Below are 97,977 nucleotides of genomic sequence, written 5' to 3' on the forward strand. Positions count from 1 at the left end.
ACACCAGAAGATCCAAACACATATGGACCAGGACCATTCGATCCAAACAATCCATGTGATCCAATCGGAATCAATAGTACAGATACTGATGGAGACGGCTTAACAGACTGTGAGGAAACAACAGGAATTGATGATCCAAACACACCATTAGTTCCAACAGGAACTAGTAATCCAAATGATGCTTGTGATCCATTTGTAGATGCTGGAGGATGTACTCCGATAGCTATAGATGATACAGTAACAGGAGTAGCAAGTAATACAAATGTATCTGTAGATGTTGTAGATAATGATTCTGATCCAAACGGGACAATAGATTCAACTACTGTTAATTTGACAGATCCTTCAGCTATAGATGCAGATGGTGACGGTTACAATGATACTTTAGTCGTTCCTAGCGAAGGAACTTGGATAGTAGATCCGACTACAGGAGTGATAACATTTATCCCTGAATCTGAATTTACAGATGACCCAACACCAATTGGTTACACTGTAGAAGATAATGATGGAAATGTATCTAACGAAGCTATTGTAACTATTGATTACGAAACTCAAAATCCAATAGCAGAAGACGACGACAGTTTACTAAATCCTTTTGGCTCTACAGTAGTTATAGATATAATAGCCGATAACGGTAATGGTCAAGATGTTGATTCAGATGGAACATTAGATTTAGGTTCTGTAAGCATAACAACAACTGGAGCAACTGATACAGATGGAGATGGAGATAATGATACGTTAGTAGTGCCAGGAGAAGGAACTTGGGTAATAGATGAATTAGGTATACTTACATTTACACCTGAATCAGGTTTTAACGGAGATCCAACACCAATAACTTACACTATTCAAGATAATGATGGTAATATATCTAATGAAGCGATAGTAACAATTACTTATGAACCAGATGGAGATTCAGATGGAGATGGTGTTTTAAGTTCAGTTGAAGTTTTAGAAGGAACAGATCCAACAGATCCTTGTGATTACAATCCAGAAAGTATTACAGAAACTCAAGCAGAACCTTGGATTTCTTCAGATTGTGATGGTGACGGGTATTTCAACGGAACAGAGCTAGAAGATGGTACTAATCCATTAGATCCTTGTGATTTTGATTATTTAAGTAGTTCTGATGTACCTCAGTCTCAAGCATGGTTAGACGCAGATTGTGATAATGATAATGTACCTAACGGAACAGAATTACCTTACGGTGATACTGACGGAGACGGAATACCAAACTGGTTAGACCCTGATGATGACGGAGATGGTGTTGATACTATAAATGAAGATTATGGAGATGTAGATGACTCAGATGGAGAAGTTGATTCAGAAGGAGATGGAGACCCAACAAACGACGATTCTGATGAAGATGGTACACCAGATTATTTAGATACTGATGATGATGGAGATGGTATATTAACAGAAGATGAATATCCTGATCCTAATAATGACGGAGTTGGTTTTGGTGATGATGCAGTAGATAGTGATGGCGATCAGTTACTACCAGATTACTTAGGGTTTAATAATGCTTCACCTTCAGAAGACGATTTAGAAGTATTTAATGCAGTAACACCAAACGGAGATGGAGATAATGATGTTTTCATTATTAGAAATATAGAATTATATCCAGAAAACACTGTTAGGATTTATAACAGATGGGGAGTAATTGTTTATGAAGTTTCAGGATATGGTCAAAACGGACAATTCTTCAAAGGAGAATCTAATGGACGTGCAACTATTAAAACAGAAAAACAATTGCCAGTAGGTACTTATTACTATGTTATTGAATATAACAACGGAACCGAAACTAAATCTAAAGCAGGATATCTATATATTCAACGTTAAATTATAAGTAATAGAGGCTATTTATAAATAGCCTCTTATCTAAAAATATATCTTTTTTATAATGAAAAATAGAATTTTAATTTTAGCACTTCTCTTAAGTTCTTTGTTTGTAAGTAATGTTACAGCTCAACAAGATGCTCAGTATACGCAGTATATGTATAATACAATGAGTATAAATCCTGCATACGCTGGATCTAGAGATGGTATTAGCGCCTTACTACTTTATCGTACACAATGGGTAGGGTTAGATGGAGCTCCAGATACAGGAACTTTTAATATCCATTCCCCAATTGCAGAAGATAGTAAAATAGGGTTAGGGTTATCTGTAATAAATGATAGAATAGGTCCAACACAAGAAACTTATGTCGATGCAGATTTCTCTTACACAATAAATCTATCAGAAGAAAGTAAACTAGCTTTTGGTTTAAAAGTAGGAGGACATCTTTTAGATGTAAACTATTCAGAATTAAGTCAGTATAATGGAGGAGATGTTTTGCTGCAATCAGATATAGAAAATAAATTTTCTCCAAATTTTGGAGCAGGTATCTATTACCGTAAAGCAGATCGTTGGTACGTAGGACTTTCTGTTCCAAATATTTTAGAAACTAAGCACTTTGATGAAGCCTCTTTATCTCAAGCAAAAGAACGAATAAATGCTTACTTGATAGCAGGATACGTTTTTGATATAAATGCTGATTTAAAATTAAAACCAGCCTTTTTACTAAAAGGTGTTCAAGGTGCACCATTAGCAGCAGATTTGTCTATAAATGCACTTCTAAAAGAAAAATTTACATTTGGATTAGCATATAGATGGGATGCAGCAGTTAGTGGTATGTTAGGCTACCAGCTTACAGATAGCTTTATGTTAGGCTTTGGTTATGATAGAGAAACGACCGAGTTAGGACAAACACAATTTCAGCAAGGTTCATTTGAAGTTTTTCTTAGATTCGAGCCAAGAAATTTAACAAAGATATTATCACCAAGATTCTTCTAAAAAGAACACAAGACTTATGAAAAATAAAATTATCATACTAACAATTTTTTCTCTATTATCGTTCTCAACTTTTAAGGCTCAAGATAACGGTATATCTGCAAAAGTTGAAAAAAAATACGACAAGCTATCATATATAGAAACAACTAAAGCATTATTAAAATTAGTAGAAGACGGTAATCGTACACCAGAAGTTTTAAAAAAACTTGCCAATGCTTACTATTTTAATGTGAAAATGGAAGATGCTTCAAAATGGTACGGAGAACTTTTTGCAATTAAAGACATTGTTGTAGAATACGAATATTATTATCGTTATGCTATGGCTTTAAAAGCTATTGGCGATTATGATAAAGCTAACGAGTATATGCAAAAATTTGCAGTACTTAAACCAAATGACTCTAGAGCAATCCTATTTAAAAAATCTCCAAATTATTTAGAGACAATAGAAGAGCTATCAGGAGATTTTGAATTAGAAAATCTAGATTTTAATTCTCGTTTTTCAGATTTTGGAACATCCTTTTATAAAGAAGGAATTGTATTTGCATCATCAAGAGGAAATGGAAAACTTTATAAATGGAACGAGCAACCATTTTTAGACCTTTATTATATAAATGAAAGTGAAGGTAAGCCAGAAAAACTTTCAGAAAATATAAATACAAAATATCATGAGTCTTCAACCTCTTTCACAAAAGATGGTAATACAATGTACTTTACCAGAAACAATTATTTTAGAGGTAAAGCAAGAAAAAGCAACGAAAAAGTTAACGGATTAAAAATTTATAAAGCACAATTAATAGATGGTAATTGGACAAATATAGAAAGTATGCCATTTAATAATGACGATTATAATGTAGCACATCCAGCATTAAGTATGGACGAAAAACGTTTATACTTTGCTAGTGATATGCCAGGTACTTATGGTAAATCAGACCTATTTTATGTTGATATAAACGAAGACGGTACATATGGTGATCCTGTTAATTTAGGTGAAACAATTAACACAGAAGGAAGAGAGAACTTTCCGTTTATTAGTAATAATGGTACACTTTATTTCTCATCAGACGGACACCAAGGTCTAGGAGGTTTAGATGTATTTATGAGTAATCTAGAAGCGACTAAAGTAGCAGTTACAAATCTAGGTAAACCAATAAACAGCTCAAGAGATGATTTTGAATTTATAATAGATGAAAATACTAACGAAGGTTATTTAACATCAAACCGTTATAACGGAAAAGGAGATGACGACATCTATAAATTTACAAGAGAATATTGTACACGTTTTATCTCTGGTACAACAGTAGATAAAAGAACAAACGCAATTATACCTTACGCTAGCGTTGTTATATTAAACGAAAAAGGTGTAGAAGTACAAAACCTAACCTCAGACCAAAACGGAGCATTCAGCTATGAAGGAAGTTGTAAAAAACAAACGTATAAGGTCATAGCTTCTAAAGATGAATTTATACAATCTGAAGAAACCTTTAAAATAAACCCATCTAAAGAAGAAGATGTAGTTTTAAAACTAAACCTTAAACAAACTGAAAATGAACCTTTACCAGTAGGTAAAGATCTATTTACAGAACTAGACTTAAACCCAATTTATTTTGACTTTGATAAGTCTAACATTCGACCAGATGCACAAGTAGAATTACAAAAAGTAATAGATTACTTAAAGAAGTATCCAACAGTAAATATAGACGTGCAATCTCACACAGACTCTAGAGCAACCGACCAATATAATATTGCGTTATCACAAAGACGTAACGAGTCTACAAAAAAATGGATTATCCAAAAAGGTAATATTGACCCAAGTAGAATATCAGGTAGAGGATATGGAGAAACACAATTAGTAAACCGTTGTTCTAACGGTGTAAAATGTTCAGAAGAAGAGCATCAACAAAACAGAAGAAGTATGTTTATTGTTACTAGCAATTAAAACATAAAATAAAATATAAAAAAAGTGCTTCTCTAAAGAAGCACTTTTTTTATGCTCTAAAATTATATTACTAAATATTGCCTAAAAGGACTCAGAACAAATTTCGTATTTTGTAAATTTGTTAGACTTAAAAAATAAGATGGCAGAAGAAAAAGTAATTTTAGTAAACGAAAAAGACGAGCAAATAGGATTAATGCCTAAAATGGAAGCACATGAAAAAGCATTGCTACATAGAGCATTTTCAGTATTTGTATTTAATGATAAAAACCAGTTAATGTTGCAACAACGTGCATTAACAAAATACCATACGCCAGGTTTATGGACAAACACATGTTGTAGTCATCAACGTGAAGGAGAAAGTAACATAGCAGCAGGAAAAAGGCGGTTAATGGAAGAAATGGGATTTGTAACAGAACTAGAAGAAAAAACTTCTTTTATATACAAAGCACCTTTTGAAAACGGTCTTACAGAGCACGAATTTGACCACATTATGGTTGGTTATTATAATGATGAGCCAAACATTAATAAAGACGAAGTAGAAGCTTGGAAATGGATGTCTTTAGACGAAGTAAAGCTAGATATAGAACAGCATCCAGAACTATATACCGCATGGTTTAAGATTATTTTTGAAAAGTTTTACGAATTTATAAAGCATTAATCAATGAAAGTAACCGTTAGCAGAAAAGCACATTTTAATGCCGCACATAGGCTGTATAGAAAAGATTGGACAGAAGACAAAAATAATGACGTTTTTGGTAAATGTAATAACCCAAGCTTTCATGGTCATAATTATGAGCTAATTGCACATGTAACAGGAGATATTGATCCCGAAACAGGTTATGTAATAGATATGAAAATATTAAAAGATATCATAAAAGAAGAGGTAGAAGATGCTTTTGATCATAAAAACCTAAACATAGACGTACCAGAATTTAAAAACTTAAACCCAACAGCAGAAAATATAGTTGTCGTAGTTTATAATAAAATTAAAGCCAAATTAGATCCAAAATTTGAACTACAAGTTACTTTGTACGAAACGCCACGCAATTATGTAACTTATCCTTCAAAATAATTAGAATAAAACTATCAAAAACTAAGTTATATAGTGAAGATAATAAACTTTATATGTAGCTTTGCGCAAATTAAATTTTAATTATCATGGCAAATAAAAGAGACCTAAAAAAAGACATTAATTACGTTTTAGGAGATATTATTGAAGCTGTTTATATCTGGGAATATGCAAATACAGATAAAGACACAAAAGAAAGTGAAAAAATTATTGATGATGCAATAACAACTTTTGACGAGTTAATAGCAAAAGTAAACGCTAAAGATGTTGAAAATAAGAAAGTTCACTTTAAAGGTATTCAACAAGAACTAGAAGACAAAGGTAGAGCGTTAATAGAAAGAATTAACAAATTAGGATAATTTTTTAAAAAAAAGTTTGCAAATATCATTTCTCAAATTATATTTGCACTCGCTTTGCCGATGTAGCTCAGCTGGCTAGAGCAGCTGATTTGTAATCAGCAGGTCGTGGGTTCGAGTCCCTCCATCGGCTCTAAAAGCTTCTCAATAAAATGAGAAGCTTTTTTTATTAATAAAAGTTGATATTTAATCATAAAAAAAGCCATTCAATTTTGAAGGGCTTTTTTAATTATTTCTGTTATTTATTTAGTTTCTTCAGCTTTTCGTTTACTTATATAGTCTTCTAACTGCTTACCATATTTAGAGTTTTTAATCTCAGGTGTTAGTACTTTATTAATTGTATCAAGTAAGTTTAATCTAGCATCATAAATTTCAGATAAAGCTATATAAGGAGCAACTTCACTATCTTTATTATTAATAGCAAAATTAACAGCATATAAATATTTTCTTTTTGTAAAGCCTTCTAAAGCCTTTTCTGTTTTCTTTATAGCAGCAGAATCTTTATTTTTTAAAGCATCTAGATTTTCTTTAAAAACATCTAAGTTTTTGTTGTTTATTTTATTCATCATTTCTAGATACTCTTGGTAAAGTTCTTGTTGTTTAGAACCTTCAATTTTAGCGTAAAAATTAAAGTTTTCTAATTTTGTGTAAATTTTGGTTACACCTTTATCACCAAAGAAAGATATACGATCATTTTCTTTAGAGTTTTTATCTAAATATAAATGAAATACTTCTGGCTCATCAATCTCTGTTTGTAATGTAAAGTTAGAATCGCCATTTACAGTTACAGAATCTACAGTAACTAAAGTTGTATCAATTACTTTTTTTAGGTAAACAGTACCTTTTTTTAAACCTTTAACGGTAGCTTCAACAGTAAGTTTTTTTCCGCTTTCACCGCAAGAAAAAATAAGTGTTACAAGAAGTAGTACTAAGATTTTTTTCATTTTTATTTAATTTTTAGTGGGCAAATATCTTATAAAAATCACAAAAATACTAACCAGCAGAAGCTAATTGCATTAAAATTGTACAGCCAATTGCAGCTATAGTACCAACTGCATAACCAAAAACAGCTAATAGTACACCAACTGTGGCTAATGATGGATGAAAAGCAGAAGCAACAATAGGTGCCGATGCAGCACCACCAACATTTGCTTGACTACCTACAGCTAGGAAAAAGTAAGGTGCTTTAATAATTTTTGCTACAAAAATTAAAAGTAGCGCATGAATAGACATCCAAACTAATCCAATTGCAATTAAACCAACATTGTCAAATATTAAGGTTAAATCCATCTTCATACCAATGCTTGCTACTAAAATATAGATAAATACACTACCAAATTTACTAGCGCCAGCACCTTCATAATTTCTAGCTTTTGTGAAAGAAAGTAAAATAGCAATTATAGTTGAAATACTTATCATCCAGAAAAAAGAACTATCTAAAAAGGTAAATACATTTTTTAAAGTTTGGTTTTCTATACCATCAACAATGTTTTTGAAAAAAGGAGCTAAAATACCAGCAAATAGATGGGCAACACTAACAGTACCAAAAGCGATTGCTGCCATTAGCATTAAATCTGTTAAAGAAGGATTACGTTTTACACTATCTGTAAAAGAAGACATCTTTTCTTTTAAGGATTCAATAGAAGATGTATCTGCTTTTAACCATTTGTTAATAGCATTTCTTTTACCTATCCCTATTAAAAGAAGCGCCATCCATAAATTAGCAACAACAATATCTACAAAGACCATTCCGCCATAAAGTTTTTGATTATATCCATAAATTTCTAGCATAGCAGTCTGGTTAGCTCCGCCACCAATCCAACTTCCTGCAAGGGTTGATAATCCTCTCCATACAGCATCTGGACCAACACCGCCAACAGTTTCTGGAGAAAAAGTAGAAATTATTAAAATAGCTATAGGACCTCCAATTACAATACCTATTGTACCTGTAAAAAACATGATTAGCGCTTTCCAACCTAAATTAAAGACTCCTTTTAAATCAATACTTAAAGTCATTAAAACCAAAGCAGCAGGTAAAAGATATCTACTAGCAACATAATATAGATTTGTGCTATGTTTTGTTATTTCGCCTGTGTCTGTATTAGTGGTTTCCCATTCTGGAGCAATTAAACCTAAAGTAGTTAATACTGCAGGAAGCATATAAGCCATAAATAATCCAGGAACTATTTTATAAAATTTCTCCCAAAAGCCACCTTTTAAAGACTCTGTGTAAAAAATAGCACCAAGTGCTAACATTAATATTCCAAAAACGATAGTATCGTTTGTAAATAATGGTTCGTTCATAGTTTAGTTTTATAGTTACCGCAAAATAATCAAATAAAACTGTAATAAAAAGGACTTAAAATAAAGTTTGGCACAGCATTTGTTTTATTTAAAGTGTAATTAATTATGATGACTTGGTAAAGGTGTGGTTACCTGATCTAACGAGTAATGATTACTCATATTTTTGGTTGGTTAGTATGAAAAAGCATCTCTTTTTGAGGTGCTTTTTCTATGTAATAAACTTTAACAAAACTTTTGAATTCTAATTGTAAGGAAATCAGTATTATATAGACATAAATATATGTAATATTTGTGAAGACGTAATTATGGTGTGGTTACCATAATTAAATAGCAAAGATTATTCATATTTTTGGTTGGTTAGTACGAAAAAGCATCTCATTTTGAGGTGCTTTTTCTATTTTATGTTAAAATAAAGTTTGGCACAGCATTTGATTTATATAATATGTAATTATTTATGAAGACTTAGTAAAAGGTGTGGTTACCTTAATTAACGAGTAATGATTACTTATATTTTTGGTTGGTTAGTATGAAAAAGCATCCTTTTTAGGATGCTTTTTCTATTTAGGTATGAAGTGTATTTATCATTGGTGTATGGTTAGTTGCGGAAATGGACGCAGTCATTTTTCGTTGTAAACCAAAAAATTAATAAGATTTAAATTCCGATAGGAAATTCAGCCGCAATTAATTATACACGTTGTTATAAACAGTTTTTTAATTCAGTTAATTCGTAATAATTTTCTTTTATAGGTTTTAGTTTTATTGTATTTGCGCTTATTGAGGTTATTTGATAAATGTTTTCCTCTGTTGTGTCTTCGATACTTATGAATATAAAGAAGTTTTTATTAATTTCTCCAATACTCCAGTTTCCTACTAATGGTCGGCTATTATTCCAGATAGTTTCTGTCATTCGGAGTTCTTTGTTCTTGTCTAAAGGATGATAGTTTTTTGAAAATTTAATTTTAATCGAATCGCCGAATTTCCTAACACAATTATCAGTCAAAAAATTAACGATTTCTGATTTGCTTGATTCAAGAGGATAATCGAAGTTTAATCGTTTAAAGACCGTTATTGTGTTTTTTACAATTTCAATTTCTATAGAATCTTTTTTAAAAACTTTATAAGGATACACAATGGAATCAATATTGTGTACGATTTTTATTTCTTTATGCCTTTTTTCGAATTTATATGTAGAATCGGAAAGAACAGCTTTAATTTCAGATTTATCAAAATTGATAATCATTCCCCACATTCCTGAAGAAAAAGAATAATGTTCATCAATGACTCTATTGTCAATTGACATCCATATTCCGTCAATCTCTTGAGCTTTGCAAGATACTAATCCAATGACTAAAAATATTAATTGTAGTACTTTTTTCAACTTGTTTATATACTATTTAACAAAATTTGTAATAGTATCAATTAATCCTTCTGCAATAGGTCTTTGGGTTTCTGCATATGATTTTGAATTTTCTAAATCATCACCTTCTATAGTAACAAGTACGTGATTCATATTTTCTATTATTTTTAAAGTAGCATCTTTATTAGCTTCTTTTAAAAGTTTAGCTTCAGTTTCACTTACCTGTAAATCTTTAGTTCCGTTTATAACTAAAATAGGTATGTTTAAAGTACTTAAGACTTCTGTTGGATTATATTTCATCCAATTTATCATAAACTTTTGGATTTCGATATTAAATATAGAAGATAATGCCATAGGATAATCTGTAGTTGTTTTACCTTCTCTTAAAGTTTTAAATATACGTTTAGTATCTTCTGTAAAATTAGGTGCTGTTTTATTGACTTGTTCTATAATAACTTGATCAATACTTTGTCCTGCGCCTGCTAAAGATATAAAACCATCTGCACGGTCCTTAGCAGCTAGCATACCAACTAAGCTACCTTGACTGTGCCCAATAACATAAATTTTATTAAAGTTTTTAGTGTTTTTAAAATAGTCTATTACAGATTTTGCGTCTGTAACAAAATGATCAAAAATTATATTTTTATCTAAATTGTTAGATTTTAATTGTTTAACAATACGTTTATCATATCTGTATGTAGCTATATTGTTATTGGTTAGGTTTACAGCTAATTTTTTTAAGCTATTATTTTTTAAAAAATTTTGATTACCATCTCTGTCGGTAGGTCCTGATCCTGCAATTATAATAGCTAAATTAGGCTTTTTGACATTGTTTGGTGTTAATAATGTACCATCTATATGTTTATTTACAGAAATGTCTTGTTTTGTAAAATTAGATTCTTGCGCAAAAAGAGAAGAGCTAAAACAAAGCGAAATAAAAAGAACTAAGAACTTCATATTATTTTTTAATTAAAAATTGTCAAAAAAGATGCCAATTTATAGTGTTAACATGTACAAAAATAACTGAATTTATTTTATCGATAGTTATCGAATTAATAATTTTAAATAGTGTTTTTAATCCTTTGTTTTGTGTTTTTAATCGATAAATGTTAAAATTAAGTGCATTTCATCGAATATTTGTGTTTTTAAACTATTTGAAAACGAAATAATATTATGTTTGACACGTACTAAGAATTACATACTTTTTAGTTCAATGGATTAATTAATTAATATTTGCATCTTGATTAGATATAGAGACCCTAAATCTGACCAATATATAAGATGCCAAATAGCATAGAGTCAAGGTTGAGGGACCTTGACTCTTTTGTTTTTAATAATTTCTATTTAATAATTCTAAAGGTTAGATTTATTCTCTGACCAATATCTTTTTTAGTTTTTGCAATTTGATGTAACCAATGGTGTTGGGTTTTGCCTTGCATTAAAAGTAAACTACCATGCTGAAGTAATAGTTTTTGTTTTAAAGATTTATCATGTCTATGTTTTAAATGAAAATATCGTTCTGCTCCAAAACTAACAGAAGCAATTATTGGATTTTTTCCTAATTCTTTTTCATTATCTGCATGCCAGCCATTACTGTCGTTTCCGTTTCGGTATAAATTAGCAAGACACGTGGTAAATTTTGTGTTAACTTTAGTTTCAACTTTATCTTTTATTTGCTGTAGTTCTTCTGTAAAAACATGCGGATGCATTGTAATATTTGAATAGCTGTAAGGCTTACCATTGTTGCCAAAAAGCGCAGTTAGTCTAGGTTGTTTGTAGGTTTTTCCAAAAACAGTTATGTCATCTTGTTGCCAATTTATGTGTTTTAAAAGCGAATTAAAATAGGCGTCTGCTTCTTCTTTATTAAAAAAGTCTGGATAGTATTTAATGTCAGAATCTGGTAAATCTAATAATATGTCTTCAGGAAAAAGCATTTTAAAATTGTAAATAAAAATATGCCCAATACATTAAAAAGAATTGTAATGGAATGCGTAAAATTAAAACCCATTTTGGTAAACCTGCACTAGCTTTTTCATTAGAAAGCATATAGAAATGAACAGTAAAAAAAACAGCTAACATTAAAATAATACCATAAATAGCTGTGTTTTTTGTTGAAGGAAAGCATAGCGTTGCACCAAGAATAATTTCGGCAACACCACTAAGTAACACCATTAATTTGTGATTAGGAATATACTTAGGCATAATGCGCATATACATTTTAGGTTTTACAAAATGCATTATTCCAGCCAAAATATACATACACGCCATAGCGTAAAGATGCCAAGGATAAATCATAGTAACGTTTTATTTTATAAATTTAAACTATAATTTATTTATCATGAAATTTAGCCTAACTCTTTTATTATATTTTATAACTCAACTCACTTTTGCCCAACTACCTAAAGGCTTTGTATATGCGCAAGATAGTTTACCTAATTTAAAAGTTGAATTACGTTATTGCTATGATAATAATTTTGTTGGAGGACAAATAGATGGTTATGTAAATGAAGTTGTGATTACTACAGCACAAACAGTAGAAGCCTTAAAAAAGGTACAAGCCGATTTAAAAACAGAAGGTTTAACTTTAAAAGTTTTTGATGCTTACAGACCACAACGCGCAGTTAACCATTTTGTTCGTTGGGCAAAACAAGTTAATGATACAATGATGAAAATGCATTATTACCCAAAAGTAAATAAGCGTAATTTATTTAAAGAAGGTTACATTGCTTCAAAATCTAGACACAGTAGCGGTAGCACTTTGGATGTTACTATTGTTAATTTAGAAACCGGTGAAGAACTAGATATGGGATCTCCTTTTGATTTTTTTGGACCAGAATCTTGGGTAAGCAATACTAATCTAACCGAAAAACAAATCGCTAACAGACAACGTTTACAAAATGTTATGCTTAAAAACGGTTTTAGAAATTACCCGAAAGAATGGTGGCATTTTACATTAAGAAATGAGCCGTTTAAAAATCAATATTTTGATTTTTTAGTAGAATAAATTGTTGGTCACTGAGCGTAGTCGAAGTGAGTATAATTTAGTCTCTTTCTTTTAAACGTGCTGATCAATCAAAACAGGATTACCATCAGGATCTAAGATCACAAAACTTGCTGGACCAGAACTGCTTTCATCAGCTTCTGTAATTAAAGGTATTTGATAAGACTTGATGTGTTTCTGGATATCTCTTACATCTGTAAAATCTTCTAATTTATTAGCACTTTCGTCCCAACCAGGATTAAAAGTTAGTATGTTTTTATCAAACATATCTTGAAACAATCCTACAAGCGCGTTACCATTTTTCATGATTAAATAATTTTTTTCTATCTCTCCAGCAAAAGGTGTAAAGCCTAATTTTTCGTAAAATGCTTTTGATTTATGTATGTCTTTTACAGTAAGACTAACTGAAAATGCGCCAAGTTTCATTATTTAATTTTTTAAAATGAAGTTTTGAAGATAGGCAATTTTTATCAAAAGTGATGTTACTGTTTCAAATTCTTAATTCTCTCTAACAAAGTAGGATGCGAATAATGCATAAACACGTACGCAGGATGAGGCGTTAAATTACTTAAACTATTTTTAGATAACTTTTTAAGTGAAGTTATTAAAGGCTCTGCTTTGTAGGTGTTTTTTGCGTAATCATCAGCTTGGTATTCAAACTTTCTAGAAAACCAATTCATAATTAATCCTGTGATTTCAGAAAGCGGACTGTATAAAATTCCAAATGCAATTAACCCAATATGGAAGCTTGTTTCTTGTACGCCTAAAGCTTCAGATAACATCGGATTGTCAATTAATAACGACAATATAAAAAGCGTTAAGCCTGTTAACAAAATTGAAGAAAATAAATTGAAAATAATGTGCTTTTTCTTGTAATGGCCAACCTCATGCGCTAGTACTGCAACGATTTCGTCTTCATCCAAATCATTAACTAAAGTATCGTAAAGAGTCACTCGTTTTTCATTTCCAAACCCAGAAAAATAGGCATTGGCTTTTGTACTTCGTTTTGAACCATCAATGATAAAAATCTTATCTAGATTAAAACCAACACTTTCTGCATATTTAGAAATTGCATCACGCAAACTTCCGTCTTCTAAAGGTGTTTGTTTATTAAAAATAGGAACAATTAATCGCGAATAAAATAGGTTGATAAAAATGGTGAAAATTGATACTAAAACCCAAGCGTAAATCCAGAACAGATCTTTAGTACTGTGATAAAACCATGTGATGATGCCTAGTATTATTCCGCCAACAATTATAGTCATTAACCAACCTTTAATTTTGTCCAAAATAAAGGTGGTTTTTGTGGTTTTATTAAACCCAAATTTTTCTTCTATCACAAAGGTTTTGTAATAAGAAAATGGCGTTGTTAGAATATCACTACCTATCATTATAATTCCAAAAAAGATAAGCGTTACCAAAATATTATGGTCTGTAATTTGTCTTGCTAATTGGTCAACAAAAGCAAAACCATCTAAAAAGAAAAACACCAACGTTAATACAAACGAAAATGTAGATGTTAATATCCCAAAACGATAGTTTGTAGCTTTGTAGCGTTGTGATTTTTTATACTCGTCTTCATCATAAACATCTTGTAACTCTTCAGGTAATTGGTCATTATAATGTTTTGCGTTAAGTGCATCTAAAATTTTATCAATAATAAAATTAATGCATATAATGGCGATGATGATATAGAATAGGGTAGTGTGATTCATGATAGTATTTTAAATAAAATCTCTTTGTCTTTTAGCTTCAAAAACTAAAATTCCAGCAGCAACAGATACATTCATAGAGTCAATTTTTCCACTCATAGGGATAATGATGTTTTGTGTTGAAGCATCGCGCCAAGCTTGACTTAACCCATCAGCTTCTGTACCAACAACAATAGCGCTGGCTTTAGTGAAATCTTGTTGATGGTAATGTTGTGCGTCTTGTAAGATTGCACTGTAAATATTGATGTTATTTGCTTTTAAAAAGGAAATAATGTCTTCTGTGTTTCCTGTAGCGATTTGATTGGTAAACGCACAACCAACACTAGATCTAATAATGTTTGGATTGTACAAATCGGTTTTTGGATTTGCTAAAATAAAAGCATCTACGTTTGCAGCATCTGCTGTACGTAACAAAGCACCAATGTTACCAGGTTTTTCAGGTGCTTCTGCAATTAAAATTAATGGATTTTTAGTGGTTAATTTTAATTGTGATAAGTCGTGCGATTTACTTTTTGCAATCGCAACGATACCTTCGGTAGTTTCACGATGTGCTATTTTTTGATAGACGTCTTTTGAAATTTCAATAATTTCGGTTTCGTTTGATGTTTTAGGAAGTTGTTCTTCATTAAAAATCTCAGGATAAAACAGTATGGTTTCTAGTGCGTAATTTCCGTTTAGTGCTAAGTCAATTTCTCGTTGACCTTCAACAACAAAAAGCCCAGATTTACGTCGTTCTCTGGACTTTTCTTTTAATAACACAATGTGTTTTATTAAAGCGTTTTGTGTGCTAGAAATTTGTTTGTAAGTCATGTTGAATATTTATACTATATTTGAATTCATAAATTTACAATATTATGAATTACAAATTAATTTATATCTATCTATCTATCTATCTATCTATCTATTGTATTTTAGTAGCAGTACTTTTTATTTAAAAGCGCAAAATAATTCTGTATGTGAAAATGCAATTCCTTTATGTTTTCAAAATAACGAATTTGTATATTCAAACAATGTTAATAACACAAATATTGGACAGATAGCTTGTTTAGGTACAACACCTAACCCTTCGTGGAATTTTCTAGAAGTTGATAATTCGGGAACAATAAGTATGCAAATAAAACAAACTAATAATTCAGGAGGCTTAATAGATTTGGATTTTGTACTTTGGGGTCCGTATAGTTCTATTGAAGTAGCTTGCGATAATTTAGATATTGGTTGCCCGACTACACAAGATTGTCCAAATAATACTTCTAACTCTACCTTTTACCCTTATGGTAATATTATGAGTTGTAGTTATAGTCCATCTTCTATTGAGAATTTCACTATACCAAATGCTCTGTCAGGTGAAATATATGTGTTGTTAACTACCAATTATTCAGGACAACAGGGAGAAATAATTATAACACAAAGTAATTCAAATTCTACTAATGCAGGATCTATTTACACAGATTTAAATATAGATTTAGGACCAGATCAGAATCTATGTGATGATATAGTTTCAACTACATTAAATGCTTATTCAGCAGGTGTTGATTCCTATGAATGGTTTAAGGATGGTTTTTTTTTAAGTAGTGAAAATAGTGCAGAATTGATTGTTACAGAATCAGGTAATTACATGGTTTTAGCGTTTAATAATACCTGTAACACAGTTGGTCAAGATAATATTAATGTAGCCTTTATAGATTGTAACAATAATGGCTTGATTAATGTTAGTTCGTTTTTAGATCAAAATAACAATTCGATTTTTGATACAAATGAGTCAGTATTTAATAATGGATATTTTACTTACGAATTAAATTCTGATGGATTAGTTAATTATGTTACATCTTCTACTGGAAATTTTACAATTGTAAGTGATGACCAAAATAATTACTTTGATATTTCATACTTTCTATATGATGACTACCAAAATTGTTATAATATACCCACAGTACAATTCAGTAATATTAGTGTGATGAATGGTGATGAATTAACAATTGATTTTCCTGTAACAGAACAGCAAACATGCGAAGATGTTGGAGTTTACTTGTCTAGTAATCAATCACCAGTACCTGGTTTTGATATTATTAATTATCTTACTATTAAAAATCATGGAATACTACCTGTTTCAGGAACAATAGAGTTTAATTTGGATGAAGATTTGATATTAAATTCAGCTTCTAATGTTGATCAAAACTATACACTTACTCCAAATTCAAACGGGTTTATTTTAGATTTTGTTAATTTACAACCAGGTAATGTATCTAATATTAATATATCTATTAACTGTCCTACTAATTTAGTGTTAGGTGATGCAATAACGAATTCAGTTGAATATGTAACAGCATCTAATGATGTAGTTTCTGATAATAATTTTTACAGTATTACAGAAAATATTGTTGGTTCTTACGATCCTAATAATATTATGGAAACTAATGGCCCAGAAATTGTTTTTGATGATTTTATTACCACCGATGAATTTTTATATTACACTATTCGTTTTCAAAATTTAGGAACAGCTGAAGCAATTAACGTTTTAATAGAAAATACATTAGATCCACTTTTGGATGAAACAACATTACAAATGCTAGATTCAAGTCACGACGTTGTTTTAAGAAAAGTAAATAACCAATTAACTTTTGATTTTAAAAACATAAATCTTCCAGCAGAAATTCAAAGCGTTGAAGAAAGTAAAGGTTTTATTATTTATAAAATAAAACCTATTTCAGGTTATAATATAAGCACAGTAATCCCAAACATTGCAGAAATTTATTTCGATTTCAATGAAGCTGTTGTTACAAATACATTTACAACAACATTTATAGCTTCGGAATTATCTATAGATGAGTTTGAAAGTCACCAATTTAAAATGTATCCAAATCCAGCAAATACAGATGTAACTATTAGTTTTAGTAGAGCTCTTAAAGAAAGCTTCGATTTGACAATTATAGATATACAAGGAAAGAAAGTATTATCTACTAGAGTAAGTACAGATGATAAAAACACATTTAATATCAATAATTTAGAAAGTGGTTTATATTTTGTAGAAATTAAAAATTATAGTTATAAACAAATTCAGAAATTGATTGTAAATTAATTTTGGAAAATTTATTGAGACAAAATAATAACAAGAAAAAGCGAGCATTTTGCTCGCTTTTTTTATTGTTTTTTATACTTCTCAGAATAACGCTTAGCCAATTCCGTTTGATGGGTTTCAAGACTGATATCTCTACCTTGTATAAAAGCTTTTGTAAGTTTGTTGGTGCGCATATCTAAAGCATCACCTTCACTTATAAATAAGGTAGCGTCTTTACCAACTTCTAAAGACCCAACAGTATCATCTATACCCAAAATCTTTGCTGTGTTGTAGGTGATTAAACTTAAAGCTTGCTCTTTAGTTAATCCGTAAGCAACAGTTGTACCAGCTAAAAATGGTAAGTTACGGGTATTCATTCGTTCCATATCACCAGCATTTTCAAGACCAACTAAAACGCCAGCTTCAACCAATTGCGTAGCTAATTTGTATGGTAAATCATAATCGTCATCACCGCTATTTGGTAACGAGTGTACACGTTGTAAAAGCACAGGAACATTATTTTCTTTTAATAAATCTGTTACGTTGTTAGCTTCGTAACCACCAACAATTACGGTCTTTTTAATGTTTTGCGCTTTCGCAAAATTGATGGCGTCTGTAATTCCTTTTTCGTTATCTACATGTACATAAAGCGTTTTATTACCATTAATTAAACCTTGTAAAGCATCAAAAGGAATATCTTTTGGAGATGTATTACCCGCTTGATAGGCTTTGTTTTCTGCAAAATAGTTTTTTAATTCGTCTACTTCTTTGCTGTAATTTTTGTTTTCGGTTAAAACCATTGGTTCTCCTAACCACCAACGACCGCGCGAATATGCTCTTGGCCAATTTAAATGAATACCATCATCTTCTTTTATAATAGCATCTTCCCAATTCCAAGCATCTAATTGTACAATGCTTGACGTTCCAGAAATACGTCCACCACGTGGTGTAATTTGTGCCATTAAAACACCGTTTGGACGCATAGACTCTACAACTTTAGATTCGGTATTATATGCAATTATACTTCTTACATGCGGATTCATAGCTCCGATTTCATCTTCATCATCACTAGCTCTTACAGCATCTACTTCTACTAAACCTAAAGTAGAATTAGGAGCAATAAAACCAGGATATACATGTTTGCCTTTTGCGTCTATAACTTCGCCTTGTCTAGCTATTTTCATCATAGCACTACCAATAAAAGTAATTTTTCCGTTGTCAAACATGATTAAAGAATTTTTAATCACATTACCGTTACCCATATGCAAGGTAGCACCTTCTATAGAGTAAGCATTTGTTTGTTTTGGTGCTGGTGTTTGCTGTGCTAAACCATAAAGACTCACCAAAAGTGTTAGGATTAATATATTTAGTTTTTTCATTTTTTATACGTTTTGATTATACACGTTGTCCTTTTTTAAAATTGATGTTCTACAGAGTCACAGTGTAATAATTCTTTTTCTTTTTTCTCTATTGGTTTTGTCTTTAACCCTTTGTGTTTTGCTTGAAGCATCATAGTGGTTAATTCATTTTTTTCTTTCTCCATTGCTTCACGAAGTTGTGCATCACGTTCTATATCAAAATAAACTGTACCGTCAATAATTGTTTTTTCTGCTTTAGCATAAATAGATAATGGATGATCTGACCATAAAACCACATCTGCATCCTTTCCTACTTTTATACTTCCTACACGATCATCAATATGTAATAATTTTGCTGGGTTTAAAGTCACGAACTTCCAAGCGTCTTCTTCGCTAATATCTCCGTATTTTACACTTTTTGCAGCTTCTTGGTTTAAGCGTCTAGACATTTCCGCATCATCACTATTAATAGCAACCGTTACACCTGCATTGTGCATGATTGGTGCGTTAAAAGGAATAGCATCGTTAACCTCATATTTATATGCCCACCAATCACTAAACGTAGATCCGCCAACACCGTGTTCTACCATTTTATCTGCTACTTTGTAACCTTCTAAAATATGTGTAAAAGTATTAATGTTGAAGTTGAATTGTTCTGCAACTTTCATTAGCATATTAATTTCACTTTGTACGTAAGAGTGACAAGAAATGAAACGTTCTTTATTTAAAATCTCGGCAATAGTTTCTAACTCAATATCTTTTCTATATGGTTTACCGCTTTTCTTTAATGCATCATATTCTTTTGCTCTTTGAAAATAATCTATGAAAACCTGCTCTACACCCATTCTGGTTTGTGGAAAACGGTTTTTAGAATAATCGCCCCAATTACTTTGCTTTACGTTTTCACCTAAAGCAAACTTGATAAATTTTGGAGTATTTGTGTAAATTAAGTTTTCAGGAGTTTCTCCCCATTTTAATTTAATAATTGCCGAACGACCGCCAATTGGATTTGCAGATCCGTGAAGTACTTGGATTGATGTAACACCACCAGAAAGGTTGCGGTAAATGTTAATATCTTCGGCATCTAAAACGTCTTCTATGCTTACTTCTGCAGTGCTATTATGACCAGCTTCATTAACGCTTGAAGTTGCAATATGCGAATGTTCGTCAATAATTCCAGACGTTAAATGCTTTCCTGTAGCATCTACAATTGTTGCACTACCAGCACTAAGATTTTTACCGATTTTAGAAATTTTTCCGTTTTTAATTAAAACGTCTGTTTGTTCTAAAATACCTTCGGCTTCATTAGTCCAAACCGTTGCGTTTTTAAATAAAATAGTTTCTTGTTGAGGTAGGCTAGTAAAACCATAAGCCATGTTAGGATAAGTAACAGGAAATAGTTTTGGCATTTCACTTTGTTTATCTTCGTCTTTATCGCTTTTTTTCTCTTCAGTTTTTTCTAAAGCTTTTTTAGTAGCGTTAAAAGCAAATTCTTTTCCGTTAGGGAAAATTGCTTTTCCTTTTATGTTTTCTGAATCTGAAATTTTTGAAACAACTCTTACAAACTCTTGTTTTGTAGTGTCAATTGTAGAGAAAGTTAGCGTTAACCATTCGTCAGAAAAGTTAATTTTAGAACCTAACTCTTTATCTTCAGTTTTTACTTTAGACTTCAGTTTTTCTATATCACCAGAGATTGATAATTCGTAATCGGTATTGTTTAATTTAAACGTGTAATCTCCACGTAAGTCTTTGGTATCCATTGGTGTTATTTCATCTTTAACACCAGTTACCCAGTTTTGATAAATGGTTGTTTCTTTGTCAAAAATATCTCCGGAAGTGATTAAAAAGTTAGCATAAGCACCAGTTTTTAAATGACCTAATTGAGTAGATTTGCCTATGATTTGCGCAGGAATAGTTGTTAAAGCTTCTAATGCTTTAGTTTTATCTAAACCATATTCTATAGCTTTTTGAAGATTAGCCAATAAGTCTTTTTCTTCTTTTAAATCATGTGTTGTAAAAGCAAAAGTAATATTGTTATCTGCTAAGACTTTAGGATTTGAAGGTGCTTGATTCCATGCTTTTAAGTCGGCTAAACTAACCGAACTAGCCATTAATGGGTCTTCCATATCATAAGCTACAGGAAAATTTACAGGCACGATGAACTGTGCGTTTGTCGCTTTGATGTCTTTAATCCATTCGTATTCATCACCGCCAGCAACAAAAATATATTGAGTATTAAATTGATCACCGATTTTATCAAAACGAAGTACATTTTCTTTACTAGAAGCATTTAGAATTTGAATTTCATTTCTATTAACATTAAAGGCTTCTAAAGCACGATCTTTCTCATTTATATTTCCTTTTGCGTACCAATCTGCGTCAAGATTTACTTGTCTTAATAATGCCATAGTACCCATTAAAGATGTTGGGTACATTTGACGTGATGTTTTACTTTTTGAAGTACCGTAAAACAGACCTAGTTTTTCGTCTAATAATCTTGTGGCATCACTACCTTCTGGCGCTAATGTAACTAATACACCAGTACCTTGGATAATTCCGTCGTCAATGTGAGAATTAACAACTCCAAAACCAGCTTTTCTAAGTTTTTCTGCTTTTTTACTATCAAAGTCAAAAAAGTCTAATGCGTTTTGGTCAGGTCTTATGTGGTCGTTCCAATAAAAACCTTCACGACTTGCATCGTATTGAGGTGATCGTCTATTACTTGAAGCGTTTTCAACAGGTTTCATTCCAAAATCGCTATACGTTTCAATAAATGAAGGGTAAATAGTTTTACCACTTAAATCTACAGTTACTGCATTTTTTGGGACAGATACATTATTACCACTAGCAACTACTTTTCCGTCTTTAATTAAAAGTGTACCATTATCTACAATTTGTGTTGGAGTAATGTAGATTTTAGCATTTGTAAATGCTGTGTAATTAGAGGTGTTAGTTTTTACACCGTCATTTTTAGGAATATATTCTTGTGCAAAGGAATAACTACACAACAATAGACCTAAAAAGCTTAGGATTTTTCTCATAAGAATAGTTAGTTTAAAGTCTTAAAGAGACTAAAGATAAGTCTTAAAGCAACCCATTCAAAATCAAGGGTAAAATTTTAACTTTTTTAAAGTGTTTTATTTTGTAGGTAATTTACTAGTAATGCCACTACATAGCTGTAGCTTTCCATACCTTTTGCTTGGTTATTGGCTTTTAGATAAGTAGTGTATGTGCTTTTAAAGAAAATTTCTGATGGGTTTTTGTAACTATCCCAAAAGTCCTGCACTTCTTGATAGTTTTTGATAATACCTGGGTTTATAGTTTCGACCAATTCAAAATAAGTATCAGGATTACGTTTATAGACTTCTCTTAAGCAGTGTCTTAATCCAAAGGTGTAGCCGCAATATTTAAAATAAATATCTGGATTGTTTACAGATGCAAAAAAGCCCATAAAATTAGCCTCATTTTCTAATGCGTAACCTAATTGGTGTGCAATTTCGTGCGCAGAAGTTGTTGGAAATTTATACTCCGGAATTAAATAATCTACCTGAGCTTCATTAGTCAAAGGATTCAAATAACCGCTAAAACCCATATACGTAAGCGGTATACTAAATATCGATTTTTTTAAACTTTTTGGATGGTATTCTAAATGCGGAAATTCTTTTTCCAGCGCTTTATAACCATTAGGAGTTTGTTTTAAAATTTCTGTTTTAGTGTAAGGTAAAACTACTTTTACAGTGTCGTTTTTGGCAATTTGCAACTGTAAACTGTTAGATTTTTCAATAAGTTTTTTGGTGACCGAAAGTAGTTGCTCTGTAGTATAATTATCTTCTAATTTTAAGTTTTCGTGCAAAGGATTACGGTAATAATTAAATCCCCAAAGTAAATGAAATGCAAAATACACAACACCTAAAACAGCACCAACATCTAATAACCATTTTACGGTGTCTTTATAAATGCGTTTTCTATTTAAAACTAACCATCTAAGTATTAAGATTAAGCTAATGCCATAAACAAAATCTCCAAAACTAAACGGTAACCAACCCAAAATGTATCTAAAGAATTTAGATAAAAACGGATATAAACCGTCGCTATAATAACGGTCTACAAATTCAGGAAAACGTTTGGCAAGTTGCACCAAAATGTAGGTAGGTACAATTAATCCCGTTAAAATTAATTTGGTGTGTTTTCGCATAGACTTCAAAAATAATTAAAATTAGGACCAATCGTTCAGGTTTTTTTAAAAGGTTAGTTCCTGCTGTCCGTTATATCTTTTTTATTTGATCACTTCGACTACGCTCAGTGACCAAATAAAAAAGGATGCCACTTCCATCAGGAGTAGCGACTAAGGTTAGTGATTATTTAAAAAGGTTTCTTTTGTCATTTAGATTGAAGCGAAGAATCTCATAATTTCAACTTAAAAAAGTAATTAATCCATAGTGCATTTTGTACTTTTGTGTTTCAATAAAAATAAAAATATGAGTCAAGACGTAAGAGCCTTAGAGCCTAAAGCATTATGGAATAAATTTGCCGATTTAAACGCTGTACCAAGACCTTCTAAAAAAGAAGAACGCGTTATACAATTTATGAAAGATTTTGGAGCTAAACTAGGTCTAGAAACTATAGAAGACGAAGTAGGAAACGTAATCATCAAAAAGCCAGCAACAGCAGGTATGGAAGATCGTGTAACCATTGTAATGCAATCGCATTTAGATATGGTACATCAAAAAAATAACGATACGGTTTTTGATTTTGATACGCAAGGTATTGAGATGTATGTAGATGGTGATTGGGTAAAAGCAAAAGGAACAACACTTGGTGCAGATAATGGTTTAGGTGTTGCTACCATTATGGCTATTTTAGAAAGTACAGACATACCACATCCACCAATAGAAGCTTTATTTACCATTGATGAAGAAACCGGTATGACTGGTGCAATGGGATTAAAAGGCGGATTATTAACTGGTGATATTTTATTGAATTTAGATACCGAAGAGGATGACGAAATTGGTGTTGGTTGTGCTGGTGGCGTAGATGTTACTGCAAGACGTACTTATGAAGAAGAAGAAACACCAGAATTTAAAACCGGTTACCAAGTTGAGGTTAAAGGATTGCAAGGTGGACATTCAGGAATGCAAATACACGAAGGTTTAGGTAACGCTAATAAAATTATGAACCGTGTGTTATTTGACGGTTTTGAAAACTTTGGTTTACGTATTTCTCAAATTGAAGGCGGAAGTTTACGTAACGCTATACCACGCGAGAGCAAAGCTATTATTGCAATAGATGCGATACACGAAGAGGCTTTTTTAGCCGAAATGAATGAGCAAGCCAATACCATAAAAAAGGAACTTAAAACCATGGAGCCAGATTTAGAGATTTTGGTCACTAAAACTGAAACGCCAGAAAAAATTATGGATTTAGGAGTGCAAGAAGGTGTAACTAGAGCTATTTATGCGGCTTTAAATGGTGTATACCGTATGAGTGCAGATATACCAGAATTAGTAGAAACCTCTAACAATATAGCGCGAGTAACTATTAAAGATGGTGAGATAGAAATTGCGTGTTTAACACGTAGCTCAGTAGAGAGTTCTAAATTAGATTTAGCCAATACTTTACGCGCAACGTTTGAGTTAACAGGTTGCGAAGTAGAGTTTTCTGGAGATTATCCAGGTTGGACACCAAATATGGATGCATCTATCTTAAAAGTGGTTACCAATGTTTACGAGCGTTTAAATAACGAAAAGCCACACGTCGCAGCTTGCCATGCAGGTTTAGAATGTGGTATTTTAGGACAAAATTACCCAGATATGGAAATGATTAGTTTTGGACCAAACATTAAAGGCGCACATAGTCCAGACGAGCGTGCACAAATTAGCTCTGCACAAAAATATTGGAAATTTGTGTTAGAAATTTTAAAAGACATCCCAAAGAAATAGGGAAGTAGATAGTAATAAAAAAAAAGCCCAGTTTTGCTGGGCTTTTTTATGTTTCGTTTAACGGTCTGGTGTATGATTTCATTACGTGTTAAGGTACTAAAGTTAGTAAATAAAACACAGATAGAAAGATCGCAAGGATTTTCGTATGTAGGCTAGAACCAAGAAATTAATTATACACGGTGTTAGGCTGTGTTATTTCTAAGGTATAAACTCATAGAAATCATATCCAGTAGAACCTCCCGAAGCATAAATTCCGCCTCCACCTATATATGCTCTTCCATTCAGGGAAAATGAAAAATGCCCTCCTCTTTGGATATGTCCAATATCATCAATTTGAGTCCAATTGTCTAATGATGGGTCATATTTCCAACAATCCTTTCTATTACTTCCTCCTGTAGGTGTTCCACCAGTCACATATCCATATCCGTTAAGTTCAAATGAAGCTGTATATCTTCTAGAATCATTAAAATCTGCAATTTTTATCCATTCATCCGTATTTGGATGGTAAGACCAATAGTCAAACATTCCTGTATTTGTAGCTCCATTACCTACATAAGCAATATCATTTATAGTGAATGTTGATGTTTCGGTTCTTAAAAAATAGTTTTGATAAGTAAAGTCAGCAATTTGTGTCCAACTGTTTGTAGTGGGCGAATATTTATAAAAATCTCCATATTTTATGCTTGTATAGGGTTCAAAATCAGCACCCATTCCAATATATATTTCTCCGTTTATTGAAAAATGTGTTGGATAATCTCTTCTTGAACCTATATAGGCAGTTAACTCATTCCATTGTTCAGTAATTGGGTTATATTCCCAAAAGCCATTATTAATTTCTGCATTATATACGTAGATTTTATCTCCGTTTGAAACTGAAACAGCGCTCGATTTCATTGTAAATGGAATTGTAGACTGTCCCCAGCTAAAATCTACAGGATTAAATTTCCATAAGTAGTAGTTGTTATCATTTATATCTTGGGAAGGAGCAATTACAAAAGCTTGATTTTGAGCAACAATAGCATTATTGACAGATCTGTGGAATCTGAATGGTAAATTATCAGAGACCATAACCCATTTATCAAGTATATTAAGTTCTATTTCATATTCTACAATTAAATCTAAAAGTTGAATTTTCACTATGGCTTTTCTTCTTGGAAAAGGACCCAAAGGTATATTTGTTTCAAGACTTTCTGTATTACCAGTTGTCAGATCTACTTCAATATCTTCTATGGTAATGTTATTTCTTTCTAAAACAGGATGAAAATAGGCTCCTTGAATTGTAATATCCTGATTTGCATAAACATCTTGTACCACAAAATTAATTTCAGGTGGAATTAACTGAAAGTTTTCATTGAATACAACTTCTTGAAGTTGGGCTACAACTTTGATTTGCTCAGAACTACTTTCTAAATCATCAGGGACAATTACTTTTAGTGTATTTCTATCAGCAAAAGTAACAGTAGCTTCGATGTTTCCAAAATAAACTTTGTTTCTAGATATTGCGAAATCAAAATTATCACCAGTAATAGTCAATTCATCTCTAAATGTTGCATTTAATGGGCTAATAGACTCAATTTGAGGTTCAAGTAATGTGAATGATGAATAACTATCTTCTCTATTATCTATTTTGACTCGAATATTATTTTCTATATTTTCTATGTTTGTAGGAATTTTGCACTTAATTATTGAATCATTTAAAGAAATTATCTCACTACTTATTCCAGAGAAGTCTATAAAAGTTTGATGATTATCATCTTTGAAATACCTACCATATATTTCTAATGTGTCGGCTATAACTCCAAACTCATCAGAAATAGAGTTTATTTCGGGTGCAACGCTACCGTCTGATATAAAACTCTTAGTATCCCCATAAAACGATACCCCAGAGGATTTTGCAAACGCTTTGTAAAAATACTCTATATTTTCTTCAGTTCCATTAGCAAGAAAATATTCTATTTCATTGCTTGAGTCTAATTCTGAATTCAGTACAATTCTATTGTTGAACAGGCTGTCTAATGAGTATTCAAATCCTATTTCTGAAATAGTGTTTCCATTAGATTCATAACTACCTGAAAGGTTCACGCCTCCACTAGCACCTACCGTCGCGTTAATAGTTAATACTTCTGGCTCCATAATTTGAGATTCACTTTCTTCGTCATCAGAACTACAGGAAATAAGGATGCTTAATAAGGCTATAGTTGTAAATAGATATTTGTATTTACTCATAGTTTTGTTTTTATGTGTGGTAATATAAAGATAAAGCAAGTTTCCAACTCGCGTTATCGATTGTTAAACAAAGTTAACGTTAATGTGTAAGAAAATCTATACGTAGGTCTACGTATATTTGTAAAAAACCACCTGAAAAGGTGGTTTTCTATTTTATGTTTTTTTGTGATGTTATTTAATACCTACAATTTCTAAATCAAATACTAAATTAGCGTTTGGTGGTATACGTGGCGCACGTCCGTTTGGTCCGTACCCTAAATAACTTGGTACAAAAATACGGGCTTTATCGCCAATGTTCATTTTTAGCATAGCTTCTCTAAAACCTGGTACAAGCGTAGCAGACTCGTTATAAATCATAGGGAAAGGCTCATATGCACCAGCTTTATCTGCTTGTTCGTTATAGGTATTTGTAGCTTTTGCTACTTCTGTATCTGTGGTGTAAAATAAGTTTCCGTTTTCAAAGTAACCTGTACTTTGTATTAAGACATTATCGGTGCTTTTTGGTGTTACACCATCTTTGGCTTTGTTTAAAATCATCACTAATCCAGTAGGCGACTCTATAACTTCACCTTCCATATCTTTATTTTTCTCGATAAAGGCTTTACCAGCTATTTTTGCTTGCTCTTTAATTTTTTCTTGCATAGCAGCTTGTTGCTCTTCTAAGCGTTGAGGTAATAAAGGTTCTTTTTCGGTAAATACTTTTGCTGCGTCAAATGCTTTTGCATCGGCACCTTTTCTTATAATATTTAATTCTTCAATAATAACAGGATCTACAGGTTTTGTTTGTACTGTTTTTACATTAGATATGGTGTCTTGTACTTCTATTCCTTTTACTAATTCTCCAAACACTGCATGACAGCTTGTTCTTGGCATGTTACAGTTTTTAAAACTTCCGTCTGCATAAAATGCATCTAAGTTGGTTTTTGGTACTTCGGTAATAAAAAACTGGCTACCATTTGTGTTTAATCCACCAGAGTTAGCCATAGATAAAATACCTGCTTTATCGTGACTTAGGCTTGTGTCAAACTCGCTATAAAATTTAAAACCTGCGCTTCCCATACCAGTTCCTGTTGGGTCGCCACCTTGTATCATAAATTTGTCCATAACTCTATGAAAAGTAATACCGTTATAAAATGGTTTTCCTTTTAAAGAATCTGCTAATTTTGGATGTGTTCCTTCTGCAAGACCTACAAAGTTAGCAACTGTAACAGGTACTTTGTCATAAAATAATTTTGCAACCATAGTACCTTTGTTGGTCTTAAACTCGGCGTAAAGTCCGTCTGGTAAATCAGGATATTTGTCTTGACACGACATTGCCGAAAAGCTGGCAATAAAAGCGATAAGTAAAAATTTCATTTGTTTTTTTATTAGGTTCATTGTTATTTGGTTTAGTCTTGATTTTTAGTGATTTTATTTACGGTTACTTGACACATAATTGGTGTGTTAATACCTATTTTGCGTTCGTCTCCATAATAACCATATGCTTTTTGCGAAGGGAATAAAAATGTAGCAGTTTCTCCTTCTTTTAGAAGTTTTAAACCTTCGCGAAGACCAGTAAAAATTTCTTCTTGGTCCATAGCGTAATTTTGCGTTTTTATTTCTTCTTTAGTATAAATTACATCGCTATCTAAGGTTTTTACATTGTAATTGAAGTTAATTATATCACCAAAACCTGGTGTTTGTAAACTGTCATTTTCAACTTTTGTATTGTAATAGTACCAAAAACCGTTTCCTGAATTTTTAAATTCTTTATCAGGTTGATTGGCTATTATGGTTTCTATTTTTTCAATTTCTTTTTGGTTTAAAGCTTTATTACGTGCAACAGATTGGTCTATAAAACTTCCAGAAGACACAGTAATTGGTTTGCGCGCTTCAGGACTTTTGCAAGCTGTAATAAGCAGTCCAAAAAAGATAAATATATAAAGATTAAGCTTCATTTAATGCCGATTTGTATTGTGGTAATATACTAATAAATTTTTCAACAGTTTCTTTAATTGGTAAATCACTTTTTCCGCCTGCAGCATTAGTATGTCCGCCACCTTCAAAATGAGATCTAGACATTAAATTTACAGAGAAATCTCCTTTAGAGCGTAAAGAAATCTTTACGATATTTTGTTGTGCGTCTTCTATAAAAATAGCAGCTAAAACAATATTGTTAAGTGATAAAGCGTAATTTACAAATCCTTCTGTATCGCCTTTTTTATAATCAAATTTTTGAAGCTCTTTAAGAGTTAAAGTGATGTATGCTGCTCTATATTCTGGCAATACTTTTAGGTTGCTTAAAGCACAGCCTAAAAGTTGCAAACGGTTGTAACTATTAGTATCGTATACTTGATTATGAATAAAAGTATTTTGAGCACCTTTATCAATTAAATCTGCTATAACACGATGTGTCCTGCTTGTAGTAGAATTAAACCTAAAAGAACCAGTATCTGTCATTATTCCTAAATAAATAGCGGTTGCCATATTGCTATCTAAATGGTCTAAATCTCCTAACATTTCAATAAAATTATAAATCATCTCGCAGGTAGAACTCATACTTACATCACTATATGTATACTTTGCGTACGGATCTGGTTGTTGATGATGATCTATCATAATTTTTAACGACTTATTTTCTGCAAGCGTATTTTCCATATCTCCAGCTCTATGAAAGGCATTGAAGTCTAGAGTGAAAACAATATCTGCATTGTTTAACGCTTCTAAAGATTGACTGTTTTGTGAGTCAAACTTTAAAATTAAATCCTGACCAGGAACCCATTTTAAAAAATCAGGATAATCATTAGGTGTAATAACTGTTACAGAATGATTGATTTTTGTTAAATAATGAAATAAGGCTAAGCTAGACCCAATAGCGTCTCCGTCAGGGTTTTTATGAGTAACAATTACTATTTTTTTAGGTGAAGCTAATAGCGATTTAATATCTGAAATTTCATGTTTTGTCATAGCGTACGAATATACAATTTTTTAATAATTGAATTTGTTGTTTTTCTTAATAAATGCCTTACTTTTGCACAAAATTAACAAGCTAAATATAGCTGTGTTATAATAAGTTGAAATTAAACTAAAACAATAAAATGGCAACTAATAGAACATTTACAATGCTTAAGCCAGATGCTGTAGAAAAAGGACACATTGGCGCAATTTTAGAAAAAATTAATGCTTCAGGATTTAGAATCGTAGCAATGAAATTAACACACATGACTAAGCAAGATGCAGAAGCGTTTTATGCTATACACAAAGAAAGACCTTTCTTTGGAGAGTTAGTAGAGTATATGACACGTGGTCCTATTGTAGCTGCTATTTTAGAAAAAGATAACGCAGTAGAAGACTTTAGAACTTTAATAGGTGCTACTAATCCAGCAGAAGCTGCAGAAGGAACTATTAGAAAAATGTACGCAGAATCTATAGGAGAAAATGCAGTACATGGTAGTGATAGTGATGAGAACGCAGCTATTGAAGGTGCTTTTCATTTTTCTGGAAGAGAAATGTTTTAAATAATAAAACATATATAACTAAAAAAGCCTTTCTAATTTAGAAAGGCTTTTTTTGTAATCGTTTAAATAGAAAATATATATTATACTACTTTTACATTTACTGCGTTCATACCTTTACGTCCTTCTTGTAGATCAAACTCTACTTCATCTCCTTCTCTAACTTCGTCAATTAGACCTGAGATGTGAACGAAATGGTCTTTGTTAGATCCTTCTTCAGTTATAAAACCATAACCTTTAGAATCATTGAAAAATTTTACTGTGCCTTGAGCCATTGTAATAAAAAAAATTTGTTAATAATGTGCCAAAGATAGAGTTTATAATATTAACTCAACGTTATTTTTAAAATTTTTCAAAAAAATAAAAAAAACGATAAAAATTTTTCAATTATCTGAGTACTATTTTATTAACTATATTTTTACCTAGCTCTTCATTAATTAGATTTATGATTTTTTCTTTTCCGTAGCTTAGTTCTTCTCTTAAGGCACTAGAGCTTAATTGTATATATAGTGTGTCTCTTTTTAATTGAATATTTGTAGTGTAGTTGTTAATACCATTACCCATAAGTTTTATCCAGGCTTCTCTAACTTGTACTTTGTCTAAACCAGTTTCTAGTTTATTTTCTGTAACAAATTCTTTTAGGACATCTTGTAGATTTAATATATCGTTATTTCGTTTGGCCATTATTGAATGTTTATTGGTGTGTAACGTTTATATAAATATACGTCTTTGCTTTGGTTTATTACTTTCATTTCATCTTTAGAAATATCTAAAATAGTTTCTTTCCAGTTATGGTATGGTGTCTTGTAATGTAAGTTAAAACTGTCGTTTTCTATTTTGAAAGTGAAAGTTTCTGAGTTTTTTGAAGTTTTAAAAGTACCATCAAACTCAGGTTTCATTTTTTTTCTAAATCCAGAAGAGTCTGATGTGATTTCTATATAATCAATAGTTTCGTTAACAGTATATTGTTTTTCTACTCCACTATTTAGTTTTACTTCTTTTATTTCCCAATAACCTTCTAAATTATTAGTGAATTGTGTTTTGTCTTTAGAGCAACTAAAGATTGCTAAAATGAATATAAAGATTAATTTTTTCATTTTTAAAAATTATAGTTTAAATATTTTATAGCTTTGATGTACTTGTTTTACTACATTTTCTGTACGATCTGCATGTGTATCACTTATAAAAATCTGACCAAAATTTTCGTCATCAACTAGCTTAATAATTTGAGCAACTCTAGTTTCGTCTAACTTATCAAAAATATCATCTAAAAGTAATATTGGATTACTACCACTTTCGGCTTTTATACTATCAAATTGTGCAAGTTTTAATGCAATTAAAAAAGATTTTTGCTGTCCTTGACTACCAAACTTTTTTATAGGATGATCATCAATATTAAATATTAAATCGTCTTTGTGTACACCAACACTTGTGTATTGTAAAGCTTTATCTTTATTTATGTTTTGGCGTAAAAGTGTATTTAAATCATCATCAAAAAGATGGCTTTTGTAATCTAAATCTATAGCTTCGTTATTATCACTAATGGCTTTATAACGTTCTTTAAAAATAGGAACAAAAAATTTTAAAAATGCTTTACGTTTTTCAAAAATTTCTGTGCCATAAGTGTTTAACTGTTCGTTATACACATCAATAGTGTCTTGGTTGTACGTATGGTTAGCAGCAAAATATTTTAATAACGAATTACGTTGCGCCAATACTTTATTGTAGTTTATTAAATGACTTAAGTAGTTTTTATCATTTTGACTAATTACACTGTCAATAAATTTTCTTCTGGTATCGCTGCCCTCAATAATTAAATCTCTATCTGCTGGCGAAATAATTACAAGAGGTAAAAAGCCAATATGATCACTAAATTTATCATAAGCTTTTGTGTTACGCTTTATAACTTTTTTTTGTCCTTTTTTTAAGCTAACAACAATGTTTTCGGTTTTATTGTCTTTATCATATTCGCCATTAATAACAAAAAAATCTTCATCATGTCTAATATTCTGTGAAGAGACCGGATTAAAATAACTTTTACCAAAAGAAAGATGGTAGATAGCATCTAAAACATTAGTTTTTCCTACGCCATTATTACCGACTAGGCAATTAATAGTAGCATCAAACTCAAAAGTCTTGGTGTCAAAATTCTTATAATTTAAAAGCGAAAGTGATTTTAAAATCATGGATATAATATAAAAAAAGTGTGCTAAATAGTGTTACCACAATAAGAAGTGCAAATTATTGAAAAATATCAAATAAATAGGCTTTTATTTATGAAGAAAAATTATATTTTTGTGCGCATTAATAAAACGAAGTATGGCAACGTATAAGAAAAGAGGATACAAACCTAAGACGAAAGTTGAAAAAGAAATAGAAGTAGAAGAAGAATCTACAACAGCAGAAGTATTTAATACTTTAGACGAGTCTGCAAACAAAGCAGAAGAGTTTGTAGAAAAAAATCAAAAAAACATCTTTATAGTAATTGGTGTTATAGCTGCTTTAGTTTTAGGGTACTTAGGTTACCAACAATTTGTAGCAAAACCAAAACAAGCAACTGCTATGAATGAGATGTACCAGGCAAAAAAGTATTTTAATGATGCTGTAACAGCTACAGCAAATAAAGACTCTTTATACAATTTAGCTTTAAGTGGAGGAGAAGGTAAGTTAGGATTAACAGATATCGTAGATCAATACAGTGGTACAGATGCTGGTAACTTAGCAAACTACTATGCAGGTATGGCATATTTAAATTTAAAAGACTACGAAAAAGCAATTGCTTACTTAGACGATTTTAAAAGTGAAGACGAAGCTTTAGCGCCAATGGCTAAAGGAGCAATAGGTGATGCGTTTATGCAATTAAACCAAGAAGAGCAGGCTTTAGACTATTATTTAAAAGCAGCTAACTTACGTCAAAACGAATTTACTACACCAACGTTTTTATATAAAGCAGGTGTAACAGCTTTAAATATGGGTAATACTTCTAAAGCATTAGACTTATTTAACAAAATTAAAGATAACTATCCAGATGCTCCTGAAGCTAAAAACTCAGAAGTATTTATAGGAAAAGCACAAGCGATGTCAAAATAAAAAAATATGGCAACAACAGATTTATCAGCTTACGATAAAGCATCAATCCCAAACGGAAAGCAATTTCGGTTTGGGATTGTTGTTTCAGAATGGAACGACAATATAACCGAAGGTCTCTTAAAAGGAGCAAAAGACACACTTTTAGAACATGGTGTTACACCAGACAACATTGTAGTTTGGCATGTGCCAGGTAGCTATGAGCTAATTTACGGAAGTAAAAAAATGCAAGAACAACTTGTAGATGTTGTAATAGCAATTGGTAGCGTAATACAAGGCGAGACAAAGCATTTTGATTTTGTATGTGATGCTGTATCACAAGGGATTAAAGATCTAAATGTACAGCACGAAACACCCGTAATTTTCTGTGTGCTTACAGATAATACTTTGCAACAAGCAATTGACCGTTCTGGCGGTAAACATGGTAATAAAGGTGTAGAAGCTGCTGTAGCTGCCTTAAAAATGGCACAATTAAGGGAGAACGCTTAGATTTCGGTATAGAGTATTGATTATCGGGTTTTCAGTATTTAGTGTGTAGTCAATGATAGTTTGTTTAATTTTGCTAATTGCTAATTGCTAATTGCTAATTGCTAATTGCTAATTGCTAACTATTCCCTTTTGTTAACAATTTTTAGCATTCTCTAACCAGCAATCTCTAGTATTTTCAGTAAATTTGAACTTACTAGTAATACCATTTAGCATTGTTTGGTCAAAGAAAAAATAAAACATTTACTTACAAATCTCGTTTTAATAAAGACAACGATTCTGCTTCGCAATTAAAAGAAAGTTTGAAATCTAGTTGGAGCGAGGCAAGACCTTCTATTTCTGGAAGAAAAAAGAGTAATACCTTGTTCCTTTTAATAGGGCTTTTAGTATTTATTGCTATCTTAATGTATTACTTAGATACAAAAATTAAATAATTATGGGACTTCTAACAAGACGAAAAAATAAAAAGTTTAGTTACACACCAAGATATTATAAAGGTGAAGGAAGCCCATATGAAATAAAACACAAATTTGACGATTTTAGAACAACGGTAGGTGATAACAAAAACATAAAACAAAAATTTAATAACGCAATAGACGAGTTAAAACATAACCCAGATCAAGCTGCAAATAGACGCATTTTGATAATTGTTGCAGTCTTAGTGTTTTTATTTTTATTAATTATTGGTTTTGACCTATCCATTTTCTTCCCAAATTAAAATATGGCAGATATAATTCAATTATTACCAGATCATGTTGCTAATCAAATTGCTGCAGGAGAAGTAGTACAACGTCCTGCATCTGTCGTAAAAGAATTGTTAGAAAACGCAATTGATGCTGGAGCAACAACAATAAAATTAATCGTAAAAGATGCTGGTAAAACATTAATACAAGTTATCGATAACGGAAAAGGCATGAGTGCAACCGACGCTAGATTGAGTTTTGAGCGTCATGCTACATCAAAAATCCGAAATGCAGAAGACTTATTTCAATTAAATACTAAAGGATTTCGTGGTGAAGCTTTAGCAAGTATCGCTGCAATTGCGCATGTTGAGCTAAAGACAAAACAGGAAGATGACGAGCTTGGTACTTGTATAGAAATTGAAGGTAGCGAAGTTAAAAGTCAAGATGTAGTCGTAACACCAAAAGGAACATCGTTAGCTGTAAAAAACTTGTTTTTTAATATTCCTGCACGACGAAATTTTTTAAAGTCTAATGCGGTCGAATTACGTCATGTTATAGACGAGTTTCATCGTGTGGCATTAGCGCATCCAAGCATAACATTTTCTATGTTTCATAACGGAAGCGAAACATTTAATCTTCCAGAAAGCAATTATAGGCAGCGTATAGTTAATATTTTTGGGACTAAAACCAACGAAAAATTAGTACCTGTAGAAGAAGCTACAGAGGTACTAACCATTTCTGGATTTGTTGGTAAACCAGAATTTGCCAAGAAAAGTCGTAACGAGCAGTTTTTCTTTGTAAATAATCGTTTTATTAAAAGCGCTTATTTAAATCATGCTATAAATTCAGCGTTTGAAGGTTTACTTAAAGATGGTGCGCAACCAAGTTATTTTTTAAACTTAACGGTAAATCCGCAAACCATAGATATTAATATTCACCCAACAAAAACTGAGATTAAATTTGACGATGAGCATACATTATATGCCATCTTAAGATCTGCAGTAAAGCATAGTTTGGGACAGTTTAATATTGCACCAGTTTTAGATTTTGAACGCGATGCCAACTTAGATACGCCTTATAATTATCAACAAAAATCTGCACCTTCGGTTGAGGTAGATAGTAGTTTTAATCCCTTTAAAGATGAAGTTGTTACTAGCAAGTTGTCTTCATCTGCATCTTCATTTTCAACTTCGCCTTCATTTAAAAAAGATAGAGGAACAAGTTGGGAAAGTTTGTATGTTGGATTAGAATCTAAAGGCAACCAATCGGCTTCAAATTTTAACGAAGTAACTTTTGAAAGCGAACCAGAAACCGCTTCAATTTTTGAAAACGAAAATGAAGTAGAGCAGAAGCAAACTACCTATCAGCTTAATAATAAGTTTATAATAAGTACCATAAAATCTGGTATGTTGGTTATAGACCAGCATAAGGCACATCAACGTGTATTGTATGAAGAATACCTTCAAAATATAACTGTAAAAGAAGGTGTAAGTCAGCAATTATTATTTCCGTTAGAATTACATTTTTCTAAACAAGAAATTAAATTAATTCAACAATTACAAGAAGATTTAGAAGCTACAGGATTTGTGTTTACACATGTTAAAGATGAAATTGTAGTGATTACTGGCGTACCTGTAAATGTACCAGAAAGCGAAGTGTCTATAATTTTAGAGCAGCTAATAAGTGATGTAGAAAATGAAGTGCCAGATAGTCACTTTTCTGCAGCAGATTTACTGGCAAAATCTATGGCTAAAAGTTTAGCTATAAAAACAGGACAAACCTTAACAAATACAGAGCAAGAACACTTAGTAAACAGACTGTTTGCTTGTAAAGAACCAAGTGTGTCACCGACCAATAAAACAACGTTTATTACGATGACTGTTGATGAACTTGAAAAGAAATTTATGTAAGTTATGATGAGAATTTCAGATACCGTAAAACACCTTATAATAATCAATGTAATTTTTTTCATTGGTACGGTTACTGTTGGTGGCGGCGAAGCTTTTTATGAATGGTTTGCGCTTCATTTTCCTGCAAGTGATAGCTTTAAACCTTGGCAAGTCGTAACGCATATGTTCATGCACGGTAGTATTGGACATATCTTTTTTAATATGTTTGCGTTATGGATGTTTGGTTCTCCCGTAGAATATAGCTTAGGAAGAAACAAATTTTTATTTATCTATTTTTCTGCAGGTTTAGGAGCTGCATTGTTCCAATTAGGTGGTGCATATTTTAATTATTTACCTGCTTATGAGCAGTTGATGGCTTCTGGAGTGACATCAGATCAGTTTTTTGATATGATGAATACAGGAAGAGTATACAACAATGTACCTCAAGAAATGATTACAGAATTACAATCTGCGTATAACTCATACAACAGTACAATGGTTGGCGCATCAGGTTGTATAATGGGAATTTTAGCAGCATTTGGTATGATGAATCCAAACGCAGAGCTAATGATGATTTTCTTACCAATTCCTATAAAAGCTAAATACTTTATTCCCGGGATAATTATCTTAGATGTAATATCTGCTGTTACAGGTCAATCATTTTTTAGTCCAAGTAATACCGCTTATTTAGCTCATGTTGGTGGTGCTTTAGTCGGGTTTTTTATTATGTGGTATTGGAAGAAAAATCAATTCAATCAAAATCGTTGGGATAGATAAATGAGTCAAATAGATCAGTTAAAATATAAATACGCTAGGCTTAATGTGCTAGAAAAAGTTATAGTCATTAATGTGATTATCTTTTTACTTGCATTAATCTTAAATCCTATTGTTCCTAGTGTTTTTAAATGGTTAAGACTACAAAGCGACTTTTATGATGTATTATATAAACCGTGGACAATCTTTACTTATGGATTTGTGCATTTTGGTTTATTTCATATGATTTTTAATATGCTTTGGTTATACCTTTTAGGAAGAATATTTATGAATTTATTCAATCCTAAAATGGCGCTTAATATTTATTTTTTAGGAATAATTGTAGGTGGTTTAGCCTTTTTATTTGGTTATAATGTTTTTTCCAGTTTCTTTTCAGCAAATGCTTATCTAATTGGTGCTTCTGGTGGCGTTAGTGCATTATTAATTTTTATAAGCGCTTATTTACCCGATAAAAATATAAGATTTTTTACTTTCAATTTAAAATTATGGTGGATAGCTGTAGCATTTGTAGCTTTTGATATTATAGGTTTGTTTGGTAGTAACGCAGGTGGAAGTTTAGCACATTTAGGAGGAGCTTTACTAGGTTTTGTTTATGCAAAACAACTAGAAAAAGGCAATGATATAGGTGCAGGTTTTGGTCGTTTTATGGATAATATAGCTAGTTGGTTTAAGCCAAATAATAAATCAAACTTAAAAACCGTTCATAAAAGAAAAAGTAAAGTAGCTGGTTATGATAAAAAGGAATTTAACGAGCTAAATACACAAAAAAAAATAGATACTATTCTAGATAAAATAAGTAAAAGTGGTTACGACAGTCTGACTAAAGAAGAGAAAGATTTTCTTTTTAGAGCTGGAAAATAAGAACTAAAGTAACTGAGGAAATATGATATGAAAAAGTTGAAATTTTTTGAAAAAATCGTTTTTTTCCTCAATTCTATTGTGGCTTTTCTACTGTTGCTATCTTATATTTTACCTCATGTACCTCCAAAAACTTTTGCTACACTTTCTGTGTTAAGTTTAGGTGTTCCTTTTTTAATTTTGTTAAACGTATTATTTTTTGTGTATTGGTTGTTTAAAGTCAAAAAGCAACTCATACTTTCTTTACTTGTTATAGCTATTGGTTATCTATTGTTTGGTTCCTTTTATAAGTTTTCAAACTCCGAAAAAAATATAGAAAGTAGTCTATCTGTGATGAATTATAATGTACGCCTATTTAATCTTTACGATTGGATAGCAGAAAAAGACATCCAAACTAAGCTGACTAATTTTGTGAAAAAAGAGCAACCAGATGTGTTGTGTATACAAGAGTTTCATCCACATCAATCTGTAGATTTATCTTTTTTTAAATATAAATTTGAAAAATTAGAGGGTAAAAAAACAAAATATGGTCAAGCTATTTTTTCTCAATATCCAATAATTAATTCTGGATCAATTAATTTTCCTAATACTGCTAATAATGCCATTTTTGCAGACATTGTAAAAGATAAAGATACAGTTAGAGTTTATAATGTACATTTTCAATCATTACGACTTAATACTAAAGCAGAAAATTTAACTCAAGAAGAAGGAGAAAAAATTTTTAATGGTATAGGTGAAACTTTTAAAAAGCAACAAACTCAAGCCGAATTATTTTTAAAACATAAATCCAATTCTCCTTACAAAATGATTATTTCTGGAGATTTTAATAACTCTGCTTTTTCTTATATATACAATCAAGTAAAAGGCGATTTAAAAGATACTTTTAAAGAGCAAGGTAATGGTTTTGGGCGTACTTATGATTTTAAGTTTTTCCCTTTAAGAATAGATTTTATTCTAGCAGACCAAAGTTTTGAAGTAGATAGTTTTAAGACTTTTGATGTAGAGTATTCTGATCATTATCCTATAATGACAAGATTAAGCTTAAAAGATAACTAAAGTAAACAGTCTACACTATCTGCCAAGATATGTATAACTAAGCCTAATCCAATTAAGCGTGTTTTTTTGGGGATTAGAAGTAGTATGTAAATAGCAATAGCATAATAGGAGTGAAGTGGATGAAAGTTAATGCTACATCTGTTAGGTGCAAAAATAGGCGTAGCTAGTAAATGATCTAAATCTATTAACATACCACAAATCATAATTAGATAAGCTTTTTTCCAACTTCTTTTATAGAAAAATAGAGCAACTGCTAGAGGTAATATAAAGTGAATACCGTAATGTATAATTGGTTTATACATGCGTAGGTAGTATTTGGTTCTCTAAATAAGTCAACGCATTTGTTCCTTCATTAAACAATAAGTCTATAATACTTAAATTATCTATATATCCACATTTATCAAAAAAGACTTGTCTATAGTTTTCAAAGTTGAAATTAGGCTCTTTTCTGGCGTTAACAAGCGATCTAAAATCTGTTAAATCGTCATGTTTTGTTTGATAACTTTCAGTATAAGTAATATCCATATCTAACTGAAGACAATCACTTACAATTTCAAAACATTTTAAATTAAAATCATAAATAAACTCATGTCTTTTCTCGAAAAGTGAAATAAATTCATCTTCATAATATTCAAAAAAAGGCGACGTGCGATAAGCAGCTTCAAGACTTTTCCAGTGTATTTGTTGCCATTTTTCGGTATTACTAATTTTTACATCCTTGTATAATTGTCTGTTTTTATGACTGTGAATTATAGGAATACTTAATTGTAATTTGCCATTTGCGCCATAAATATATGTGCGGTTACGGTAGGTTTGCTTCTGGAAATTATCATGTTTTTCAAACACCAAATCTTCAGCTTTAGCAATAGCTACACATTGTGCAATGCTAGGAAAATATGTTGGATGAAGAAGTGCTTTCATTTGTTAATGCGTTTTTTTACTTTTAAATTATGATTTATTTTTTAAAAACAATAAACAATTGGTTTAGAAATTTAATATTGCCAAACGTTGATAAACCGTTAAAAGACTATATAGGATCTGGTATGAATCGTGGTTTTAGGTCAAAAAAAGACCCTGTTGAGCAAATAGAAAAAAGGTTTGATGAACAAAAAAGTATGAACTAAACTTAAGCTGTTTTCTTCTTACGTTTTCTAAATTTATTAAAAGCAAAAATACCAGCTAATACCACTAAAAATGGAATAAAATACGATGTTGGTTTACCTTCGCCACCAACGGTAGTAAATAATCTACTCCAACGTATTTTGTCTAATCCTTTACCGTTACTATCCCAACTCATCCAAACAAAAACAGGTTTTCCAACCACGTGGTCAAATGGCACATATCCCCACATTCTTGCATCCTGACTATTATGTCTGTTGTCACCCATCATCCAATAATAATCTTGTTTGAAAGTATAGGTATTTGCAACTTCACCATTAATTAAAATTTGATTACCTTTTACATCTACAGTATTCCCTTCATAAGCAGTAATTATGCGCTTGTAAAGCGGTAAAACCTCTAAATTTAAGTCGACTGTCTTTCCTGCTTGTGGAATATATATTGGACCAAATTCATCTTTATTCCAACTATATTCTGGCGTACGAGGGAAAATATCATTTTCCGGTTGTGTTGATAAATCTTTTTTAAGCGAAACTACATTAGGATTACTCTTAATTTTTGTAGCTAATTCTTCTGTAAGATTAATGTTTAATGCTTTATCAGAAAAATTAATTTTTAATTTATCATACATGTCTTGAGACACATTGCCTTTAAAAGCAACCATATCGCCATCATCCGAAACAACGGTTAAATTAATACCGTTTGCTTTGATGTATTGTTGAATTTTTTCATTCTCAAAAATTGATTTTTTAAGTTGAAATACTCTTGTGTACTCCGTAATTCCGTACTGGTCTAAAAATTCTTGAGAGACGTTATTCTTTAATATTACTGTATAAAAAAACTGAAGTTTAGCTCTGTCGGGTAATTCGTTTTTCTTTCCGTTAATGTACACATAACCTTCTTTGATAGATAAAGAGTCACCAGGTAATCCCACACAACGTTTTACATAATTGGTCTTTTTGTCTACAGGTTTGTATCTCACTTCTCCGTAAGGATTATTAATATCTACCAACGTATCTACAGGCCAATTAAAAACAACAATATCGTTACGTTCTATCTCTTCTAAAGCTGGTAACCTAAAATATGGTAATTGTGGTTTTTTGATATACGATGGAACCGTAGTTCCTGGAACAGCATCGTGTATCATTGGTACAGCAACTGTAGTTTGTGGTGTACGTGCACCGTAATTTACTTTACTAACAAATAAGAAATCACCAACCAATAAAGTTTTTTCTAAAGAAGAAGTTGGAATTACAAAAGGTTGAATAAAATAAGTGTGAACAATTGTAGCAGCAACAACTGCAAATAAAATAGAACTTACCCAATCACCAAGCTCGGTTAAAGGATGTAAGCTTCTATTTTCTCTGTATTTTAAATCTTTTGCCCCATAACTTAAATAGAAGTTATAAAATCCTAATAAAACAATAGCTAAAAAAGTATCTTGAGTGCTGTTTTTGTTAAAACTTCTTGCTGTTTCTACCCAAACTACCGGAAACAGAATAAGATTTACTATTGGTAAAAATAAAAGGATTGTCCACCACCAAGGTCTGTTTATAATCTTCATTAAGATAACAGCATTGTAAACAGGTACAAATGCTTCCCATGCTTTTCTTCCTGCTTTTATATATAACTTCCAAGTAGCTAAACCGTGTAAAAGTTGAATGATAAAGAAAAATATAATCCACTGATTTCCACTCATAATAAAATATCTGATTTGTTAGTTTATCTTGTTTTACAAATGTTGTTAAATATATTAAAGTTACCCAATATTTAACACATCTTTCATAGTAAAAACACCTGTTTTGCCAATAATCCACTCGGCAGCGATAACAGCACCTAAAGCAAAACCTTGTCTGCTGTGTGCTTCGTGTTCAATTTTTATGGTGTCAATATCACTTTTATAAGTAATAATGTGTGTACCAGGAACATCAGGAATACGTTTTGCAGTTATTGGAAGTATGTTTTCTGTACTTTCATCTAATTTCCAATTAGAATATTGACTGTGATTTTTTATTACGCCTTCTGCTAAAGTTATAGCAGTACCACTTGGTGCGTCTAATTTTTTTGTATGATGAATTTCTTCGATATCTACCTTGTAGTCATCTAGTTTAGTCATCATTTTTGCTAAAATTTCATTAAGTTCAAAAAAGATATTTACACCTAAACTAAAGTTTGAAGCATATATAAATGCACCTTTATTTTTTTCGCAAAGCGAAACAGCTTCATTATATTTATCTAACCAACCTGTTGTACCTGAGATTACAGGCACATCATTATTTAGACAGTTTGAAATATTATTAAAAGCAGCATTAGGAATACTAAAATCTATAGCAACATCTGCTTCTTTAATATTGTAACCTGTATTACTACTTGTTTTTATTACAATATCATGTCCTCGGCTTATGGCAATTTGCTCAATAGTTTGACCCATTCTACCATAGCCTAATAATGCGATTTTCATTTTTTATGTATTTAAATGAAACTAAAGTTAGCTTCAATTTATAAGAAGTTAAAATTTAAAGTTTAACGTTAAGCCTAAATCTCCTTGATTATCAATATCATTTAGTTTGTAATGAGGCTTTAAACTTAAGTTTTCGTCTATATTATATTGTAATAAATGAGCGTCTATATTAGCGTCTACAATATTTAGAGCATAAAGACCAAATGTAATTAATAAAGATAATTCTTTATTACGTCTAAATGTTTGTTGTGCATCTCTTAGCGCATCGTCAGTTAGTCTACCATAAAACTCGTCATCTGTAAAACCTGCAAGTCTTCTCTTGTAAGCATCTCTAACACGATTGTATTGTTTGTTATTATGATCGTAAAATAAAATACCCGTAGTTATTGCTCCTACAACAATAGGTACTTTCCAGTATTTACCATTATAAGCCTGACCTAAACCAGGTAAAATTGCAGAATAAAATGCAGCACGAGAAGGTGCTAAAGGGTCATATTCTCTTGGAAGCTTAACTTTTTTTACTTTACTAGAGTCTGCTAAAGCTATATCGTCCTTTTCCTTTAATCCTTTAGGTAATTTGTTGGTTTTTGTTGTGTCTGCTTTTTTATTGCTGTTATCTTCTTGTGCTTGAAGAAAACAGCAAAAAATAACACAAAGAAGTGTAATAATATATTGCTTATTTATCACCTTGGACTAGCTTTTTTATACGGTTAAAATCTTCTTCAGAATGAAAAGGAATTGTAATTTTTCCTTTACCATTGCTAGAGACTTTAACGTCAATTTTATGTCCAAAGTATTCTGAAAAAGCAGTGATGCCTTTTTTAACATATTTTGGTAATTCTTCTTTTGTAGATTTTGCAGGAACTTTTACTTCGCTAGTTTGATTATAATTACGAACTAAATTTTCGGTTTGTCTTACAGAAAGTTTGTCACTTAAAATCTTTTCGTAGATTTCAAGTTGAATATTTTGATCTTCAATATTTATAATAGCACGTCCATGTCCCATAGATAAAAATCCGTCGCGCATACCTGTTTGGATAATCGGATCTAACTTTAAAAGACGTAAGTAATTAGCAATGGTGCTTCGTTTTTTTCCTACACGTTCACTCATTTGTTCTTGTGTAAGGTTAATTTCGTCTATTAAACGTTGATAGGATAAAGCAATTTCTATTGGGTCTAAGTCCTGACGTTGGATGTTTTCTACCAATGCCATTTCTAGACTTTCTTGATCGTTAGCTATTCTTATGTAAGCAGGTACAGTTTCTAAACCAACTAATTTTGATGCTCTAAAACGTCTTTCACCAGAAACTAACTGATATTTTTCAAAGCCTAATTTTCTTACCGTGATTGGCTGTATTACACCTAATTCTCTAATAGACGAGGCTAATTCACGCAGCGATTCTTCATTAAAATTAGTTCGTGGTTGAAATGGATTCATTTCAATTTGGTCTAATTCTAACTCTACAATATTACCTATAACTTTGTCTGCGTTTTTGTCTTTTGCAGATTGAATATCGTTTTCTGGATCTTTCAGTAATGCTGAAAGTCCGCGTCCTAAAGCCTGTTTCTTAGTTGCTTTCGCCATAAATTAGGAGTTTTTTGTAATAATTTCTTTAGCTAAACTTAGGTAATTGCTAGCACCTTTACTTGATGCGTCGTAATTAATAATGTTTTCACCATAACTCGGTGCTTCACTAAGTTTGACATTTCGCTGAATAATGGTACTAAATACCATGTCGTTAAAGTGTTTTTGGACTTCGTCTACTACTTGATTAGATAGTCTTAAACGCGAATCGTACATGGTTAACAATAAACCTTCTATGTCTAGATTTTTGTTATGTATTTTCTGTACACTTTTAATAGTGTTTAATAATTTTCCTAAACCTTCTAGTGCAAAATATTCGCACTGAATTGGAATAATTACTGCATCTGCAGCAGTTAGCGCATTAAGGGTTAATAGTCCTAAAGAAGGAGCGCAATCTATTAGTATATAATCATATTGGTCCTTTATCTCTTCAAGAGCTTTCTTAAGCATATATTCACGCTGGTCTTTATCTACTAATTCAATTTCGATAGCAACAAGGTCAATATGAGCTGGTATTATATCTAAGTTTGGAGTTTCTGTAGGTATTGCAGCTTCTTTTGCTGTATTTGTGTGTTCTAAAATTTGATATGTACCAATTTCTACAGACTCTACATCTATCCCTAATCCAGATGTGGCATTAGCTTGTGGATCTGCATCTATAAGTAAAACTTTTTTTTCTAAAACACCTAAAGAGGCGGCTAAGTTTACAGAGGTAGTTGTCTTACCAACACCACCTTTTTGATTGGCAATTGCTATAATTTTACCCATTAATCAATTTGGTTTTTGTAACGGTAAAAATACAATTATTTATGAGGAATAAAAACCTTTGTTAATAACATAAATAAAAAAATGAGGTTGTAAATTTAACATTGCAACCTCATTTTTATTAATGTTTGACTTGATTATTTTTCTGGATTGTGGATCCCTAAAATATAACCTTTTGTTAGATATTTTTTAGCAACATTTTGTATGTCAGATTTACTAAGATTAGTTACAGTTTTTTCATACTCTAAGATTTTATTAGCATCTTTATCTTCATAATCTGCATTTTTTAGAAGTCTTAACCAGAATCTGTTTTCTTTTAGATCTTCTTTTCTTTCTAATAGCTGCGCTTCTTTTACTTTGGCTAAGTCTTCTTCTGTAGGTCCGTTAGCTACAATTTTTTCAACTTCGGCAATAGCTGCATTTTTAAGCTTTTCTACATTTTCTGGTCCACAAGGAAAACTAATACTAAAGCTATACCAGCCGTAAGGAATTTTGTTAATATTTCCTCTAGCTCCAACACCATAAACACCGCCTTCTTCTTCACGTAGTTTTTCGATTAGTTTTATGGTTAAAATTTCACCTAAACTACTTAATGCATAGTCTTCTTTTTCATCATAAGTTGTTTCACCTTGATACACGATTCTAACAGAACTTTTTGGATCTGTACCTTTTTCTACAATTTTAGTATGCGATCCACTAAGTGGTCTAAAATTTGTTTTTTTGTAAGTCTCTTCTTTACCTGTTGATGGTAAGTTAGCTAAATATTTTTCTGAGTATTCCTTTATTTTGTTCTCATCAATATTACCTACAAAGTAAAAATTGAAATCTCCTGCGTTTGCAAAACGTTCTTTATATTTTTGATAAGCTAAGTCATAATTAGCTTGATCTAATTTTTCTGGCGTTGGGAAACCAGAATATCTTGGGTTTGCACCGTATACAAATTTTGAATATTGATCTTGAAAATAGAATTGTGGACTTGATAACATATTGCCAATAAAGGCTTTTTGTTTGTTTATGTAAGAAGCAAAAGCTTTTTCGTCTTTATTTAATGCTGTAAAATATAAATGTGTTAGCTGAAACAATTCTTCAAAATCTTTTGGTGTTGAAGATCCTGATATTTCTTCCGTAATACCGCCAACTCTTGGTCTTACACTAACAATTTTTCCTGACATCATTTTTCCTAAATCTACTTTGCTAAATCCATTAACGCCAGCATCTGTTAATCCATTGTTAGCAAATACTGTTTCTAAGTAATCTTCATCAGAATATAATGAGCTACCACCAAAACTGAAGGCATCAAATAAAATTTCGTCGTTTTTAAAGTCTGTTTTTTTGTAAGTAACCGTTGCGCCGTTACTTAAGGTTAGGGTAGTGGTACCTAATTTGTTATTTTGTGTTTCTTTTACAATAGAACCTTTTGGAGGTAAATTTGTAATTAAAGAAGAAGCTACTTCTTTGTCTTCGTAAGGTTTTATGTCTTCGTTTTTAACGGTTTCTAATAAATCTCTTACTTCTTTTTCTGTTACTTTTTTAATATCTTCTTTATCTGGACCTGTTAAAACTACAACTCTGTTTGTGTCTTTTATATAGTCAGAAATTAATTGATTTACTTCATCTAGTTTTATTGTAGGTAGTTGTTCTTTATGAAAGTTGTATTCCCATTCTATACCTGGCATTGGCTCGTTAACCAAAAAGTTTCTTATGTATTCTCCTAAAACTCTGTTAGACTCAGTTTTATCTTTGTCTTTAAAAGATTTTTCTAATCTAGCGATTAAATCTTTTTTGGCTCTTTCAAATTCACCTTGGCCAAAGCCGTATTTTTTTACTCTTTCGTTTTCTTCAAGTAATACTTTTAATGCTTTTAATTGTCCATCTGGACTTGTCATAGCAAAAGATTGATAAGCGTCTTTAGTGTCTGCCCATGTACCTCCATGAAAAGAATACCCGTAAACAAATGGTGGATTTTCACTATTTCTAAGTTCGTCTAAACGATTATTTATCATTTGAGAAAAAAGTGATTCTACAATAGAGTGTCTAAACTCTTCTAATGTTTCGTCTTCTTTACTGTTGCTTTCATCTTTAAAAAGCACTCTGACTTGAGAAAACGAAGCTTCTTTATCGGTCTCTATCGCTACAAAAGTTTCGTTATGATTTGGAACGTAAAAAATTTCTCTAGGCTTAGGTGATTTTGGATTTTCTATACCTCCAAAGTGTGATTTGATTTTCTTTTCTAAAGTTTCTACATCAATATCTCCTACTGCTATAACCGCCATTAAATCTGGTCTGTACCAATCTTTATAATAGCTTCTTAAGCTTTCGTAGTCAAAATTTTCAAGATTTTCTTTTGTTCCGATAGGTAACCTTTCTGCGTATTTAGAACCATACATTAATTTTGGTAGGTAGTTTTGCATCATTCTTTCATCAGCGCCTTGACCTAATCTAAATTCTTCTAAAACAACACCTCTTTCTTCATCAATATCTTTTTCTGTTAATAGTGCATTATGAGCCCAATCTTCTAATATTTGAAATCCTTTTTCTAATTTTTCAGGATCATCACTAGGTATTGGAAGCATGTAAACGGTTTCGTCAAAACTGGTGTATGCGTTTAAGTGAGCACCAAATTTTACACCTATACTTTGAAGGTAATCAACAAGTTCGTTTTTTTTAAAATTTTTGGTTCCGTTAAAGTTCATGTGCTCCATAAAATGAGCTAAACCTCTTTGGTCTTCATCTTCAAGAATAGAACCAGCTTTAACTACAAGTCTAAGTTCTACTTTGTTTTCTGGTTTACCGTTGTTTTTAATATAATAAGTTAAGCCGTTACTTAAAACTCCTTTTTTTACTTCTGGATTAAAAGGGATTTTTTCTGCAGAATTAAATGTTGTAGTTTGACTTGTTTTAAGTGATGTTTTAGTAACAGTTTGTCCATTTAATTTAATAGTACCTGTTAATACAAACAACACCATTGTAAAAATTGATAGTGATTTTTTCATTTTTTGGTTGTTTTTGATTAATAATTTGTAAAGAATGATTTATAAAAATATAATTAATGTTTGATTAAATGTTGAAATTTATGTTAAAATGAAAATCTATTCAATTTATTAACGTGAAGAATTTTAAATAATTATAAAAAAAAGAGCCACTTTTTTAGTGGCTCTTTTTTTTATAATTAATCTATCAAGATTTCTAAAATCTTAATAGCAGCATCACTTATTTTGGTTCCTGGTCCAAATACGGCGACAGCACCAGCATCGAATAAATATTGATAATCTTGTTTAGGGATAACGCCACCAACAATAACCATTATATCTTCGCGACCATATTTTTTTAGCTCTTCAATAACTTGCGGAACTAATGTTTTATGTCCTGCAGCCAAGCTAGATACTCCTAAAATATGCACATCATTTTCTACAGCTTGTTTTGCTGCTTCTTTAGGTGTTTGAAATAATGGTCCAATATCCACATCAAAACCAACATCTGCATAACCAGTAGCAACTACTTTTGCGCCACGATCATGACCATCTTGTCCCATTTTAGCAATCATAATACGAGGTCTTCTGCCTTCTTGCTCAGCAAATGTATCTGCTAGTTCTCTTGCTTTTTTAAAGCTACTGTCGTCTTTAATCTCTTTACTATACACACCTGAAAATGATTTTATATTTGCTTTATAACGTCCAAATACAGTTTCTAAAGCATCGCTAATTTCTCCTAATGTAGCTCTTTCTCTAGCAGCATTTACTGCTAAAGCTAATAAATTTCCTTGATTTGTTTTAGCTGCATTTGTTAAATTATTTAAAGCTTCTTTTACTTTTTCAGTATTACGAGTTGCTTTAATTTTATTAATGCTTTCTATTTGTTGTAGTCTTACCGTTTGGTTATCTACTTCTAAAATATGTAAAGGATCTTCTTGTTCTAATTGGTATTTGTTTACTCCAACTATTATGTCTTGACCAGAATCTATTCTTGCTTGTTTACGCGCAGCAGCTTCTTCAATACGAAGTTTTGGTATACCCGCTTCTATTGCTTTAGTCATTCCGCCAAGATCTTCTACTTCTTGTATTAAATCCCAAGCTTTTTCTGCAATATCATGAGTTAGTTTTTCAACATAATAACTACCTGCCCAAGGATCTACAGTTTTAGTGATATGTGTTTCTTCTTGTAAGAAAATCTGCGTGTTACGTGCAATTCTTGCAGAAAAATCTGTTGGTAACGCTATAGCCTCGTCTAATGCATTGGTATGCAAACTCTGTGTGCCACCAAAAGCAGCAGCAGCAGCTTCAATAGTTGTTCTTGCTACGTTATTAAATGGATCTTGCTCTGTAAGACTCCATCCACTTGTTTGACAATGTGTACGTAATGCTAAAGATTTTGCGTTTTTAGGGTTGAATTGTTTCACCAATTTAGCCCAAAGCATTCTTGCAGCTCTCATTTTAGCAATTTCCATAAAATGATTCATACCAATAGCCCAGAAGAAGGATAATCTTGGAGCAAAAGTATCTATATCCATTCCAGCATCTAATCCTTTTCGGATATATTCTAATCCATCTGCCAGCGTGTAAGCTAATTCGATATCGCAAGTCGCGCCAGCTTCTTGCATATGATAACCAGAAATACTAATACTATTGAACTTTGGCATATTCTGACTAGTATATTCAAAAATATCTGAAATGATTTTCATAGAAGGTGTTGGTGGGTAAATGTAAGTGTTACGCACCATAAATTCCTTTAGAATATCATTTTGAATGGTTCCTGCTAATTGTTCTGGTTTTACGCCTTGTTCTTCGGCAGCGACAATATAAAATGCCATGATTGGTAATACAGCACCATTCATGGTCATAGATACAGACATTTTATCTAACGGAATTTGGTCAAATAAAACCTTCATATCTTCAACACTATCAATAGCTACACCAGCTTTACCTACGTCTCCAACTACACGTTCGTGATCAGAATCGTAACCACGATGCGTTGCTAAATCGAAAGCAACTGAAAGACCTTTTTGACCAGCTTCAAGATTTCTTCTGTAAAATGCATTACTCTCTTCAGCGGTGCTAAAACCTGCGTATTGGCGTATGGTCCAAGGTCTGCGTACATACATTGTGCTGTATGGTCCGCGAAGATTTGGTGCTATTCCTGCAACAAAATTTAAGTGTTCTAAATCCTTAGTATCTGACTTAGCATAAGTAGATTTTACAGGAATGTCTTCTGCAGTATTAAATGTAGAAGTTTGTTGACCTACTGTTATGTTTTCTTGTGTTTTAAGCGTTATATGTTGAAGATTTTTTCTTGACATTATAATATCATTTTTTGTAAAAACGGATCAAAGTTAGCTTCAAAAGGTGTGCTTAATTGAATAAAAACCGTTTTGTTGTTGTAAGAAACTATATAAGTAGAATTGTAAAAGGTCGGATTGTCTATTGACTTAGTATCTTCTACTTTAAAAATCGATTTAAATATTTGTGGTCCAACAGAATTATCATATTTAGCAGTGACCTTTGTGTATTTTAAATCTAGATTGTTTTCATTTTCTCTATTTGACTGACTTATGATGCCCAACAAAAATTTTGCGTCTTGTCTTTGAAGCGGCATGTAAGGTAAAGTGTTAATTGTGTAAGTAGAGAATGTACTTTTATCAAAATAGATGTAAAAATTACCTTCTATTTCTCTTAATTGTTTTAGTCTGGCATATTCAAGTTTTAGACTATTCTTATCTGAAGAGATGCTGTCTAAAATTTTCTCAAATTCTACACCACTTTTCCTTTTAAAAACACTTGGTAAGTATATTCTAACAGGATCTTTATCTAGCTTATGGTAGCTGCCTTCTATAGTTTCTACATTAGAACTATCTACCATTAACCAGTTGCTTACCTCTGTAACATTGTTTATGCAAGAGGTAATTACTAGACTTATTAATATTAAATATGTTATTTTTTTTAAGTTCATATTAATGATTGTGCCCAGCGTGATCGTCTGCTTTTTTTACGTTATTTTTTTTAGGTAGATTAAGAGGTGTTTTATTAAAATCTATTTTGTTATTAGCTTCTTGTTTAGTGTCGTTAAATTCTAAATTAATTTTGGAGAAATCTAAATCAAACATCTTAGAGTAGTAATAATCTAAAGCTATAAAGGTTTGTAAATAAGCGTCTCTGGTGTAAGATATGTTACTTCTTAATGCAGGACCAAATAATTTGTAATTCATGCTATTGGTGCTTACAAGTGCGTTAAAAGTTGTTTTTAAACTTTGATCTTGCATGTTTTGAGATAAACATTTAACTAAATCGCTATTATAGTTTAAAGCTCCTTCTTGCCATAAATCTGATTTTGTTTTTAATACATCAAAAATAGCTTTTGTGTGCGAAGACATCATGTTCTCTGGTTTTACACGATTAGAAATAGCATTATTTACAAAAGCTCTGTATGCTCTTAATTTATTTTTACCGTTTGGGTCATATTGGTTTAAAATATCTTTTTCAAAGCTATATAACGCTTCTTTTAATAGCTTATCATTTGCAGGATCACAGCTAATAGTTTCTGGTTTTTCTGCATATTTATACTCTGCTAACGTTGCTTCGGTGTTATCTTGTTTGCAGCTAAAGTTTAATACGATAAAAAATACAAATACAGTTTTTAAAATACGTGTGTTCATGTTTTTTTAGTTTTGTTGTTTATTCTTCGGTTTTTAATCGTTCTTGTTCTAGTTTTTCTGCTAAACGCTTTTCAATTATAGGTTCTATTAAAGTCTTAACAGGATTGGTTTTTACAAAAGGAAATAACTCTAAATCGTTTTTCATTTTATCTTCTTTATTAGGATGTTTATTGGTACCTAAAAGAATGATTTTTTGTTCATCAAATTGCTGTTGTTCTTTTGCGGCACTTTCTTTTATTTTTTTCTGAATAGTGCCTTCTTTTAATTGCTTTAATAATCCTCCGTTAGCTTCAATATCTTTAAAAAGATCTAGACTGTTTTCTGCAAGTTGATTTGTTAAACTTTCTATGTAGTAACTACCATCTGATGGGTTGTTAACAGCATTAAAATAGCTTTCGTTTTTTAATACTAATAATTGGTTTCGTGCTATTCTTTCTCCAAAAGCGTTGTCTTTATGGTAAATTGCATCATACGGTAAATTAAAAATAGTATTAGCACCGCCAAGGACAGCACTCATGCATTCTGTTGTTGTACGAAGCATGTTTGTATTATAATCGTAAATAGTTTTGTTTCTTTTTGAAGGAATTGCGTTTATAACGCATGTTGCAGAGATATTATATTCTGAAGCAATACTGTCAAATAAAGCTCTAAGCGCTCTTAATTTTGCAATTTCGAAAAAATAATTTGTACCAACAGCAACATTAAAAACTACCTTTTTTATGGTTGAAACATCTACGATATTAAAATATTCATTAGCATGTAAAACAGTGTAAGCTATTTGTTGTACGTTATTTGCACCAGCGTTTTGATAGGTTGTAGCATCTATAGTTAAACAGCCTGTATGTGCTACTGTATCTTTAATGGCTGCAAGATCTTTGTCAAGATTAGAAAACCAATTACCAGTTTTTACTAATTGATGAATTGGATCTACTTGAATACTTATATTTTGATCAATATTTGAAATCCTGTTTTGGTCTAAAAACAATAACTCTAATTGAATGTTTGTAGCGTTTAAATCAATATTATTGATTAATTCTGAAATTGAAACTTTATTATTAGGAATAATAAATTTTATAGTTTCTGTGCCTTTTTCAATTGCATTTATTGCTTTTTTATTAGCTACATTTGCATTTTGAGCAAATATAATTTGACCAATAGACCAAGTTTGTGGTTTTATGTATAAAGTGTTTTCTAAAGTGTCTTGATGGTAAAATGGTTTTACATTTATACCATCGTTAGTTTGCCAAACTAAAGTGTCATTATAGTCTGCTCCTTTTAAGTCTACCTGTATTTTTTGTTTCCAAGCTTTTGCAGAAACAGGTTCAAAATCTGAAAATAGTTTTTTACTCATCTTCTTTAGTTTTTAGGCTGTCTTGATATTCTATTATATAAATATCTTCATTGTCTCGTTTCATGTAATATTGTTCTCGTGCAAAGGTTTCTATGCCTTCTTCACGACTCAATTCTTCTATAGCTTTTTTGTCTTTTTGTATTTCTTTTTTGTAGTATTCTTTTTCTGTTTCTAGATCATCAATTTCAGAATTATATTGACTGTGTATAATTAACGAATTGGTGTCAAAAAACACCATCCATATTACAAAAACAACAAGTGTTAAAATGTATATGTTTTTTAAGTATTTCAAACTAAGCGTTCGTTAATTATTGTTTTTACTATGTCTACTGCAACTGTATTATATCTGTTATTAGGTATAATAATATCTGCATACTCTTTCATTGGTTCTATAAATTGTTGATGCATTGGTTTTAACGTGTTTTGGTAACGTGATAATACTTCGTCTATATCACGACCACGATCTTTTATATCTCTTTTTAGTCGTCTTATTAAACGCTCGTCACTATCTGCATGAACAAATATTTTGATATCAAAATGCTCTCTAATTTCTGGATGAGAAAGGATTAAAATTCCTTCAACAATCATTACTTTACGAGGTTTTGTTACAATAACATCGCCTGTACGATTATGTTTTATAAAAGAATATACGGGTTGGTTTATGGCATTACCAGCTCTTAATTCTTTTAAGTGTTGCTCTAAAAGTTCAAAATCTATTGATCGTGGATGATCAAAATTAATTTTAACACGTTCGTCAAAAGATAGGTGAGTAGTGTCTTTGTAATATGAGTCTTGAGATATTACACCTACTTCGCCTTCTGGTAATTCATTTAATATTTGATTAACAACTGTTGTTTTACCGCAGCCTGTTCCGCCAGCAATTCCTATAATTAGCATTGTTTTTATTTAATTTTAAGGTTCAAATTTAAGAATTTACAACCTTATTTAAGTAGTATTTTAGAAACTTCTTTACTTGTAATTAAAGTGTCACTATTGTTGCCCCAATTATTTAAAATATAGTTAGTCACATCTGCTACTTCTTGGTTATTTAAACCCATTGGAGTCATAACGTTATTGTAGGTTTTTCCATTTACAGTAATTTTACCTTTCATACCGTTTTTTATTCCTATTATACTAGCTTCTAAATTGTTTTCTAAATAATCAGAATTTGCTAATGGCGGATATGCGCCTTCAATCCCTTCTCCATTAGCCATATGACAGTTTATACAGAAATTTTGATATACTTTTTCTCCTTGGGCAATAGAAGATTTTAATTCTGGGTTAGCTTTTTTGTCTGAAGATTTGCAGCTTATTATTAATATTGAAGCAATTAGAATTAGTCCTATTTTTTTCATTCTTTATCTCTTTTTAATTTTACAATACCTAAGTTTTCTATGCCAACATAGATATAACCATCTGGACCTTGTTCTACTGATCTTACACGACCTAAACCATCTAAAAGACGTTGCTCTTTAATGACTTTTCCTTTTTGAAGTGTACATAAATCTAAATACTGAAATTTAAGTGAGCCGACTAACAAACTGCCTTTCCAATCTCCATATTTATCACTATTAATAAATGACATACCAGAAGGAGCAATGGATGGATCCCAATAATGTAAAGGTTGTTGCATGCCTTCTTTTTTGGTTTGGTCTGTAATTGTTGTTCCAGAATAGTTGATACCGTAAGTAATAACTGGCCAGCCGTAATTGGCACCTTTTTTAATGATATTAATCTCGTCACCACCGCGTGGTCCATGTTCATGAGACCAAATTTCGTTAGTAAAAGGGTTAATTTTTAAGCCTTGAGGATTACGGTGTCCGTAGGACCAAATAGCGGTTTTAGCATTTTTAGTATCAACAAAAGGATTATCTTTAGGTATACTTCCGTCGTCATTTAACCTATAAATTTTACCGCCATCTCTAGTTAAATCTTGAGGATTGATATCTCTTTCTCCGCGCTCTCCGATGCTAAAAAATAAGTAGCCATCTTTAAAGACAATTCTAGATCCAAAATGTTGTCCTTTTGTAGTATTTGGTACAGCTTTATAAAGTATTTCTTTATTAATTAAACTGTCGTTTTTAATTTTTGCACGCATTATTGAGGTGTTTCCTCCATTTTCGTCACCATCAGAAGAAGCAAAAGAAAAATAAATCCATCCGTTATTTTTATAATTAGGATGTAGCTCAATATCTAACAATCCACCTTGACCTCTTAAATATACTTTTGGTGGATTTTTAATTTCAGTCTTCTTATTGTTTTTAAAATGAATGATTCGACCATCTTTTTCATTAATTAGTATTGACCCATCAGTAAGAAAAGTAAATCCCCATGGGTTATTTAGGTCTTTTACAATTACCTCATATGAATGTTTTGTGTTTATAGGGTTTTTGTCTTGTGCACAAGCAAAAAAGGAGGCTATAATTATTATAATAAATGGACCGAATTTGAATTTCATTTTCATTTTTTTTATGAATTTACAATTTAATAATAAAAAATGTTTTTAAATTGATGAAAACTACTATATTTGCACCCTCAAAACAAAATTTATGTTTTGAAAAGATAACCATTTTCGGGGTGTAGCGTAGCCCGGTTATCGCGCCGCGTTTGGGACGCGGAGGTCGCAGGTTCGAATCCTGCCACCCCGACAAAAACTAAAGCCTGAATATAAATATTCAGGCTTTTTTTATTTTAAATTCCCCTTGATGTGTTTTAAAAATAAAAAACAACATTAATGCATCCATTAATTTTATAGATGGATCTCAAATTTATTAATTACATTATTAAATTGTTGTAGTAAATAGTCATTTCTTCTTACATGACTAGTTGGTATAGATTATATTTATTCATAATTGATTTTGTTGAAATACGATTTAAAAGATTTAAATCACTGGATGGAAAAGCAAGTATATCTTAATATAGGTAGCTTTTTGTTGGGTGTTGCAACTTTAGGAATTGATACCACACCAATGGAAGGTATTGATGTAAAAGAATTAGATGAAGAATTTGGTTTAAGAGAAAAAGGTTACACAGCTTTAGTAGCTGTTTCTATAGGCTACAGAGCAGAATCTGACTTTAATTCTACAGATAAAACACCAACATCTAGATTGCCAGAAAGTGAAATTTTCATTGAAATATAAATCATATTAAAACCATAGTGATGAAAAAAATTATAATGGTTGTTTTGTTGTTCTTAGCTATTGGAGTAAATGCTCAAACACCAACAACAGATTCTAGAAAATCTCAAAACGAAGTCGTTACTGCAGACAACGTAGAATGGGGATGTTTAAATCCATTGCGTGGCGATGTAAAATTAAAAACTTAAGCCCAAATTTTAGAGCTGTGGTTATTTCTGGTAAAGAAACTCATCAATTTTCTAAAAAAGATGACGTAAACGTTTTGGAACCAGGCTCTTATTTTGGTGCAGAAGAAAAAGCTTCACCACGTTTAGAAACTGATGTTGAAACAGTCATTTACATTCGTTCCAATGGTAAATTCAAAATAAAATAATCCCTATAGTTTAGTTAATCATTTGATTGTAAAAAGCCACCAGATGTAAAAAGCATTATGTGTGGCTTTTTTTATAATATTACCAAATTAATATGATGTCAGAACGTCATAAAAACTAATCAGGCACATATTTTGACAACGATAAAGCAAGTTACAATAATGCGCATCCTGATGCATACGATGAAGACAAAATAAAATTATTACTAACTTTAACGGAAAGCATAATTAGCAACTAAAGTTTAAAAGTCAATCAAAATAGCCAATGAAAAAAGTACTCATTCTTTTCGCACATCCCAAATTTGAAAAATCAAGAGTCAATGCAACACTCATCGACCGATTAAAAGATAAAGTGCACGTAACATTTCACGATTTGTATGAGCATTATCCTAACTTTCATATTAATGTGCAGCAAGAACAAGAGTTATTACTTCAACACGATATTGTTATTTGGCATCATCCGCTGTATTGGTACAGTAGTCCTGCCATTTTAAAGCAATGGAAAGATTTAGTTCTAGAATTTAATTGGGCATACGGTCCACACGGAAAAGTATTGCAAAATAAAACCGTTTTTAATGTTATTACTACTGGTGGATCTCGCGAAGTGTATTGTACAGAAGGCTATAATACCTATACAATCAATGAGTTTTTAAGACCTTTTGAACAAACCGCTACATTGTGTGGTATGAATTATTTACCACCTTTTGCTGTTATGGGAACGCACCATTTATCTGAAGAAGATTTATTAGGTTATGCCAACCAGTACGAACAATTAATAGATTTGCTACAAGGTGATTTTAATGCAACCCAGCTATCCAATTGTTTTTTCTTAAACGATTTAGAAATTTTAACCGCGTAACATATGTCTGGAAGTTTATTATTTGAAGCGATTGTTTTTCTAGCTGGTGCCATTATTTGTGTATCAATAGCAAAGCGATTAGGATTAAGCTCAGTCATTGGATATTTATTAGCTGGTGTTCTTATTGGTCCTTATGTGTTCGGGTTTATTGGTGAAGAAGGTGAAGATATTTTACACTTTGCAGAGTTTGGCGTTGTAGTAATGCTGTTTTTAATTGGTCTAGAAATTGAACCAAAAAATTTCTGGAACATGCGAAAATCCATTCTTGGTATGGGCGGCATACAAGTGGCATTAACTATTGGTTTAACCTATGTATTGTTCGCTTTTTTAGGATATGAATGGCAAGTAGCTTTAGCTATAGGTATGGCTGTAGCACTGTCATCTACAGCAATAGCGTTACAAACTATAAAGGAAAAAGGATTAATGAAGACAACTTTTGGTTCAAGTTCATTTTCTATATTATTATTTCAAGATATTATTGTGATATTTATGATTGGTGTTTTGCCGTTATTAAGTAATAGCAATAAGCATGCTGATGGTTATGGAGGTCACTCTTCATCTACATTAATAGAAAGCTTACCAATTGGTTTACAAACTTTAGCCATTATTTTATCTGTAGTTGTTATTGTATTAGCTGGTCGTCTTATAGTGGTTCCAATGCTACGCAAAGTAGCACAAACAGGTGTTAGAGAGTTGTTAATTGCAGCTGCGTTTTTAATTGTTTTCGGAATTTCATACTTAATGGAATTTGTAGGCTTAAGCCCTGCATTAGGTGCCTTTTTAGGTGGTGTGGTATTATCAACAAGTGAATTTAAACACGAGTTAGAAAGCACGCTGGAACCTTTTAAAAACTTACTACTCGGACTCTTTTTTATGGCGGTTGGTGCCTCTATTAATTTTGTAGTTATTGCGAACAGTCCGTTAACAATTGGTGGTATTTTAATCGCTATTATTGCTATAAAAGCATTGGTACTTTTCATTACTGGGCGTATTTTCAAATTAAAACTCGATCAAAATGTGCTGTTAACTTTTAGTTTAGCTCAAGTAGGTGAGTTTGCATTTGTATTGTTATCGTTCGCCTTTCAACTTAATATTTTAGAACAAGAACAGATGGATATGATGCTAGTAATTACAGCAGTGTCTATGTCATTAACACCGATTTTAGCAGTAATCAATGAGCGACTAATTCTTCCGAAAATAGGTACTAAAGAATCTATAAAACGACCAATGGATCATATTGCTAAATCACAAAAAGTAATTTTAGTTGGTTTTGGACATTTTGGTAGTACGGTTGGCCGATTTTTGCGTTCTCATGGGGTAGAAGCTACCATTTTAGATTTCGATTCTAACCGTGTCGATTTCCTTCGTAAAATGGGATTTGAAGTGTATTATGGCGATGCCACACGCGAAGATTTGTTAGAATCCGCTGGAATTGCCGAAGCTAAATTGCTTATTTGTGCCACAAACAAAGTTTCTGTAGCCAAAGCCATTAGTAAAATTGTAAAAGAAAAATATCCGCATGTTGAGATGCTGGTTCGTACTAAAAACCGTTACGATGCTTACGAGTTATTAAATCTTGATGTAACTAATATTTACCGTGAAACTTTAGATACATCTTTAGCGTTGGCGAGTGATGCACTTAATAAATTAGGCTTTAGAAAATATACTTTAAACCGTCAAGTGCAGAATTTTATTAAGTATGATGAAGCCAGTTTAAGACGGTTAGCTTCTGAGCCTAAACGGGAAGAAGACTATGTATTTATGGCGAGAAAAGAAATAGAACAGCAAGAAAAATTGCTTGAAGATGACTTTAAACGTGGTATTGTTGCCTACGATAATCATTGGGATAGCGAACATATTAGAAAGCAATTAGAAAAATCTAATGAAGCCTAAACTTTTAAAATTTTTAAAACGAATGGTGTTAAGCATCGTAATAGTTGTTGCTGCAATCGCATTGGTTGTGGTGTTATTTGTACAATTTAGTCCTCAATTTGGCGGAAAAGCATCTAAAGAAGCAATTGAAAGTTATAAAACTTCAAAAAATTATAAGGATGGTGTGTTTAAAAACGCCAAGGATGTTAAACTCGATATGAGTTTAAAAGATATGGGTAAAGCGTTAATGAGCTTTTTTAAAAGTCAACCAAATACCAAACCAGAACACGATTTAACTTCAGTAAAAATCGATTCTTTAAATATTGCTAATTACAACGGTGATACACGCTTAGTTTGGTTTGGGCATTCAACATTTTTACTACAAATACAAGGTAAAACTATTTTAATAGACCCTATGTTAAGCAGCGTTCCTGCGCCACATCCAACTTTAGGAAGTAAGCGTTTTTCTCAAGAATTGCCAATTACAATTGAACAATTACCAAAAATCGATGCCGTACTAATTTCTCACGATCATTACGATCATTTAGATTACGAATCGATAAAGGCTTTAAAAGATAAAGTTGACCATTTTTATATGCCACTTGGTGTTAGTGCGCATTTGCTTGAATGGAACGTTGATAAAAGCAAAATTACAGAGCTTGACTGGTGGGAAGAAATCACATTTAATGATTTAAAATTAGTATGTACACCAGCGCAACATTTTTCTGGTCGCGGATTATCCGATAGGGCAAAAACATTATGGTCGTCATGGGTAATTCAGTCCAAAAATGACAATATTTTCTTTAGTGGCGATAGTGGTTATGCTAATCATTTTAAAGAAATTGGCGAGAAGTACGGTCCGTTTGACTTCGCTATGATAGAATGTGGTCAGTACAACGAAATGTGGCCAGACATACATATGTTTCCTGAAGAAACCGTTCAAGCAGGCTTGGATGTAAATGCGAAAAAAGTAATGCCAATACATTGGGGCGCATTTAAACTTGCAATGCATACCTGGACAGATCCTGTAGAGCGATTTATTATATCTGCAGAACAATCAAAATTAAACTTTATTGTACCCAAAATTGGACGAGTTATTTATACAAAAAATACTGATACGTCAGCAAATAAACCATTTTGGTTTCAAGTTAATCAATAGAGATTTGAGTATCTGTAGGCTTTGTAACAGAAATGAATTCAGTAAGTAAAAACAAAGCAACTATATGGCTTATTACTATAAGAGTTGTAAATATCTTATCATAATGTAAAAATTCATTAATCAAACTAAAAAACATTTGAAAGAAATAAGAAATACCTGCAATTAGTAAAATTAGTCCATTTTGGTATAATTGACTTAAATAAATAAGAGCTATAACTATAAAAAAAGCAGCAAAAAAAGACATTGTACAAAACGCAAAAAATACTTGGTTGTTGGGTAATGTTTCAATTAATAATCGAAGCACATAAAAAAACACATAAGCCACAAGCGCAACACTAATTAAAACAGAAGGCGTTAAAATTTTTTTTATTTTCTGCTCATGTAAATAACGTTTTAAAACAGCTAGATTACATAATAAAAACAATCCATTTAAAAGGGTTATGTAGATAAAATTGGTTTTAAAATTAGAAAAAATCAATACATCAGCAATTATAACACAAACTAAACTTAGTGCATAAAGCATGTGTGTTTTAGTGTTTTTAACAGAAATATATTTAATTAATAAACATATAACTGTTAAGGGTAAAGTGTAAATTAAAGAGTCTTTTTCTTTAAATAGACTTAAAAAAATAGAGGCCATAAAACAAACTATTATAAATACATTTATAATAGATATTTTGTTTAATATCTTTTGATTTAAAAAGCTCAAGGTTTTATATGTTAATGAAAAAAAATTTCCTAAACAATTTATTAAAGTCTACATTCATGTAAGTTACTAATGTTATTTAAAAAGATTAAGGTTTTCTTAAATAATTTTGCATAGAAACATTCTAAATTGCTATAAATTAAAGTGTTCAAGCTTTTTTGTAATCAAATTAAAGTTAAAATGTAAGATCTCTTAAGCCTGTTATAGTGTTTAGAATATGCAACTAAAATGATTATTTTTAACTAACTCCTAGAATAATTAATAAATAACGTTTAAGCGTATAATATTAAAAATACACCAAGTAAAATCCCAAAAAGAGGCACTAGTTTTTTTCGTTTATTTTGTTCTTTAAAAATGATGCCTCCTACCAAAACAGCAATCAAAATTTGGCTTCGTTTTATTGCCGACAGAAGCATAATTAAAGCTTCTGGATCTTGTAGAGCTTTAAAATAAAAGTAATCTGCTGCTTGAAGTAAAATACCAACAGCAATTATGCTCCACCTAAATTTAAAAGCAGCTCGTTTATGCTTATAAGGAAACCAGGTTATGCTTAAGATTAATATTAAAATAAGAATAGTGTAAAAGCAAAACCAAAATTGTAATGTTTGTGGATTTAAATTTAAACTCTGAATTAAAAATTTGTCATATAAACCGCTACTAGCACCTAAAAATGTGGCACCGATAATAGCAAAAATGTATTTATTTTTCTTAAAAACAATACCTTCCTTTTTTCCTATTTTAGAATAAAGAAGTACCGAAAAAATTATAAGAAAAAAACCAACCCATTGATAAGTATTAGGTGCTTCTTTATATATAAAAATAGCACCAATAAATGTAAAAAAAGGACCAGCAGACCTAATTGGTGTGACAATAGTAATGGGTAAATGTTTTAAAGCTTGATAGGCTAGAAGCCATGATCCAGTCATTATTAAAGACTTTATTACTATAAACCCGTGTTGAGACCAAGATATATTTTGAAAATTATAGCCATGTTGCTGTGCATACTCTGGATAAAAAACAGATAATACATAGAAAGTGGCAATAAATATAAATCCGCTAGCTACAGTACCTAGTAACACAGGGAAAGATTCGTTACCACGTACCGCATGTTTTTTACACAAGTTGTGTAAACCTAAAAAAAGTGCTGCTAAAAGCCCTAAATACATCCACATAATGGGCGCGAATATAAGTTTTTATTGCATTTTTTTCAGAAATATCCTTATCAATTAAATTTGAAATAAAATATTTAGGTTGATTGAATATTATTTAAAAAGCAAACAGGCGTTACACCAACACAGTTTAGAAAGTAAGTGTTTCGCCATCTTCAGGAATAAACACTTTTTCTAAAAGGCTTAATTCTGTAATCTTAGTTTTTAAAGAGCTTCGCTTTGTTGGACAGTGGTTAACCGCTTCCATATGGTTAGCGATGACTTTACCTGGTGCGTTTTTAGCAAACTTTAAAATATCATCCATAGTCATTAATAAAGGTTTAAAAATATCAAACTGTGCCGATCCTGCTGCAACAACACTAATCTCTGGTTTATAGTCTCTAAATACTTTATCTACTGCATCTTTATAAATAGTATCACTACTTAAATAAATTGATGGCTGATGAGGTAATTGTATAAAAAAGCCCATAACGTTACCTGCTGGTTTGGCTACAAAACCATAACCATGTTGTGCTGGAATTCCTTCTATGCTACCACCTAAAAACTCAGATTTAGTCCAATATTCAATAGTTTTTACAATGTTTAAACCTTTCTTAATAAATGTTTTTTTATCTTTTACACTACAAAACACAGGGATATTTTTCTCTTTTAAGAAATCTTCTGCAGGTTTATCAATATGATCTGGATGGTTGTGTGTTATAACACAATGCGTAATTTTATCTAAAAAGGTTTTGCTAATTTCTGGTAATTCTACAATAGGATTTTTAACAGGTTTAAACCTAAAAAATGTAAATGGTGGTAAAGATCCTTTTGGACCTAACATAGGATCTACTAAAATAAAATGATTATTGGCTTCTATAACTATTGTAGCATTTCTAAAGTGATGAATTTTCATATTGCTTACATGTTTTTGCAAAGATTCTAAACGCATTACACATAGGCATTGATTCAAATCAAGAAATACGTTTTCGAATACGACTTAAAGTTTCTGGTGTAACATTTAGGTAGGATGCAATGTGGTATTGTGGAATATTGTCTAGCCAGTTGGGTCTGTAAATAATCAGCTCTTTGTATAGTTCATCTGGTGTTTTGGTAATACGATTGTATTCAAAAAGTTCTTTTTGTTTCAATAATCGCTGAAACGAAATTTCTATAAACGATTTTCCGCATTCGTACTTATCTAATAAGTCTCTAAATGCATTTTTTTCAACAGCTAATAGCTCTACTTCTGTTATACATTCTTGGTTTTTGTTAGTTGCCGTATCATTGATAAACGAACTTAAATCTGTAATAAATTGTGGTTCGGCATAAAAATTAATGTTGGTCTCTTTGTCTGGTGTGGCGTAATACTCTCGTACCACACCAGAATTGAGAAACCTTAAATAGTTTTCGGTGGTATTTGCAACAAGAAGAGTTTCGCCTTTAGCTACTTTTTCAACTTTAAATAAACCGAATAGTTCGTTTAATCCGTTTTGGTTTAAAGGATATTCGGTGTTAAAAAAGGCTTGTATTTGACTTAGTTCTGATTGCAAATTATGTTTGTTTTAAATTACAATATGATCCTGATCTTTAAATCTTTCATAAAGACTAGGATAATTTGATTTAAATGTGTCCCTTATAAAATCTAATGGCACATCTTCAAAATGACCATAATCTTCAATGTAGGTCATAAATTTATGGTCGTCTTTATTGTATTCTTGCAACACTGCATCTTCGGTACCATTAAAATCTAAAACATCTACATTATAAATAGTACATAGTTCTTTATTAAACGCAGGCGAACATTTAACCCATTTACCATTATAAAATACATCTACCAAACCATGAGGTGCCAGCTCGTTAGTGCCAATCACTTTTTCTAAGCGCTCTGTAGCAATGTGGTTAGATACTTTAGCTAAATGCAACCTTGCAGGAATATTGAAGGCACGTAAACAAGCAATGTATAAAATGGCTTTATCTATGCAATGTCCATCTGGTTTTTTTGCAATATTACTGGCTTTAAAATGCGCTTTTGTTAAACCAATATTAAAAGGTAAATAACGCCAACCATCTCTAACCTTTAGATACAATTGTTCAATAATATCTTGCTGAGAAGTTAAATGTTTGACGTCTTTTATAATATCTTTTATGACAGGACTGTCGTAATCGTAGTAATATGTTTTTTCGGTGTAATTCATATTACAAATTTATAACATTTCGCCTCTTGTAGCATAATCCAAAAGTATGTTCTTTAGTTCATGCAATGAACGTTATTGGAAATAAGTGGAAACCGATTTTAATTTACTTATTAGCCAACGGAAGTTTACGCTTTGGTAAGTTGTTAATGTTTACACCTACCATATCAAAAAAAGTACTAACAGAACAGTTGAGAGAACTTGAAGAAGATGGCATTATCATCAGAAAAAAATATGCCGAAATACCACCACGAGTAGAATATTCACTATCTGAAAAAGGTGAAGCTTTACTGCCAATTCTTAAAAGTTTGAGCCAATGGACTCAAGACAGCTATAATGAAATAGAGTTTGAGGCATGCAGAATTGTAACTTTATAATTTCTATTTTTGAAGCATGCAAGACAAATACCAACTCTTAAGGCAACACTTTGAAGAAATTGTAACACTTACTGATGAAGAGTGGAATTTTATTGCACCTCATTTTGAACATAAAAAACTTAAAAAACACCAGTTTTTAATTCAAACAGGACAACCAGTTGATTGCGAATTTTGGATTATCAATGGACTTATTAAATCTTATGCTGTAGATGAAAAAGGTAGTGAGCACATTCTTCAGTTTGCTATGGAAGACTATTGGGTTAGCGACTATTACGCATTTCAGCATCAAATACCTGCCACAATTTTTGTAGATTGTATTGAAGATTCTGAGTTTTTCTGTTTGTCTTTAGAAAGTCGTGAAACCATTTGTCAAAAAATTCCAGCTATGGCAAATTTCTTCCGAATAAAATCTAATTACGGATTTATTGGTTTGCAGCAACGTATTCTGTCTTTATTAACACAAACTGCTGAAGAACGTTACGACGCTTTATTATTTAAACTTCCAAAATTAGTACAGCGAGTACCTAAAAAACTGATTGCAGCCTATTTAGGTGTATCCAGAGAAACCTTAAGTCGTTTTAAAGGTTAAAAAAGTGATATACATCACACTTTTGGGTTGAGATACATCACTTTAAAATCGTGACATACATCCTCGCACAAGTAGTGCTTTTCATTGAATTTTGTATCAGAATTTTAAACTAAAAACAAAACAATGAAAACAAGATTTTATTTCTCAGCAATCGCTTTGCTTTTTAGCATTGCCTTAATAGCACAAACAAAACAAGACAAACCAAGCGTATTAATGGTGCTTTCTAGTCATCAAGAATTAGGTGACACAGGTAAAGACACCGGTTATTATTTAAGTGAAGTTACTCATGCTTATGAGGTTTTTGAAGCTAATAATTATGAAATTACCTTAGTAAGTCCAGAAGGCGGCAATCCACCAGTAGATGGTTTCGATCTTAAAGATGAAGTGAATAATAAATATTGGAATGATGCAACATTTCAGAATAAACTTCAAAATACATTAAAAGTTTCAAAAGTAAAAGCTAAAGATTACGATGCCATTTATTATGCAGGTGGACATGGTACAATGTGGGATTTTCCAAACAATAAAAAGCTAGCAAAAATTGCTGCAAAAATTTACGAAAACGACGGTATTGTAGCAGCTGTTTGTCATGGTCCTTCGGCTTTAGTAAATATTAAATTATCTAATGGTAATTATTTAGTTGAAGGTAAAACGGTAAGCGTATTTACTAATGAAGAAGAAGCTAATGTAAAGTTAGAAAATGTGGTACCATTTTTATTAGAAGACAAATTTATTGAACGTGGTGCAACTGTAGATAAAGCAACTATGTGGCAAGAAAAAGTAAGCGTAGATAAGCGTTTAGTAACAGGTCAAAATCCTGCTTCTGCAAAATTAGCAGCAGAAAAAATTGTAGAACTTTTAGAGGATAAACACTAAAAATGGAAACGCAAACAGCAACTCTAAAAGCTAAATCTAAACGTAAAAGTTTACCAGCTGCATTATGGGCATTAACCATTAGTGCATTTGGTATAGGTACTACAGAGTTTGTTATTGTTGGCTTACTTCCAACAGTAGCAAACGATTTAAACACTTCAATATCCTCTGCTGGTTTATTAGTCAGTTTATACGCAGTTGGTGTTGCAATTGGTGCGCCAGTATTAACCGCTTTAACAAGCCAGATCGCAAGAAAACGACTGCTAATTGCCATAATGCTATTGTTTATAATTGGTAACGGATTAGCAGCTATTGCGCCAAGTTTTATCTTACTAATTTTAGCTAGAATATTAACTGGTTTTGCGCATGGTGTGTTCTTTTCAATAGGCTCAACAATTGCAGCTAGTTTAGTACCAGAAGATAAACGTGCTTCTGCCATTTCTATAATGTTTGCAGGTTTAACTGTAGCAATTGTTACTGGTGTACAATTAGGAACCTATATAGGGCAAAATTTTGGATGGCGTGCCACCTTTATAGGTGTCGCTATCTTAGGAATTATTGGTGCAGTAGCAAGTTACTTTTTGGTACCAGCGTCGATTAAAACATCAAAACCACTTCGTATTGTAGATCAGTTAAAAGTACTTAAAAACCGTTCTATTTTACTGGTGCTTGCTATCACAGCTTTAGGCTATGGTGGTACTTTTGTAACCTTTACTTATTTAGCACCATTATTAGAAGAAGTTACTGGTTTTTCAGCAAATATGACTAGTGTTTTATTACTAGTTTACGGTATCGCAATAGCATTAGGAAATGTTATTGGCGGTAAAGTATCTAATAAAAAACCAGGGAAAGCCTTAATGGTGATGTTTGCCTTACAAGCTATAGTATTATTTATACTTTATTTTACAGCATCTAGCCAAACATGGTCGGTTGTTACACTATTTTTTATGGGCATATTAGCCTTTTCTAACGTACCAGCATTACAATTGTATGTGGTAAAAATGTCTGAAAAGTACTTACCAGGAACCGAAGATGTTTCATCTGCTTTAAATATTGCAGCCTTTAATGTAGGTATTGCAATTGGCGCTTATGTTGGCGGACTTATTATTGAATCTTCACTTGGTGTTGGTGCAACACCTTGGGTAGGTAGTATGTTAGTAATAGTCGGCTTTTTAATCACTTTGATTTTATACAAAAAAGAAAAACTTTAAAACAATGAAAACTTTACAATTTAGAAATAACGACGAAATGCCAATTCTAGGTCTTGGTACCTTTAGATCAGAACCTAACGAGGTGTACGCGTCGGTTTACGAAGCTATTAAAATTGGATATAGACATATTGATTGTGCATCAGTATATGGCAACGAAAAAGAAGTAGGAAACGCTATCGCAGATGCCATTAAAGAAGGTATTGTTACACGTGAAGACCTATGGATTACTTCAAAATTATGGAGCGATTCTCATGGAAGAGAAAACGTTATTCCGGCGTTACAAAACACCTTAAACGATTTACAGTTAGAGTATTTAGATTTATACCTAATCCATTGGCCAATTGCCTTTAAAAAAGGTGTTGAGTTTCCTAAAACAGCAGAAGAATTTATTCCGCTTGAAGACAAACCACTTACAGACACATGGAAAGGTCTGGAAGATGCTTTAGAGCAAGGCTTAACCAAGCATATTGGGATGAGTAATTTCAATCAAAATCATTTGATAGATATTATCGATCATACTAAACATTTACCAGAAATGCTTCAGGTAGAAGTGCATCCTTTTTTACAACAAAGCGAACTGTTAGAATTTGCTAAAGCACATCGCATTCACATGACGGCTTATGCGCCAATTGGTTCTGGTGCAAATGATGATGACGATTTAAATCTGTTGAAAAACAAGACTATTAACGACATCGCAACTGCTAATAGTATGACTGCCGCACAAGTACTTTTGGCTTGGGATATACAACGTGGTGTTTCGGTAATACCAAAATCGGTTAACCCAAAACGTCTACAAGAAAACTTTGACACCATTCATTTTGAATTGCAAGAAGACGATATGAAACGTATTGAAGCTTTAGATAAACATCATCGTTTTATAGATGGTACGTTTTGGGAAGTTGAAAACGGTCCGTATACCGCAGACAGCATCTGGAATGCTTAACAAAACAACATCAGGTAGCTGTGTAGTTACCTGATGTTATTGAATTCAAAAAAAATGCTATGAAAAATTTTGATAAACTCTACACACCAGGCAAAATGACACTAGGTATTGAGTTTCCGTTAGATAACGATTGGTCTTTAGAAGGCGATAAAAAACGAAAGGAAGCCGTTAGACCATTTGGTGTGCCAGATATAAGCAAGCATTTACAGTACGTTAAACAAATTGATAAGGCTGGTTTTGCTGCAGTTTGGATTAGAGAAGTACCTGTATACGATCCTAATTTTGGTGATGGGGCACAGTTGTTTGACACCTTAAGTTATTTAGGCTATTTATCTGCCGCAACTAAAAATGTGTTGTTAGGTACAGCTGCAATAGTTTCACCATTACATCAACCTATAAAACTAGCAAAAGCAACCGCTACGATAGAACATCTAAGTGATAGCCGACTTATTTTAGGCTTGGGTTTGGGTGATAGACCTGTTGAGTTTCCTATGTATGGTATAGATTATCAAGAGCGACCAAAATTGTTTAGAGATCATCTCAATATTATGCAAGAAGCTTGGAAAACCAACAGCGATTTATCGACTATATATCCGTTTTTAAATAAAGGTGTTGAGGTGTACCCAAAACCAAAACATCAAATTCCGCTAGTTGTTGCAGGACATTCCGGACAAAGTCTCGAGTGGATTGCCAAAAATGCCAACGGTTGGTTTAATTATCCAAGAACACCAGAAGAAACCTATTTAAACCGTAAACGATGGTGCGAAGCGTTGTACGATACAGATCAGGCTTGCAAACCTTATATTTCGGCATTTCATTTAAATCTGTTACAAGATGATGATGCCACATTTAAACCACATCGATTTGGTGGTGCAATTGGTATTAATCATTTAACCGAATTATTAAAAGCCTACGAAGAGGCAGGTGTAAACCACATGGCATTACATTTACGAAAATCAGATACACCTTTGGATGAGGCGATTTCAAAAATTGAAAAAGTTGTGCTTTCAGAATTTATACATTAATTTCATAGCGGTTTAAGAAAGTTCTTAAACCGTTTTTTAATTTTACGTATGAAATATAAAAGTCAAGCATTTTCAATAGCTAAGCAAAAAGCTACTATTACTGTAAAATCTTCATCTATAGATTTCGGTATAACCTCAGAAACTGATCTTTCTTTACCAAATCCTGCAGAATTATTTTTATCGTCATTATCTGCTTGCATTTTAAAAAATATAGAACGTTTTTCTCAGTTTATGCTTTTTGAATATGAACGTGCAGAAATTGAAATTACAGCGACGCGCTTAGAAAAACCACCTCGAATGGATAATATTTCTTATGAGCTAAAAATTTACAGTAAAGATGAAGATCTAAACTTAAATTTACTTAAAAAAAATATTGAAAAATTTGGTACTATTTACAATACTGTAAAAGCTGTTTGTACTATAACAGGTAATATTAAGCAAATAAAATAATGCAGTTACAGTCCGTTCATCATGTTGCCATAATCTGTTCAAATTACGAAATGTCAAAGCATTTTATACAGACATTCTTGGTTTTAGCATAAAAAATGAAGTTTATCGTAAAGAACGAGATTACGACAAGTTAGATTTAGCATTAAACAATCAATATGTAATAGAGTTGTTTTCGTTTCCTAATCCGCCAAAACGCCTATCACAACCAGAAGCGACAGGATTACGTCATATTGCTTTTGGTGTAAATAATTTAGAGGAAAGTTTACAATACTTAGATTCCAAAAATATTACTCATGAAGGTGTTAGAAAAGATCCGTTTACCAACAAGAAGTTCACGTTCTTTAATGATCCAGACAACTTACCTATTGAGCTTTATGAAATTTAACTTTTATTAGTTTGTATCATAACAAACGTTCTGCAATTTCTAGCCAACTTGATACTCTGGTATATCCAGTATCGTTAATATTATGTGGTGAGTTAAATAATAATGTGTCACCATCAAATTTTTCTAAATTGTAAGTACGATCGTCTATTAGCAAATCACCTTTTAATATAAATTTGTGTCCACACATTATTCTGTGCTGCCAAGTAATAAATGGCATATATTGGTCTAGCCAATCGCTTTTTTCTTTTAATGAATTTGGAAACTGAGTCGCAGCAGTAGCGATATAAACTTCGTGTTTGTTATATAACGCTTCCATAACTTGGATAGCATCTTTTATAGGCTCTAAATCTCTAAAAAATCCTTCTTGGTAAGCGTGTTGTAAAATACTTTTTTGATGCATTTCTGGTACGTTGTGCCATACTTCGCCAGATTTAATATGTGCAAGAGAAAGCTCTTGTTTGTGTTCTTTATTGTATAGTTCTATGTGCTTACCATAAGTATCGGCAAGTACATCGTCCATGTCTACAAAAATTGTCATAGGTTCAATATTTTTCACAAAGCAACAAAGCTTAGAATAGACTAACAAATTAGAGTGTTATATTTAATTAAGTCTTAACAGTTTAATACTGTTTTGTAAATATTTGTAATAATTAATAAAAAAAACAGAGATTTAAAATGACTTTAAATCTCTGTTTCGCTATATAATCAAACTTTTTAATGTTTTAATTTAGTATGCCATAGTTACTATTTTCTTGGCATCTGCTGGAAGTAATTCTTGTTTTTCACCAAGTTTCCAGCCACGATCTTCAAAACGTTTTTCAATTTCTTCAGCAGTACCTTCATACTTATCTGTGTAATCAGATAATTTAGTATCTATACCTAATTGATGGAAAAACGCTTCTGTTTTTTCAATAGCAGCATAAGCTTTATCTTCAATGCTTCCTTCGGTTACATTCCATACACGTTCTGCGTATTGAGCTAATTTTTCTTTCTTAGCTTCAAAATTATACTTGTAATGGCTTGGTGTAATTACTGCTAATGTTCTGGCGTGATCAATACCAAATAAAGCAGTTAATTCGTGTCCCATCATATGGATAGCCCAATCTGTAGGAACGCCTTGTTGTATAAGTCCGTTTAGTGCCATAGTACAACTCCACATAAAGTTAGAAGCCGCTTTAAAATCTGTTGGGTCTTCTATTACTTTTGGTGCTACTTCTACTAAGGTTTGCATAATACTTTCGGCAAATCTATCTTGTAATAATGCACCAATAGGATAGGTCATGTATTGTTCTAACACGTGTGTAAAGGCATCTGTAATACCGTTTGCCAATTGACGTTGTGGAATAGAAGTAATTACCGAAGGATCTAATATTGAAAACTGCGGAAATAAACCAGGTCCACCCATAGCTAATTTTTCTTTAGTTTCTTCTCTGGTAATAACTGCGCCAGAATTCATTTCAGATCCTGTAGCAGGTAAGGTTAATACGGTACCAAATGGCATACCATTTTCTGTACGTACTTTGTTTATTAAGATATCCCAAGGTGTATCACCGTCGTAAACTGCTGCAGCCGATAAAAATTTTGTTCCATCAATTACAGAACCGCCACCAACAGCTAATAAATAGGTAATGTTTTCTTCTTTAATGACATTTAAAGCGTTCATTAAAATATCATATTCTGGATTTGCAGGAATACCTCCAAACTCGGTAACATCTACGTTAGCTAAAGCGGTTTTTACTTTATCGTAAATACCATTCTTTTTAATACTACCACCACCATAAAGCATTAATACTTTGGCATCTTGTGGTATTTGATTTTTTAGTTTTTCTATTGAATCCTTTCCAAAAATGATTTTGGTAGGATTTTTAAATTCAAAATTGTTCATTTTCTTTCTCTTTTTTTAATTAGTCAATTACGGTTACTAAATCTTCCATAGGTTTTCTAACCTTTACAAGATTTACCAACCAATCATTTTCTTCTTCTCTATAACCAAGTGGTAACAATACTGCACTACGTAAGCCTTTTTCGCGTAAGCCTAAAATTTTATCTACAGCTTCAGGGTCAAAACCTTCAATTGGTGTTGCATCTACACCTTCAAAAGCAGCAGCTGTAATAGCTTGAGAAAATGCAATATAAGCTTGTTTTGCCGCGTGATTAAAGTTTTCTTCTTCGTCTTTTTGCGGATAGGCGTTAAGTAACATTTGACGGTAATTTTCCCAACCTTCATTTTTAAAACCACGAATATCGTTGGTTAAATCGAACATGTAATTAATGCGATCTGTAGTGTACGTGTCCCAAGCTGCAAAAACGAGTAGGTGAGAGCACTCTGTAATAACTCTTTGGTTCCAAGCTATTGGTTTAATTTGTTCTTTAATGTCTTGGTTTTTTATCACAAAAATTTCGAAAGGTTGCAAACCACTAGACGTTGGTGCTAATCTTGCAGCTTCTAAAATACGTTCTACTTTTTCTTCTGGTACGGCTTTACCGTTCATAGCCTTAGCGGCATATCTCCAATTTAATTTATCTAATAATTCCATAGGTTGTTTTATTTTTTTATACTGTTCCAAGCTGCTTCAAAAGCATTTTTAATTAGTGTATCATCTAAAGTAATTGCGCCACGTTTTTGAGCTAACATTAAAAAAGCTAACGGATTTATGGCGTAGGCATATAAAATATAGTCTGAATATGGTTTTATAATACCTTCGGCTTTACCTTTTGCCCATAAATCTAGTAGAGGTTGTAAATGTTTAATGCCTTCTTGTCTGCTAGCTTCATCTATCATTGGTGTATTATCACATTGAGCTAAAAACAAAGCGTGTTCGCATTGCTTAAGCTTAAAATCTGCAATACGATTCCAGATATATTTAAAGGCTTCTTTTACAGGTGCATTGGCATCATAACCGTTAAACGCATATTTAGTGTATTCACTTTTTACTTCTATATAGGTTTGATTTACTAAATCTTGTTTGTTTTCAAAATATAAATAGATCGTTGCTGGCGATACATTAGCCATTTTAGCAATCTTACTCATAGGTGTAGCGTGGAAACCATTGTTGTTTACCAAATCAATAGTTGCTTTTACTAAAGCGTTACGTTTATCTATGCTTTTTTGAAGTTTTGCCATTACTTTTAATTCTACAATGCAAAGATATTTAAAAAATAAATGAACGTTTATTTTTTTAACAAAGGTTTAATTATTCATGATTTAAAATTCTTTAATATTTAAACCTCTTGCTGAAATCTAAACTTTTGATATATTGAGATTAGGTTTTTATAAATTAACAAATATAACGTTGCTGTAAAAAAACCTATTAATGTACCATAATATATACCAAATTTTGGATAAACTATAGATACCGTTAACGAATAAATTATTAATGAAAACATGCCAATAGGTACATTTTTTATAATGGTATGAACGTATTTTTTTGAATATGTAAAATGAATAATAAGCATTAACGGAAAAAGCGTAGTGGGAAAAGCTGAGAATAATCCTGACCAGTTAGATACAAAATATTTTGGTGCATTGGTTATGGTTAAAATTATTAAAGCCGCACAAATAGCTCGTAAAAAAAGAATACGATAATTTAATTTTACTTTTTGGCTAATGGTAACATTTTTGATTTGTTTGAATAATCTAATGTAAAGTAAGGCGAATATTACAGGAATTGTAATAGCTACGTAAGTGTTTAGCTGTAAAAACGATAATATCCAAACAACTAATAAATATGCAGCAATACCACTAATAGAAGACCAAAGGATATTATATGTTTTAAAGTATAATGACGCTTTATAATAAATATATACAAAGGTAAGAGCTGCTGTAAGGCCTACCATATTAAAGATGGCACTTTCGGCAGCAAATTCGGGTGATTCTTCTAATCCAAAAAAGAATAATTTAATAGCAGATCCTGTTGGATAACCTGATAAAATTCCTGCAATTTTAGGACTAACATTTTCTGCTAAATACGATAAACCTACAACAAAACATATTGCAACTAAAAGCTTTATAACTATATTTTGAAAATGAATAAAAAGCTACAAATGTAGTATAACAGTTTTAAGTAGTCGCTTTACTTTTTGATATATACAGTTTTTTTGTTTACAAATTCTAAAATTCCTTCTTTAGATAACTCTCTTCCATATCCAGAAGCTTTTGTACCACCAAAAGGCAATCTAGGATCAGATTTTACCATATCGTTAATAAATAATGCTCCATCTGGTATATCACCAATGAAATTATAAATATTATCTGTGTTTTCAGTAAAAATCATAGTACCTAAACCAAATATAGAGTTTGCAGCTAACTTAATTGCTTGTTCGTTATCTTTTGCTTTGATTACAGCAGCAACAGGACCAAAGGTTTCTTCTTTAAAAACAGGCATGTCTTCAGTCACATCGGTAATAATGGTAGGTTCATAATAAGCTTTATTTCTTTTATTGCCTAAAATTATTTTTGCACCCAAGTCTGTAGATTTATTAACCTGTTGTTCTAATTCTTCGGCTAAATCTTCTCTAGCCATAACACCAATAAAAGTGTCTGAATCTTCAGGATTACCAGAGTTTAGCTTAGAAACTTCATCCTTAAAACGACTTAAAAACTGATCATAAATTTTTTCAGATACAATAAATCGTTTGGCAGCAATACAGCTTTGACCAGTATTTTGCATTCTAGCCTTAACCATAGTATCTATGTGTTTATCTAAATTAGCATCGTCAAAAACCACACAAGCATTATTTCCTCCTAATTCTAAAACTGTTTTTTTAAGATTTTTTCCTGCTACAGCAGCTATGCTTCTTCCTGCAGGTTCGCTTCCTGTTAGTGTAACCGCTTTAACAATATCGTTTTCAATAATATCTTCAATTTGATCGTGGTTAACTAACAGCGTTTGAAAACATCCTTTTGGATAACCAGCTTCTTCAAATAAATCTTGAATTGCTAATGCTGTACTAGTTACATTAGAAGCATGTTTAAGCAAGCCAACATTACCAGCTGTAAGTGAAGGTACAGCAAAACGCATTACTTGCCAAAATGGGTAATTCCAAGGCATTACCGCTAGTACTACACCTAAAGGATCATAACTAATAAAACTTTCTTTTGCGTCTGTTTCGATAATACTGTCTGCAAGAAAATCTTCTGCATTAGTAATATAAAAATCGCATAGCCAAACACATTTTTCTATTTCTGCAATGCTTTGAGAAATTGGTTTTCCCATTTCTTCAGTCATTAGTTTTGCATAAATTTCTTTTTTATCTTCTAATGTGTTTGCTAAGTTTTGTAAAAGGTTTGTACGCTCTTTTATTTCTTTAGTTTTCCAGTTCTCAAAAGTGTTTTGTGCATTATCAAGAATTATTTTTAACTCATTATCTGTATGATAATTGTAAGTTTTAAGTTCTTTTTGATTGTAAGGATTTGATGTTATAATTGAGTTTTTCATAGTAAATTTTATTTGTGTTAAAATTATAGATTATTCGTAAAAATAGTTTTAATTAAATGTGTTTTAACAAACTTTTATCAATTTATTTAAATTTTTATTAAGAATATTTCAATAAATACTTGTTAATTTTGAGATGAGGCGTTAATGATACGTTTCACTTCAAATTAATATTAACAATCAAAAAAAATTATTATGAGCAACAACACAAATTCAGCATTAGGATTATTATTAGGAGGAGCAATTGGAGCAACTTTAGGAATCTTATTTGCACCAGATAAAGGAAGTAATACAAGAAAAAAATTAAGAGACGAAGCTATAGCTACTAAAGAGAATCTTGCTACTAGTGCAATGGATCTAAAAGATCAAGTAGCTAATACTTTAACAACAAAAAAAGCAACTTTAGATGCACAATTAGAAAGTGTAGTTTCTGACGCTAGTTACAAAGCAGATGATGTTATTTCTACTTTAGAAAAGAAGCTTAAAGATTTAAAAGAAAGAAATAAAAAATTACAGAAATAAAATGTCTGTATTCGAACAAATCAACCAAACCTCAAGTCAAGCAGTAGATAAAGGTGAAGAGTTTTTAAAAAAATCTCACGAGTACTACAGACTTAAAATTTTCCAACAACTTACATCTTCTGTAAGCTTGTTGGTAAAAGCTGTAGTAGTTGGTGCTTTTATCTTAGTAGGACTTTTGTTTTTAGCAATATCTGCAGCAATCGGTATAGGTAAAGCTTTAGGTAGCGTATCATTAGGTTATCTAATAGTTGGTGCAATATTTATACTTATTTCTGTATTGTTTTATATGTTTAGAAGTAAGATAAATAACAAAGTCATTGCATCACTTTCAAAAACCTTTTTTGACTAATGAAAACACAATATAAAACACAAGAAGATATAAAAAGGGACTTGCATAGATTACAATTAGAAAAGCAAATTGCTTGGGAAGAACTTAAGGTTGTAAAAAGCGACTTTAAAGATACTTTACAGCCTTACACTTGGATACAAACAGGTTTTAAAATGGCATCCAAAGTAGGAATAATGATGTTAATTAAAAAAATTATAAAATAAACCGCTATTAATATGAATATTTTTGAATCTATTAGAAAAGACCACGATACGCAAAGAGATTTACTTGATCAACTTGTACAAACCACAGGAGATACAGATAAGCGTGATACAATTTTTAAGAAATTAAAAAAAGAACTAGAAGTCCATGCAGATGCAGAAGAAAGACATTTTTATAAACCATTAATAAGTGATGATATGATGCAAGATAAAGCCAGACATGGTATTGCAGAACATCATGAAATTGATGAACTTATAGAAAAGTTAGAAGACACAGACTATGACTCTTCTGCTTGGTTAAAATATGCTAAAGATTTAAAAGAAAAAGTAGAACATCATTTAGAAGATGAAGAACATTCGTTTTTTCAATTAGCTGGGAAAGTGTTTAATCAAACGCAAAAAGAAGACTTAGCTAAAAAATATAGAAGTTACATGATAGAAAATTTATAGGTGAAACGTACATCTTTAAATAAAAAACTTTACAATCAAATTCTTTTACAACCAGAAAAGGTTATAGAAGAATTTGATTTGGTTTATACCAATCCTTCACATCTAAATATTCAAAGATTTAAAGAAAATAAAACCTTCATATTTAAATATAAAGGGGAAAACTTGACAGATCAAACACAACTTAAAAGAATAGAAGGTTTAGTAATTCCACCAGCTTGGCGTCAAGTTAAAATTTCTTCACTTTCAAACACACATCTTCAGGCAGTAGGCAGAGATGCAAAACAAAGAAAACAGTATAAATACCATCAAAAATGGAAAGAAATACGAAACCAAACCAAATACTACAAAATGGTTTTGTTTGCAAACCATCTACCCAATATTAGAAAAAAAGTAGACCAAGATTTAGATCAAAAACAATGGACAAAATCTAAGGTTTTAGCATTAGTTGTAAAATTAATGGAAGAAACACATATAAGAATAGGTAACAGTCAATATGCGAAAAAGAATAAAACATACGGACTAACCACATTAAGAACAAGACACGTTAATACATATAAAGATAAAATTCAATTTGAATTTGTTGGTAAAAAAGGAAAAGAACACAAAGTTTCAATTAGAAATAAAAAGTTAATTAGACTTGTTAATAAATGTGAAGAAATTCCTGGTTGGGAATTATTTCAGTATTACGATCAAGAAGGAAACAAGCAAAAAATAGATAGCACATTATTAAACCAATACCTAAAAGAAATAAGCGGTACCATCTTTACTGCAAAAGATTTTAGGACATGGGCAGCATCTATAATATTTTTTGAGGCGCTGTTAGAATTAGGAACAGAAAAAGATAAAAACCAAAACAAAAAAAATATTCTTAAAGCAATAGACGTCGCTGCTAAAGAATTAGGAAACACAAGAAATGTTTGTAAAAAATATTATATACATCCAGCAATAATTAGTAGTTATGAAGATGGAAGTATAGAACAGTTTTTTAATAAAGCAAAAAAACAATCACTTGAAACAGAATATTTCACTTCTTCAGAAAAAGCTTTAAAAGAACTTTTAAAGTCATACACGACACAACTATTATCTTAATAAAAACAACTTTAATCTTAAAGCCATCTTAAATTAGATTTTTTACTGTTAATAGCCGTTAAACTTAGATTAAACCATTGTTAAACAGGCTGTTTGTAGCTAATGTAACCCTTATCTTTATAATAAGATTTGAAAGTCAAGTCTTTTAATTAATCACAAGTATAACATGTTACGTTGGACTGTTCTCTTTATATTTTTAGCATTTATTGCAGCCATCTTAGGGTTTGGTAACATAGCAGGAAATTTAGCTTTTATAGCAAAACTATGTTTCTTTCTATTTGTTGCTTTATTCATTGGTTCTTTATATAAAGAGATCACAGAAAACTAACAACTAAAAAATCAAAAATTATGGCAACTTACACAGAACAAGTAGGAAGTAAACTAAACAACTTATTAGAAAAAACATATGATGCAGAAAAAGGATTTAAAAAAGCTGCAGAAAATGTACAAAATAGCGCTTTAAAAAATTATTTTAATCAAAAAGCACAAGAGCGTTATGAGTTTGGACATGAATTAAAAGGAGAAATTAAATCATTTAATCAAGACGTAGATAAAGGCGGAAGTTTAATTGGAGATGCACATAGAGCTTGGATGGATGTAAAAAAAGTGTTTTCTTCAGATAATGAAGAATCTATGTTAGAAGAAGCAATTAGAGGCGAAAAATCTGCTGTAGAAGAGTATGAGGAAGTAATAAACGAAACTTCACTACCAATGTCAACAAAAAACATATTAGAAAAGCAGAAAACAACAATAACTAACGGATTATCAAATATCAAATCGTTAGAAGATTTAAGATAATAATTAAATAGAAAAAGAAAAAGGTCTGAATATTTTCAGACCTTTTTTTTATGATAACAAAATAAATATCATATGTGTTTTTTTTCGTCAATTTCTTCAGAGCTATTATCTAAATATTTTCTAATATCAGAAGGTGTTTCTATTTTATAAAAATTATCTTTTACAATTAAAACCGGATTAGTCACTACAACAGGACTATTTTGCACAATTTTAATCCAATCTTGTTTAGATAACTTAGCATCCTTATCGTACTTTTTTGTAAAATCAGGATGTTCTTTATTAACAAAATCTTTAGGATGTAATTTTAAATTCTGAAATATTTCTAACCATTGTGTACCAGAAACTTTAGTTTTTGTTACATCAATAGTAAACACTTTATTTTTGCTATCTTCAAGATAAGCTAAGGCTTGTTTGCCAATACTGTTTTCTGAACTGTAAATTAAAATGTTTTGGTTTTTGTTAGTAGCTATCACTCCCATTTGGTTTTTATTTTTCATATCACCGTAAGTTAGTAATAATTAGCGTAAAAGGGTCTTAAATTAATGTAAAAAACAACAAAACATAAACAATATTTATTTGTAGATAATAACTTTTAATAACTTCTACGTAAGGTTTTTATTAAAAAAACTACTTTTGTTATACAATAAAAATGAAATTAAATATGTCAGATAATATAGAAAAAGTTAAGTGCTTAATAATAGGTTCTGGTCCTGCTGGTTATACAGCAGCAATTTATGCAGCTAGAGCAAATATGAATCCTGTTTTATACCAAGGTAACCAACCTGGTGGACAATTAACAACTACAAATGATGTAGAAAACTTCCCAGGTTATCCAGAAGGTATTACAGGTCCAGAAATGATGTTACAGCTACAAGCACAAGCAGAACGTTTTGGAACAGATATTAGAAATGGATGGATTACTAAAGTAGATTTTTCTGGAGATGTACATAAAGTTTGGGTTAATGATGAAACCGAAATACATAGCGATACTATAATAATTTCTACTGGAGCAAGTGCAAAATATTTAGGTTTAGAATCTGAACAGAAATATCTAAAACTTGGTGGCGGTGTTTCTGCATGTGCAGTTTGTGATGGATTTTTCTATCGTAACCAAGAAGTTGTAATTGTAGGAGCAGGAGACAGCGCTTGTGAAGAAGCACATTACCTTTCTAAACTTTGTAAAAAAGTAACTATGTTAGTAAGACGTGACGAGTTTAGAGCATCTAAAATTATGGCAGAACGTGTAAAAAACACAGAGAATATAGAAATTTTATACAACACAGAGACTGATGAGGTTTTAGGTGACGGACAAGTTGTAACTGGTGTAAGAGTATTTAATAATCAAACTAATGAAAAACAAGAAATACCAGCAACAGGATTTTTTGTAGCAATTGGGCATAAACCTAATACAGATATCTTTAAAGATTATTTAGACTTAGATGAAACAGGTTACATTATTAATGCTAAACCAGGAACATCAAAAACTAATATAGAAGGTGTTTTTGTAAGTGGAGATGCAGCAGATCATGTATACAGACAAGCTATAACAGCTGCAGGTACTGGATGTATGGCAGCATTAGATGCAGAGCGTTACCTAGCAGCTAAAGATGCTTCTTTTGAGGTTAATACAGCTACAAACTATTAAAAGAAATACTTTTTAAATAAAAAAAACCGAAGCCAATCAGCTTCGGTTTTTTTATTCAGTATAGTTATTTATTTTTTCTTCAAAATGGCGTTATCCTCAAAAGATTCTATATTGATTTTTGGACTACCATAAATTTCAATTTCAGAAGTGCCAGAAGCATTTATGTTGAGGTCGCTAGATGCATTTACCTTAGCTTCTGCACGATTAAGAGTTGTAATGTTTATGTCTTTAATGCTAAGTTTTTCTCCGTTAAATTCAGAAGAATTATCAACGTTTAAGTCTAAGTCTTTAGCGTCTCCTTCTATTTGTGCATCTGCACTTTCTAATAAGTCTGCTTCAATTTTTGAGGCATTAATTAATGCTTCAATTTTACTGTCACCATTTAATTCTAAAGTAACATTATCTGCAGTAATGTTTAATTTATTTCTTGCTTTACCTTCATTTATATGTTTAATCATTGTACATTCAACAGTTAAAAAAGCTCTAGAGTTTTCTGAGGTAACTAAAGTTAAATCTGTAAATTTTAGACTGTTTTCAGAGAATATTTCTGCTTCTTCCTTTAATTCAATAGTATTTAAAACATCTGTATAAAATACGGTAATTTCTTGTTTTTTAAATCTTAATTTTGCTGTTGTTTTTAAGGTAAGTGTGCTGTCTTTATCGATGATTTTTATGTAATCATGCAGGTTCTCGTCAATTACAATTTTTACTGCAGCAGTTTCGGCTTTTACCAGTTTCACCTCAAAATCTTCGGTTAGTAATAGTCTGTTAAAAGGGTTAATGTCTGTTGTGTTGGTAGATAACACTCTGCTACCCTTTACTTTATCTTGCGCAAGAGATATTGTAGATATTAGTGCGCATAACATTAGAAGTAAGGTTTTATTCATTTTATAAATTATATTGTTATGAACAAATATAAACAAAAACCATCCCAAACTTTATTTTGTTTGAGATGGTAGCTACTTTTAGTGGTTAATAATGGTTGTTTTAGACTAAAATATCTATAATGGTGTTAATTATATATTCGATTAATGCGACCATAATTGATGTTTTTTGATTGATTGATTGATTGATGGTTATTTTTCTTTTTTTGTGTTTGTGATGTTTATACCTTCTTTGTCATCTATAATGACTTTTACATTTTTGGTACTTGCATCAAAAACAGTATCGTTTATTTTAATTTTTAAGTTTTCGCCTTTGGCTTCAAAACCATCTTCATTAAATTTAATTTTAGAGGTTTCTCCATCTAAGTCTACGTTAATTTTTAATTCATCTTCGTCATCATCTTGGTCTTCAGGACAATCTAAACAAGTTGCATTGTTTTGTTCTATCTTAAAATAATGACCAGTATTTTCTCTTAATTTATGATCAAAACTACTGTAACTTATAAAACTTTCTGTATTCGAGTTGTTGTAAATTACGCTTCCTTCGGGTAAGTAAACAGTAACTTCTACTTTTTGATCACGTTTAGCTTCGGTATTTGGAATTAGAAAATAATTATCTAATTCTAATTTATTACCATTAATATTATAGTTATAATCAATAGTTTTTGCGCGTTCTTTAGCACTTTCAAAAGTCCTACCTCTAGAAGATTTAAAGACTTTGATTTTTGCAACACTATCACTAGTAGATTTAATATTTACTCTAATATCTTGAGAAAAAGTTACCTTTTCTCCGTTTTCATCAAAACCAGTTCTAAAATTATGATAACGTCTATAATAATCTCCAGCAAAATTATCGTTTCCTTTCATTGTTAAAACTAAAGTGTCTGTGCTTTTAATGTTTTCAATTTTTTCATTGATAATTACTGGCGCTTTTTCGCTGTAACTTAGACCTTGATTAATTGATATAGTAATTAATCCTATTAAAGATAAAAGCCATAAACCTAGTAATGTAAACTTAGCAATGTTGCTTAATGGTTTTAAGTTAGAAATCAATATTTTTAAACCTAAGTAGAATAAAAATATAAGCGGAATAACTGATACAATAAAGATTAGAATAGATAGTACCTCAAAAGACATTCCGCTAGTTGTTGAAAGCTCCATTAAGTCGTTGTCTAAAAAATGCACATTGCTGTTAAAAAATGAACCTATAATTAATCCAATAGTTAAAGCAACAGTACCAGCAATGGTTGCTAAGACAATAAATAGTCCTATGATTTTAGCAAAGATTTTAAAAACACCTTTAATAAGATTACCTAAACCGTCAAAAAAAGATTTACTATTGTCTTTAATTTTATTTGTAGGTATGCGTTTTACAGAGTCACTAATGTTATCCGACGCATGCTCAAAACCCTCTTTTAGTTTATCGGCATGTTTTTGAAAATCAATGTTTTTAACATTTTCGCTTACGCTATCAAATCCGTCACGAATTTTTTTTTCAATGTTACTAATATTTACAGCTTCACCAGTCATGGTAAGTTTTTCTGCAGTTGTTTTAGCTTCGGGTACTAAAATCCATAGTAAAATGTACAAGAATACACCAGTACCAGCACCAAACACAAGTAAAATCCAGATTAAACGTATCCAAATAGCGTCAATACCAAAGTAATGGGCTAAACCAGCAGATACACCACCAATATAAGAGTTGTCTGTATCTCTGTATAGTTTTTTACTACTGCTAGATCTGTAAGTGTTTTTAGTTTTGCTAGAAGGTTCGTCTTCAAAAATCTCGTCATCAACAAGATAATCTTCAGGTTGTCCCATAATTGCAATAACCTCTTCAACTTCTTTGTTGCCAATAACTTGTCTATCGGTTTTCATACGTTCTGTAAATAGTTCCGAAATCCTAGCCTCAATATCAGATATAATTTCTTCGCGACCTTGAGAGTCAGTAAATGAACGTTTTATAGCCTCAAGATAGCGCTGTAATTTTAAGTATGCATCTTCATCTATATGAAAGAATATACCTGCTAAATTTATGTTGACTGTTTTATTCATTTTTTAGTTGATTTAATTTGTGTTACTATGTTAACTGCATTTTGTAATTCGTCCCAAGTTTGGGTTAATTCTTTTAAAAAGATATGTCCAGTTTCTGTTAGTCCGTAGTATTTACGTGGCGGACCAGAAGTAGACTCTTCCCAACGGTAGCTTAGTAAGCCAGCGTTTTTTAGTCGTGTTAATAATGGGTAAATTGTCCCTTCAACTACTAACAACTTAGCGTCTTTTAAAGTGTCTAAAATTTCTGCAACGTAAGCGTCTTCATCCTTTAAGACAGACAGTATGCAGTATTCTAACACACCTTTTCGCATTTGTGCTTTTGTATTTTCTATCTTCATATTTTTATGAGATTTATTGTTAAACTGTTCATTTTTTGATGATTATTTTTGATGAAATTGATGATTCTTATTTTATGGCGTTACCCAATTGGGTCGGGCTTTCGCAAGTCGCAATCAAAGATGTGCTTCAACAATTGCTCAATCCCTAACGCAGGCTAACTTGCTATCTTGTTTTTTAAACCGTTTCATGTTTTATTTAATAAAATTAATGCTAAACGGATATTGATAAATTTCGCCATCCTTAGCTTTTATACTAGCGTTTATTATAAAAATGATTTCTAGAATAAACCCTATTACTGTTACAAACCCTAAACTACCACCTAAGATAAATAGAGGCGAAGGTTCATTTAAACTAATATGTAAACCGTCAAAGGTGTTAATTTCAAAAAAATCTAAATGACTAAACACGTTAAATAAAAAAAACGGTACAAATAATAAGCCTAAAATCATGGTATATAATAAAATGCTAATCTGAAAATTAATAGCTTGTTTACCATGGGTATCAATAAAATCAGATTTTTCTTTATTAGTCAACCATAAAACAATTGGTCCAATAAAATTTCCAAACGGAATAATAAAGCGACTAAATGTCGATAAATGTATTATAGTTGCTAGATTTTTTTGGTGATTAGTAAGCATGATTTTAAAAGTATATAATAGTTTCTTATGCAAATATATATCTAAAAGAAGGTATTATGCAATACAAAGTACTATAATTTAACAATTCATTAACATGTTGAGTTGTGGATTATTTTCAATAATTTAGCCAAAAACTCAAAAATAATATTATGAAGTTAACACCAAGCAAACTAAATACTTATACAATGTTTAAACTGCCATCTGCCTATATTTGTGGCGTAAGAACAAAATCAATTTCTGATCAAAATTGTGTAGTAACAGTAAAACATAAATGGATTAATCAAAATCCATTTAAATCTATGTTTTGGGCAGTACAAGGTATGGCTGCAGAATTTTCTACAGGCGCATTGGTTATTGCAAAAATTCAAGAAAGTGGTCAAAAAATATCAATGTTAGTGACTACTAATAAAGCAGTGTTTACTAAAAAAGCAACAGGAAAAATAACTTTTACGTGTAATGATGGCAATAAAATAGATCAGGCTATAGCGCAAACTATAAAAACTGGCGAAGGTCAAACCGTTTGGATGCAATCTCAAGGTGTAAATCAAGATGGAGTAGTGGTTTCTACTTTTGATTTTGAATGGTCTATTAAATTAAAGTCAAAATAACACTGTAACATTTTTACAAATCTTACAACCAATAGCTGTTAATCATTAAATCAAAAAACTATGAATTCACATGAAATAGATTACCGCATTTACGGAGAAGAAATGCAGTATGTAGAAATAGAACTAGATCCAAACGAAGGTGTTATAGCAGAAGCAGGCAGCTTTATGATGATGGACGATGGTATAAAAATGGAAACTATTTTTGGAGATGGGTCACAAAAAGATCAAGGCTTTTTAGGTAAAGTTTTTGGTGCCGGAAAACGTCTACTTACTGGAGAAAGTTTGTTTATGACAGCATTTTACAATGTACTACATGGCAAACGTAACGTTAGTTTTGCTTCACCATATCCAGGAAAAATTGTACCTATTGATTTAATGGAGTATCGTGGTAAATTTATTTGTCAAAAAGATGCTTTTTTATGTGCAGCAAAAGGTGTAAGTGTTGGTATTGAGTTTTCTAAGCGTTTAGGACGTGGACTTTTTGGTGGCGAAGGTTTTATTATGCAAAAGTTAGAAGGCGACGGTATGGCGTTTGTACATGCTGGCGGAACTTTAGCTAGAAAAGTATTACAACCAGGTGAAACATTAAGAGTAGATACTGGATGTATAGTCGGTTTTACACAAGACGTAGATTATGATATAGAGTTTGTTGGTGGTATTAAAAACACCATTTTTGGAGGTGAAGGTTTGTTTTTTGCAACCTTAAAAGGTCCAGGAGTTGTTTATATACAATCTTTACCTTTTAGTAGATTAGCAGGTCGTGTTTTAGCAAGTTTACCACGCGGAGGGAAAGATAAAGGCGAAGGTAGTATTTTAGGTGGTTTAGGAGATATTATTGGTGGCGATAATAGGTTTTAAAAGACTTTTTTTAACGTCTTTTTAACTGTTAAAATTCGTTGGTTTTAAATTTTGAAACAATTTTTTTGTTACATTTAATCTGAAATTTTAAACCGTTTGCCTATTTACAAAACTACCTTTAATTAACTAAAACTTAAAATTAATTATGGCAAGAGCAATGTTTGAGTACACCAAAACTGTACTTCAAAAAGTTAGTTTTGACACCACGTTGTTTTGCAAAGAGGTACAAAAAGCATTAGAGCGATTATTACCTTATGAAATAGAAGAGCTTAAATTATTTATAGACTCTTTAGTAAAGCAAAACCCTAAACTAACACAATGTTTAATTTATCTTAATCCTTAAATAAAAAAAAGCGACCGTTAGGTCGCTTTTTTTATTTACTTAAAGGGCTTATAATTTGAACATTTTGAAATGCAATTGCACCTCTTACAATACCAGATATTACATCTTGTAAAGCTTCAATAATTTGCATTTTAAGTTCGCTTTTATGATAGATTAAGCTAACTTCTCTAGCTGGACTAGGCTCATTAAAAAACCTTAAATTTTGCTTGGATTTTTCTGGTAAATCTAAAGTGTGAAGATAAGGTAGTAATGTCATGCCTAAACCTTCATTAGATAATTTGATTAAAGTTTCTATACTACCACTTTCTAATTGAAATTTGTCGTCATTATGGTTTTTAAATACTTTACATAAATTAATAACACCATCTCTAAAACAATGTCCATCTTCTAACAAAAGCATATCATTTATATCAAGATCTGATGTTTTTAGTTTTTTATTGTTATGTAATCTATGGTTTTGCGGTACGTAAGCAACAAAAGGTTCAAAATATAAAACACGCTCTTTAATGCTTTCTTGTTCTAAAGGTGTTGCAGCAATAGCGGCATCTAGATGTCCATCATTAATACGTGTAATAATTTCTTCTGTAGTAAGCTCTTCAATTTTAAGTTTTACTTTTGGATATTTCTTTACAAAATTTGTTAAAAACATAGGCAAAAGAGTAGGCATTACAGTTGGGATAATACCAAGCTTAAATTCGCCACCAACAAATCCTTTTTCTTGGTCTACAATATCCTGTATTCTATTAGATTCGTTAACAATATTTCTAGCCTGAGTAACTAATTTTTTACCAACTTCTGTAAGTTCTATAGGTTTTTTGCTTCGGTCAAAAATTAAGACGTCAAGTTCGTCCTCTAATTTTTGAATTTGCATACTTAAAGTAGGTTGGGTTACGAAGCATTTTTGAGCTGCTTTTGTAAAATTTTGGTGTTCGGCAACAGCCAAAACATATGATAATTGAGTAATTGTCATTGTTAATAGTTTAAGGCTATAAAAATATAAAATCTATCAATAATATTTATGATTAAGAGCGTTTAATTTGCAGTAAATTTGTAATAGAAATTAAAACTTATAAAATATGAAACTAAATAGTCTTGGATTAGACCCATCAAAAACTAAAGATTTAGCTGATCAATTAAATGATTTATTGGCTAATTTTCAAATATATTATCAGAATTTAAGAGGAATACACTGGAATATTAAAGGGAAAAACTTTTTTGATTTACATGTGAAATTTGAGGAGTTATACACAGATGCTAATGCTAAAGTAGATGAAATTGCAGAACGTGTTTTAACACTAGGGGAAACTCCTTTACATACATTTGAAGATTATTCTAGTGTTGCAAAAGTACCGGTAGGTAAGAATATATCTAAAGATGAAAACGCAGTAGAATTAATAGTTAACTCTTTAACAGAATTACTACAAATTGAAAGAAGTATATTACACTCAGCTGGAGACGCAGAAGATGAAGGAACAGCTGCTATGATGAGTGATTTTATATCTCAACAAGAAAAAACGGTTTGGATGATGAATGCTTGGTTAGGTAAAAGTATCTAATCCTATAAATTGATTAATAGCAATTAAAAAGCAGTTTGAAAAGACTGCTTTTTTTGTATGAAAAGTTAGCTATTAATTAAGGTGTCTTTCTAACACCATCTAATAGTTGTTTATTAAATTCTATACCTTCTTTAGTTTTATGTAATACAGAAATATCTCCAGTAGATTCTAAAACAACTGCTTCTACTTGATTAAAATCCAAAACGTTAGCTTCTCTAAGTTTTGCTATTAGTTGTGATTTTTCAATTCTACTATGTTTTAAGTTATTATAAAGTATGGTATTACCATCCATTAGTAATAAAGGTTTGTTTGAAATTAAAGCACTAAATTCTGGTATTTTTTTCTGTAAATATGAAGAAATAAGGGTTAATACTAAAAGACTTGTAATAGCAACTGCACCATGAGTAATACTAGTACTAGATGTTAAAGTAGAAGATATTATACTTCCTATAGCAACAGTAAATGCAAAATCGTAAGCAGTAAATTTAGCAAAAGACCTTAAACCAATTATTCTTGTAACTATTATGATAACTACAAAAATAATTAAACTGCCTACAACAGTTTGCCAAATAGGGTCTTTAATATCGTAAATCCATTCCATAAGTTATAAATTTTTATCTAAAGTTATGGATTTTAGCTTTTAATAAAGCTTAATAAAATTATAAAATACTATAATTTTTATAGTTTCATTTTTAATTATAGTTAGTAAATTTGTACAAATAATTTAAAATATAAATGATGGCAAATGTAAAACCTAAGATGCTCAAATTTAGAGGTAATGAATATCCTTGTTGTGCAAGTTTAACTATGGGAATAATTGGCGGAAAATGGAAGACCGTTATACTTTATCATCTTATAGATAAAAAATTAAGATATAATGAATTAAGAAAGAGTATGCCAACCGTAACAGAAAGGACGTTAAGTTTACAATTAAAAGCTTTAGAAGAAGATGGTTTAATAAATAGAACTGTTTACACTTCAAAACCACCTTTAAAAGTAGAATACAATTTGACAGACTTTGGAAAAACTTTAATTCCGTTAATACAATCTATAGCTAATTGGGGAGATTTTGTAGTTGAAAATTACTCTGAATAATGCTTGATTAGTAAGTTTTTTAGCTAAACTTTAGTTTGAAGTTATTCTTCTTTAACTTTTAAAAAGTTACCTTTTGTATCTACTTGAACAATTTTATGCTTTCCGTCTACAATCATAAATAGTGTAGCTAGTCCATTTTTAAAAGTACCAATTAGATATGGTTTATAACTAAAAGGGAAACTCCAATGAGCTTCATGTTTTGCATCAATTTTAAAGATAATATTATCTTCTTTATCAATACATAAAACAGTATTGTCTAATTTTTTTACAAATGCTAAACCTTCAGAAAAAGCAGATGTGCTCATGTATTTAATATCAATAACTAATTCTCCATTTCTATCAATATAGCCACCATAACCACCTTTTCCTACTCTAATAAACTCTAAGTTGTTAGATAAGTCATCAAAATTAATTTGTAAACCTTTTTCAATTTTAGGTCGTAAGACGTCTTCTTTATTGTTTATGACCAATTTTTCTCTAGTAAAGACATCTCCTGCTAAAAAAGTATTTTGTTTAATTCTTCTAAGCGGATAATATAGTTTTTTTGTTAATATTTTTCCTTTATGGTCTATTAACATAAAACAGTTATCGCTACCAGTTTTACACTTGTCTTTTATAGCAATTGCTATATTATTTTTATAAGACTTAATTTTGGCTAACTGTTTGGTAAATAAAACCTTTCCGGTATTGTCTAAAACAGAAGATAAAGTTTTACCTTCTTTAGTAAAAGTGTAAACTGCTATTTTATTATCTGATAATTGATAATTACTTACTAAAATATTCGTTGCTGTTGAGTCTACTTGTTGTTTGTATTTATCAAGAAAATTAAAGACAACATTACCCTTTTTATTAATAAGTAGTCTATTATGATAATCATTATTTAGCTCAACAACAGCGTGACCTTCATTAAATGCGTATGCAGCTGTGTATTTAGGTTTTATTACAAGTTTCCCTTCTGTATTAATATAACCATATTTGTTGTTAAGTTTTACAACAGCTAATCCTTCACTAAAATCTTTATTTTCTCCATTTATATGTTGAAATTTTAGAGGAATCACAATTTTCCCTTCAGTATTGATATATCCTAATTTTGTATCTAAGATTTTATGATAGTTGTTTTTTGCTCTACTAGTAGCAGTTACAGCAGCTAATCCATTTTTAAACTTTCCTATATGGCTATAATTGGCTTTTAAAACTATAATTCCTCCACTATTAATTAGGCCTATTTTACCATCATTTTTATACAAATATAGATCAGGTTTATTTTGAGATTGACATGCAATAATTATTAAAAAGAAAGCAATAACACTATTTAATTGATAACGTTTTATTTTTTTATCCATTGTCCTTTTTTAAAACTGTTACCAGTATATCCTTCTTTAAATTTTATAGGTATAGATTCCATACCAGATTTATTAGGTTTTAAAACATTAAAATGAAGATGCTCTGTAGTTGTAAGACCAGTTTTTCCTGATAAACCAATTGCTTGACCAAATTTAACAAAGTCGCCTACTTTAACCATGCTACCTTTATAGGTTAAATGTACATATTGAGTATATAAATTCATGTTAGGATGAAAAATAGTTATGAAGTTAGCATAATCTCTCCATTTTTTTGATTTTCCACCAAGAGAATAATCTTCAATGACTCCAACAACATAACCATCTGCAGCAGCACAAATAGTATCTCCTTCTTTTAAATTAAAATCTAAAGCATACTTAGAATATTTAGAACTATGAGAAAAGTTGCCGTTATAACCTTGAATAATTTTATACGTATAATCTTTTTTAAAAGGTAAACTAAAAGACTTTTTAGATATGGTGTCGTTAGGGTTTCCTAATGTTATTAAAAACTTTATTTGTGTTTGTTCTTTAGATGTGTCAGTCCAATAACTTATTTTTTTAGAAGATAAGTGCTCTAAAACTAAAGGAAAATCTTGATTTAATTTTTCTTGTAAATTCTTATTTTTAGTTTTGATGTTTATTCTTATAGGACAATGCAATGGGTTAGATAGCTTCACTATTAAGGAGTCGTTAATAACTTCATAACCAACATCTTTTAAAATGAACTGAGACAGTTTTTTCTTTGGTAATTTATTACAACTGATTAAAATAACTAATATTGAAATAATGGAGATGAATTTCAATTTCATAAGAACTTAATTAACTTCTATATTTAATAAGTATTATTAGTCTTAAATGTAATAATTTAATTACTAACAAAATATTTATATCTTAATGCAAAATACCAAATCAAAGCTTAATAGGACAATTACCACAATATTTTTTGATATTTGTTTTGGGTTAACAATTAGTTAAAGCAGATTTATCTAATCTACAATCAGGTTTTTACATTATTAATATTACTTCTGGAGAGCAATCTACAAAGTTTAAAATAATAAAAAAATAATCCCTTAACTTTCTAATAGTTAATATCTAAAGCACTTTTGCAGTTTTTTGTAAAAGTGTTTTTTTTATATCATATCCTAAAAATAACGCTTTGTCATTGTTGCTTATTTTTTTGAAAACGAATACCTGTTTTAAAGCCACAATATGTTAGAAAAATAATAAACAGAGTTTGAAAGATTAAAATTAGATAAGAAATTGTATTAAAAGTGTTAGTTTTAAGTTTTGCCTCCAATTCAATTTTTTTGATATCGATTCCTGAACTTAACGGAGGATAAATACTCCAACCAGAATTTTGTTGTGTAATGCTTTCTATAATAACGCCTAATTTGTTAAAAATAATTATTAGTAAAAATAAAGAGAGCATTAAAATTACATTAGAAGTTATATTATTAAAACGGTTTTTAATTGTGCGTATTAGATAAATGCAAAACAGGATTAAATTTCCTATTAAAAGGGCAATAAGATATTTAGGAATAAGAAAGTATGTGTCGTATATATTAAGATTAAAAGCAGATATTTTATTTAGCTTAGTAAAATGAAAAATCATATAGTTAAAGATGAAAGCTAAAATCAATGATCCAATTAACCAAAACACTTCCTTTTTACTCATAATTTTAATTAGTTTTTAATAGTACACAAATAGATTTTAGTAAATGCTTTTTTTAATGAGATACAAGCTTTAGTCCAATAATTGAAGCAATTAGAGTAGTAATAAAAAACAACCGCCAAAAGGTAGCAGGTTCTTTAAAAATTACAACTCCAACCAGAACAGTTCCAACAGCTCCAATTCCTGTCCAAACCGCATATGCTGTACCAATAGATATTTGTTGAGTTGCTTTTACAAGAAGAAACATGCTAATACTAAGACAAATCAAAAAACCTATATACCAAAAAGTAGTTTCGTTACCAGTAGATTCTTTCGCTTTACCTAAACAAGTAGCAAAAGCAACTTCAAAAAGTCCTGCAATAATTAATAGTAACCACTTCATCTTTATTAATTTCTTTTTATTAAAAAATCAAATTTAGTTATTTGATCTGTTCGATCTATCTATTTAAAGGTATAATTAAAAAGTTGAATAGGTTTGAAATATAACTTAAGATTAATATTGTATATTTTAGTAGAAGTAATTAGTAGTAGATCCTGAGGTTGTCAAATTTGCCGTAATTGCGGTTATACATTGTTGGCAATAGTTATTCTTTGTAACAGTTTTCATTATAATGTAAATTGACTTTTAATAAAATTCCGTTTATAAATTCCGTAACTCTTTCTTCATATCCTTTACCATCTTTATTATCATAACTGTACCTTTTTAAAGTAGTTTCCAAATGTGGAATAATTTTGGTCATTGGTTCGGTTATACAAGAATCAAAAACTTGTTTATAATTGGTTTTATCAAATTCTTTGTCTGACATACAATTGCAGAAATCATCTTTAATTAAGTTAGAGAAAAATTCCGAATGTTCCTCTAATTTAAAAGTTGGCCATTTCACGTTATAGGCATTCTTGTTTATTTGTACTATCAAAATCTTTTCTACTTCAGGTAGCTTATCTATTGAAAAACGATTTACTATAAATTGACTTCCTGCGTGTTTATAAGGATAAGTGTCCAGAAAAACATTTAGTGTATCATTGAAAAGTTCTTTAAATCCTGAACTGATATTTACTCCAATATCTAACAAAGTGTTTTCATTTTTCAGAAATAAGGTGTCCGAATTCAGTTTCAGTTTGATAAAGCTCAATTCAGATTTTTTAAGATGATTGAGTTTTATTTTTCTCTTTTTAGAATTCTTAACTTTCTTGGTTTGTTTATAACCATCTTTGTATTTAACTATCAACTCTTTTTCGGTAATACTATCAGCTCCTTTTACATTCAGATAAAAGTCTTGGGCTTTCAATAAATTTGATAGAAGCAAAAAGATAAAAAGTAAGTAAGTCAGTTTCTTCATAATTATTGCCAACGGTCTAGTATATGAAACGTAGCGTATAAATAAACACTAACTTTTCGGATTATACACGAGCCAAATTTTTATTTTTTCTATTTATCTTTAATTTTTTAAATATACAAAAATAAAAATTTGGTGGACTTAATAGAGAAGCAAAAACCTCTCGGAAAGCCTGTAATAGCTATGAGCTATATACGTTGTTGTGCATAGTGCTTTTCACGTTCTGCTTGGTTTTCCGATGTTTGTTGTTTAGTTCTAAAGTGAGCGTTGGCAAGACATACTCTTTTACAGTTTTGGTGGTGCGATGGCTTGAGCGACTGTAAATGTGTTTGGCTTTAAGCGTTGGAAATTCCGATTACTTGCTTAATTTCAAAATCCGAAATGCACCTTGTATTACCACTATAAAAACGATTGTTCCAACAATTAAATCAGGTTTGTTGGAATTTAGCCAATTCACTAAAATTCCTGCGATTATTACTCCCAAATTGATAATCACGTCATTTGATGTAAAAATCATACTCGCTTTCATATGTGCCTCTTCTTTGCTCTTTGACTTTTGCAAAATGTAAAGACAAATTCCGTTTGCGATAAGTGCTAAAATCGAAACGATAATCATCGTTGAAAAATCGGGAAGATTCTCGGCTCCAAAAAATCTTCTCAATACTTCCACAAATCCGATAATCGCAAGTGTTATCTGAAAATAGCCTGCAATTTTTGCAATCCGTTTTTTCTTAATCAACGTTCCTCCAACCGCAAACAAACTAATTCCGTACACGAAACTGTCCGCAAGCATATCTAAACTATCGGCAACCAATCCCATTGATTTCGAGATGAGTCCTGTGGTCATTTCGATAATGAAGAAGACAAAATTTATCGCCAGTACAATCCAAAGTAGCTTTTTTTGGTTGGTGTTTTCTACAAAATCTTTTTCGTTGGTTTCTTCGGTCGAAATTTTCTTTCCGCCTAAATTTAATTCGATAATTGACTTTTCAATTTGGTCGTTTTGACCATCGTGAAAAACAGTCAGTTTTCGGTTGGGAATGTCAAAATCGAGATTTTTGATTTCTTCAATTCCGTCCAGTTTCATTCGGATTAGATTTTCCTCGGAAGGACAATCCATTTTACTGATTTCAAAAATTGTTTTGTTCATTTTAGTCGTCATCTTCGTTTCCAAAAGGTTTGATAATTATTCCAACGCTAAATATAAAACCGTCTGTTGGTGCATAGATTTCGGGAAATTCTGGATTGTCGTGTGGTGGCAAAACCAAAGGCGAGAATTTGCTTTGTCTTCTATCGGTAAAGTTTTCAAAATTCACAAAAGCACTACCAAATTTAAAGTTTCGCATTAACAATAATCCCATCGTTACAAAATCGGTTGTTTCAGTTCCATTTGACAAAAATTGTTTTCCTGTGTAAAACGTTTCATAACCGATTCGCCATTTTTCAGATTCGTACATCAAAACACTTCCTGCGTTATGTTTTGCAGTTAGAGGTTTTTGTGGATTGCCAGCCAAATAATTCAATTTTGTGTCAATGAGTGCATAATTCAAGAACCAACGAAAATCTTTATAGGTAAACTTGATGTTTGTTTCAGCACCTTTGCTCAAAATTTCATCTGTTGCATTCTCAAATTGGAAAAATCCATTATCGGTTGAATTTAACAGTAATGCATCATTAATTGCAGTTACATAAAACAGTTGGTTAATAGAAAAACCTACGGATTCAAATAAGAGTGTTTGATAGTTGAAATCAAGATTTATACCATAAGAACGTTCCGCATTTAGTGAAGATTTATCAATGCCAAGTACATTTTCAAAATTGATAAATTCCGCCTCTTCTGTAAAAATATCTGGAATTTTGTAGCCTAAACCACCACCAATTCTGCTGGAAAATCCGCTATCGTTTTTGTATAGCAATGAAACTCTTGGAAGCGGAAAGAAGCCAAAATCAGTATTGTAATCTGCTCGCAATCCTGTTTCCAAAATCCAATTATCCGAAATGTCATAAATATTATTTACAAATGCTCCATAAGTTATGTCTGTTTGGTCACGTTGCAAAGTCGCATTATCATTTTCATCAAAATCGGAAGTATATAGGTTTGCACCAAAAATCCAATCTATTTTATTGGCGGACTTTTGATAGTTTATTTCTGTGAATGTATTGGTTTGTTTTCCGTCAAAAGCAAAATCGGGAATGGTTAGTTTTCTGTCAAAGAATGAGATACTGTTTTTAATATTTAATGAACTAACCGAATCTAATTGAGTTTCGTAAACCACTTGACTGCTCAATCTTTTTGATAGATTTTCTTCGGTATATTGATGGATGCCATTTTCGCCACTTTCAATTTTTGTGATGTCGCCACCAATTCTGTCGTCATACGTTCCGTTTAAGCCAAACCAAAATGTTGTTTTTTCTGATGGATAATAAAAGAATTTTGGGTTGAAAGAAATAGATGTTGTTTGTGGTAAATTACTAAAGCCATCATCTTCTGGGTCGTAAGCCTTTTGATAATGACTTGAACCGTATAATGAAACTCCAAATTTTTCATTTCGTTTGCTATAAAATACATTCGCAGTACTTCCTAACGCTTGTGTTTGTGTCAACATAATATCCAAAGTTGGTTCTTCATCTGGTGTTTTTGATACCATATTTATCAAACCTCCAATTGCTCCACCACCATAAAGTGTTGATGAACTTCCTTTAATGATTTCAAATTGTTTTAAGTCCAATGGCGGAATTTGCAGAATACTCAAACCGCTTGAAAATCCGCCATAAAGTGGAAATCCATCTCGTAAAAGTTGTGTGTAACGTCCATCAAGACCTTGAATTCTAATGTTGGTATTCGCACTACTTAAAGAAGTTTGTTGCATCTGTATTCCTGTACTTTCCCGAAGTACCATTGAAATATTGGTTGGGTTCATTACCGCTTTTTCGCTTAATTCTTCCGCTCCAATAAATTCAATTCGAGTTGGAATTTTTCTTACTGTCCGTGTACTTCTTGAAGATTGTATGACAACTTCGTCAAGTTCATTACCTCCCGATTCGAGCTTGAAAGCGAACTCCTTTTTTGTTCCAACATTAATAGTAGTTTCTATGGTTTTGAAGCCTATGTATGAAATTTTTATAATGTGGTTTCCATTTGGGATTTCTGTAAATGTGGCAATTCCGTCAAAATCTGTTACTGCTCCTTTTTCTAATTCTTCAAAATAGACGGTCGCTCCCAATAATGGTTCGTTGGTTTCTGCATCTTTCACAGAAATGGAAATATCGCTCGTCTGTGCGAACGTTATAATTGATACGAATAGAAATAATGTGTTTAAAAATATGTTTTTCATCTGCTTATTCTGGTTTAAAAGAATAATGCAAATGTATTTAGGATTTACTGCAACTCGATTGCAAAGATTACTTGTTACAGTTGTCGCATAGACCTTTTACGACCATATTTGCTTGTTGTTGTTTGAAGTTTTCAGGAAGTTGAATTTTGGGAATAGGAACATCAAAAAGGCAGAATGTTTTATCGCAGTTTGTGCAATAAAAATGATAGTGCAAATCCTTTGGGTCGCAGTTACAACCTTTGGCACAAACCGCATATTTGGTCATTCCAGAACCATCTTCAATGCTGTGGATAACTTTGTTTTCCTCAAATGTTTTCAGCGTTCTGAAAATCGAACTTCTGTCCGTGTATGCCAATGCGTTTTCAATATCTTTCAATGATTGAGCTTTTTCTTGGCTCAAAAGATGTCGTAATACCACAGTTCTGACTGCGGTGTTTTTTACTTTTTTTATTTTTAGGATTTCTTCTTCGGTTTGCATTTTCCTAATGTATCATTTTTTTCGAGCGTTGGCGAAAAACAGCTCTTTTATTTTTTTCAGCGGTGGCTTTTTGCGGTTGGAAAAAAATAAATGTGCTGTTTGTGCGGTTGGCTTTTTTAGTTCAAATGTTGAATTTAGCACGATTTTTTGCATTATGCACAACGTTAGCGTATAAATTTCAGTTGCGGAAAATCGGCACGATTTTCCGTTGAAGCTGAAAGATAGAAAATTGCAATGAATTTCCGTAGGAAATTC

108 protein-coding genes, 2 tRNA genes and 2 pseudogenes are annotated in these 97,977 nt (G+C 31.2%); 49 read left to right on the top strand and 63 right to left on the bottom strand.

What is annotated here, in order from left to right; translation table 11 throughout:
- The 7 genes from FHS04_RS13140 to FHS04_RS13170 all read left to right on the top strand — a co-directional run.
- The coding region (locus FHS04_RS13140) for a T9SS type B sorting domain-containing protein (RefSeq protein ID WP_183408379.1) at positions 1-1,836 on the top strand (1,836 nt) is incomplete at its 5' end.
- 61 nt (positions 1,837-1,897) lie between these two features.
- A complete protein-coding gene (locus tag FHS04_RS13145; RefSeq protein WP_106676001.1) occupies positions 1,898-2,830 on the top strand; it encodes a PorP/SprF family type IX secretion system membrane protein in 933 nt (310 codons plus the stop codon).
- Between the two features lie 16 nt (positions 2,831-2,846).
- A complete protein-coding gene (locus FHS04_RS13150; protein ID WP_106676003.1) occupies positions 2,847-4,763 on the top strand; it encodes an OmpA family protein in 1,917 nt (638 codons plus the stop codon).
- Between the two features lie 139 nt (positions 4,764-4,902).
- Positions 4,903-5,421, top strand: a complete 519-nt coding sequence (idi, locus tag FHS04_RS13155; RefSeq protein ID WP_027880700.1) for an isopentenyl-diphosphate Delta-isomerase — start codon at positions 4,903-4,905, stop codon at positions 5,419-5,421.
- 3 nt (positions 5,422-5,424) lie between these two features.
- Positions 5,425-5,835: a 6-pyruvoyl trahydropterin synthase family protein gene (locus FHS04_RS13160; RefSeq protein WP_106676005.1), complete on the top strand. Its 411-nt coding sequence runs from the start codon at positions 5,425-5,427 to the stop codon at positions 5,833-5,835.
- Positions 5,836-5,921: 86 nt separating this feature from the next.
- Positions 5,922-6,191 carry a hypothetical protein gene (locus FHS04_RS13165; protein WP_027880698.1) on the top strand — a complete coding sequence of 90 codons (270 nt, stop codon included), beginning with the start codon at positions 5,922-5,924 and terminating at the stop codon, positions 6,189-6,191.
- A 56-nt stretch (positions 6,192-6,247) separates the two neighbouring features.
- Positions 6,248-6,321, top strand: a tRNA-Thr gene (locus tag FHS04_RS13170).
- 109 nt (positions 6,322-6,430) lie between these two features.
- Here FHS04_RS13170 and FHS04_RS13175 read toward each other — a convergent pair.
- The 6 genes from FHS04_RS13175 to FHS04_RS13200 form a co-directional block, all read right to left on the bottom strand.
- Positions 6,431-7,132, bottom strand: coding sequence for a DUF4369 domain-containing protein (locus FHS04_RS13175; RefSeq protein WP_106676007.1), 702 nt, complete (start codon positions 7,130-7,132; stop codon positions 6,431-6,433).
- Between the two features lie 49 nt (positions 7,133-7,181).
- Positions 7,182-8,492 (bottom strand): DUF819 family protein, encoded by a 1,311-nt coding sequence (locus FHS04_RS13180; RefSeq protein WP_106676009.1) that lies wholly within the window; start codon positions 8,490-8,492, stop codon positions 7,182-7,184.
- Positions 8,493-9,189: 697 nt separating this feature from the next.
- On the bottom strand, positions 9,190-9,870 hold the full coding sequence (locus tag FHS04_RS13185; protein ID WP_106676011.1) for a hypothetical protein: 681 nt from the start codon (positions 9,868-9,870) through the stop codon (positions 9,190-9,192).
- 12 nt (positions 9,871-9,882) lie between these two features.
- Complete coding sequence (locus FHS04_RS13190) at positions 9,883-10,806, bottom strand: alpha/beta hydrolase (protein ID WP_106676013.1); 924 nt, start codon at positions 10,804-10,806, stop codon at positions 9,883-9,885.
- Between the two features lie 383 nt (positions 10,807-11,189).
- Positions 11,190-11,783: an alpha-ketoglutarate-dependent dioxygenase AlkB family protein gene (locus FHS04_RS13195; RefSeq protein WP_106676015.1), complete on the bottom strand. Its 594-nt coding sequence runs from the start codon at positions 11,781-11,783 to the stop codon at positions 11,190-11,192.
- A 1-nt stretch (position 11,784) separates the two neighbouring features.
- Positions 11,785-12,144, bottom strand: coding sequence for a DoxX family protein (locus FHS04_RS13200; protein ID WP_106676017.1), 360 nt, complete (start codon positions 12,142-12,144; stop codon positions 11,785-11,787).
- A 43-nt stretch (positions 12,145-12,187) separates the two neighbouring features.
- On the opposite strand from FHS04_RS13200, the gene FHS04_RS13205 reads away from it, so the two are divergent.
- On the top strand, positions 12,188-12,853 hold the full coding sequence (locus FHS04_RS13205) for a M15 family metallopeptidase (RefSeq protein WP_106676018.1): 666 nt from the start codon (positions 12,188-12,190) through the stop codon (positions 12,851-12,853).
- 51 nt (positions 12,854-12,904) lie between these two features.
- Here FHS04_RS13205 and FHS04_RS13210 read toward each other — a convergent pair whose 3' ends face one another.
- Genes FHS04_RS13210 through FHS04_RS13220 form a run of 3 tightly spaced genes read right to left on the bottom strand, consistent with a single transcriptional unit; the run spans position 12,905 to position 15,372 of the window.
- Positions 12,905-13,276, bottom strand: coding sequence for a VOC family protein (locus tag FHS04_RS13210; RefSeq protein ID WP_106676021.1), 372 nt, complete (start codon positions 13,274-13,276; stop codon positions 12,905-12,907).
- Between the two features lie 56 nt (positions 13,277-13,332).
- The gene (locus tag FHS04_RS13215) at positions 13,333-14,565 is read right to left on the bottom strand and encodes a M48 family metallopeptidase (protein WP_106676023.1); all 1,233 of its coding nucleotides are present in this window, start codon (positions 14,563-14,565) and stop codon (positions 13,333-13,335) included.
- A gap of 9 nt (positions 14,566-14,574) precedes the next feature.
- Positions 14,575-15,372 carry a TrmH family RNA methyltransferase gene (locus FHS04_RS13220; RefSeq protein ID WP_106676025.1) on the bottom strand — a complete coding sequence of 266 codons (798 nt, stop codon included), beginning with the start codon at positions 15,370-15,372 and terminating at the stop codon, positions 14,575-14,577.
- Here FHS04_RS13220 and FHS04_RS13225 point away from each other — a divergent pair.
- Complete coding sequence (locus FHS04_RS13225; RefSeq protein ID WP_106676027.1) at positions 15,371-17,638, top strand: DUF7619 domain-containing protein; 2,268 nt, start codon at positions 15,371-15,373, stop codon at positions 17,636-17,638. The genes FHS04_RS13220 and FHS04_RS13225 overlap by 2 nt on opposite strands.
- A 62-nt stretch (positions 17,639-17,700) precedes the next feature.
- On the opposite strand, the gene FHS04_RS13230 is transcribed toward FHS04_RS13225, so the two are convergent.
- From FHS04_RS13230 to FHS04_RS13240, 3 genes are all read right to left on the bottom strand, one after another.
- Complete coding sequence (locus FHS04_RS13230) at positions 17,701-18,996, bottom strand: amidohydrolase family protein (RefSeq protein ID WP_106676029.1); 1,296 nt, start codon at positions 18,994-18,996, stop codon at positions 17,701-17,703.
- 35 nt (positions 18,997-19,031) lie between these two features.
- Positions 19,032-22,016, bottom strand: a complete 2,985-nt coding sequence (locus FHS04_RS13235; protein WP_106676031.1) for an amidohydrolase family protein — start codon at positions 22,014-22,016, stop codon at positions 19,032-19,034.
- An 86-nt stretch (positions 22,017-22,102) separates the two neighbouring features.
- Positions 22,103-23,170 carry a DUF3810 domain-containing protein gene (locus tag FHS04_RS13240; RefSeq protein WP_106676033.1) on the bottom strand — a complete coding sequence of 356 codons (1,068 nt, stop codon included), beginning with the start codon at positions 23,168-23,170 and terminating at the stop codon, positions 22,103-22,105.
- Positions 23,171-23,453: 283 nt separating this feature from the next.
- Here FHS04_RS13240 and FHS04_RS13245 point away from each other — a divergent pair, with 283 nt between their 5' ends.
- A complete protein-coding gene (locus FHS04_RS13245; RefSeq protein WP_106676036.1) occupies positions 23,454-24,914 on the top strand; it encodes an aminoacyl-histidine dipeptidase in 1,461 nt (486 codons plus the stop codon).
- Between the two features lie 198 nt (positions 24,915-25,112).
- On the opposite strand, the gene FHS04_RS13250 is transcribed toward FHS04_RS13245, so the two are convergent.
- The 4 genes from FHS04_RS13250 to FHS04_RS13265 form a co-directional block, all read right to left on the bottom strand.
- Positions 25,113-27,140, bottom strand: a complete 2,028-nt coding sequence (locus tag FHS04_RS13250) for an IPT/TIG domain-containing protein (RefSeq protein WP_106676038.1) — start codon at positions 27,138-27,140, stop codon at positions 25,113-25,115.
- Between the two features lie 171 nt (positions 27,141-27,311).
- Positions 27,312-28,496, bottom strand: coding sequence for a peptidylprolyl isomerase (locus tag FHS04_RS13255; protein WP_181256088.1), 1,185 nt, complete (start codon positions 28,494-28,496; stop codon positions 27,312-27,314).
- A 32-nt stretch (positions 28,497-28,528) separates the two neighbouring features.
- Positions 28,529-29,077: a gliding motility-associated peptidyl-prolyl isomerase GldI gene (gene gldI / locus FHS04_RS13260; RefSeq protein ID WP_106676043.1), complete on the bottom strand. Its 549-nt coding sequence runs from the start codon at positions 29,075-29,077 to the stop codon at positions 28,529-28,531.
- On the bottom strand, positions 29,067-30,086 hold the full coding sequence (locus FHS04_RS13265; protein WP_106676045.1) for a DHH family phosphoesterase: 1,020 nt from the start codon (positions 30,084-30,086) through the stop codon (positions 29,067-29,069). The genes gldI and FHS04_RS13265 overlap by 11 nt, the downstream gene beginning before the upstream one ends.
- A gap of 131 nt (positions 30,087-30,217) precedes the next feature.
- Here FHS04_RS13265 and FHS04_RS13270 point away from each other — a divergent pair, with 131 nt between their 5' ends.
- Positions 30,218-30,637 (top strand): nucleoside-diphosphate kinase, encoded by a 420-nt coding sequence (locus tag FHS04_RS13270; RefSeq protein WP_027880679.1) that lies wholly within the window; start codon positions 30,218-30,220, stop codon positions 30,635-30,637.
- 80 nt (positions 30,638-30,717) lie between these two features.
- On the opposite strand, the gene FHS04_RS13275 is transcribed toward FHS04_RS13270, so the two are convergent.
- The 4 genes from FHS04_RS13275 to recF form a co-directional block, all read right to left on the bottom strand.
- On the bottom strand, positions 30,718-30,909 hold the full coding sequence (locus tag FHS04_RS13275) for a cold-shock protein (protein WP_027880678.1): 192 nt from the start codon (positions 30,907-30,909) through the stop codon (positions 30,718-30,720).
- A gap of 112 nt (positions 30,910-31,021) precedes the next feature.
- Positions 31,022-31,318 (bottom strand): DUF721 domain-containing protein, encoded by a 297-nt coding sequence (locus tag FHS04_RS13280; protein ID WP_027880677.1) that lies wholly within the window; start codon positions 31,316-31,318, stop codon positions 31,022-31,024.
- Complete coding sequence (locus FHS04_RS13285; RefSeq protein ID WP_106676048.1) at positions 31,318-31,731, bottom strand: lipocalin-like domain-containing protein; 414 nt, start codon at positions 31,729-31,731, stop codon at positions 31,318-31,320. The genes FHS04_RS13280 and FHS04_RS13285 overlap by 1 nt, the downstream gene beginning before the upstream one ends.
- A 9-nt stretch (positions 31,732-31,740) precedes the next feature.
- Positions 31,741-32,820, bottom strand: coding sequence for a DNA replication/repair protein RecF (gene recF / locus FHS04_RS13290; protein ID WP_106676051.1), 1,080 nt, complete (start codon positions 32,818-32,820; stop codon positions 31,741-31,743).
- A 133-nt stretch (positions 32,821-32,953) separates the two neighbouring features.
- Here recF and FHS04_RS13295 point away from each other — a divergent pair, with 133 nt between their 5' ends.
- The 8 genes from FHS04_RS13295 (at position 32,954) to FHS04_RS13330 (ending at position 39,467) form a co-directional block, all read left to right on the top strand.
- Positions 32,954-33,724: a tetratricopeptide repeat protein gene (locus FHS04_RS13295; RefSeq protein WP_027880674.1), complete on the top strand. Its 771-nt coding sequence runs from the start codon at positions 32,954-32,956 to the stop codon at positions 33,722-33,724.
- 6 nt (positions 33,725-33,730) lie between these two features.
- Complete coding sequence (ribH, locus tag FHS04_RS13300) at positions 33,731-34,210, top strand: 6,7-dimethyl-8-ribityllumazine synthase (protein WP_106676054.1); 480 nt, start codon at positions 33,731-33,733, stop codon at positions 34,208-34,210.
- Positions 34,211-34,422: 212 nt separating this feature from the next.
- The gene (locus FHS04_RS13305) at positions 34,423-34,641 is read left to right on the top strand and encodes a hypothetical protein (protein ID WP_106676056.1); all 219 of its coding nucleotides are present in this window, start codon (positions 34,423-34,425) and stop codon (positions 34,639-34,641) included.
- A 2-nt stretch (positions 34,642-34,643) separates the two neighbouring features.
- Positions 34,644-34,925 carry a hypothetical protein gene (locus FHS04_RS13310; RefSeq protein ID WP_027880671.1) on the top strand — a complete coding sequence of 94 codons (282 nt, stop codon included), beginning with the start codon at positions 34,644-34,646 and terminating at the stop codon, positions 34,923-34,925.
- Between the two features lie 3 nt (positions 34,926-34,928).
- Positions 34,929-36,800: a DNA mismatch repair endonuclease MutL gene (gene mutL / locus FHS04_RS13315; RefSeq protein WP_106676059.1), complete on the top strand. Its 1,872-nt coding sequence runs from the start codon at positions 34,929-34,931 to the stop codon at positions 36,798-36,800.
- A gap of 3 nt (positions 36,801-36,803) precedes the next feature.
- Positions 36,804-37,556, top strand: coding sequence for a rhomboid family intramembrane serine protease (locus FHS04_RS13320; RefSeq protein WP_106676061.1), 753 nt, complete (start codon positions 36,804-36,806; stop codon positions 37,554-37,556).
- Positions 37,557-38,414, top strand: a complete 858-nt coding sequence (locus FHS04_RS13325) for a rhomboid family intramembrane serine protease (RefSeq protein WP_106676064.1) — start codon at positions 37,557-37,559, stop codon at positions 38,412-38,414.
- A 78-nt stretch (positions 38,415-38,492) separates the two neighbouring features.
- Positions 38,493-39,467 (top strand): endonuclease/exonuclease/phosphatase family protein, encoded by a 975-nt coding sequence (locus tag FHS04_RS13330; RefSeq protein ID WP_317044600.1) that lies wholly within the window; start codon positions 38,493-38,495, stop codon positions 39,465-39,467.
- On the opposite strand, the gene FHS04_RS13335 is transcribed toward FHS04_RS13330, so the two are convergent.
- Entirely contained in the window at positions 39,464-39,769 is a 306-nt protein-coding gene (locus FHS04_RS13335; protein ID WP_106676069.1) for a DUF6122 family protein, read from the bottom strand. The genes FHS04_RS13330 and FHS04_RS13335 overlap by 4 nt on opposite strands.
- The gene (locus FHS04_RS13340) at positions 39,762-40,388 is read right to left on the bottom strand and encodes a WbqC family protein (protein WP_106676071.1); all 627 of its coding nucleotides are present in this window, start codon (positions 40,386-40,388) and stop codon (positions 39,762-39,764) included. The genes FHS04_RS13335 and FHS04_RS13340 overlap by 8 nt, the downstream gene beginning before the upstream one ends.
- A 29-nt stretch (positions 40,389-40,417) precedes the next feature.
- Between FHS04_RS13340 and FHS04_RS13345 the strand changes: the two genes are divergently transcribed.
- A complete protein-coding gene (locus FHS04_RS13345) occupies positions 40,418-40,591 on the top strand; it encodes a hypothetical protein (RefSeq protein WP_155912652.1) in 174 nt (57 codons plus the stop codon).
- A gap of 2 nt (positions 40,592-40,593) precedes the next feature.
- Here the strand turns inward: FHS04_RS13345 and lepB are convergent, their stop codons facing one another.
- From lepB to FHS04_RS13415, 14 genes are all read right to left on the bottom strand, one after another.
- Positions 40,594-42,285, bottom strand: coding sequence for a signal peptidase I (lepB, locus tag FHS04_RS13350; protein ID WP_106676073.1), 1,692 nt, complete (start codon positions 42,283-42,285; stop codon positions 40,594-40,596).
- Positions 42,286-42,345: 60 nt separating this feature from the next.
- On the bottom strand, positions 42,346-43,047 hold the full coding sequence (gene dapB / locus FHS04_RS13355) for a 4-hydroxy-tetrahydrodipicolinate reductase (RefSeq protein ID WP_106676075.1): 702 nt from the start codon (positions 43,045-43,047) through the stop codon (positions 42,346-42,348).
- 48 nt (positions 43,048-43,095) lie between these two features.
- Complete coding sequence (locus tag FHS04_RS13360; protein WP_027880662.1) at positions 43,096-43,734, bottom strand: DUF5683 domain-containing protein; 639 nt, start codon at positions 43,732-43,734, stop codon at positions 43,096-43,098.
- Positions 43,724-44,632, bottom strand: a complete 909-nt coding sequence (locus tag FHS04_RS13365) for a ParB/RepB/Spo0J family partition protein (RefSeq protein WP_106676077.1) — start codon at positions 44,630-44,632, stop codon at positions 43,724-43,726. Before FHS04_RS13365 ends, FHS04_RS13360 begins: the two co-directional genes overlap by 11 nt.
- Before the next feature lie 3 nt (positions 44,633-44,635).
- Positions 44,636-45,400 carry a ParA family protein gene (locus FHS04_RS13370; RefSeq protein ID WP_027880660.1) on the bottom strand — a complete coding sequence of 255 codons (765 nt, stop codon included), beginning with the start codon at positions 45,398-45,400 and terminating at the stop codon, positions 44,636-44,638.
- Positions 45,401-45,534: 134 nt separating this feature from the next.
- The gene (locus FHS04_RS13375; protein ID WP_106676079.1) at positions 45,535-48,390 is read right to left on the bottom strand and encodes a M16 family metallopeptidase; all 2,856 of its coding nucleotides are present in this window, start codon (positions 48,388-48,390) and stop codon (positions 45,535-45,537) included.
- A gap of 176 nt (positions 48,391-48,566) precedes the next feature.
- Positions 48,567-50,690 (bottom strand): methylmalonyl-CoA mutase, encoded by a 2,124-nt coding sequence (gene scpA / locus FHS04_RS13380; RefSeq protein WP_106676081.1) that lies wholly within the window; start codon positions 50,688-50,690, stop codon positions 48,567-48,569.
- Positions 50,690-51,340, bottom strand: coding sequence for a hypothetical protein (locus FHS04_RS13385; RefSeq protein ID WP_146131277.1), 651 nt, complete (start codon positions 51,338-51,340; stop codon positions 50,690-50,692). The genes scpA and FHS04_RS13385 overlap by 1 nt, the downstream gene beginning before the upstream one ends.
- Before the next feature lies 1 nt (position 51,341).
- Positions 51,342-52,043, bottom strand: coding sequence for a hypothetical protein (locus FHS04_RS13390; RefSeq protein ID WP_106676087.1), 702 nt, complete (start codon positions 52,041-52,043; stop codon positions 51,342-51,344).
- A 19-nt stretch (positions 52,044-52,062) separates the two neighbouring features.
- A complete protein-coding gene (locus FHS04_RS13395) occupies positions 52,063-53,394 on the bottom strand; it encodes a methylmalonyl-CoA mutase subunit beta (protein WP_106676089.1) in 1,332 nt (443 codons plus the stop codon).
- Positions 53,387-53,686, bottom strand: coding sequence for an FtsB family cell division protein (locus FHS04_RS13400; RefSeq protein ID WP_260156020.1), 300 nt, complete (start codon positions 53,684-53,686; stop codon positions 53,387-53,389). The genes FHS04_RS13395 and FHS04_RS13400 overlap by 8 nt, the downstream gene beginning before the upstream one ends.
- Complete coding sequence (gene udk / locus FHS04_RS13405; protein ID WP_106676094.1) at positions 53,683-54,291, bottom strand: uridine kinase; 609 nt, start codon at positions 54,289-54,291, stop codon at positions 53,683-53,685. The genes FHS04_RS13400 and udk overlap by 4 nt, the downstream gene beginning before the upstream one ends.
- A 44-nt stretch (positions 54,292-54,335) precedes the next feature.
- Entirely contained in the window at positions 54,336-54,749 is a 414-nt protein-coding gene (locus FHS04_RS13410; RefSeq protein WP_106676096.1) for a c-type cytochrome, read from the bottom strand.
- Positions 54,746-55,852 (bottom strand): PQQ-dependent sugar dehydrogenase, encoded by a 1,107-nt coding sequence (locus FHS04_RS13415; RefSeq protein ID WP_181256089.1) that lies wholly within the window; start codon positions 55,850-55,852, stop codon positions 54,746-54,748. The genes FHS04_RS13410 and FHS04_RS13415 overlap by 4 nt, the downstream gene beginning before the upstream one ends.
- Before the next feature lie 115 nt (positions 55,853-55,967).
- On the opposite strand from FHS04_RS13415, the gene FHS04_RS13420 reads away from it, so the two are divergent.
- The 7 genes from FHS04_RS13420 (at position 55,968) to FHS04_RS13450 (ending at position 60,791) form a co-directional block, all read left to right on the top strand.
- Positions 55,968-56,042: transfer RNA gene (locus tag FHS04_RS13420), tRNA-Pro, on the top strand.
- 213 nt (positions 56,043-56,255) lie between these two features.
- On the top strand, positions 56,256-56,534 hold the full coding sequence (locus FHS04_RS13425; protein WP_244906257.1) for a nitroreductase family protein: 279 nt from the start codon (positions 56,256-56,258) through the stop codon (positions 56,532-56,534).
- A gap of 20 nt (positions 56,535-56,554) precedes the next feature.
- Positions 56,555-56,719, top strand: coding sequence for a hypothetical protein (locus FHS04_RS13430; RefSeq protein WP_181256090.1), 165 nt, complete (start codon positions 56,555-56,557; stop codon positions 56,717-56,719).
- Positions 56,677-56,904: a DUF4437 domain-containing protein gene (locus tag FHS04_RS13435; protein WP_260156022.1), complete on the top strand. Its 228-nt coding sequence runs from the start codon at positions 56,677-56,679 to the stop codon at positions 56,902-56,904. Before FHS04_RS13430 ends, FHS04_RS13435 begins: the two co-directional genes overlap by 43 nt.
- 262 nt (positions 56,905-57,166) lie before the next feature.
- On the top strand, positions 57,167-57,760 hold the full coding sequence (locus tag FHS04_RS13440; protein ID WP_106676104.1) for an NAD(P)H-dependent oxidoreductase: 594 nt from the start codon (positions 57,167-57,169) through the stop codon (positions 57,758-57,760).
- A gap of 3 nt (positions 57,761-57,763) precedes the next feature.
- Positions 57,764-59,653, top strand: a complete 1,890-nt coding sequence (locus FHS04_RS13445) for a monovalent cation:proton antiporter-2 (CPA2) family protein (RefSeq protein WP_106676106.1) — start codon at positions 57,764-57,766, stop codon at positions 59,651-59,653.
- Complete coding sequence (locus FHS04_RS13450) at positions 59,643-60,791, top strand: MBL fold metallo-hydrolase (protein ID WP_219885227.1); 1,149 nt, start codon at positions 59,643-59,645, stop codon at positions 60,789-60,791. Before FHS04_RS13445 ends, FHS04_RS13450 begins: the two co-directional genes overlap by 11 nt.
- On the opposite strand, the gene FHS04_RS13455 is transcribed toward FHS04_RS13450, so the two are convergent.
- The 5 genes from FHS04_RS13455 to FHS04_RS13475 all read right to left on the bottom strand — a co-directional run bounded on the left by FHS04_RS13455 (position 60,781) and on the right by FHS04_RS13475 (position 64,843).
- Positions 60,781-61,431, bottom strand: a complete 651-nt coding sequence (locus tag FHS04_RS13455) for a hypothetical protein (protein WP_106676110.1) — start codon at positions 61,429-61,431, stop codon at positions 60,781-60,783. The two genes, FHS04_RS13450 and FHS04_RS13455, sit on opposite strands and share 11 nt — an antisense overlap.
- 338 nt (positions 61,432-61,769) lie before the next feature.
- Positions 61,770-62,669, bottom strand: coding sequence for an EamA family transporter (locus FHS04_RS13460; RefSeq protein WP_106676113.1), 900 nt, complete (start codon positions 62,667-62,669; stop codon positions 61,770-61,772).
- 127 nt (positions 62,670-62,796) lie between these two features.
- A complete protein-coding gene (locus tag FHS04_RS13465; protein WP_106676190.1) occupies positions 62,797-63,561 on the bottom strand; it encodes an MBL fold metallo-hydrolase in 765 nt (254 codons plus the stop codon).
- 58 nt (positions 63,562-63,619) lie between these two features.
- The gene (locus FHS04_RS13470; RefSeq protein ID WP_106676115.1) at positions 63,620-64,198 is read right to left on the bottom strand and encodes a Crp/Fnr family transcriptional regulator; all 579 of its coding nucleotides are present in this window, start codon (positions 64,196-64,198) and stop codon (positions 63,620-63,622) included.
- Positions 64,199-64,210: 12 nt separating this feature from the next.
- The gene (locus FHS04_RS13475; protein ID WP_106676117.1) at positions 64,211-64,843 is read right to left on the bottom strand and encodes a transglutaminase-like domain-containing protein; all 633 of its coding nucleotides are present in this window, start codon (positions 64,841-64,843) and stop codon (positions 64,211-64,213) included.
- A 65-nt stretch (positions 64,844-64,908) separates the two neighbouring features.
- On the opposite strand from FHS04_RS13475, the gene FHS04_RS13480 reads away from it, so the two are divergent.
- From FHS04_RS13480 to gloA2, 8 genes and pseudogenes are all read left to right on the top strand, one after another.
- On the top strand, positions 64,909-65,217 hold the full coding sequence (locus tag FHS04_RS13480; RefSeq protein WP_106676119.1) for a winged helix-turn-helix transcriptional regulator: 309 nt from the start codon (positions 64,909-64,911) through the stop codon (positions 65,215-65,217).
- A 16-nt stretch (positions 65,218-65,233) separates the two neighbouring features.
- A complete protein-coding gene (locus FHS04_RS13485; RefSeq protein ID WP_106676121.1) occupies positions 65,234-65,806 on the top strand; it encodes a Crp/Fnr family transcriptional regulator in 573 nt (190 codons plus the stop codon).
- Positions 65,807-65,929: 123 nt separating this feature from the next.
- Positions 65,930-66,682 (top strand): type 1 glutamine amidotransferase domain-containing protein, encoded by a 753-nt coding sequence (locus tag FHS04_RS13490; protein WP_106676123.1) that lies wholly within the window; start codon positions 65,930-65,932, stop codon positions 66,680-66,682.
- Between the two features lie 2 nt (positions 66,683-66,684).
- Positions 66,685-67,890 carry an MFS transporter gene (locus tag FHS04_RS13495; protein WP_106676125.1) on the top strand — a complete coding sequence of 402 codons (1,206 nt, stop codon included), beginning with the start codon at positions 66,685-66,687 and terminating at the stop codon, positions 67,888-67,890.
- 4 nt (positions 67,891-67,894) lie between these two features.
- Positions 67,895-68,833 carry an aldo/keto reductase gene (locus FHS04_RS13500; protein WP_106676127.1) on the top strand — a complete coding sequence of 313 codons (939 nt, stop codon included), beginning with the start codon at positions 67,895-67,897 and terminating at the stop codon, positions 68,831-68,833.
- A 59-nt stretch (positions 68,834-68,892) separates the two neighbouring features.
- The gene (locus FHS04_RS13505) at positions 68,893-69,858 is read left to right on the top strand and encodes a TIGR03571 family LLM class oxidoreductase (RefSeq protein WP_106676129.1); all 966 of its coding nucleotides are present in this window, start codon (positions 68,893-68,895) and stop codon (positions 69,856-69,858) included.
- Positions 69,859-69,906: 48 nt separating this feature from the next.
- Positions 69,907-70,308 carry an OsmC family protein gene (locus FHS04_RS13510; RefSeq protein ID WP_106676132.1) on the top strand — a complete coding sequence of 134 codons (402 nt, stop codon included), beginning with the start codon at positions 69,907-69,909 and terminating at the stop codon, positions 70,306-70,308.
- Positions 70,308-70,693, top strand: a pseudogene (gloA2, locus tag FHS04_RS13515) (SMU1112c/YaeR family gloxylase I-like metalloprotein). The gene FHS04_RS13510 and the pseudogene gloA2 overlap by 1 nt, the downstream one beginning before the upstream one ends.
- Positions 70,694-70,709: 16 nt before the next feature.
- On the opposite strand, the gene FHS04_RS13520 reads toward gloA2, so the two are convergent.
- The 6 genes from FHS04_RS13520 to FHS04_RS13545 all read right to left on the bottom strand — a co-directional run bounded on the left by FHS04_RS13520 (position 70,710) and on the right by FHS04_RS13545 (position 76,131).
- Positions 70,710-71,231 carry a 5' nucleotidase, NT5C type gene (locus FHS04_RS13520; protein ID WP_106676135.1) on the bottom strand — a complete coding sequence of 174 codons (522 nt, stop codon included), beginning with the start codon at positions 71,229-71,231 and terminating at the stop codon, positions 70,710-70,712.
- Positions 71,232-71,420: 189 nt separating this feature from the next.
- A complete protein-coding gene (locus FHS04_RS13525; protein ID WP_106676137.1) occupies positions 71,421-72,578 on the bottom strand; it encodes an iron-containing alcohol dehydrogenase in 1,158 nt (385 codons plus the stop codon).
- Between the two features lie 19 nt (positions 72,579-72,597).
- Positions 72,598-73,230, bottom strand: a complete 633-nt coding sequence (locus tag FHS04_RS13530; RefSeq protein ID WP_106676192.1) for an NAD(P)H-dependent oxidoreductase — start codon at positions 73,228-73,230, stop codon at positions 72,598-72,600.
- Positions 73,231-73,238: 8 nt separating this feature from the next.
- Positions 73,239-73,817 (bottom strand): TetR/AcrR family transcriptional regulator, encoded by a 579-nt coding sequence (locus tag FHS04_RS13535; RefSeq protein ID WP_106676139.1) that lies wholly within the window; start codon positions 73,815-73,817, stop codon positions 73,239-73,241.
- A gap of 98 nt (positions 73,818-73,915) precedes the next feature.
- Positions 73,916-74,530 (bottom strand): hypothetical protein, encoded by a 615-nt coding sequence (locus FHS04_RS13540; RefSeq protein ID WP_106676142.1) that lies wholly within the window; start codon positions 74,528-74,530, stop codon positions 73,916-73,918.
- Positions 74,531-74,766: 236 nt separating this feature from the next.
- Positions 74,767-76,131 carry an NAD-dependent succinate-semialdehyde dehydrogenase gene (locus tag FHS04_RS13545; protein ID WP_106676145.1) on the bottom strand — a complete coding sequence of 455 codons (1,365 nt, stop codon included), beginning with the start codon at positions 76,129-76,131 and terminating at the stop codon, positions 74,767-74,769.
- Between the two features lie 192 nt (positions 76,132-76,323).
- On the opposite strand from FHS04_RS13545, the gene FHS04_RS13550 reads away from it, so the two are divergent.
- From FHS04_RS13550 to FHS04_RS13580, 7 genes are all read left to right on the top strand, one after another.
- On the top strand, positions 76,324-76,650 hold the full coding sequence (locus tag FHS04_RS13550; protein WP_027880615.1) for a YtxH domain-containing protein: 327 nt from the start codon (positions 76,324-76,326) through the stop codon (positions 76,648-76,650).
- 1 nt (position 76,651) lies between these two features.
- Entirely contained in the window at positions 76,652-76,999 is a 348-nt protein-coding gene (locus FHS04_RS13555) for a phage holin family protein (protein ID WP_027880614.1), read from the top strand.
- Positions 76,999-77,202 carry a hypothetical protein gene (locus tag FHS04_RS13560; RefSeq protein WP_027880613.1) on the top strand — a complete coding sequence of 68 codons (204 nt, stop codon included), beginning with the start codon at positions 76,999-77,001 and terminating at the stop codon, positions 77,200-77,202. The genes FHS04_RS13555 and FHS04_RS13560 overlap by 1 nt, the downstream gene beginning before the upstream one ends.
- Positions 77,203-77,214: 12 nt before the next feature.
- Positions 77,215-77,649: a hemerythrin domain-containing protein gene (locus FHS04_RS13565; RefSeq protein WP_106676147.1), complete on the top strand. Its 435-nt coding sequence runs from the start codon at positions 77,215-77,217 to the stop codon at positions 77,647-77,649.
- Positions 77,650-78,738, top strand: coding sequence for a DNA topoisomerase IB (locus FHS04_RS13570; protein ID WP_106676149.1), 1,089 nt, complete (start codon positions 77,650-77,652; stop codon positions 78,736-78,738).
- 166 nt (positions 78,739-78,904) lie between these two features.
- On the top strand, positions 78,905-79,066 hold the full coding sequence (locus tag FHS04_RS13575) for a DUF1328 domain-containing protein (protein ID WP_081653208.1): 162 nt from the start codon (positions 78,905-78,907) through the stop codon (positions 79,064-79,066).
- Positions 79,067-79,086: 20 nt separating this feature from the next.
- Positions 79,087-79,536, top strand: coding sequence for a ferritin-like domain-containing protein (locus tag FHS04_RS13580; protein WP_106676151.1), 450 nt, complete (start codon positions 79,087-79,089; stop codon positions 79,534-79,536).
- 68 nt (positions 79,537-79,604) lie between these two features.
- On the opposite strand, the gene FHS04_RS13585 is transcribed toward FHS04_RS13580, so the two are convergent.
- Positions 79,605-80,033, bottom strand: coding sequence for an arsenate reductase family protein (locus tag FHS04_RS13585; protein ID WP_244906259.1), 429 nt, complete (start codon positions 80,031-80,033; stop codon positions 79,605-79,607).
- 164 nt (positions 80,034-80,197) lie between these two features.
- On the opposite strand from FHS04_RS13585, the gene trxB reads away from it, so the two are divergent.
- Positions 80,198-81,181 (top strand): thioredoxin-disulfide reductase, encoded by a 984-nt coding sequence (gene trxB / locus FHS04_RS13590; protein WP_106676196.1) that lies wholly within the window; start codon positions 80,198-80,200, stop codon positions 81,179-81,181.
- A 68-nt stretch (positions 81,182-81,249) separates the two neighbouring features.
- On the opposite strand, the gene FHS04_RS13595 is transcribed toward trxB, so the two are convergent.
- The 4 genes from FHS04_RS13595 to FHS04_RS13610 form a co-directional block, all read right to left on the bottom strand.
- Entirely contained in the window at positions 81,250-82,047 is a 798-nt protein-coding gene (locus FHS04_RS13595) for a GIN domain-containing protein (RefSeq protein WP_183408380.1), read from the bottom strand.
- A 210-nt stretch (positions 82,048-82,257) separates the two neighbouring features.
- Positions 82,258-84,120, bottom strand: coding sequence for a PspC domain-containing protein (locus FHS04_RS13600; protein ID WP_106676156.1), 1,863 nt, complete (start codon positions 84,118-84,120; stop codon positions 82,258-82,260).
- A complete protein-coding gene (locus tag FHS04_RS13605) occupies positions 84,117-84,458 on the bottom strand; it encodes a PadR family transcriptional regulator (protein WP_027880605.1) in 342 nt (113 codons plus the stop codon). Before FHS04_RS13605 ends, FHS04_RS13600 begins: the two co-directional genes overlap by 4 nt.
- A 192-nt stretch (positions 84,459-84,650) precedes the next feature.
- Positions 84,651-85,097, bottom strand: a complete 447-nt coding sequence (locus FHS04_RS13610) for a DUF4870 domain-containing protein (RefSeq protein WP_106676158.1) — start codon at positions 85,095-85,097, stop codon at positions 84,651-84,653.
- Positions 85,098-85,246: 149 nt separating this feature from the next.
- Between FHS04_RS13610 and FHS04_RS13615 the strand changes: the two genes are divergently transcribed.
- The 3 genes from FHS04_RS13615 (at position 85,247) to FHS04_RS13625 (ending at position 86,906) form a co-directional block, all read left to right on the top strand.
- Positions 85,247-85,705: a DUF4442 domain-containing protein gene (locus FHS04_RS13615; RefSeq protein ID WP_106676161.1), complete on the top strand. Its 459-nt coding sequence runs from the start codon at positions 85,247-85,249 to the stop codon at positions 85,703-85,705.
- Positions 85,706-85,765: 60 nt separating this feature from the next.
- A complete protein-coding gene (locus tag FHS04_RS13620) occupies positions 85,766-86,563 on the top strand; it encodes a TIGR00266 family protein (RefSeq protein ID WP_106676163.1) in 798 nt (265 codons plus the stop codon).
- A gap of 145 nt (positions 86,564-86,708) precedes the next feature.
- The gene (locus FHS04_RS13625) at positions 86,709-86,906 is read left to right on the top strand and encodes a hypothetical protein (protein ID WP_027880601.1); all 198 of its coding nucleotides are present in this window, start codon (positions 86,709-86,711) and stop codon (positions 86,904-86,906) included.
- Positions 86,907-86,937: 31 nt separating this feature from the next.
- On the opposite strand, the gene FHS04_RS13630 is transcribed toward FHS04_RS13625, so the two are convergent.
- Positions 86,938-87,876, bottom strand: coding sequence for a LysR substrate-binding domain-containing protein (locus FHS04_RS13630; RefSeq protein WP_106676165.1), 939 nt, complete (start codon positions 87,874-87,876; stop codon positions 86,938-86,940).
- 106 nt (positions 87,877-87,982) lie between these two features.
- Here FHS04_RS13630 and FHS04_RS13635 point away from each other — a divergent pair, with 106 nt between their 5' ends.
- On the top strand, positions 87,983-88,462 hold the full coding sequence (locus FHS04_RS13635) for a Dps family protein (RefSeq protein ID WP_106676167.1): 480 nt from the start codon (positions 87,983-87,985) through the stop codon (positions 88,460-88,462).
- A gap of 76 nt (positions 88,463-88,538) precedes the next feature.
- Here FHS04_RS13635 and FHS04_RS13640 read toward each other — a convergent pair whose 3' ends face one another.
- Entirely contained in the window at positions 88,539-89,063 is a 525-nt protein-coding gene (locus tag FHS04_RS13640) for a DUF421 domain-containing protein (RefSeq protein WP_106676169.1), read from the bottom strand.
- 158 nt (positions 89,064-89,221) lie between these two features.
- Between FHS04_RS13640 and FHS04_RS13645 the strand changes: the two genes are divergently transcribed.
- The gene (locus FHS04_RS13645; RefSeq protein ID WP_027880597.1) at positions 89,222-89,557 is read left to right on the top strand and encodes a winged helix-turn-helix transcriptional regulator; all 336 of its coding nucleotides are present in this window, start codon (positions 89,222-89,224) and stop codon (positions 89,555-89,557) included.
- Positions 89,558-89,598: 41 nt separating this feature from the next.
- Here the strand turns inward: FHS04_RS13645 and FHS04_RS13650 are convergent, their stop codons facing one another.
- The gene (locus tag FHS04_RS13650; RefSeq protein ID WP_106676171.1) at positions 89,599-90,900 is read right to left on the bottom strand and encodes a WG repeat-containing protein; all 1,302 of its coding nucleotides are present in this window, start codon (positions 90,898-90,900) and stop codon (positions 89,599-89,601) included.
- The gene (locus FHS04_RS13655; RefSeq protein WP_106676173.1) at positions 90,885-91,709 is read right to left on the bottom strand and encodes a M23 family metallopeptidase; all 825 of its coding nucleotides are present in this window, start codon (positions 91,707-91,709) and stop codon (positions 90,885-90,887) included. The genes FHS04_RS13650 and FHS04_RS13655 overlap by 16 nt, the downstream gene beginning before the upstream one ends.
- Positions 91,710-91,885: 176 nt before the next feature.
- Between FHS04_RS13655 and FHS04_RS14440 the strand changes: the two are divergent.
- Positions 91,886-91,966, top strand: a pseudogene (locus FHS04_RS14440) (T9SS type A sorting domain-containing protein); the annotation flags it as partial.
- A gap of 93 nt (positions 91,967-92,059) precedes the next feature.
- On the opposite strand, the gene FHS04_RS13665 reads toward FHS04_RS14440, so the two are convergent.
- From FHS04_RS13665 to FHS04_RS14305, 7 genes are all read right to left on the bottom strand, one after another.
- A complete protein-coding gene (locus FHS04_RS13665; protein ID WP_106676175.1) occupies positions 92,060-92,575 on the bottom strand; it encodes a hypothetical protein in 516 nt (171 codons plus the stop codon).
- Positions 92,576-92,627: 52 nt separating this feature from the next.
- The gene (locus tag FHS04_RS13670; RefSeq protein WP_106676177.1) at positions 92,628-92,954 is read right to left on the bottom strand and encodes a DMT family transporter; all 327 of its coding nucleotides are present in this window, start codon (positions 92,952-92,954) and stop codon (positions 92,628-92,630) included.
- 202 nt (positions 92,955-93,156) lie between these two features.
- Entirely contained in the window at positions 93,157-93,912 is a 756-nt protein-coding gene (locus FHS04_RS13675; RefSeq protein ID WP_181256091.1) for a hypothetical protein, read from the bottom strand.
- A 352-nt stretch (positions 93,913-94,264) separates the two neighbouring features.
- Complete coding sequence (locus FHS04_RS13680) at positions 94,265-95,059, bottom strand: cation transporter (protein ID WP_106676181.1); 795 nt, start codon at positions 95,057-95,059, stop codon at positions 94,265-94,267.
- 1 nt (position 95,060) lies between these two features.
- Entirely contained in the window at positions 95,061-97,244 is a 2,184-nt protein-coding gene (locus FHS04_RS13685; protein ID WP_106676184.1) for a TonB-dependent receptor, read from the bottom strand.
- Positions 97,245-97,311: 67 nt separating this feature from the next.
- Complete coding sequence (locus FHS04_RS13690; RefSeq protein WP_034257669.1) at positions 97,312-97,722, bottom strand: Fur family transcriptional regulator; 411 nt, start codon at positions 97,720-97,722, stop codon at positions 97,312-97,314.
- A 12-nt stretch (positions 97,723-97,734) separates the two neighbouring features.
- The coding region (locus tag FHS04_RS14305; RefSeq protein ID WP_221184988.1) for a hypothetical protein at positions 97,735-97,977 on the bottom strand (243 nt) is incomplete at its 5' end.

The sequence above is a fragment of the Mesoflavibacter zeaxanthinifaciens subsp. sabulilitoris genome, assembly GCF_014191595.1.
GTDB classification, from domain to species: Bacteria; Bacteroidota; Bacteroidia; order Flavobacteriales; family Flavobacteriaceae; genus Mesoflavibacter; species Mesoflavibacter zeaxanthinifaciens.

Excerpts from the sequence above, each read along its gene's own strand:
- FHS04_RS13145 (WP_106676001.1), top strand. The coding sequence starts at position 1,898 with ATGAAAAATAGAATTTTAATTTTAGCACTTCTCTTAAGTTCTTTGTTT.
- FHS04_RS13150 (WP_106676003.1), top strand. The coding sequence starts at position 2,847 with ATGAAAAATAAAATTATCATACTAACAATTTTTTCTCTATTATCGTTC.
- idi (WP_027880700.1), top strand. The coding sequence starts at position 4,903 with ATGGCAGAAGAAAAAGTAATTTTAGTAAACGAAAAAGACGAGCAAATA.
- FHS04_RS13160 (WP_106676005.1), top strand. The coding sequence starts at position 5,425 with ATGAAAGTAACCGTTAGCAGAAAAGCACATTTTAATGCCGCACATAGG.
- FHS04_RS13165 (WP_027880698.1), top strand. The coding sequence starts at position 5,922 with ATGGCAAATAAAAGAGACCTAAAAAAAGACATTAATTACGTTTTAGGA.
- FHS04_RS13175 (WP_106676007.1), bottom strand. The coding sequence starts at position 7,132 with ATGAAAAAAATCTTAGTACTACTTCTTGTAACACTTATTTTTTCTTGC.
- FHS04_RS13180 (WP_106676009.1), bottom strand. The coding sequence starts at position 8,492 with ATGAACGAACCATTATTTACAAACGATACTATCGTTTTTGGAATATTA.
- FHS04_RS13190 (WP_106676013.1), bottom strand. The coding sequence starts at position 10,806 with ATGAAGTTCTTAGTTCTTTTTATTTCGCTTTGTTTTAGCTCTTCTCTT.
- FHS04_RS13195 (WP_106676015.1), bottom strand. The coding sequence starts at position 11,783 with ATGCTTTTTCCTGAAGACATATTATTAGATTTACCAGATTCTGACATT.
- FHS04_RS13200 (WP_106676017.1), bottom strand. The coding sequence starts at position 12,144 with ATGATTTATCCTTGGCATCTTTACGCTATGGCGTGTATGTATATTTTG.
- FHS04_RS13205 (WP_106676018.1), top strand. The coding sequence starts at position 12,188 with ATGAAATTTAGCCTAACTCTTTTATTATATTTTATAACTCAACTCACT.
- FHS04_RS13210 (WP_106676021.1), bottom strand. The coding sequence starts at position 13,276 with ATGAAACTTGGCGCATTTTCAGTTAGTCTTACTGTAAAAGACATACAT.
- FHS04_RS13215 (WP_106676023.1), bottom strand. The coding sequence starts at position 14,565 with ATGAATCACACTACCCTATTCTATATCATCATCGCCATTATATGCATT.
- FHS04_RS13225 (WP_106676027.1), top strand. The coding sequence starts at position 15,371 with ATGTTGAATATTTATACTATATTTGAATTCATAAATTTACAATATTAT.
- FHS04_RS13220 (WP_106676025.1), bottom strand. The coding sequence starts at position 15,372 with ATGACTTACAAACAAATTTCTAGCACACAAAACGCTTTAATAAAACAC.
- FHS04_RS13230 (WP_106676029.1), bottom strand. The coding sequence starts at position 18,996 with ATGAAAAAACTAAATATATTAATCCTAACACTTTTGGTGAGTCTTTAT.
- FHS04_RS13235 (WP_106676031.1), bottom strand. The coding sequence starts at position 22,016 with ATGAGAAAAATCCTAAGCTTTTTAGGTCTATTGTTGTGTAGTTATTCC.
- FHS04_RS13240 (WP_106676033.1), bottom strand. The coding sequence starts at position 23,170 with ATGCGAAAACACACCAAATTAATTTTAACGGGATTAATTGTACCTACC.
- FHS04_RS13245 (WP_106676036.1), top strand. The coding sequence starts at position 23,454 with ATGAGTCAAGACGTAAGAGCCTTAGAGCCTAAAGCATTATGGAATAAA.
- FHS04_RS13250 (WP_106676038.1), bottom strand. The coding sequence starts at position 27,140 with ATGAGTAAATACAAATATCTATTTACAACTATAGCCTTATTAAGCATC.
- FHS04_RS13255 (WP_181256088.1), bottom strand. The coding sequence starts at position 28,496 with ATGAAATTTTTACTTATCGCTTTTATTGCCAGCTTTTCGGCAATGTCG.
- gldI (WP_106676043.1), bottom strand. The coding sequence starts at position 29,077 with ATGAAGCTTAATCTTTATATATTTATCTTTTTTGGACTGCTTATTACA.
- FHS04_RS13265 (WP_106676045.1), bottom strand. The coding sequence starts at position 30,086 with ATGACAAAACATGAAATTTCAGATATTAAATCGCTATTAGCTTCACCT.
- FHS04_RS13270 (WP_027880679.1), top strand. The coding sequence starts at position 30,218 with ATGGCAACTAATAGAACATTTACAATGCTTAAGCCAGATGCTGTAGAA.
- FHS04_RS13275 (WP_027880678.1), bottom strand. The coding sequence starts at position 30,909 with ATGGCTCAAGGCACAGTAAAATTTTTCAATGATTCTAAAGGTTATGGT.
- FHS04_RS13280 (WP_027880677.1), bottom strand. The coding sequence starts at position 31,318 with ATGGCCAAACGAAATAACGATATATTAAATCTACAAGATGTCCTAAAA.
- FHS04_RS13285 (WP_106676048.1), bottom strand. The coding sequence starts at position 31,731 with ATGAAAAAATTAATCTTTATATTCATTTTAGCAATCTTTAGTTGCTCT.
- recF (WP_106676051.1), bottom strand. The coding sequence starts at position 32,820 with ATGATTTTAAAATCACTTTCGCTTTTAAATTATAAGAATTTTGACACC.
- FHS04_RS13295 (WP_027880674.1), top strand. The coding sequence starts at position 32,954 with ATGGCAACGTATAAGAAAAGAGGATACAAACCTAAGACGAAAGTTGAA.
- ribH (WP_106676054.1), top strand. The coding sequence starts at position 33,731 with ATGGCAACAACAGATTTATCAGCTTACGATAAAGCATCAATCCCAAAC.
- FHS04_RS13310 (WP_027880671.1), top strand. The coding sequence starts at position 34,644 with ATGGGACTTCTAACAAGACGAAAAAATAAAAAGTTTAGTTACACACCA.
- mutL (WP_106676059.1), top strand. The coding sequence starts at position 34,929 with ATGGCAGATATAATTCAATTATTACCAGATCATGTTGCTAATCAAATT.
- FHS04_RS13320 (WP_106676061.1), top strand. The coding sequence starts at position 36,804 with ATGATGAGAATTTCAGATACCGTAAAACACCTTATAATAATCAATGTA.
- FHS04_RS13325 (WP_106676064.1), top strand. The coding sequence starts at position 37,557 with ATGAGTCAAATAGATCAGTTAAAATATAAATACGCTAGGCTTAATGTG.
- FHS04_RS13335 (WP_106676069.1), bottom strand. The coding sequence starts at position 39,769 with ATGTATAAACCAATTATACATTACGGTATTCACTTTATATTACCTCTA.
- FHS04_RS13340 (WP_106676071.1), bottom strand. The coding sequence starts at position 40,388 with ATGAAAGCACTTCTTCATCCAACATATTTTCCTAGCATTGCACAATGT.
- FHS04_RS13345 (WP_155912652.1), top strand. The coding sequence starts at position 40,418 with ATGATTTATTTTTTAAAAACAATAAACAATTGGTTTAGAAATTTAATA.
- lepB (WP_106676073.1), bottom strand. The coding sequence starts at position 42,285 with ATGAGTGGAAATCAGTGGATTATATTTTTCTTTATCATTCAACTTTTA.
- dapB (WP_106676075.1), bottom strand. The coding sequence starts at position 43,047 with ATGAAAATCGCATTATTAGGCTATGGTAGAATGGGTCAAACTATTGAG.
- FHS04_RS13365 (WP_106676077.1), bottom strand. The coding sequence starts at position 44,632 with ATGGCGAAAGCAACTAAGAAACAGGCTTTAGGACGCGGACTTTCAGCA.
- FHS04_RS13370 (WP_027880660.1), bottom strand. The coding sequence starts at position 45,400 with ATGGGTAAAATTATAGCAATTGCCAATCAAAAAGGTGGTGTTGGTAAG.
- FHS04_RS13375 (WP_106676079.1), bottom strand. The coding sequence starts at position 48,390 with ATGAAAAAATCACTATCAATTTTTACAATGGTGTTGTTTGTATTAACA.
- scpA (WP_106676081.1), bottom strand. The coding sequence starts at position 50,690 with ATGTCAAGAAAAAATCTTCAACATATAACGCTTAAAACACAAGAAAAC.
- FHS04_RS13385 (WP_146131277.1), bottom strand. The coding sequence starts at position 51,340 with ATGAACTTAAAAAAAATAACATATTTAATATTAATAAGTCTAGTAATT.
- FHS04_RS13390 (WP_106676087.1), bottom strand. The coding sequence starts at position 52,043 with ATGAACACACGTATTTTAAAAACTGTATTTGTATTTTTTATCGTATTA.
- FHS04_RS13395 (WP_106676089.1), bottom strand. The coding sequence starts at position 53,394 with ATGAGTAAAAAACTATTTTCAGATTTTGAACCTGTTTCTGCAAAAGCT.
- udk (WP_106676094.1), bottom strand. The coding sequence starts at position 54,291 with ATGCTAATTATAGGAATTGCTGGCGGAACAGGCTGCGGTAAAACAACA.
- FHS04_RS13410 (WP_106676096.1), bottom strand. The coding sequence starts at position 54,749 with ATGAAAAAAATAGGACTAATTCTAATTGCTTCAATATTAATAATAAGC.
- FHS04_RS13415 (WP_181256089.1), bottom strand. The coding sequence starts at position 55,852 with ATGAAATTCAAATTCGGTCCATTTATTATAATAATTATAGCCTCCTTT.
- FHS04_RS13430 (WP_181256090.1), top strand. The coding sequence starts at position 56,555 with ATGAAAAAAATTATAATGGTTGTTTTGTTGTTCTTAGCTATTGGAGTA.
- FHS04_RS13435 (WP_260156022.1), top strand. The coding sequence starts at position 56,677 with ATGTTTAAATCCATTGCGTGGCGATGTAAAATTAAAAACTTAAGCCCA.
- FHS04_RS13440 (WP_106676104.1), top strand. The coding sequence starts at position 57,167 with ATGAAAAAAGTACTCATTCTTTTCGCACATCCCAAATTTGAAAAATCA.
- FHS04_RS13445 (WP_106676106.1), top strand. The coding sequence starts at position 57,764 with ATGTCTGGAAGTTTATTATTTGAAGCGATTGTTTTTCTAGCTGGTGCC.
- FHS04_RS13450 (WP_219885227.1), top strand. The coding sequence starts at position 59,643 with ATGAAGCCTAAACTTTTAAAATTTTTAAAACGAATGGTGTTAAGCATC.
- FHS04_RS13455 (WP_106676110.1), bottom strand. The coding sequence starts at position 61,431 with ATGGCCTCTATTTTTTTAAGTCTATTTAAAGAAAAAGACTCTTTAATT.
- FHS04_RS13460 (WP_106676113.1), bottom strand. The coding sequence starts at position 62,669 with ATGTGGATGTATTTAGGGCTTTTAGCAGCACTTTTTTTAGGTTTACAC.
- FHS04_RS13465 (WP_106676190.1), bottom strand. The coding sequence starts at position 63,561 with ATGAAAATTCATCACTTTAGAAATGCTACAATAGTTATAGAAGCCAAT.
- FHS04_RS13475 (WP_106676117.1), bottom strand. The coding sequence starts at position 64,843 with ATGAATTACACCGAAAAAACATATTACTACGATTACGACAGTCCTGTC.
- FHS04_RS13480 (WP_106676119.1), top strand. The coding sequence starts at position 64,909 with ATGAACGTTATTGGAAATAAGTGGAAACCGATTTTAATTTACTTATTA.
- FHS04_RS13485 (WP_106676121.1), top strand. The coding sequence starts at position 65,234 with ATGCAAGACAAATACCAACTCTTAAGGCAACACTTTGAAGAAATTGTA.
- FHS04_RS13490 (WP_106676123.1), top strand. The coding sequence starts at position 65,930 with ATGAAAACAAGATTTTATTTCTCAGCAATCGCTTTGCTTTTTAGCATT.
- FHS04_RS13495 (WP_106676125.1), top strand. The coding sequence starts at position 66,685 with ATGGAAACGCAAACAGCAACTCTAAAAGCTAAATCTAAACGTAAAAGT.
- FHS04_RS13500 (WP_106676127.1), top strand. The coding sequence starts at position 67,895 with ATGAAAACTTTACAATTTAGAAATAACGACGAAATGCCAATTCTAGGT.
- FHS04_RS13505 (WP_106676129.1), top strand. The coding sequence starts at position 68,893 with ATGAAAAATTTTGATAAACTCTACACACCAGGCAAAATGACACTAGGT.
- FHS04_RS13510 (WP_106676132.1), top strand. The coding sequence starts at position 69,907 with ATGAAATATAAAAGTCAAGCATTTTCAATAGCTAAGCAAAAAGCTACT.
- FHS04_RS13520 (WP_106676135.1), bottom strand. The coding sequence starts at position 71,231 with ATGACAATTTTTGTAGACATGGACGATGTACTTGCCGATACTTATGGT.
- FHS04_RS13525 (WP_106676137.1), bottom strand. The coding sequence starts at position 72,578 with ATGAACAATTTTGAATTTAAAAATCCTACCAAAATCATTTTTGGAAAG.
- FHS04_RS13530 (WP_106676192.1), bottom strand. The coding sequence starts at position 73,230 with ATGGAATTATTAGATAAATTAAATTGGAGATATGCCGCTAAGGCTATG.
- FHS04_RS13535 (WP_106676139.1), bottom strand. The coding sequence starts at position 73,817 with ATGGCAAAACTTCAAAAAAGCATAGATAAACGTAACGCTTTAGTAAAA.
- FHS04_RS13540 (WP_106676142.1), bottom strand. The coding sequence starts at position 74,530 with ATGGTAGGCCTTACAGCAGCTCTTACCTTTGTATATATTTATTATAAA.
- FHS04_RS13545 (WP_106676145.1), bottom strand. The coding sequence starts at position 76,131 with ATGAAAAACTCAATTATAACATCAAATCCTTACAATCAAAAAGAACTT.
- FHS04_RS13550 (WP_027880615.1), top strand. The coding sequence starts at position 76,324 with ATGAGCAACAACACAAATTCAGCATTAGGATTATTATTAGGAGGAGCA.
- FHS04_RS13555 (WP_027880614.1), top strand. The coding sequence starts at position 76,652 with ATGTCTGTATTCGAACAAATCAACCAAACCTCAAGTCAAGCAGTAGAT.
- FHS04_RS13560 (WP_027880613.1), top strand. The coding sequence starts at position 76,999 with ATGAAAACACAATATAAAACACAAGAAGATATAAAAAGGGACTTGCAT.
- FHS04_RS13565 (WP_106676147.1), top strand. The coding sequence starts at position 77,215 with ATGAATATTTTTGAATCTATTAGAAAAGACCACGATACGCAAAGAGAT.
- FHS04_RS13575 (WP_081653208.1), top strand. The coding sequence starts at position 78,905 with ATGTTACGTTGGACTGTTCTCTTTATATTTTTAGCATTTATTGCAGCC.
- FHS04_RS13580 (WP_106676151.1), top strand. The coding sequence starts at position 79,087 with ATGGCAACTTACACAGAACAAGTAGGAAGTAAACTAAACAACTTATTA.
- FHS04_RS13585 (WP_244906259.1), bottom strand. The coding sequence starts at position 80,033 with ATGAAAAATAAAAACCAAATGGGAGTGATAGCTACTAACAAAAACCAA.
- trxB (WP_106676196.1), top strand. The coding sequence starts at position 80,198 with ATGTCAGATAATATAGAAAAAGTTAAGTGCTTAATAATAGGTTCTGGT.
- FHS04_RS13595 (WP_183408380.1), bottom strand. The coding sequence starts at position 82,047 with ATGTTATGCGCACTAATATCTACAATATCTCTTGCGCAAGATAAAGTA.
- FHS04_RS13600 (WP_106676156.1), bottom strand. The coding sequence starts at position 84,120 with ATGAATAAAACAGTCAACATAAATTTAGCAGGTATATTCTTTCATATA.
- FHS04_RS13605 (WP_027880605.1), bottom strand. The coding sequence starts at position 84,458 with ATGAAGATAGAAAATACAAAAGCACAAATGCGAAAAGGTGTGTTAGAA.
- FHS04_RS13610 (WP_106676158.1), bottom strand. The coding sequence starts at position 85,097 with ATGCTTACTAATCACCAAAAAAATCTAGCAACTATAATACATTTATCG.
- FHS04_RS13615 (WP_106676161.1), top strand. The coding sequence starts at position 85,247 with ATGAAGTTAACACCAAGCAAACTAAATACTTATACAATGTTTAAACTG.
- FHS04_RS13620 (WP_106676163.1), top strand. The coding sequence starts at position 85,766 with ATGAATTCACATGAAATAGATTACCGCATTTACGGAGAAGAAATGCAG.
- FHS04_RS13625 (WP_027880601.1), top strand. The coding sequence starts at position 86,709 with ATGGCAAGAGCAATGTTTGAGTACACCAAAACTGTACTTCAAAAAGTT.
- FHS04_RS13630 (WP_106676165.1), bottom strand. The coding sequence starts at position 87,876 with ATGACAATTACTCAATTATCATATGTTTTGGCTGTTGCCGAACACCAA.
- FHS04_RS13635 (WP_106676167.1), top strand. The coding sequence starts at position 87,983 with ATGAAACTAAATAGTCTTGGATTAGACCCATCAAAAACTAAAGATTTA.
- FHS04_RS13640 (WP_106676169.1), bottom strand. The coding sequence starts at position 89,063 with ATGGAATGGATTTACGATATTAAAGACCCTATTTGGCAAACTGTTGTA.
- FHS04_RS13645 (WP_027880597.1), top strand. The coding sequence starts at position 89,222 with ATGCTCAAATTTAGAGGTAATGAATATCCTTGTTGTGCAAGTTTAACT.
- FHS04_RS13650 (WP_106676171.1), bottom strand. The coding sequence starts at position 90,900 with ATGGATAAAAAAATAAAACGTTATCAATTAAATAGTGTTATTGCTTTC.
- FHS04_RS13655 (WP_106676173.1), bottom strand. The coding sequence starts at position 91,709 with ATGAAATTGAAATTCATCTCCATTATTTCAATATTAGTTATTTTAATC.
- FHS04_RS13665 (WP_106676175.1), bottom strand. The coding sequence starts at position 92,575 with ATGAGTAAAAAGGAAGTGTTTTGGTTAATTGGATCATTGATTTTAGCT.
- FHS04_RS13670 (WP_106676177.1), bottom strand. The coding sequence starts at position 92,954 with ATGAAGTGGTTACTATTAATTATTGCAGGACTTTTTGAAGTTGCTTTT.
- FHS04_RS13675 (WP_181256091.1), bottom strand. The coding sequence starts at position 93,912 with ATGAAGAAACTGACTTACTTACTTTTTATCTTTTTGCTTCTATCAAAT.
- FHS04_RS13680 (WP_106676181.1), bottom strand. The coding sequence starts at position 95,059 with ATGAACAAAACAATTTTTGAAATCAGTAAAATGGATTGTCCTTCCGAG.
- FHS04_RS13685 (WP_106676184.1), bottom strand. The coding sequence starts at position 97,244 with ATGAAAAACATATTTTTAAACACATTATTTCTATTCGTATCAATTATA.
- FHS04_RS13690 (WP_034257669.1), bottom strand. The coding sequence starts at position 97,722 with ATGCAAACCGAAGAAGAAATCCTAAAAATAAAAAAAGTAAAAAACACC.